Source organism: Luteimonas pelagia, assembly GCF_054776035.1.
Genome location: NZ_BAAHCG010000001.1, coordinates 901,970 through 1,013,354, shown reverse-complemented (window position 1 = coordinate 1,013,354; position 111,385 = coordinate 901,970). Strand labels below are relative to the sequence as shown.

Annotated in this window: 106 protein-coding genes, 1 tRNA gene and 1 riboswitch (2 of these 108 cut by a window edge); of the genes, 53 read left to right on the top strand and 54 right to left on the bottom strand. The window is 71.1% G+C overall.

The features are described from left to right. The 3 genes in view from ACYU7H_RS04675 to ACYU7H_RS04665 are tightly spaced (each overlapping or abutting the next) and all read right to left on the bottom strand, a layout consistent with a single transcriptional unit that may run on beyond the window. Positions 1-287 carry the start of a ligase-associated DNA damage response DEXH box helicase gene (locus ACYU7H_RS04675; protein ID WP_460812866.1) on the bottom strand. The gene continues 2,245 nt to the left of window position 1, outside the view, so the window shows 287 of its 2,532 coding nt (coding positions 1-287); the start codon lies at positions 285-287; the stop codon falls past the left edge of the window. After that, positions 284-1,882 carry an ATP-dependent DNA ligase gene (locus tag ACYU7H_RS04670; protein WP_460812864.1) on the bottom strand — a complete coding sequence of 533 codons (1,599 nt, stop codon included), beginning with the start codon at positions 1,880-1,882 and terminating at the stop codon, positions 284-286. The genes ACYU7H_RS04675 and ACYU7H_RS04670 overlap by 4 nt, the downstream gene beginning before the upstream one ends. Next, positions 1,882-2,922: a ligase-associated DNA damage response exonuclease gene (locus ACYU7H_RS04665; RefSeq protein ID WP_460812863.1), complete on the bottom strand. Its 1,041-nt coding sequence runs from the start codon at positions 2,920-2,922 to the stop codon at positions 1,882-1,884. Before ACYU7H_RS04665 ends, ACYU7H_RS04670 begins: the two co-directional genes overlap by 1 nt. Positions 2,923-3,070: 148 nt before the next feature. On the opposite strand from ACYU7H_RS04665, the gene ACYU7H_RS04660 reads away from it, so the two are divergent. The 3 genes from ACYU7H_RS04660 to ACYU7H_RS04650 all read left to right on the top strand — a co-directional run bounded on the left by ACYU7H_RS04660 (position 3,071) and on the right by ACYU7H_RS04650 (position 6,415). Further along, a complete protein-coding gene (locus ACYU7H_RS04660; protein ID WP_460812861.1) occupies positions 3,071-4,321 on the top strand; it encodes a putative DNA modification/repair radical SAM protein in 1,251 nt (416 codons plus the stop codon). Between the two features lie 11 nt (positions 4,322-4,332). Further along, positions 4,333-5,799, top strand: coding sequence for a UdgX family uracil-DNA binding protein (locus tag ACYU7H_RS04655; protein WP_460812860.1), 1,467 nt, complete (start codon positions 4,333-4,335; stop codon positions 5,797-5,799). A 106-nt stretch (positions 5,800-5,905) separates the two neighbouring features. Beyond that, positions 5,906-6,415 carry a cupin domain-containing protein gene (locus ACYU7H_RS04650; RefSeq protein WP_460812858.1) on the top strand — a complete coding sequence of 170 codons (510 nt, stop codon included), beginning with the start codon at positions 5,906-5,908 and terminating at the stop codon, positions 6,413-6,415. A gap of 51 nt (positions 6,416-6,466) precedes the next feature. Here the strand turns inward: ACYU7H_RS04650 and ACYU7H_RS04645 are convergent, their stop codons facing one another. After that, positions 6,467-7,852, bottom strand: a complete 1,386-nt coding sequence (locus ACYU7H_RS04645) for an MBL fold metallo-hydrolase (protein ID WP_460812857.1) — start codon at positions 7,850-7,852, stop codon at positions 6,467-6,469. Between the two features lie 135 nt (positions 7,853-7,987). Between ACYU7H_RS04645 and ACYU7H_RS04640 the strand changes: the two genes are divergently transcribed. Continuing rightward, on the top strand, positions 7,988-8,932 hold the full coding sequence (locus tag ACYU7H_RS04640) for an ABC transporter ATP-binding protein (RefSeq protein WP_460812855.1): 945 nt from the start codon (positions 7,988-7,990) through the stop codon (positions 8,930-8,932). A 205-nt stretch (positions 8,933-9,137) separates the two neighbouring features. After that, positions 9,138-9,899, top strand: a complete 762-nt coding sequence (locus ACYU7H_RS04635; protein ID WP_460813072.1) for an ABC transporter permease — start codon at positions 9,138-9,140, stop codon at positions 9,897-9,899. Positions 9,900-9,917: 18 nt separating this feature from the next. Here the strand turns inward: ACYU7H_RS04635 and ACYU7H_RS04630 are convergent, their stop codons facing one another. The 3 genes from ACYU7H_RS04630 to ACYU7H_RS04620 form a co-directional block, all read right to left on the bottom strand. Beyond that, on the bottom strand, positions 9,918-11,519 hold the full coding sequence (locus ACYU7H_RS04630; RefSeq protein WP_460812853.1) for an MFS transporter: 1,602 nt from the start codon (positions 11,517-11,519) through the stop codon (positions 9,918-9,920). Positions 11,520-11,541: 22 nt separating this feature from the next. Further along, complete coding sequence (locus tag ACYU7H_RS04625) at positions 11,542-11,799, bottom strand: DUF3297 family protein (protein WP_460813070.1); 258 nt, start codon at positions 11,797-11,799, stop codon at positions 11,542-11,544. An 87-nt stretch (positions 11,800-11,886) separates the two neighbouring features. Then, positions 11,887-12,186, bottom strand: a complete 300-nt coding sequence (locus tag ACYU7H_RS04620; protein ID WP_460812851.1) for a DUF3247 family protein — start codon at positions 12,184-12,186, stop codon at positions 11,887-11,889. Positions 12,187-12,325: 139 nt separating this feature from the next. Between ACYU7H_RS04620 and ACYU7H_RS04615 the strand changes: the two genes are divergently transcribed. After that, positions 12,326-13,660 (top strand): PQQ-dependent sugar dehydrogenase, encoded by a 1,335-nt coding sequence (locus ACYU7H_RS04615; RefSeq protein ID WP_460812850.1) that lies wholly within the window; start codon positions 12,326-12,328, stop codon positions 13,658-13,660. 14 nt (positions 13,661-13,674) lie between these two features. Here ACYU7H_RS04615 and ACYU7H_RS04610 read toward each other — a convergent pair whose 3' ends face one another. Then, positions 13,675-13,950: a hypothetical protein gene (locus tag ACYU7H_RS04610; protein WP_460812848.1), complete on the bottom strand. Its 276-nt coding sequence runs from the start codon at positions 13,948-13,950 to the stop codon at positions 13,675-13,677. A gap of 140 nt (positions 13,951-14,090) precedes the next feature. Here ACYU7H_RS04610 and ACYU7H_RS04605 point away from each other — a divergent pair, with 140 nt between their 5' ends. Then, entirely contained in the window at positions 14,091-15,149 is a 1,059-nt protein-coding gene (locus tag ACYU7H_RS04605; protein ID WP_460812847.1) for a class I SAM-dependent methyltransferase, read from the top strand. 16 nt (positions 15,150-15,165) lie between these two features. Next, complete coding sequence (locus tag ACYU7H_RS04600; protein WP_460812845.1) at positions 15,166-15,888, top strand: pseudouridine synthase; 723 nt, start codon at positions 15,166-15,168, stop codon at positions 15,886-15,888. Positions 15,889-15,954: 66 nt separating this feature from the next. Here ACYU7H_RS04600 and ACYU7H_RS04595 read toward each other — a convergent pair whose 3' ends face one another. The 3 genes from ACYU7H_RS04595 to ACYU7H_RS04585 all read right to left on the bottom strand — a co-directional run bounded on the left by ACYU7H_RS04595 (position 15,955) and on the right by ACYU7H_RS04585 (position 17,481). Beyond that, a complete protein-coding gene (locus ACYU7H_RS04595; protein WP_460812844.1) occupies positions 15,955-16,491 on the bottom strand; it encodes a DUF1415 domain-containing protein in 537 nt (178 codons plus the stop codon). Between the two features lie 113 nt (positions 16,492-16,604). Then, the gene (locus tag ACYU7H_RS04590; RefSeq protein ID WP_460812842.1) at positions 16,605-17,012 is read right to left on the bottom strand and encodes a hypothetical protein; all 408 of its coding nucleotides are present in this window, start codon (positions 17,010-17,012) and stop codon (positions 16,605-16,607) included. Between the two features lie 274 nt (positions 17,013-17,286). Further along, positions 17,287-17,481, bottom strand: a complete 195-nt coding sequence (locus ACYU7H_RS04585) for a hypothetical protein (RefSeq protein ID WP_460812840.1) — start codon at positions 17,479-17,481, stop codon at positions 17,287-17,289. Positions 17,482-17,670: 189 nt separating this feature from the next. On the opposite strand from ACYU7H_RS04585, the gene ACYU7H_RS04580 reads away from it, so the two are divergent. From ACYU7H_RS04580 to ACYU7H_RS04520, 13 genes are all read left to right on the top strand, one after another. After that, entirely contained in the window at positions 17,671-19,059 is a 1,389-nt protein-coding gene (locus tag ACYU7H_RS04580) for a dihydrolipoyllysine-residue acetyltransferase (protein WP_460812839.1), read from the top strand. A gap of 4 nt (positions 19,060-19,063) precedes the next feature. Next, positions 19,064-20,296 carry a mechanosensitive ion channel family protein gene (locus ACYU7H_RS04575; RefSeq protein ID WP_460812837.1) on the top strand — a complete coding sequence of 411 codons (1,233 nt, stop codon included), beginning with the start codon at positions 19,064-19,066 and terminating at the stop codon, positions 20,294-20,296. Positions 20,297-20,337: 41 nt separating this feature from the next. After that, the gene (locus tag ACYU7H_RS04570) at positions 20,338-21,918 is read left to right on the top strand and encodes a GNAT family N-acetyltransferase (RefSeq protein ID WP_460812836.1); all 1,581 of its coding nucleotides are present in this window, start codon (positions 20,338-20,340) and stop codon (positions 21,916-21,918) included. Between the two features lie 85 nt (positions 21,919-22,003). After that, the gene (lpdA, locus tag ACYU7H_RS04565) at positions 22,004-23,884 is read left to right on the top strand and encodes a dihydrolipoyl dehydrogenase (RefSeq protein ID WP_460812834.1); all 1,881 of its coding nucleotides are present in this window, start codon (positions 22,004-22,006) and stop codon (positions 23,882-23,884) included. Positions 23,885-24,150: 266 nt separating this feature from the next. Continuing rightward, complete coding sequence (locus tag ACYU7H_RS04560; RefSeq protein ID WP_460812833.1) at positions 24,151-24,546, top strand: hypothetical protein; 396 nt, start codon at positions 24,151-24,153, stop codon at positions 24,544-24,546. After that, the gene (gene atpB / locus ACYU7H_RS04555; protein ID WP_460812831.1) at positions 24,543-25,397 is read left to right on the top strand and encodes a F0F1 ATP synthase subunit A; all 855 of its coding nucleotides are present in this window, start codon (positions 24,543-24,545) and stop codon (positions 25,395-25,397) included. The genes ACYU7H_RS04560 and atpB overlap by 4 nt, the downstream gene beginning before the upstream one ends. Before the next feature lie 71 nt (positions 25,398-25,468). Continuing rightward, a complete protein-coding gene (gene atpE / locus ACYU7H_RS04550) occupies positions 25,469-25,744 on the top strand; it encodes a F0F1 ATP synthase subunit C (RefSeq protein WP_460812829.1) in 276 nt (91 codons plus the stop codon). 68 nt (positions 25,745-25,812) lie between these two features. Continuing rightward, entirely contained in the window at positions 25,813-26,283 is a 471-nt protein-coding gene (locus ACYU7H_RS04545) for a F0F1 ATP synthase subunit B (RefSeq protein ID WP_460812828.1), read from the top strand. Positions 26,284-26,292: 9 nt separating this feature from the next. Then, the gene (locus ACYU7H_RS04540) at positions 26,293-26,820 is read left to right on the top strand and encodes a F0F1 ATP synthase subunit delta (protein ID WP_460812826.1); all 528 of its coding nucleotides are present in this window, start codon (positions 26,293-26,295) and stop codon (positions 26,818-26,820) included. 49 nt (positions 26,821-26,869) lie between these two features. Further along, positions 26,870-28,420 carry a F0F1 ATP synthase subunit alpha gene (atpA, locus tag ACYU7H_RS04535; protein ID WP_460812825.1) on the top strand — a complete coding sequence of 517 codons (1,551 nt, stop codon included), beginning with the start codon at positions 26,870-26,872 and terminating at the stop codon, positions 28,418-28,420. 191 nt (positions 28,421-28,611) lie between these two features. Next, positions 28,612-29,472, top strand: a complete 861-nt coding sequence (atpG, locus tag ACYU7H_RS04530) for a F0F1 ATP synthase subunit gamma (protein ID WP_460812823.1) — start codon at positions 28,612-28,614, stop codon at positions 29,470-29,472. Between the two features lie 30 nt (positions 29,473-29,502). Next, complete coding sequence (gene atpD, locus ACYU7H_RS04525; protein WP_460812821.1) at positions 29,503-30,912, top strand: F0F1 ATP synthase subunit beta; 1,410 nt, start codon at positions 29,503-29,505, stop codon at positions 30,910-30,912. A gap of 67 nt (positions 30,913-30,979) precedes the next feature. Beyond that, positions 30,980-31,405, top strand: a complete 426-nt coding sequence (locus tag ACYU7H_RS04520; RefSeq protein ID WP_460812820.1) for a F0F1 ATP synthase subunit epsilon — start codon at positions 30,980-30,982, stop codon at positions 31,403-31,405. A gap of 84 nt (positions 31,406-31,489) precedes the next feature. Here the strand turns inward: ACYU7H_RS04520 and ACYU7H_RS04515 are convergent, their stop codons facing one another. Continuing rightward, complete coding sequence (locus tag ACYU7H_RS04515) at positions 31,490-31,876, bottom strand: GtrA family protein (protein ID WP_460812818.1); 387 nt, start codon at positions 31,874-31,876, stop codon at positions 31,490-31,492. Positions 31,877-31,975: 99 nt separating this feature from the next. Between ACYU7H_RS04515 and glmU the strand changes: the two genes are divergently transcribed. Then, positions 31,976-33,358, top strand: a complete 1,383-nt coding sequence (gene glmU, locus ACYU7H_RS04510; RefSeq protein ID WP_460812817.1) for a bifunctional UDP-N-acetylglucosamine diphosphorylase/glucosamine-1-phosphate N-acetyltransferase GlmU — start codon at positions 31,976-31,978, stop codon at positions 33,356-33,358. A 4-nt stretch (positions 33,359-33,362) separates the two neighbouring features. On the opposite strand, the gene ACYU7H_RS04505 is transcribed toward glmU, so the two are convergent. The 7 genes from ACYU7H_RS04505 to ACYU7H_RS04475 form a co-directional block, all read right to left on the bottom strand. Further along, a complete protein-coding gene (locus ACYU7H_RS04505; protein ID WP_460813068.1) occupies positions 33,363-34,676 on the bottom strand; it encodes a sensor histidine kinase in 1,314 nt (437 codons plus the stop codon). Between the two features lie 13 nt (positions 34,677-34,689). Beyond that, positions 34,690-36,045: a sigma-54-dependent transcriptional regulator gene (locus ACYU7H_RS04500; protein ID WP_460812815.1), complete on the bottom strand. Its 1,356-nt coding sequence runs from the start codon at positions 36,043-36,045 to the stop codon at positions 34,690-34,692. Between the two features lie 26 nt (positions 36,046-36,071). Further along, positions 36,072-37,298 carry an ABC transporter permease gene (locus ACYU7H_RS04495; protein WP_460812813.1) on the bottom strand — a complete coding sequence of 409 codons (1,227 nt, stop codon included), beginning with the start codon at positions 37,296-37,298 and terminating at the stop codon, positions 36,072-36,074. A 120-nt stretch (positions 37,299-37,418) separates the two neighbouring features. Further along, positions 37,419-38,732 (bottom strand): ABC transporter permease, encoded by a 1,314-nt coding sequence (locus tag ACYU7H_RS04490; protein ID WP_460812812.1) that lies wholly within the window; start codon positions 38,730-38,732, stop codon positions 37,419-37,421. Between the two features lie 31 nt (positions 38,733-38,763). Next, a complete protein-coding gene (locus tag ACYU7H_RS04485; RefSeq protein ID WP_460812810.1) occupies positions 38,764-39,474 on the bottom strand; it encodes an ABC transporter ATP-binding protein in 711 nt (236 codons plus the stop codon). A gap of 55 nt (positions 39,475-39,529) precedes the next feature. Next, positions 39,530-39,739, bottom strand: a complete 210-nt coding sequence (locus ACYU7H_RS04480; protein WP_460812808.1) for a hypothetical protein — start codon at positions 39,737-39,739, stop codon at positions 39,530-39,532. Between the two features lie 3 nt (positions 39,740-39,742). Continuing rightward, positions 39,743-41,029 carry an efflux RND transporter periplasmic adaptor subunit gene (locus ACYU7H_RS04475; RefSeq protein ID WP_460812807.1) on the bottom strand — a complete coding sequence of 429 codons (1,287 nt, stop codon included), beginning with the start codon at positions 41,027-41,029 and terminating at the stop codon, positions 39,743-39,745. Positions 41,030-41,212: 183 nt separating this feature from the next. Here ACYU7H_RS04475 and glmS point away from each other — a divergent pair, with 183 nt between their 5' ends. After that, positions 41,213-43,045, top strand: coding sequence for a glutamine--fructose-6-phosphate transaminase (isomerizing) (gene glmS / locus ACYU7H_RS04470; RefSeq protein ID WP_460812805.1), 1,833 nt, complete (start codon positions 41,213-41,215; stop codon positions 43,043-43,045). A gap of 273 nt (positions 43,046-43,318) precedes the next feature. Here glmS and btuB read toward each other — a convergent pair whose 3' ends face one another. From btuB to ACYU7H_RS04455, 3 genes are all read right to left on the bottom strand, one after another. Further along, entirely contained in the window at positions 43,319-45,193 is a 1,875-nt protein-coding gene (btuB, locus tag ACYU7H_RS04465) for a TonB-dependent vitamin B12 receptor (RefSeq protein WP_460812803.1), read from the bottom strand. A gap of 115 nt (positions 45,194-45,308) precedes the next feature. Further along, positions 45,309-45,560, bottom strand: a riboswitch (cobalamin riboswitch). A 28-nt stretch (positions 45,561-45,588) separates the two neighbouring features. Beyond that, on the bottom strand, positions 45,589-45,918 hold the full coding sequence (locus ACYU7H_RS04460; protein WP_460812802.1) for a TfoX/Sxy family protein: 330 nt from the start codon (positions 45,916-45,918) through the stop codon (positions 45,589-45,591). 53 nt (positions 45,919-45,971) lie between these two features. After that, a complete protein-coding gene (locus ACYU7H_RS04455) occupies positions 45,972-46,454 on the bottom strand; it encodes a GAF domain-containing protein (protein ID WP_460812800.1) in 483 nt (160 codons plus the stop codon). Between the two features lie 41 nt (positions 46,455-46,495). Here ACYU7H_RS04455 and ACYU7H_RS04450 point away from each other — a divergent pair, with 41 nt between their 5' ends. The 4 genes from ACYU7H_RS04450 to ACYU7H_RS04435 all read left to right on the top strand — a co-directional run bounded on the left by ACYU7H_RS04450 (position 46,496) and on the right by ACYU7H_RS04435 (position 52,405). Beyond that, positions 46,496-47,227 (top strand): TMEM175 family protein, encoded by a 732-nt coding sequence (locus ACYU7H_RS04450; protein ID WP_460812799.1) that lies wholly within the window; start codon positions 46,496-46,498, stop codon positions 47,225-47,227. Positions 47,228-47,230: 3 nt separating this feature from the next. Continuing rightward, positions 47,231-47,917, top strand: a complete 687-nt coding sequence (bioD, locus tag ACYU7H_RS04445; RefSeq protein ID WP_460812797.1) for a dethiobiotin synthase — start codon at positions 47,231-47,233, stop codon at positions 47,915-47,917. 182 nt (positions 47,918-48,099) lie between these two features. Further along, positions 48,100-49,260, top strand: coding sequence for an efflux RND transporter periplasmic adaptor subunit (locus tag ACYU7H_RS04440; protein ID WP_460812796.1), 1,161 nt, complete (start codon positions 48,100-48,102; stop codon positions 49,258-49,260). 67 nt (positions 49,261-49,327) lie between these two features. Next, complete coding sequence (locus tag ACYU7H_RS04435; RefSeq protein WP_460812795.1) at positions 49,328-52,405, top strand: efflux RND transporter permease subunit; 3,078 nt, start codon at positions 49,328-49,330, stop codon at positions 52,403-52,405. 172 nt (positions 52,406-52,577) lie between these two features. Here the strand turns inward: ACYU7H_RS04435 and ACYU7H_RS04430 are convergent, their stop codons facing one another. The 6 genes from ACYU7H_RS04430 to ACYU7H_RS04405 form a co-directional block, all read right to left on the bottom strand. Beyond that, positions 52,578-52,982, bottom strand: a complete 405-nt coding sequence (locus tag ACYU7H_RS04430; RefSeq protein ID WP_460812793.1) for a phasin family protein — start codon at positions 52,980-52,982, stop codon at positions 52,578-52,580. A 296-nt stretch (positions 52,983-53,278) separates the two neighbouring features. Further along, positions 53,279-53,632 carry a 6-carboxytetrahydropterin synthase QueD gene (gene queD / locus ACYU7H_RS04425; RefSeq protein ID WP_460812791.1) on the bottom strand — a complete coding sequence of 118 codons (354 nt, stop codon included), beginning with the start codon at positions 53,630-53,632 and terminating at the stop codon, positions 53,279-53,281. Positions 53,633-53,745: 113 nt separating this feature from the next. Next, positions 53,746-54,750 (bottom strand): L,D-transpeptidase family protein, encoded by a 1,005-nt coding sequence (locus ACYU7H_RS04420; protein ID WP_460812789.1) that lies wholly within the window; start codon positions 54,748-54,750, stop codon positions 53,746-53,748. 89 nt (positions 54,751-54,839) lie between these two features. After that, positions 54,840-56,318 (bottom strand): SulP family inorganic anion transporter, encoded by a 1,479-nt coding sequence (locus tag ACYU7H_RS04415; RefSeq protein WP_460812788.1) that lies wholly within the window; start codon positions 56,316-56,318, stop codon positions 54,840-54,842. Between the two features lie 193 nt (positions 56,319-56,511). Further along, positions 56,512-56,588 (bottom strand) — tRNA-Met (locus ACYU7H_RS04410). A 93-nt stretch (positions 56,589-56,681) separates the two neighbouring features. Continuing rightward, positions 56,682-57,341 (bottom strand): hypothetical protein, encoded by a 660-nt coding sequence (locus tag ACYU7H_RS04405; RefSeq protein ID WP_460812786.1) that lies wholly within the window; start codon positions 57,339-57,341, stop codon positions 56,682-56,684. A gap of 117 nt (positions 57,342-57,458) precedes the next feature. Here ACYU7H_RS04405 and ACYU7H_RS04400 point away from each other — a divergent pair, with 117 nt between their 5' ends. From ACYU7H_RS04400 to bfr, 3 genes are all read left to right on the top strand, one after another. Then, positions 57,459-58,025, top strand: a complete 567-nt coding sequence (locus tag ACYU7H_RS04400) for an RNA pyrophosphohydrolase (protein ID WP_460812784.1) — start codon at positions 57,459-57,461, stop codon at positions 58,023-58,025. Positions 58,026-58,124: 99 nt separating this feature from the next. Further along, a complete protein-coding gene (locus tag ACYU7H_RS04395) occupies positions 58,125-58,337 on the top strand; it encodes a (2Fe-2S)-binding protein (RefSeq protein WP_460812782.1) in 213 nt (70 codons plus the stop codon). A gap of 147 nt (positions 58,338-58,484) precedes the next feature. Further along, positions 58,485-58,955, top strand: a complete 471-nt coding sequence (gene bfr, locus ACYU7H_RS04390; protein ID WP_460812781.1) for a bacterioferritin — start codon at positions 58,485-58,487, stop codon at positions 58,953-58,955. A gap of 37 nt (positions 58,956-58,992) precedes the next feature. Here the strand turns inward: bfr and ACYU7H_RS04385 are convergent, their stop codons facing one another. From ACYU7H_RS04385 to ACYU7H_RS04375, 3 genes are all read right to left on the bottom strand, one after another. After that, complete coding sequence (locus ACYU7H_RS04385) at positions 58,993-61,416, bottom strand: hybrid sensor histidine kinase/response regulator (protein WP_460812779.1); 2,424 nt, start codon at positions 61,414-61,416, stop codon at positions 58,993-58,995. Position 61,417: 1 nt separating this feature from the next. Continuing rightward, positions 61,418-63,349: an EAL domain-containing protein gene (locus ACYU7H_RS04380; protein ID WP_460812777.1), complete on the bottom strand. Its 1,932-nt coding sequence runs from the start codon at positions 63,347-63,349 to the stop codon at positions 61,418-61,420. 182 nt (positions 63,350-63,531) lie between these two features. Continuing rightward, complete coding sequence (locus tag ACYU7H_RS04375) at positions 63,532-64,107, bottom strand: DUF4126 domain-containing protein (RefSeq protein WP_460812776.1); 576 nt, start codon at positions 64,105-64,107, stop codon at positions 63,532-63,534. A gap of 183 nt (positions 64,108-64,290) precedes the next feature. Between ACYU7H_RS04375 and ACYU7H_RS04370 the strand changes: the two genes are divergently transcribed. The 6 genes from ACYU7H_RS04370 (at position 64,291) to ACYU7H_RS04345 (ending at position 69,107) form a co-directional block, all read left to right on the top strand. Then, positions 64,291-65,067 carry a DUF6776 family protein gene (locus ACYU7H_RS04370; protein ID WP_460812774.1) on the top strand — a complete coding sequence of 259 codons (777 nt, stop codon included), beginning with the start codon at positions 64,291-64,293 and terminating at the stop codon, positions 65,065-65,067. Further along, complete coding sequence (locus ACYU7H_RS04365; protein WP_460812772.1) at positions 65,068-65,508, top strand: bactofilin family protein; 441 nt, start codon at positions 65,068-65,070, stop codon at positions 65,506-65,508. 57 nt (positions 65,509-65,565) lie between these two features. Next, a complete protein-coding gene (locus ACYU7H_RS04360) occupies positions 65,566-66,273 on the top strand; it encodes a DUF6776 family protein (protein ID WP_460812770.1) in 708 nt (235 codons plus the stop codon). Positions 66,274-66,334: 61 nt separating this feature from the next. Next, positions 66,335-66,721, top strand: a complete 387-nt coding sequence (gene erpA, locus ACYU7H_RS04355) for an iron-sulfur cluster insertion protein ErpA (RefSeq protein WP_460812769.1) — start codon at positions 66,335-66,337, stop codon at positions 66,719-66,721. A 17-nt stretch (positions 66,722-66,738) separates the two neighbouring features. Then, a complete protein-coding gene (gene nudC / locus ACYU7H_RS04350; RefSeq protein WP_460812768.1) occupies positions 66,739-67,671 on the top strand; it encodes an NAD(+) diphosphatase in 933 nt (310 codons plus the stop codon). Between the two features lie 506 nt (positions 67,672-68,177). Continuing rightward, positions 68,178-69,107, top strand: coding sequence for a cobalamin biosynthesis protein (locus tag ACYU7H_RS04345; protein ID WP_460812766.1), 930 nt, complete (start codon positions 68,178-68,180; stop codon positions 69,105-69,107). A 353-nt stretch (positions 69,108-69,460) separates the two neighbouring features. Here ACYU7H_RS04345 and ACYU7H_RS04340 read toward each other — a convergent pair whose 3' ends face one another. Both ACYU7H_RS04340 and ACYU7H_RS04335 read right to left on the bottom strand, forming a co-directional pair. Next, positions 69,461-71,383 (bottom strand): MFS transporter, encoded by a 1,923-nt coding sequence (locus ACYU7H_RS04340; protein ID WP_460812765.1) that lies wholly within the window; start codon positions 71,381-71,383, stop codon positions 69,461-69,463. 135 nt (positions 71,384-71,518) lie between these two features. Then, positions 71,519-72,286, bottom strand: a complete 768-nt coding sequence (locus ACYU7H_RS04335) for a hypothetical protein (RefSeq protein WP_460812764.1) — start codon at positions 72,284-72,286, stop codon at positions 71,519-71,521. 739 nt (positions 72,287-73,025) lie between these two features. Between ACYU7H_RS04335 and ACYU7H_RS04330 the strand changes: the two genes are divergently transcribed. Beyond that, positions 73,026-73,676 carry a DUF6988 family protein gene (locus tag ACYU7H_RS04330; protein ID WP_460812762.1) on the top strand — a complete coding sequence of 217 codons (651 nt, stop codon included), beginning with the start codon at positions 73,026-73,028 and terminating at the stop codon, positions 73,674-73,676. A gap of 296 nt (positions 73,677-73,972) precedes the next feature. Here ACYU7H_RS04330 and ACYU7H_RS04325 read toward each other — a convergent pair whose 3' ends face one another. Further along, complete coding sequence (locus ACYU7H_RS04325) at positions 73,973-76,996, bottom strand: Eco57I restriction-modification methylase domain-containing protein (RefSeq protein WP_460812761.1); 3,024 nt, start codon at positions 76,994-76,996, stop codon at positions 73,973-73,975. 303 nt (positions 76,997-77,299) lie between these two features. On the opposite strand from ACYU7H_RS04325, the gene ACYU7H_RS04320 reads away from it, so the two are divergent. Both ACYU7H_RS04320 and ygiD read left to right on the top strand, forming a co-directional pair. Beyond that, positions 77,300-78,427 (top strand): hypothetical protein, encoded by a 1,128-nt coding sequence (locus tag ACYU7H_RS04320; protein WP_460812760.1) that lies wholly within the window; start codon positions 77,300-77,302, stop codon positions 78,425-78,427. A gap of 85 nt (positions 78,428-78,512) precedes the next feature. Continuing rightward, positions 78,513-79,376, top strand: a complete 864-nt coding sequence (gene ygiD / locus ACYU7H_RS04315) for a 4,5-DOPA-extradiol-dioxygenase (RefSeq protein WP_460812758.1) — start codon at positions 78,513-78,515, stop codon at positions 79,374-79,376. Between the two features lie 31 nt (positions 79,377-79,407). On the opposite strand, the gene ACYU7H_RS04310 is transcribed toward ygiD, so the two are convergent. Next, positions 79,408-80,826 (bottom strand): aminotransferase-like domain-containing protein, encoded by a 1,419-nt coding sequence (locus ACYU7H_RS04310; protein ID WP_460812757.1) that lies wholly within the window; start codon positions 80,824-80,826, stop codon positions 79,408-79,410. Positions 80,827-80,942: 116 nt separating this feature from the next. Between ACYU7H_RS04310 and ACYU7H_RS04305 the strand changes: the two genes are divergently transcribed. The 3 genes from ACYU7H_RS04305 (at position 80,943) to ACYU7H_RS04295 (ending at position 81,865) form a co-directional block, all read left to right on the top strand. Beyond that, entirely contained in the window at positions 80,943-81,305 is a 363-nt protein-coding gene (locus ACYU7H_RS04305; RefSeq protein ID WP_460812756.1) for a hypothetical protein, read from the top strand. After that, entirely contained in the window at positions 81,302-81,511 is a 210-nt protein-coding gene (locus ACYU7H_RS04300; RefSeq protein ID WP_460812754.1) for a twin transmembrane helix small protein, read from the top strand. Before ACYU7H_RS04305 ends, ACYU7H_RS04300 begins: the two co-directional genes overlap by 4 nt. Positions 81,512-81,592: 81 nt before the next feature. Beyond that, positions 81,593-81,865: a hypothetical protein gene (locus ACYU7H_RS04295; protein WP_460812752.1), complete on the top strand. Its 273-nt coding sequence runs from the start codon at positions 81,593-81,595 to the stop codon at positions 81,863-81,865. 18 nt (positions 81,866-81,883) lie between these two features. On the opposite strand, the gene rnk is transcribed toward ACYU7H_RS04295, so the two are convergent. From rnk to ACYU7H_RS04280, 3 genes are all read right to left on the bottom strand, one after another. After that, positions 81,884-82,291, bottom strand: coding sequence for a nucleoside diphosphate kinase regulator (rnk, locus tag ACYU7H_RS04290; RefSeq protein ID WP_460812750.1), 408 nt, complete (start codon positions 82,289-82,291; stop codon positions 81,884-81,886). Between the two features lie 116 nt (positions 82,292-82,407). Continuing rightward, positions 82,408-82,836, bottom strand: a complete 429-nt coding sequence (locus ACYU7H_RS04285) for a type II toxin-antitoxin system death-on-curing family toxin (RefSeq protein ID WP_460812749.1) — start codon at positions 82,834-82,836, stop codon at positions 82,408-82,410. A 2-nt stretch (positions 82,837-82,838) separates the two neighbouring features. Continuing rightward, positions 82,839-83,060 (bottom strand): AbrB/MazE/SpoVT family DNA-binding domain-containing protein, encoded by a 222-nt coding sequence (locus tag ACYU7H_RS04280; protein WP_460812747.1) that lies wholly within the window; start codon positions 83,058-83,060, stop codon positions 82,839-82,841. A 203-nt stretch (positions 83,061-83,263) separates the two neighbouring features. On the opposite strand from ACYU7H_RS04280, the gene ACYU7H_RS04275 reads away from it, so the two are divergent. After that, positions 83,264-83,842 (top strand): YceI family protein, encoded by a 579-nt coding sequence (locus tag ACYU7H_RS04275; protein ID WP_460812745.1) that lies wholly within the window; start codon positions 83,264-83,266, stop codon positions 83,840-83,842. A gap of 30 nt (positions 83,843-83,872) precedes the next feature. Here ACYU7H_RS04275 and ACYU7H_RS04270 read toward each other — a convergent pair whose 3' ends face one another. Both ACYU7H_RS04270 and purD read right to left on the bottom strand, forming a co-directional pair. Then, positions 83,873-84,544 carry a Fe2+-dependent dioxygenase gene (locus ACYU7H_RS04270; protein WP_460812744.1) on the bottom strand — a complete coding sequence of 224 codons (672 nt, stop codon included), beginning with the start codon at positions 84,542-84,544 and terminating at the stop codon, positions 83,873-83,875. A gap of 207 nt (positions 84,545-84,751) precedes the next feature. Beyond that, entirely contained in the window at positions 84,752-86,041 is a 1,290-nt protein-coding gene (gene purD, locus ACYU7H_RS04265) for a phosphoribosylamine--glycine ligase (protein WP_460812742.1), read from the bottom strand. A 409-nt stretch (positions 86,042-86,450) separates the two neighbouring features. Between purD and ACYU7H_RS04260 the strand changes: the two genes are divergently transcribed. Next, the gene (locus ACYU7H_RS04260) at positions 86,451-87,914 is read left to right on the top strand and encodes an alanine/glycine:cation symporter family protein (protein WP_460812740.1); all 1,464 of its coding nucleotides are present in this window, start codon (positions 86,451-86,453) and stop codon (positions 87,912-87,914) included. Positions 87,915-88,133: 219 nt separating this feature from the next. On the opposite strand, the gene ACYU7H_RS04255 is transcribed toward ACYU7H_RS04260, so the two are convergent. From ACYU7H_RS04255 to prmA, 5 genes are all read right to left on the bottom strand, one after another. Beyond that, complete coding sequence (locus tag ACYU7H_RS04255) at positions 88,134-89,231, bottom strand: calcium/sodium antiporter (protein ID WP_460812738.1); 1,098 nt, start codon at positions 89,229-89,231, stop codon at positions 88,134-88,136. 4 nt (positions 89,232-89,235) lie between these two features. Next, positions 89,236-90,837, bottom strand: a complete 1,602-nt coding sequence (gene purH / locus ACYU7H_RS04250) for a bifunctional phosphoribosylaminoimidazolecarboxamide formyltransferase/IMP cyclohydrolase (protein ID WP_460812736.1) — start codon at positions 90,835-90,837, stop codon at positions 89,236-89,238. Positions 90,838-90,907: 70 nt separating this feature from the next. Then, complete coding sequence (gene fis / locus ACYU7H_RS04245; RefSeq protein WP_460812735.1) at positions 90,908-91,180, bottom strand: DNA-binding transcriptional regulator Fis; 273 nt, start codon at positions 91,178-91,180, stop codon at positions 90,908-90,910. Positions 91,181-91,300: 120 nt separating this feature from the next. Beyond that, entirely contained in the window at positions 91,301-92,647 is a 1,347-nt protein-coding gene (locus tag ACYU7H_RS04240; protein WP_460812733.1) for a DUF3426 domain-containing protein, read from the bottom strand. 42 nt (positions 92,648-92,689) lie between these two features. Further along, complete coding sequence (prmA, locus tag ACYU7H_RS04235; RefSeq protein ID WP_460812731.1) at positions 92,690-93,631, bottom strand: 50S ribosomal protein L11 methyltransferase; 942 nt, start codon at positions 93,629-93,631, stop codon at positions 92,690-92,692. 355 nt (positions 93,632-93,986) lie between these two features. Between prmA and ACYU7H_RS04230 the strand changes: the two genes are divergently transcribed. Continuing rightward, positions 93,987-94,184, top strand: coding sequence for a hypothetical protein (locus ACYU7H_RS04230; protein ID WP_460812729.1), 198 nt, complete (start codon positions 93,987-93,989; stop codon positions 94,182-94,184). On the opposite strand, the gene accC is transcribed toward ACYU7H_RS04230, so the two are convergent. The 9 genes from accC to ACYU7H_RS04185 form a co-directional block, all read right to left on the bottom strand. Next, positions 94,171-95,538 (bottom strand): acetyl-CoA carboxylase biotin carboxylase subunit, encoded by a 1,368-nt coding sequence (gene accC / locus ACYU7H_RS04225; protein WP_460812727.1) that lies wholly within the window; start codon positions 95,536-95,538, stop codon positions 94,171-94,173. The two genes, ACYU7H_RS04230 and accC, sit on opposite strands and share 14 nt — an antisense overlap. Before the next feature lie 10 nt (positions 95,539-95,548). After that, positions 95,549-96,037, bottom strand: a complete 489-nt coding sequence (accB, locus tag ACYU7H_RS04220; RefSeq protein ID WP_460812725.1) for an acetyl-CoA carboxylase biotin carboxyl carrier protein — start codon at positions 96,035-96,037, stop codon at positions 95,549-95,551. 67 nt (positions 96,038-96,104) lie between these two features. Beyond that, positions 96,105-96,545: a type II 3-dehydroquinate dehydratase gene (locus ACYU7H_RS04215; protein ID WP_460812724.1), complete on the bottom strand. Its 441-nt coding sequence runs from the start codon at positions 96,543-96,545 to the stop codon at positions 96,105-96,107. Between the two features lie 140 nt (positions 96,546-96,685). Then, positions 96,686-97,291: a TlpA disulfide reductase family protein gene (locus tag ACYU7H_RS04210; RefSeq protein ID WP_460812722.1), complete on the bottom strand. Its 606-nt coding sequence runs from the start codon at positions 97,289-97,291 to the stop codon at positions 96,686-96,688. Then, positions 97,291-99,672 (bottom strand): protein-disulfide reductase DsbD, encoded by a 2,382-nt coding sequence (locus ACYU7H_RS04205; RefSeq protein WP_460812721.1) that lies wholly within the window; start codon positions 99,670-99,672, stop codon positions 97,291-97,293. Before ACYU7H_RS04205 ends, ACYU7H_RS04210 begins: the two co-directional genes overlap by 1 nt. A 164-nt stretch (positions 99,673-99,836) precedes the next feature. Continuing rightward, entirely contained in the window at positions 99,837-100,157 is a 321-nt protein-coding gene (cutA, locus tag ACYU7H_RS04200) for a divalent-cation tolerance protein CutA (RefSeq protein ID WP_460812719.1), read from the bottom strand. Between the two features lie 71 nt (positions 100,158-100,228). After that, the gene (locus ACYU7H_RS04195; protein ID WP_460812718.1) at positions 100,229-100,648 is read right to left on the bottom strand and encodes a helix-turn-helix domain-containing protein; all 420 of its coding nucleotides are present in this window, start codon (positions 100,646-100,648) and stop codon (positions 100,229-100,231) included. A 413-nt stretch (positions 100,649-101,061) separates the two neighbouring features. After that, positions 101,062-104,610 carry an HYR domain-containing protein gene (locus ACYU7H_RS04190; RefSeq protein WP_460812716.1) on the bottom strand — a complete coding sequence of 1,183 codons (3,549 nt, stop codon included), beginning with the start codon at positions 104,608-104,610 and terminating at the stop codon, positions 101,062-101,064. Positions 104,611-104,668: 58 nt separating this feature from the next. Further along, positions 104,669-105,373, bottom strand: a complete 705-nt coding sequence (locus tag ACYU7H_RS04185; RefSeq protein ID WP_460812715.1) for a helix-turn-helix transcriptional regulator — start codon at positions 105,371-105,373, stop codon at positions 104,669-104,671. Between the two features lie 167 nt (positions 105,374-105,540). Between ACYU7H_RS04185 and gspE the strand changes: the two genes are divergently transcribed. From gspE to ACYU7H_RS04145, 8 genes are all read left to right on the top strand, one after another. Further along, complete coding sequence (gene gspE, locus ACYU7H_RS04180) at positions 105,541-107,274, top strand: type II secretion system ATPase GspE (protein WP_460813067.1); 1,734 nt, start codon at positions 105,541-105,543, stop codon at positions 107,272-107,274. 206 nt (positions 107,275-107,480) lie between these two features. Continuing rightward, positions 107,481-107,774, top strand: coding sequence for a GIY-YIG nuclease family protein (locus ACYU7H_RS04175; protein ID WP_460812713.1), 294 nt, complete (start codon positions 107,481-107,483; stop codon positions 107,772-107,774). Between the two features lie 160 nt (positions 107,775-107,934). Beyond that, a complete protein-coding gene (xpsF, locus tag ACYU7H_RS04170) occupies positions 107,935-109,152 on the top strand; it encodes a type II secretion system protein XpsF (protein WP_460812711.1) in 1,218 nt (405 codons plus the stop codon). A 106-nt stretch (positions 109,153-109,258) separates the two neighbouring features. After that, positions 109,259-109,696, top strand: a complete 438-nt coding sequence (gene gspG / locus ACYU7H_RS04165) for a type II secretion system major pseudopilin GspG (protein ID WP_460812709.1) — start codon at positions 109,259-109,261, stop codon at positions 109,694-109,696. Positions 109,697-109,712: 16 nt separating this feature from the next. Beyond that, positions 109,713-110,171, top strand: coding sequence for a type II secretion system protein XpsH (gene xpsH, locus ACYU7H_RS04160; protein WP_460812708.1), 459 nt, complete (start codon positions 109,713-109,715; stop codon positions 110,169-110,171). Continuing rightward, on the top strand, positions 110,168-110,605 hold the full coding sequence (gene xpsI, locus ACYU7H_RS04155; RefSeq protein WP_460812706.1) for a type II secretion system protein XpsI: 438 nt from the start codon (positions 110,168-110,170) through the stop codon (positions 110,603-110,605). Before xpsH ends, xpsI begins: the two co-directional genes overlap by 4 nt. Beyond that, positions 110,602-111,261 carry a type II secretion system protein J gene (locus tag ACYU7H_RS04150; RefSeq protein WP_460812705.1) on the top strand — a complete coding sequence of 220 codons (660 nt, stop codon included), beginning with the start codon at positions 110,602-110,604 and terminating at the stop codon, positions 111,259-111,261. Before xpsI ends, ACYU7H_RS04150 begins: the two co-directional genes overlap by 4 nt. A gap of 44 nt (positions 111,262-111,305) precedes the next feature. Beyond that, positions 111,306-111,385: the start of a type II secretion system minor pseudopilin gene (locus tag ACYU7H_RS04145; protein ID WP_460813065.1), read on the top strand. 763 nt of this gene lie beyond the right edge of the window; the window shows 80 of its 843 coding nt (coding positions 1-80); its start codon is at positions 111,306-111,308; its stop codon lies off the right edge, out of view.

The following is a 111,385-nucleotide window of genomic DNA, read 5'->3' as shown; positions in this document are numbered from 1 at the left end:
CGGCGTCCGCGCGCGGGTGGCGCTTCGCCGGCCGGCCGTGACGCCAGCGCCTCGAGCAGCGGCCCACCCAGCGCCGCCAGCGTCTTGCCGCTGCCGGTCGGCGTGTGCAGCAGGCCCGATTCGCCGGCGAGCTGGCGACGCCAGGCTTCCCGCTGGAAGCGCAACGGCGTCCACCCGCGGGACGCGAACCAGCCGTCCAGCGCCGTGCGCGCCGCGCGGATGCCCTGCGGCTTCGGCGCTGCGGGTGCCGGCGTGCGGCGCGCGCGCGTGCGGCCGCCGTCGCTCATCGCGCCAGCGCCCGCAATGCGTCGAGCCGGTCGGCATCCGCCGGCCGCTTGTCCTCGCGCCAGCGCAGGATGCGCGGGAACCGGACCGCGATCCCCGACTTGTGCCGCGTGCTGCGGTTCACCGCCTCGAAGCCGAGCTCGAACACGTGCTCGGCGCGCACCGAGCGCACCGGCCCGAAACGCTCGAGCGTGTTCGCGCGGATCCAGCGGTCCAGCTTCAGGATCTCCCTGTCGTCCAGTCCGGAGTACGCCTTCGCCACCGGCACGAGCGCCTCGCCGTCCCACAGCCCGAAGGTGTAGTCGGTGTGCAGCGTGCTGCGGCGGCCGTGGCCGGCCTGGGCGTAGATCAGCACCGCGTCGACGGTGAGCGGGTCGACCTTCCATTTCCACCAGTCGCCCCGGCGGCGGCCGGACTGGTAGGTCGAATCGCGGCGCTTGAGCATCAGGCCCTCGACGCCGCGCTCGCGGGCGTCTTCGCGCAGGCTGGCTGCGTGCGTCCAGTCGTCCGCCGGTACGGTCGGGGACAGTGCGAGCCGGTCGTCGCCGAGTCCGTCGAGGAGTCCTGCCAGCGCCGCGCGGCGTTCGGTGAGCGGGCGCTCGCGCCAGTCCGCGCCGTCCAGCTCCAGCAGGTCGTAGGCCAGCACGCGCACCGGCGTGGCCGCGAGCACCTTCGGTCCCGGCTTGCGGCGCTGGATCCGGGTCTGCAGCGCCGTGAACGGCGCGGGCGCGGGGCCGCCGCCCCACGCCACCAGCTCGCCATCGATGACGCAGTCGCGCGGCATGGCCGCGAGCGCGGCCTCGATCTCCGGGAAACGGCCGTCGAGCCGCTCCTCGCCGCGCGACCACAGCGCGACCTCGCCGTCGCGGCGGATCAGCTGAACCCGGATGCCGTCCCACTTCCACTCCAGCACCCAGTCGTCGACCGGGCCGAGCGTGTCCGGCTCGACCTCGATCGGCGAGGCCAGGAAGAAGGGGTAGGGCTGGCGCCGGTCGCCGGGCAGTTCGTCATGCGTGAGCAGGTCGCGCAGGAACGCGGGCGAGGGCGTCCAGGTGCCGAGCATCCGCTGGGCGATGCGCGCGATGTCGACGCCCGAGAATTCGGCCAGGGCCTGCTGCACGGTGCGCTGCGACACGCCCACCCGGAGCGCGCCGGTCAGCAGCTTGTTGAACGCCAGGCGCGCGTCGAACGCGAGCGTGCGCCATGCGCCGACGACCACCGCGCGACGGGTCGCCTCGTCCTTGCCGGCAACCGCAAGCAGGCGCGACTCGATCCATTCGTGCAGCGGGGCATCGTCCTCGGTGGCGGGGTCGTCCAGCAGCAGCGCCAGCGTTTCGGCGAGGTCGCCGACCTGGTGGTAGCTGTCGTCCACCAGCCACGGCGCCAGGCCGCTCTCCTCCGCGACCCACGCGCGCAGTTCGGTGCTGGTGGCGATCTTGGCGCGCGCCCCGCCGACCTTGCCGCCCGCGAGCAGCCACAGCGCCCATGCCGCGTCCTCCGGCGGCGCGTCTCGGAAGTAATCGACCAGCGCCGCGCGCTTGTCACGGGTCGCGGTGCTGCGGTCGAGCCGCTGGTAGAGGCGGGCGAAACGCCGCATCAATCGCCCCCGTCGTCGCCGGGACCGCGGCCTACCGGCGCGCCTTCGGGCCGCGCGAACGTCATGGCGTCGATGCCCGCGTCGCGCAGCGTCTGCACGAGCGCTTCCGGATTGCCATGGTGCGCGATCACGCGCCGCGCGCCGGTCTCGCGAACCGTCGTTAGCAGCGCCGGCCAGTCGGCGTGGTCGGACAGCACGAAGCCCCGGTCCACGTTGCGTCGCCGGCGGTTGCCGCGGATCCGCATCCAGCCCGAGGCGAACCCGGTCTGCGCGCGCCGGAAGCGGCGCATCCAGCTGCTGCCGCCCGCGGACGGCGGCGCCAGCACCAGCTCGCCTGCGAAATCCGCGCCCTTCGCCTGGTCCATCACCGGCGCGGTCGCCAGCATCGGTACGCCTGCGCCGCGGTAGACCTGCACGCCGGCATCGATCGCGCCGTGGACGAAGGCGGGGCGGTCGGTGTGCGCCGCCAGTTCCGCCAGCAGGCGCTGCGCCTTGCCCAGCGCATAGCAGAACAGCACCGCCGCCTCGCCGCGCGCCGCGCACTCGTCGCGCCATGCCACGACGTCCGCCGCGACCTCGCGGGCGTCCGGCCAGCGGTACACCGGCAGCCCGAACGTGCACTCGGTGACGAACACGTCGCAGGGCACCACCTCGAACGGCAGGCAGGTGGGGTCCGGCTGGCGCTTGTAGTCGCCGGACACGACCCAGGTCCCGCCGCCGGATTCGATCCGCACCTGCGTGGAGCCGAGCACGTGGCCGGCCGGGTGGAACGACACGGTGGCCTCGCCGAGCACGAACCGTTCGCCGTGGTCGTGGACCGAATAGGCCTGCTTTCCCAGGCGCCATTCCAGGATCGGCAGGCCCGCGGCCACGCAGTGGTATGCGCCCATGCCGCCGCGGGCGTGGTCGCCGTGGCCATGGGTGATCACCGCGCGCGGCACGGGCCGCATCGGGTCGATGAAGAAGTCGCCGGCCGGGCAGTACAGGCCTTCGGGGCGCTGCACCACGAGGTCGGCGACGCGGTCGCTTGGCGCGGGCATCGCGGGAGTCTCGGTGGGGGGGCGTCGGCGCGGCGTGTGCCTGAACGGTTCAGCCGGCGCGGATGCGCGCGCGGCCTCGCGCGCGCGAGGCGGCATGGAACCGCGTTCGCGTCTCAGGGAGTGAGACGCGCGATGGGGACCATGGCGCATGGACGTCCCCACCAAGCTCGCGATCCTCGCCGATGCGGCGAAGTACGACGCGTCGTGCGCCTCCAGCGGGGCCGCGAAACGGCACTCGCTCGGCACCGGCGGCATCGGCAGCACCGAAGGCATGGGCATCTGCCACAGCTACACGCCCGACGGCCGCTGCGTGTCGCTGCTCAAGATCCTGCTGACGAACTTCTGCGTCTACGACTGCGCGTACTGCGTCAACCGGGTGTCGAGCAACGTGCGCCGGGCGCGCTTCACCACCGGCGAGGTCGTCAGGCTCACGCTCGACTTCTACAAGCGCAACTACATCGAGGGCCTGTTCCTCTCCAGCGGCATCATCCGCAACGGCGACTACACGATGGAGCAGCTGGTCGAGGTCGCGCGCAGCCTGCGCGAAGACCATGCCTTCGCCGGCTACATCCACCTGAAGACGATCCCGGAAGCCTCGCCCGAACTGCTCGAGCGCGCGGGGCGCTTCGCCGACCGGCTCAGCATCAACGTGGAGCTGCCGACCGAAGCGGGACTGAATCGCCTCGCGCCCGAGAAGGACCTGCCGGGCATCCGCTCGGCGATGGGCCAGCTGCGCTGGCGGATGGAGGACAACGTCGAGGCCCGTCGCACCGCGCGCACCGCGAAGTCGCGGCCGCCCCGCTTCGCGCCGGCGGGCCAGAGCACGCAGATGATCGTGGGTGCCGACGACGCCGACGACCGCAGCATCCTGGAGACCAGCGGCAACCTGTACGGCAACTACCGGCTGCGGCGCGTGTACTACTCGGGCTTCTCGCCGATCCCGGACGCGAAGTCGACGCTGCCCCTGCGCGCGCCGCCGCTGCAGCGCGAGCACCGGCTGTACCAGGCGGACTGGCTGATGCGCTTCTACGGGTTCGAGGTCGGCGAGATCGCGCCGCGCGAGGCGGGTGGCGGCATGCTCGACCTCGACATCGATCCCAAGCTCGCGTGGGCGCTGCGCAACCCGGAGCGTTTTCCCGTCGATCTCAACAAGGCCCCGCGGGAGATGCTGCTGCGCGTCCCGGGCCTGGGCACGCGCAACGTCAAGCGGGTGCTCGCCTCGCGCCGCCACCGCCGCCTGCGCGTGGCCGACCTCGCGCGCCTGTCCGCGCCGCTCGGCAAGGTGCTGCCATTCGTGCAGCTGGCCGACCACCACCCGCGCCGCGCGCTGGACGATCCATCCGCGTTGCGCGCACGGCTCGCGCCGCCGCCGGCGCAGCCGGACCTGTTCGCGGCCTGACGCCAGCCAGGATGTACGCGGCGAATGTCGACCCCCCGTGGGACGTGGACGCGTGGCGCGCCCAGGCGCGCGCGGCGCTGCGCGCGGGACTGGCGCCGGCCGACGTCGACTGGACCGGTGGCGTGCAGGGTTCGTTGCTCGGTGCGACGGCGGTGACCGCGCTGCCACCACGGCGCGAGGCACCGGCCGTGCCCGGCGCGCTGCTGTCGCTGGCGGGCGCCGTCGTCTGCCATCGCGACACCGACCGCCATGCGCTGCCCTACCGGATCGCGTGGCGCCTGGCCAACGGTGCGCGCGGCCTGCTGGACGATGCCGCCGACCCGGACGTGCACCGCGCCACCCGCCTGGCGCAAGCGGTGCGTCGCGACTGCCACAAGATGAAGGCGTTCGTGCGCTTCCGTGCCGTGCCCGGCGAGGACGAGGCGTACATCGCCTGGTTCGAACCGGAGCACGACATCGTCGACCGCGTGGCGCCGTTCTTCGCCCGCCGGTTCGCCGGCATGCGCTGGGCGATCCTCACGCCCGGGCGCAGCGTGGCGTGGGACGGCAGTGCGCTCGCGTTCGGCGACGGCGCCACCCGCGACGCGGCGCCGGCGGACGACGCGCACGAGGACCTGTGGCGCACCTACTACGCGCACATCTTCAACCCGGCGCGGCTCAACCCGACGATGATGCGCTCGGAGATGCCGCAGAAATACTGGCGCAACCTGCCCGAGGCGCGCCTGGTGCCCGGACTGGTGAAGGACGCTGGCGCGCGCGTCGAGGCCATGCGCGAACGCGAGTCCGAGGCGCCGCGCCGTCGCATCCCCGCGCCCGAACCGCTGCCCGTGCCGGAGGCGCGGGGCCTCGGGGGACTGCGCGCGGCGGCCGCGTCCTGCCGTCGATGCCCCCTTTGGGAACCGGCCACGCGCACGGTGTTCGGGGAAGGCCCTGCCGACGCCCGTATCGTGGTGGTCGGCGAGCAGCCCGGCGACCAGGAGGACCTGGCCGGACGCCCGTTCGTGGGCCCGGCCGGGCGCGTGCTCGACCGCGCGCTGGCCGAACTGGGCATCGACCGCGGCGCGATGTACCTGACCAACGCGGTGAAGCACTTCCGCTTCGAGCAGCGCGGCAAGGCGCGGCTGCATCGCAACCCGGCGGCCGCGCACGTGCAGGCCTGCCGGCCATGGCTTGAGGCCGAGCTGGCGCAATTGCGGCCGGACGTGATCCTGTGCCTCGGCGCGACCGCGGCGCGCGCGCTGTTCGGCAATGCCTTCCGGCTCGCCGAATCGCGCGGCCGCTGGCTGCGCGGGCCGGACGGCACGCGTGCGCTGGCAACGGTGCACCCGTCGTGGGTCCTGCGCCAGCCGGAGGCCGCGCGCGACGCGGCCTACGCCAGTTTCGTCGCGGACCTGGCCCGACTGCTTGAGGCGACCGGTCCGCCCGGCAGCCACCCGGACGCTCGGGCGGCCGGCCCCGGCGTGCCCGGGACCGCCTGACGCGGGCCCGGCGCGCGGCGCTGGCCGTGCCGGCGCCGGACCTCCGTTGGCTGCTGGCGCGAGGACGCACGCACGGCCAGGGACGGTCGCCAACCGGAGCGCAGCCATGAAACTTTCGCATCTCGCCCTGGCCGCGGCGCTCGCGATCGCCGTCGGCGACGCGCCCGCGGGCGGGCACCAGCCCGGCGAGGCCGGCCACGACATGCAGCACGCCGACCACGCGATGGTCCTGCCTGACGACATGGAATGGATGGACGTCCCCGCGTTGCCGAAGGGCGCCCGCGGAGCCGTCCTGGAAGGACCGTTGGACAAGGCCGGTCCCTTCACCCTGCGCCTGCGGTTGCCGGCGGACTACGTCATCCCGCCCCATCACCACCCGGCGATCGAGCACGTGACGGTCCTCTCGGGCACCTTCCGCATGGCGACGGGCGACACGTACGACGCGTCGCGCCTGGTCGACCTGCCGCCAGGCAGCGTCGCGATCATGCAGGTCGGCGTGAACCACTTCGCGGCCACCCAGGGCCCGGTGGAGCTGCAGCTGCACGGCGTGGGCCCGTGGGGGATCACCTACGTGAACCCCGCCGACGATCCGCGCAAGGCTTCCGCCACGCCCTGACCAGCGCCGCGATTCGGCGCAGCGCATGCGGTCCGCCGCGTGCGCAGGGGCTCATTCCCCGTCGTCGCCGTCCTCGAGCGTGGCGTATCCGATCGCCTCGCAGGCGGCCATCGAGCCGAACGCATTGCGCACGCGTTCGAAGCCCGCGGCCTGCAGCAGCGAGGCGGCCACCATCGCCCGCTTGCCGCTGCCGCAGAACGTGACCACGCGCCGGTCCCGCGGCAGGTCGTCCAGCTCGCCGGGCAGGTGGCCGAGGAACACGTGCGTCGCGCCCCGCAGGCGCATGCGCTCGAACTCGCTCGCCTTGCGCACGTCCAGAAGCAGCGGCGGCGCGTCGGATTGCAGCTCCGCGTCGAGGTCCTTCGCATGGACCACGCCGACATGGCCGTAGCGCCGGCCGCTCTTTTCCCAGGCCGCGATGCCACCCGCCAGGAATCCGCGGACCTGGAGGTAGTCCAGGCGCACCAGCCTGCGCACCGCCGCCTGCACCGCCCCGGCACCATCGCCAACGAGCAGCAGCGGCTCGTCGTAGCCGAGCAGGTACCCCGCATATGCCGGTAGCAGGTCGAGCGGGAGCGAGAGGCTTCCGGGCACGTGCGCCCCCGAGAAGGCCTCGGCCGACCGCAGGTCAAGCACCCGGGCGCCGTCGCCGGCCAAGGCGGCGAACGCGTCCGCGTCGAGCGGTTCAGGGGAGGGCAGGTGGTGGATCACCGGTGCACCACACCTGTTGAGGTGCTCCATGCGCTCGAAGTAAGGCGGCACGTGGTGCTTCTCCTCCAGCTTGCGCTTGACGAAGGCCGCCTTGTCGGTGCATTGCAGCATCGGGTTGTGGGCACGTTCGTGGCCGAGGGTCGAGAACTCCCGGTCGGCCATGTTCTCGCCGCACACCGATCCGGCGCCGTGCGCGGGATACAGCAGGGCCTGGTCGCCGAGCGGCAGCAGCTTCTCGACGAGAGAATGGTGCAGGGCCTCGGCCATCTCCCCCTCGCGACCGGGAACGAGGTCGGTGCGGCCCACGTCACCCACGAACAGCGTGTCGCCGGTGAACACGCCGACCACGGTGTCGCCCTGGTTGCTGTCGGAGAGCGCCAGCGAGATGCTCTCGGGGGTGTGGCCGGGCGTCTCCAGCACGCGCAGCCGCAACGCGCCGCACGCGAAGCAGTCCCCCTCGCGGACCGCTTCGCCGTAGTCGAAGTCCAGTGCATGCCCGTGGTGGATGCTGGCGCCCGTACGCTCGGCCAGTTCGACCGAGCCGACCACGTAGTCCTCGTTGCGATGGGTCTCGAAGATCCGTGTGATCCGTACGCCTTCGCGGGCGGCCAGGTCCACGTAGCACTGCACGTCGCGGCGCGGGTCGACGACGAAGGCCTCCAGGCCGTCGCCGAACATGTAGGAGAGATGGGCGAGTCCGTCGGACTTGAACTTTTCCAGGAACATGGCGGGAACCGGGTGCGGGCGGGTGCCGCCTGGCCCGGACGACCGCGAGGGGCCACGGCCCGGCCCAAGCTGGCGCCCCGGCCGTAAACGCGTCGTGCAGGCCGCGCCGGGCGCGGCATCGGCTAGCATCGCCGCGTGGACGGGGACCGCGACGCACCCATCATCTCGATCCAGGGCGTGGACAAGACCTACGCCTCCGGCCAGGTCGCGCTCAAGCGCGTGGACCTGGACATCCGGCGCGGCGAGATCTTCGCGCTGCTCGGTCCGAACGGTGCGGGCAAGACCACGTTGATCGGCATCGTCTGCGGCATCGTGCGCGCCAGTGGGGGCACGGTCACGATCGACGGACACGACAACGTGCGCGACTACCGCGCCGCGCGCGCGCTGGTCGGGCTGGTGCCGCAGGAACTGTCCACCGATGCGTTCGAGAGCGTGTGGTCGACGCTGCGTTTTTCGCGCGGGCTGTTCGGCCGGGCGCCCGATCCGGCGCACCTGGAGCGCGTGCTGCGCGCGCTGTCGCTGTGGGACAAGCGCGACGCGAGGATCATGAGCCTGTCCGGCGGCATGAAGCGCCGCGTGCTGATCGCCAAGGCGCTGGCGCACGAGCCGTCCATCCTGTTCCTGGACGAGCCGACCGCGGGCGTGGACGTGGAACTGCGCCACGACATGTGGGCGATGGTCCGCGAGCTGCGCGCGCAGGGCACGACGATCATCCTGACCACCCACTACATCGAGGAAGCCGAGGAGATGGCCGACCGGATCGGCGTCATCCACCGCGGCGAGCTGGTGCTGGTGGAGGAAACCGCGGCGCTGATGCGCAAGCTCGGCCGCAAGCAGCTGGCGCTGACGCTGCAGGCCCCGCTGGCGTCCATCCCCGCGCCGCTGGCCGACCTGCCGCTGGAGCTCTCGGACGACGGCGGCACGCTGACCTACACCTTCGACGTGCAGCAGGGCGAGCGCACGGGAATCGCGACGCTGCTGCGCAGGCTGGCCGACCACGGCATCGACTTCAAGGACCTGCACACGAGCGAGAGCTCGCTGGAGGAGATCTTCGTGAGCCTGGTCCGGGAGCGCGCCTGATGATCGGCCCCATGCCGCCTGTCGTCCCGAGCGCAGCGAGGGACCTGCTTCTGCTTTTGCCGGGCCGGGAGCGTGGAAGAGGAAGAGCAGGTCCCTCGCTGCGCTCGGGACGACAGCTGCGCTCGGGACGACAGCTGCGCTCGGGACGACAGGGGGTTTCGTGGCGACGGGTGCCCCCGCGCAGGGGAGGGACGCGATGGCCGGGCTGAACCTGCATGCGGTGCGGGCGATCTACCGCTTCGAGATGGCGCGGACGTTCCGCACGCTCGCCGAGAGCATCGCCTCGCCGGTGCTGTCGACGTCCCTCTATTTCATCGTGTTCGGCGCGGCGATCGGCTCGCGCATGGGCGACATCGACGGGGTGGGCTATGGCGCCTTCATCATCCCCGGCCTGATCATGCTGTCGCTGCTCAACGAGAGCATCTCCAACGCCTCGTTCGGCATCTACATGCCCAAGTGGGCGGGCACGATCTACGAACTGCTGTCCGCGCCGGTGTCCGCCATCGAGGTGGTGATGGGCTACGTGGGCGCGGCGGCGACCAGGTCGCTGATCCTGGGCGTGCTGATCCTGCTGACCGCGCGGCTGTTCGTCGACTACGAGATCCAGCACCCGGGATGGATGCTCGCGTTCCTGCTGCTGACCGCGGTGAGCTTCAGCCTGTTCGGCTTCATCATCGGGCTGTGGGCGGACGACTTCCAGAAGCTGCAGGTGATCCCGCTGATGGTGGTCACCCCGCTGACGTTCCTGGGCGGTGCGTTCTACTCGATCGACATGCTGCCCTCGCCGTGGCGCGAGGCGACGCTGTTCAACCCGGTCGTGTACCTCATCAGCGGGTTCCGCTGGAGCTTCTACGGCGTGGCCGACGTCGACGTGGGCATCAGCATCGCGGCGATCTGCGGCTTCCTGCTCGCCTGCCTGGCGATCGTCTGGTGGATCTTCCGCACCGGCTGGCGGTTGAAGCAGTAGCCGTCGTCGCCCGGCGGGTCAGGCGCCGAAGCCCGCCTCGATCTCCTCCAGCCGCCGCCCGCGCGTCTCGACCCCGGCGCGCGCCAGCATCACGCCGGCCACCGCCATCGGCAGCGCCACCAGCAGCGCCGACAGCGCGAACGCGCCGAAGAAGCCCGCCACGCCCGCCAGCGCGCCGATGATGCCGCCCGCCTTGGAGCTGGCCGCCACCACGCCCGACCCCGTGCCGCGCAGGCGCACCGGATAGATCTCCGACGCGTACGGCACCAGCATCGCGATCACCCCGCTCAGGCTGACCAGCAGCGCGGCGGTCGCCGCGACAAGTGCACCCTCCGCGCGCACGCCCGCCAGCCCCATGGCGAAGAAGGCCAGCAGCGACGCGGTGCTCAGGCCCACGAACAGGAGCAGCGCACGCAACGAACTCCAGCCGTGGTACAGCCACACGACCGCTGCGATGCCGGGCAGCGCCCACACCGCCGAACGCGCGATCAGCCCGCTCGCGCGCGCGCCATCCAGCCCCAGCTCCACCAGGTTCACCGGCAGGAACAGCAGGAAGCCGAAGTTCGCCAGGCCCCAGGCCACGCCGCAGGTCACCAGCGCGCGGGTGATCGGCGCCAGCGGCCCGCGTAGCAGCTTGCGCGAGGTCGACACCGGATGGCTCTCGTCGATCACCGGCGGACCCGGATGCGCGGCGTCGTCCGCCTCGATGCGCGTCGAGAAGCGCGCCAGCACCGCGCGCGCCTGCGCATGCAGCCCCATGCTCGACAGGAAGCGCGGCGATTCGGGGATCCATCGGTTGAGCAGGATCACGATCGCGCCCGTCGGCAACCCGAGCAGCCACAGCACGCGCCAGCTCATCAGCGGTTCGAGCAGCGCGGCCGCGCCGGCCGCGACCAGGTAGCCGAACGACGTGCCCAGCCCCCCCAGCGCCACGAGCAGCCAGCCGCGGTGCGCGGCCGGGATGGTCTCGGCCATCAGGGTGAACACGATCGGCAGCATGCCGCCCGCCGACAGGCCCATCAGGAAACACATCAGCAGGTTCCACCCGAACGCCGGCATCGCGCCGCAGATCGCGGTGCCGATGAACATCAGCGCCGAGAGCAGGATCGCCGCGCGCCGGCCGAACAGGTCCGCGATGCGGCCCCACACGACCGAGCCGATGGTCGTGCCGGTCAGCGCCACCAGCGGCAGCAGCCCCGCCACCTGCGTCCCGATGGCGTACTCCACGCGCATGCCGGGCAACACGAAGCCGAGTGTCGCCGGCTTCATCACGTCCACGACCAGCGCCACGGCGAGCACGGTGACCAGCGTCCAGTGCGCGCGGTTGAGCGGCACGCCGTCGGCGACGTGGAACAGCACCGCGCGCTGCGGCCCCTGCAGGGCCATGCGCATGCGTTCCAGGCGCGGCATCAGGCCGAAGCACGCCAGCGCGACGCCGACCGGGATCGCGGCCATGCCGGCCCACATCCCCCAGGTCATCGGCATGCCGACCATCTGCCAGTGGGTATGCCGGCCCATCAGGAACATCGGGGCGTGCGCGAACACGCCGGCCACGATCAGGGCGCAGCCGGCCCAGAACGCGACGGGATGGTGGAACGCGTGCGCGCGGTCCGCGGGCATGGCGCCGACCGGCAGGGAGGCGTCAGGCGTCGCCGTCGGCCGGGGGCAGCTTGTAGAACGGTTCGACGGCGCCCTTGAGCTTCATCGTCATCGGATGCCCGCGGCGGTCGAGCGCGCGGCCGGCGGCCACGCGGATCCAGCCCTCGCTGACGCAGTATTCCTCGACGTTGGTGCGTTCCACGCCGTTGAAGCGGATGCCGATGCCGCGCTCCAGCAGGGCCTCGTCGTAGTGCGGGCTGCGGGGGTCGGTGGACAGGCGGTCGGGCAGGGTCTCGGTCATCGTCGGCTCGGCGTCGCGGGAAAGGGCGGCCTGGGCCGCGGGCGACATGGTAGTCGCCGCGGGCGCCGGCGGCATCTTCGCCACGCGTCAGCCGGAGGCCAGGTGCTCGACCCTGCGGATGCTGTCGACCCAGACGTCGCGCCAGCGCGGCTGCGTGTCGCCATCGGGCGTGGGCGCCTCGATGCGCACCACCGCGTTGATGCCCTGGCGGCCGTCCACGGTCTCGAAGACCTGGACGCTCGGGCGCATCGCGACCGTGCCCTCGAGCGTGTCGCCGCCGTCCAGCGCGAGGCGCACGTGCTCGCCCTCGGACAGTTCCCGGATCGTCGCCTCGAGCCGCGCGATCTCGCCGGCGTCGGTATGGATGCGTTCGGCCATGCGTGCCATGCGGGCCTCCTGCGTCGGGCCAGGGGGCAGCCTCGCGCGTGGCGCGGCACCCATGCGTGAAGGCGGTCGCCGGTTCCACGTGGCCTTGTCGCGCCGGAATGCCAAGATGCACCCGTTTCCGATGCCACGGGGGTGGGCGATGCGCTGGACGAAAGGGATGTTGGCGGGGTGCGTGCTGGCGGCAACGGCGGTCACGGGCTGCGGCGGGTCGGCGCGCCTGAGCGTGCGCGACGGGACGGGTCCGACCCCGGTCCTGCCCGCGCCGGATCCCGAGCGCATCCCCACGGTGAACATCGCCCCGGCGGTCGGCTGGCTGGCGGGCCAGGCCCCGGTGCCGGCCGCGGGCTTCGCGGTGGAGGCCTATGCCACGGGCCTGGAGCACCCGCGCTGGCTGCACGTGCTCCCCAATGGCGACGTGCTGGTCGCCGAGACCAACCGCCAGCCGAAGGAACCCGAGGGCGTGCGCGACCGCGTCATGGGCGCATTGATGGCGCGGGCCGGCGCGGCGGTGCCGAGCCCGGACCGCATCACCCTGCTGCGCGACGCGAACCGGAACGGCAAGGTCGACGCCCGGCACGTGTTCCTCGACGGGCTGCGCTCGCCGTTCGGCATGGCACTCGTGGGCGACACGCTGTACGTCGCCAACACCGACGCGGTGATGGCCTACCCCTACAGCGAGGGCGACACGTCCATCACGGCGCCGGGCCGCCGGCTCGCGGCCCTGCCCGAGGGCCCGCGCAACCATCACTGGACCAAGAGCCTGGTCGCCAGCCCGGACGGCGCGAAGCTGTACGTCGGCGTGGGATCCAACAGCAACATCGCCGAGCACGGCATGGCCGAGGAGGCGGACCGCGCGGCGATCCTGGAGGTGGACGTCGCCACCGGCGCGACCCGCGTCTTCGCCTCCGGCCTGCGCAACCCGGTGGGCGTCGACTTCCACCCCGACACCGGCGTGCTGTGGACCGTGGTGAACGAGCGCGACGCGCTCGGCCCAGACCTGGTGCCCGATTACCTGACCTCGGTGCGGGACGGCGGCTTCTACGGCTGGCCGTGGAGCTACTTCGGGCAGCACGTCGATGAGCGGGTCGAGCCGGCACGGCCCGACATGGTGGCCCGCGCGATCGCGCCGGAGTACGCGCTCGGCCCGCACACCGCGTCTCTGGGCCTGGCCTTCTACGACGGCGACCTGCTGCCCGCGCGCTACCGGCATGGTGCGTTCATCGGCCAGCACGGCTCGTGGAACCGCAAGCCGCACAGCGGCTACAAGCTGGTGTTCGTGCCGTTCGCGGGCGGCCGACCCGCCGGTCCGATGGAGGACGTGCTGACCGGCTTCCTCGACGCCCGCGGCGATGCGCGCGGGCGGCCGGTGGGCGTGGCGGTCGCCGCCGATGGCGCGGTGCTGCTGGCCGACGACGTCGGCAACGTCGTGTGGCGCGTGCTGCCGGCCGCGCCCGGGGGGGCGGCCGGCGAGTGACGCGCGGGCCGGCGTCAGGCCGGGACCAGTTCGGGCCGCGCCTCGAAGCGGCGCGCGTAGCCGCGTTCGTCGCTGATCCGTTCGACTTCCTCGTCGCCCATCCCGGGGGCCGCGTACACGGCGTAGGCGAAGGCCTCGTCGCGGCGCCCGACGTGGTGCAGGCGGTAGCGCGGGCGGCCGCCACCGGTGTCCTCGGGATAGTGCAGGGGCGGGCGGCTGCCCGCCGCGAGGTCCACCAGGTCCATCTCGCTGTTGTCCACGGCGCCGCCGACGAACAGGGCTCGGGTCATCGTGTTCACTCCGTCTCGGGGGGATGGCGCGATGCTGACCGCGGTGATGTTCGGCGCGCATGAAGCGGATGTTGCCAACGCGCGAACCGGACGCGCGCGCTGCCTAGAATGGCGACCCCGTCACGACCGCAAGGCCCCTGATGGCCGCGAGCCACGATCCCGCGCTGGACACGCTGATGCTGGCGCTCGACGGCGACGGCCCGCGCTGGCCGGGTGAAGGCCTGTTCCTGCAGGCGCGCGACGGTTGGCCGCTGCAGGGCCGGCGCCTCCCGGGGCTGGCGTGCACGCAGGACGACCGCGGGACCCACGACCGGCTGCAGGCGGCGGGATTCGACGTGGTGGCCGGCGACGGGCCCGACCCGGCGCGGCGCTGGCCGCTCGTGCTTCTGCTGCCGCCGCGCCAGCGCGAGGCGGCGCGTGGCCTGTTCGCCGAGGCGCTCGCGCGGCTCGCGCCCGGCGGCCGCGTGCTGGCCTGCATGCCCAACAAGGAAGGCGCGCGCAGCGGCGAGGCCGACCTCGAACGGCTCGCGGGGCCGGTGGGCAGCCTGTCGAAGCACCATTGCCGCGCCTTCTGGACCGGACCGCTGGACGGACCCGCGGATGCCGCGCTGGCGGCGGCCTGGCGGGAGGGCGCGGCGCCGCGCCGGATCGCGGCCAGCGGCGTCCCCGGCGGCGGCTTCGTGTCACGCCCGGGGATCTTCGCGTGGGATCGCGTCGACCGGGCCTCGGCGCTCCTGGCCGCGCACCTGCCGGAGACGCTGTCCGGTCGCGTGGCCGACCTCGGCGGCGGATGGGGGTTCCTTTCGATGGCACTGCTGGCGCGCGCGGACGGCATCGACGCGCTCGACCTGTACGAGGCGGACGCGCGCGCCGTGGACTGCGCGCGGCGGAACCTTGCCGGCCCGGACGCGCGGGCCGCGATCGCCTGCCACTGGCACGACGTGGAGCGCGGGCTGCCGGCGCGCGGCTACGACGCGATCGTGAGCAACCCGCCGTTCCACGGGCTCGGCCGCGAAGACCGCCCGGGACTGGGCCAGGCGTTCATCGCGACCGCCGCGGACGCGCTCCGGCCCGGCGGGCAACTGTGGCTTGTCGCCAACCGGCACCTGCCGTACGAGGCCGCGCTGTCCGGGTCGTTCGCCGAGGTGCGCACGGTCGCGCAGGGCGACGGCTTCAAGGTCATCGCGGCCGTCCGCTGAGGGCGCCGGGCACGCGATGAAGCTGCTCCGCTACCTAGCGAACCTCGGTTACGGGACGCGTCGCGACGTCGAGGCGCTGATCGGTTCGGGCCGCGTCAGGAGCGTCGACGGCGACGTGCCGTCGCGCGACGCGATCGTGGGACGCGACGTCATGCACGGCGACCTGCGCGTGGACGACGCGCCGCTGGACCCGGCGCCCGGCCTGCTCGCCGTCCTGCACAAGCCGGTCGGCCATGTCTGCTCGACGCGCGACGCCGGCCGCCTCGTCGCCGACCTGCTGCCGCCGCGATGGCGCGCGCGCAAGCCGCAGGTCTCGACCGTCGGGCGCCTGGACCGCGACACCAGCGGCCTGCTGCTGCTGACCGACGACGGCGCGCTGCTGCACCGGATCATCGCGCCCCGCTCGAAGCTGCCGAAGGTGTACGAGGCGCGGTTGGCGGCGCCGCTGCGCGGCGACGAGGCGGCCGTGTTCGCCAGCGGCACGCTGTGCCTTCAGGGCGAGGAGAAGCCACTCGCGCCCGCGCGGCTGGAGGCCGTCGGACCGCGCCTGGCGCGGTTGACGGTGACCGAAGGCCGCTACCACCAGGTGCGACGCATGTTCGCCGCGGTCGGCAACCACGTGGAGGCGCTGCACCGCACGCGGGTGGGCGGGCTGTCGCTCGATGGCCTGGCCGAGGGCGAATGGCGCCTGCTCGACGACGACGACCGCGCGCGCCTGTTCTCGGACGACCCGGCCTGACGCGCCGCCGCCCCTGCTCGCAGCGGGGGCCGGGGGGGTCGCTTCGTAACGTTGCGCCGGGCGACCTCAGTCGAACAGGCGCGCCCAGCCGTCGTGCCCCAGCCGTTCGAGCGTGGCGATGTTGCGCTCCACGATCGCGTCCGGCTCCGGGAACGCCTCGACCGCGCGCTCGACGCTCTCCTCGCGCAGCAGGTGGAGCATCGGCCAGGGCGAGCGGTTGGTGTTGTTCGCGACGTCGTCCGGGTCCGCGCCGGCGAACACGTAGTCCGGATGGAAGCTGGCGACCTGCAGCTCCCCTTCCAGTCCCAGCGCCTCGACCGCCGCGTCGGCGTCGTCGAGGAATTCGTTGTAGTCGAGGAAGTCGCCGAGCACGCCCGGATGGATGAGCAGCGTCGTCTCGACCATCGCCGGATCGGCCGCGTGCAGGAACTCGAGTTCGCGGCTGAGCTCGGCGAGCAGGTCGTCGGGCGTGCTCGCCGCGCTGAGCACGTAGCGGACCTGGTTGCGCACGTGCACCGCCTTCGCGAACGGGCACAGGTTGAGTCCGATGACCGCGCGCTCGAGCCAGCGGCGGGTGTCGGCGACGGGGTCGGGGGCATGCATGGCGCGTGGCGGACCCGGCGTGGCGACGAGGCGCGCAGCCTACCGCGCGGCGGCATCGGGTTCACGACAGGGCGCGGCGCCGGCGTGGCCCCGCGCCGGGTGCGGCCTCGCGATCAGGCCGTGGTGGCGAGGATCCAGCTGCCCTCGCCCTGGCCCAGCATCCGGCGGATCCGCAGTTCGACGCGGGTGCCGCGGGCGTCTTCCCAGGCCAGGCGCGCGCCGGTGGCGTCGTCCTGGCGGGCGGCCAGCCTGAAACCGAGCGCGGGCATGCGCGCCTCGTAGAAGCGGGCGATCGCGGCGGGGTCGCCGGCGTTCACCCAACTGCCGCGCGCGGGATCCAGCGCCAGGACCTGGCTGCCGTCCGGGATCGGCAGGCTTGGCAGGACGTCCCCGCGGGCCTCGCCGTCCAGCACGCGCAGGCCCACGCCGAATCCGGCCTGGCCCGAACCCGCGGAGGCGGCGAGCGGCGTCGCCAGGACGGCGAACAGTGCAAGGACGATGGCGTGGCGGCGGTCGCGCATGGCGGCGGTTCCCACGGTGGAATGGCGCCATGAAGCGCCCGGCGCGCGCGCGGATCGCGGACCGCCATCGCATTTCGCGGCGATCAGGCCAGTTTTTGCCCCGATTCGTGCCCGCGCGCCCGCAGCAAGCGGGACGCAGGCACCGAAGGAAGCGTGATGCGGCGCAACATCGGCATGTCGAATCGGCACGGAATGCGCGATCTCGCCGGTGGTTGCCTGTTCGAACGCGGCGCGCGGCGCGGGGCGGACGCGGGCGGCGTGGCCCCGGTGGCGATCAGGTCGCGGGCGGGACGGCGTCGACGGGCGTGGTCGCCGCCGCGGCCTGCAGCGTGCCGGCCACCGCGCAGCGCGCGCCGTCCTGCGCCACCGGCGTGGTGCGCGCGAGGCCGAGGCCGCTGCCGACGCCGATGGCCACCAGCGCGATCGCGACCAGGCCGCGCCACAGGAGGTGTCGGATGCATGGGTTCATGGGCCACCTCGTGTTTCGTGGGGGGACGCACCGAGGACACGCCCAGCCTGCGCCCGGCACGGTCCGCGCGGCAGTGCCGGAAGGTGGATGAAGGAAGTCATATGCCGCCGCGGCGGGACGCGGATTGGCGCATCCGCGCGCCTCCGGCCACAATGGCCGCCCCTGTCCGGCAGCATTTCGGAGTCCTGCATGGCCGCTCCCAAGGAAGCGCGCGTCCCCGACATCGGCGGCTTCGACGACGTCCCGGTGATCGAGGTGCTCGTCTCGGTCGGCGACACCGTGCAGGCGGACCAGGGCCTGGTGACCCTGGAGTCGGACAAGGCCACGATGGAAGTGCCCGCGCCGTTCGCCGGCGTGGTGCGCGAGCTCAAGCTCAAGGTCGGCGACACGGTGTCCGAGGGCAGCGTGGTCGCGCTGATCGAGGCCGGTGGCGAAGGTGATGGCGACGAAGGCGCGAAGGCGAACGGGGCCGATGAGAAGTCCGCGCCTGAAGAAAAGGCGCAGCCGGCCCAGGCGGAGGCTCCGAAGGCCGACAAGGCGCCCGCGAAGGCCGCCCCGCCGCCGCCCGAGCGCGAGGATCCCGGGCGCGCGCCGGCCGAGCCGCCGCGCACGCCGCCGGTCGCCTTCGACGCGGACCAGGTCCTGCCCGACAAGGTCCCCTACGCCAGCCCCGTGGTGCGCCTGTACGCCCGCGAGCTCGGCGTGGACCTCGCCCGGGTGCGCGGCACCGCCCGCGGCGGCCGCATCTCGCGCGAGGACGTGCAGCAGTTCGTCAAGGGTGCGCTGGCCGGTGGCGGCGCGGCGCGCGCCGGCGGTGGCGGCGGGCTCGACCTGCTGCCCTGGCCGAAGGTCGACTTCGCGAAGTTCGGCGAGGTCGAGGTCAAGGAGCTGAGCCGGATCCAGAAGCTGTCGGGCGCGAACCTCGCGCGAAACTGGGCGATGATCCCGCACGTCACCCAGCACGAGGACGCCGACGTCACCGGGCTGGAGGCCCTGCGCGTCGCGTTGAACAAGGAAAACGCGAAGGCGATCGAGAAGGGCAGGGCGACCAAGCTCACGATGCTCGCCTTCATCATGAAGGCCGTCGTCGATGCGCTGAAGCGGTACCCCGAGTTCAATGCCTCGCTCGACGAGAGCGGCGAGCGGCTGGTGCTCAAGAAGTACTTCCACGTGGGCTTCGCCGCCGACACGCCCAACGGGTTGGTGGTGCCGGTGGTGCGCGACTGCGACCGCAAGGGCGTGATGGAGATCGCGGCGGAGACCGCGGAACTCGCCGCCAAGGCGCGCGAGGGCAAGCTCGGCCCGGCGCAGATGCAGGGCGGGTGCTTCTCGATCAGTTCGCTGGGCGGCATCGGCGGCACCAAGTTCACGCCGATCGTCAACGCGCCCGAGGTGGCGATCCTCGGCGTCTCGCGCGCGGACATGCGTCCCGTGTGGGACGGCCAGGCCTTCCAGCCGCGCCTGGTGCTGCCGCTGTCGCTGTCCTACGACCACCGCGTGATCGACGGTGCGGCCGCCGCGCGCTTCGCCGCGCACCTGGCGTCGCTGCTGGGCGACATGCGCCGCGCGCTGCTCTGAGGCGATGGGCGCCGCACCGATCGGCGAGAAGCTCGAGGACGTCGGCGAAAAGGTCGGCGAGGCGGCGACCGGCGCGGCGCAGTCGGGTTGGCAGGGTCTGCAGCCGCTGCTCGACCAGCGCCTGCTGTCCATCGGCGAGGTGACCATCACCCTCGGCGGCGTGATCGCCGCCGTGCTCGCGATCCTGGTCGTGCTGGTGCTCTCGCGCCTCGTGCGCAGGGCACTCGACCGCTACGGGCGCCGGCACAAGCGGGTGGACGCGGCCTCGCTGTACGCGGTGTCCCGCGTCGTGCACTACGTGCTGCTGGCGATCGGCCTGCTGCTGGCGCTGGACCTGGTCGGCATCCCGATGTCGAAGTTCACCGTCTTCGCCGGCGGCCTGGGCATCGGCCTGGGCCTGGGCCTGCAGACGCTGTTCAACAACTTCATCTCCGGCCTGATGCTGATGTTCGACAAGTCGCTGAAGGTCGGCGACTTCGTCGAGCTGGAAGCGGGCGTGCGCGGCACGGTGCAGGCGATCAACATCCGCGCCACCCGGATCACCACCAACGACAACATCGACATCCTCGTCCCGAACGCGGAGTTCGTCGGCGGGCGGGTGGTGAACTGGACGCACCGGTCGGTCAACCGCCGGATGCGGGTGAAGTTCTCCGTCGCGTACGGCGTGGACAAGGAACTGGTGAAGAAGGCGGCGCTGGAAGCGGCCGATCGGGTCTCGTTCACGCTCAAGCAGTCGGGCCGGGAGCCGCAGGTCTGGCTGGTTGGCTTCGGCGACAGCGCGGTCGAGTTCATCCTCGCGGTGTGGCTCACCGAAGCGGCCGCGCGCCGGAACGCCGCGATCGAGGCCGCCTACCTGTGGGAACTGGACACCGCGCTCAAGTCGCACGGGATCGAGATCCCGTTCCCGCAGCGCGACCTGCACGTCCGCAGCCTGTTCGGGCTGGACGGCGACGCGGCGCTCTCGGCGTGGCGGGGCGAACGCCGCCGCGCCACGCGGGCCGCGGCCACGGACGAGATGCCGGCCGAGACCCTGGATCCGCGTGAACGCGCCGTGCTGTCGCGCAACGACGCCGGCGAGGACGCCCAGCGCGAGATCGCCGAAGAGGAAGCCGAGCGCGCGAAACGCGAACGCGAACGCGAGGCCGCCGAGGCCGCCGACCGTGACGACGGGGACGACGGGGACGCCGCGCGCCAGGACGACGACGCCACGGCGGACGACGCGCGGGATGGACGCTGACGCGCCACGCGGGCGCGACCGGATCGATGCCAGGAGGGGCCATGGGTAGCCAACGCAGCCGCGACACGCCACGCCTCGTGGTGCGCAACGTCGAACCCCGCGACTTCGCCGCGATCGCGGACCTCTCGCGCCGCGTGTACGGCGTGGGCTACACCGACGAGATGCTGCGCGGCCAGCACAGCCACTTCGGCGAAGGGCAGTTCGTGGCCGAGTACGACGGCCGCATCGTCGGCCACTGCGCGACCTTCCGCATCGACGAAGCGGTGGCGATGGCGCCGCACACCTGGCGCGAGATCACCGGCGGTGGCTTCGCCTCGCGCCACGATCCGCTGGGCAACTGGCTCTACGGAATGGAGGTCTGCGTCGACCCCGAGTTCCGTGGCCTGAGGATCGGCCGCCGCCTGTACGACCGGCGCAAGAAGCTGTGCGAGGACCTGGACCTGCGCGGCATCGTGTTCGTCGGCCGCCTGCCCGGGCTGGCGCGCAAGCTGAAGAAGTTCGGGTCGGTCGGGGACTACGTCGAGGCCGTGCGCAACGAACGCACGCGCGACGCCGCGCTCTCGTTCCAGCTGCGCAACGGCTTCGTGCCCGAAGGCGTGATCGAAGGCTACCTGCCGTCCGACAAGGACTCGCTCGGCTACGGCGTGCGCCTGGCCTGGCGCAACCCGCGCCGCGCCGAGAACCCGGTGGTGCGGCGCGAGCAGAAGGCCGGCCGCCTGCCCGACAGCGTCCGCGTGGCGACCGTGCAGTACCAGCAGCGCCGCATCGCCACCTGGGAGGAGTTCGAGCGCCAGGTCGAGTACTTCGTCGACATCGCCGCCGACTACCGCAGCGATTTCGTGGTGTTCCCGGAGCTGTTCACCCTGCAGCTGCTGTCGATCGCCAACGCGCCCCTGTCGCCCGCCGAGTCGCTGCGCACGCTCACGCAGTACACCGGCCAGTTCCGCGCGATGCTCGAGCGGCTGTCGGTGGCCTACAACATCAACATCATCGGCGGCTCGCACCCGACGTTCGTCGACGACGGCGACATCCACAACGTCTGCTACGTGGCCTTGAGGGACGGCTCGCTGCACACGCAGGAGAAGCTGCACCCCACGCCGAACGAGCGGCACTGGTGGAAGATCGCCGGCGGCGAGTCGGCCGCGGCGATCCTCACCGACTGCGGCCCGATCGGCGTGATGATCTGCTACGACTCCGAGTTCCCGGAGCTGGCGCGGCACCTGGTCGACCAGGGTGCGCTGATCCTGTTCACCCCGTTCTGCACCGACGTGCGCCAGGGCTACCTGCGCGTGCGCTACTGCTGCCAGGCGCGCGCGGTGGAAAACCAGTGCTACGTGGTGACCTCCGGCAACGTGGGCAACCTTCCGGGCGTGAACAATTTCGACATCCAGTACGCGCAGAGCGGCATCTTCACCCCCTGCGACTTCCCCTTCCCGCCCGATGGCGTGGCCGCGCTGACCACCGAGAACGCCGAGGCGGTGGCCTTCGCCGACCTGCGCCTGGACGCGCTGGTGCAGGCCCGGGCCAGCGGCACGGTGCTGAACCTCAAGGACCGCAGGCACGACCTGTACCAGAGCGGCTGGCTGCCGCGCGCCGCGCCGGACCCCGGCGCCGGGCGCTAGCCGGCGATCCCGCAGGGCCTAGAATCTCCGGCCCGCTTTCGATCCCCCGCGGCGCGCCGGGCGCGCCGCCCAGCAAGGAGCCCCCATGGCCACGGTTGAAGTTCGCGTCCCCGACATCGGCGGTTTCGACGACGTCCCCGTCATCGAGGTGCTGGTCGCCGTGGGCGACACGGTGGCGGTCGACCAGGGCCTGGTCACGCTGGAGTCGGACAAGGCGACGATGGAGGTGCCGTCGTCGGCCGCGGGCACGGTGAAATCCATCAGCGTCAAGGTCGGCGACGTGGTGTCCGAGGGCAGCGTGATCGCGGTGCTGGAGGCCGAGGGCAGCGTGATCGCGGTGCTGGAGGCCGAGGGCGAGGGGGGCGACGCGGGCAAGACGGCTGAGGAGACAGCGAAGGCCGCGCCCGCGAAGCCGGAGTCCGCGAAGTCGAAGCCCGTCGGCGCCGGCGGCGCGAAGCCGTCCGGCGAGGCGAATGCCGCGAAGCCCGCGGACGCGGCGAAGCCGGGCCCTGGCACCGGCCCTGCGCCCGCGAAGGCCACCGGGCGCACCCCCGACGTCGAGTGCCGCATGCTCGTGCTGGGCGCCGGCCCCGGCGGCTACACCGCGGCCTTCCGAGCCGCCGACCTCGGCCTGGACACGGTGCTGGTCGAGCGCTACGACGCGCTCGGCGGCGTGTGCCTCAACGTGGGCTGCATCCCGTCCAAGGCGCTGCTGCACGCGGCCGCGGTGGTCGACGAGGCCGCGCACGCGAAGGACTACGGCATCGACTTCGGCGCGCCGAAGATCCGCCTGGACGCGCTGCGCGCGTACAAGGAGAAGGTCGTCGGCCAGCTGACGAAGGGCCTGGCCGGCATGGCCAAGCAGCGCAAGGTGCGCGTGGTGACCGGCACCGGCACCTTCCTGTCGGCGAACGAACTGGAAGTCACCCGCGGCGGCAAGGCCACGCTGGTGAAGTTCGAGCAGTGCATCATCGCGGCCGGTTCGCAGGCGGTGAAGCTGCCGCTGTTCCCCTGGGACGACCCGCGGGTGATGGACTCGACCGACGCGCTCGAACTCGAGGAGGTGCCGAAGAAGTTGCTGGTCGTGGGCGGCGGGATCATCGGCCTGGAGATGGCGACGGTCTATCGCGCGCTCGGCAGCCAGGTCACCGTGGTCGAGTTCATGGACCAGCTGATGCCGGGCGCCGACAAGGACCTGGTCAAGCCGCTGGCCGACCGCCTGAAGCAGCAGGGCGTCGCGGTGCACCTGGGCACGAAGGTCGTCGAGGCGAAGGCGCAGAAGAACGGCATCGCCTGCGCGTACGAGGGCAAGGACGCGCCCGAGGCGAAGCTGTTCGACCGCGTGCTCGTCGCCGTCGGCCGCGCGCCCAACGGCGGCAAGCTCGATGCGGAGAAGGCGGGCGTGGCGGTCGGCGAGCGCGGCTTCATCCCGGTCGACCGGCAGATGCGCACCAGCGCACCGCACGTCTTCGCGATCGGCGACCTGGTCGGGCAGCCGATGCTCGCGCACAAGGCCACGCACGAGGGCAAGCTCGCCGCCGAAGTGGCCGCGGGCGAGAAGAAGGACTGGGTGGCCCGCGTGATTCCGTCGGTCGCCTACACCGACCCGGAGATCGCCTGGGTCGGCGTGACCGAGGCCGAGGCGAAGGAGAGGGGCCTGAAGGTCGGCGTGGGCAAGTTCCCGTGGGCCGCCAGCGGCCGCGCGATCGGCCTGGGCCGCACTGAGGGCTTCACCAAGCTGGTGTTCGACGAGGCCACGCACCGGGTCATCGGCGGCGGCATCGTCGGCGTGCACGCGGGCGACCTGATCGCCGAGGTCGCGCTGGCGATCGAGATGGGCTGCGAGGCCGGCGACATCGGCCACACCATCCACCCGCACCCGACGCTGGGCGAGTCGGTCGGCATGGCGGCCGAGGTGTACGAGGGCACGATCACCGACCTGTACATCCCGAAGAAGAAGGCCTGACGCGCGCCGAAAAGGCGAAGCCCCGGCCAAGGGACCGGGGCTCCGTGGCCTGCCGCGCGGATCGACGAGGAAATACGGGCAGGCCCGGAGTGGGACCGGGGCGCCGGGCAAAAGGTCCCGGGCCGTTGCCGGGCGTTCAGGCAGGCCGCCCGCGCCCCGCGATCGCGCCTGCGGATGGTTGTCCCGCGATTTTCACGGCTGCTATACTTTTGCGGCTTCGCTGGGCCGATTCGCGGCCCACCCCTCGAGACTGAACGAGTCCGCGCGTGCACGATCCGGTCGCCGCGGGGCGCCGCACCGCCTTCCGCGCCATCGCCGTCCAGGCCGTGGTCGTGGCGCTGGCCGCGGCGGCCTTCCTGCCACTCGGCGCGATGCATGCGCTGGCGGCGTTCACGGGGGGCATGGCGCTGGTCGCCGGCCACCTGCTGGTGGCGGCGCTGGCGCTCGGGGGCGGGATCGTCCCGGCGCGCGCGGCGTACGCGCGGCTGTTCCTGGGCCTGCTCGGGAAGTGGCTGCTCGTGGTGGTGGCCCTGGCCATCGCGTTGGAGGTGTGGCGCCTGCCGCCGCTTCCGATGCTGGCGGGGCTGGTGGCGGGACTGCTGGCCTATCACGTGGCCACGCAGGTGTTGTCTTCGAATCGGCTGAACAGGGACACGCGGTGAGCGCTGAAACGACTGGCCAGGCGGCCTCCGGCGGGGCGACCGAATACATCAAGCACCACCTCCACCACCTGCAGTGGAACTTCGGGGATGGTGCGTTCTGGACGATCAACCTCGACAGCGTGTTCTTCACGCTGCTGCTGTCGACGCTGTTCCTGTTCTTCTTCATCCGCACCGCGCGCCGCGCGACCGCGGGCGTGCCCGGCAAGTTCCAGGCCTTCGTCGAGATGGTCGTGACCTTCGTCGACGGGCTGGTGCGCGAGACCTTCCACGGCCGCAGCAAGTTCATCGCGCCGCTGGCGGTCACCATCTTCGTGCTGGTGTTCCTGCTCAACTTCATGGACATGGTGCCGGTCGACTGGCTACCCGCCGCCTCGCACGCCGCCGGCGTCGAGTACCTGCGCGTGGTGCCGACCGCCGACCTCAACACGACGCTGGGCATGGCGCTGGGCGTGTTCCTGCTGATCCAGGTGTTCGGCATCCGCCACAAGGGCTTCGGCACCTTCGTCAAGGAAGCCTTCACCGCGCCGTTCCACGCCGAGTCGACGGTCGGCAAGATCCTGCTGGCGCCGGCCAACCTGCTGCTGCGCCTCATCGAGGAGGCGGTGCGCCCCATTTCGCTCAGCCTGCGACTGTTCGGAAACATGTACGCCGGCGAGCTGATCTTCATCCTGATCGCGGTGATGACGCTCGGCGCGTCGCTCTCGAGCGGCATGACCTACCTGATGATGCCGATGCAGTTCATCGCCGGGTTCGTGTGGACCGCGTTCCACATCCTGGTGATCACCCTGCAGGCCTTCATCTTCATGATGCTCACGATCGTCTACCTGAGCATGGCGGCCGAGAGCCACTGATCCCCTTCCCCTTGTTGTATCCACCCGCGCCACCCGCGCACAGCCTTTAAGTTGCACACACGGAGAGCACCATGGAAAACGCAGCCCTTATCGCCGAAGTGATGAAGTTCACGGTCATCGCCGCCGGCCTCCTGATCGGTCTCGGCGCGCTCGGCACCGCGATCGGCTTCGCCATCCTCGGCGGCAAGTTCCTGGAGGGTTCGGCCCGCCAGCCGGAGCTGACCCCGATGCTGCAGACCAAGATGTTCATCGTCGCCGGCCTGCTCGACGCGGTGCCGATCATCGGCGTCGCCATCGCCCTGCTCCTGATCTTCGCCAACCCGTTCCTCACCGCGCTGGGCGGCTGATCGCCCCCCTCGCAGGAACCCGGTAGGTATCCGCCGGCGGATGGTCCGCCGGCGACAGGAGTCAGGACATGGATCTCAACATCACTCTGGTCATCCAGGGGCTCGCCTTCTTCGCCGTCGCATGGCTGGTGATGAAGTTCGGCTGGCCGCACATCATGGCGGCCATCGAGGAGCGCCAGCAGAAGATCGCCGAAGGCCTCGCCGCCGCCGACCGCAGCCAGAAGGACCTGGCGCAGGCGGAGGAAAAGGTCGCCGCCGCGATGAAGGAAGCGCGCGCCAAGGCCAACGAGATCATCGACCAGGCCCACCAGCGCGCCAACCAGATCGTGGAGCAGGCCAAGGCCGACGCGATCGCCGAGGGCCAGCGCCAGAAGGCGCTCGCCGAGGCGGATCTCGCCGCGTCGGTGAACCGCGCCCGCGAGGACCTGCGCCGCCAGGTCTCGGTGCTTGCCGTGAGCGGCGCCGAGAAGCTGCTGCGCCGGGAGATCGACGCCGGCGCGCACAAGCAGCTGATCGACGAGCTCGCCGAGCAGCTGTAAGGAGCCACGATGAGCCAGGCCCTCACCCTCGCACGCCCCTACGCCCGCGCCGCCTTCGCGATCGCGCGCGACGCCGGTCGCATGAAGGACTGGTCGCAGGCGCTGGCGTTCGCCGCCCGCGTGGCCGCCGACCCCCGGGTCGCCGGCCTGCTCGGCCACCCGAAGCTCGATGACGCCGACGCGGTCGCGCTGCTCGCGCCCGAGGGCGCGGACGCCGACTTCGGCCGCTTCCTCGCCATGCTCGCCGACAACCGACGGCTGGCCGTGCTGCCGGAGATCGCCGGCCTGTACGAGGAGCAGCGGCTGGAGGCCGAGAAGGTGGTCAAGGCGACCGTGACCTCCGCCTCGGCGCTGCCGGACGCGGAAGTCGAGACCATCCGCGCGGCGCTGCGCCGCCGCTTCGGCCGCGAGGTCGAGGTGGAGACGGCGGTCGACGCGGCCCTGATCGGCGGCGCGGTGATCGACGCCGGCGACGTGGTCATCGACGGCTCGCTGCGCGGCAAGCTCTCGCGCCTGCAGTCGGCGCTGGCCAACTAAGACATTCATTGCAACGCCGACGGCGACGCCGGCAGACAGGAAACCGCAGATGGCTACCACCACGCTCAACCCGTCCGAAATCAGCGAACTGATCAAGACCCGCATCGAGAAGGTCGCGCTGTCGGCCGAGTCGCGCAACGAAGGCTCGGTGACGATGGTGTCCGACGGCATCGTGCGCATCCACGGCCTGGCCGACGTGATGCAGGGCGAGATGATCGAGCTGCCGGGCGACACCTTCGCGCTGGCCCTGAACCTGGAGCGCGACTCCGTCGGCGCCGTGGTCCTGGGCGACTACGAGCACCTGCGCGAGGGCGACGTGGCCAAGACCACCGGCCGCATCCTCGAGGTGCCGACCGGTCCGGAGCTGCTGGGCCGCGTGGTCAACGCGCTGGGCGAGCCGATCGACGGCAAGGGCCCGATCGAGGCCAAGGTGCACGCGCCGGTCGAGACCATCGCCCCGGGCGTGATCTGGCGAAAGTCGGTCAGCCAGCCGGTGCAGACCGGCTACAAGGCGATCGACTCGATGATCCCGATCGGCCGCGGCCAGCGCGAGCTGATCATCGGCGACCGCCAGACCGGCAAGACCGCGGTGGCGATCGACGCGATCATCAACCAGCGCGACTCCGGCATCCGCTGCATCTACGTGGCGATCGGCCAGAAGAACTCGACCATCGCCAACATCGTGCGCAAGCTCGAGGAGCACGGCGCGATGGCCTACACCACGGTCGTCGCCGCGTCGGCCTCCGAGTCGGCCGCGATGCAGTACATCGCCGCCTACTCGGGCTGCACCATGGGCGAGTACTTCCGCGACCGCGGCGAAGACGCGCTGATCATCTACGACGACCTGTCCAAGCAGGCCGTGGCGTACCGCCAGATCTCCCTGCTGCTGCGCCGCCCGCCGGGCCGCGAGGCGTACCCGGGCGACGTGTTCTACCTGCACTCCCGCCTGCTCGAGCGCGCCGCGCGCGTGTCCGAGGACTACGTCGAGAAGTTCACCAACGGCGAGGTCAAGGGCAAGACCGGTTCGCTGACCGCGCTGCCGATCATCGAGACGCAGGCCGGCGACGTGTCGGCGTTCGTCCCGACCAACGTGATCTCGATCACCGACGGCCAGATCTTCCTCGAGACCGACCTGTTCAACGCCGGCATCCGCCCGGCCGTGAACGCCGGCATCTCGGTGTCGCGCGTGGGTGGCGCGGCGCAGACCAAGATCATGAAGAAGCTGTCGGGCGGCATCCGCATCGCGCTCGCCCAGTACCGCGAGCTGGCCGCGTTCGCGCAGTTCGCCTCGGACCTGGACGACGCCACCCGCAAGCAGCTCGAGCGCGGCCAGCGCGTCACCGAGCTGATGAAGCAGCGCCAGTACGCGCCGATGCCGATCGCCAGCCAGGCGCTGTCGATCTACGCCGTCGACAAGGGCTACATGGACGACGTGCCGGTCGCCAAGATCGGCGCGTTCGAGGACGGCCTGCACGCGCACTTCGCCAACACCGCCGGCCAGCTGATGGACAAGGTCAACGCCAGCGGCGACTGGAACGACGAGATCGAGGCCGCGTTCAAGTCGGGCATCGAGGAGTTCAAGAAGACCGGCAGCTGGTAACCGGAGCCGTCGTTCCCGCGAAGGCGGGAATCCACGGCCAAGGAACGATGGATCCCCGCCTGCGCGGGGATGACGAAGTCGAACCGCCCCCGCCTCCGGGGGATGACGAAGTCGAACCGCCCCCGCCTCCGGGGGATGACGAAGTCGAACCGTCCCCGCCTCCGCGGGGATGACAAGCGAAGAGAGCGAGCATGGCAGGCGGCAGGGAAATCAAGACGAAGATCAAGAGCGTGCAGAACACCCGCAAGGTGACGCGCGCGCTCGAGATGGTCTCGGCCTCCAAGATCCGCAAGGCCCAGGACCGCATGAAGGCCTCGCGCCCGTACGCGCGGGCGATGAAGCAGGTGATCGGCCACCTGGCCCAGGCCAGTTCCGAGTACCAGCATCCGTTCCTGGTCGAGCGCAAGGATCCCAGGCGCGTCGGCTACGTGATCGTCTCGTCGGACCGCGGCCTGGCCGGCGGCCTGAACAACAACCTGTTCCGCAAGCTGCTGGGCGAGTTCCGCAGGTGGCAGGAGCAGGGCGTCGAGGTCGACGTCGTCACCATCGGCCAGAAGGCCAGCGTGTTCTTCCGCCGGATCAAGGTCGGCATGCTCGGCACCGTCACCCACCTGGGCGACGAGCCCCGCGTGGAGCAGCTGGTGGGCGTGATCAAGGTGATGCTGGACGCGTACACCGAGGGCAAGGTCGACCGCGTGTTCCTGGCGTACAACGACTTCGTCAACACCATGGTCCAGCGCGCCGCGTTCGACCAGCTGCTGCCGCTGCCGCCCAGCGAGCAGGTCGCGCGCCACGACTGGGACTACCTGTACGAGCCGGATCCCGAGACGGTGCTCGAGCACGTGCTCACGCGCTACATCGAGTCGCTCGTCTACCAGGCGGTGATGGAGAACGTGGCCTCCGAGCACGCCGCGCGCATGGTGGCCATGAAGGCCGCCAGCGACAACGCCACCAAGCTGATCGACACGCTGAACCTGTCCTACAACAAGGCCCGGCAGGCGGCGATCACCCAGGAAATCTCCGAGATCGTCGGCGGCGCCGCGGCGGTCTAAGCAATTTCAAAGTTCCCGAGGAATAGAGTCATGGCCAACCAGGGCAAGATCGTCCAGATCATCGGCGCCGTCGTCGACGTCGAGTTCCCGCGCGAAGACGTGCCGAAGGTGTACGACGCGCTCAAGGTGCAGAACACCGACATCACGCTCGAGGTCCAGCAGCAGCTGGGCGACGGCATCGTGCGCACGATCGCGCTGGGCTCGACCGACGGCCTGAAGCGCAACCTGGTGGCCGACAACACCGGCCGCGCGATCTCGGTGCCGGTCGGCACCGGCACGCTGGGCCGCATCATGGACGTGCTGGGCAACCCGATCGACGAGGCCGGCCCGGTCGACGCGTCCGCGCACTGGGAGATCCACCGCGCCGCCCCGTCCTACGAGGACCAGGCCGCGGCCAACGAGCTGCTCGAGACCGGCATCAAGGTCATCGACCTGATGTGCCCGTTCGCCAAGGGCGGCAAGGTCGGCCTGTTCGGCGGCGCCGGCGTCGGCAAGACCGTCAACATGATGGAGCTGATCAACAACATCGCGAAGGAGCACGCGGGCCTGTCGGTGTTCGCCGGCGTGGGCGAGCGTACCCGCGAGGGCAACGACTTCTACCACGAGATGAAGGACTCCAACGTCCTGGACAAGGTGGCGATGGTCTACGGCCAGATGAACGAGCCGCCGGGAAATCGCCTTCGCGTCGCGCTGACCGGCCTGACCATGGCCGAGTACTTCCGCGACGAGAAGGACGCGTCCGGCAAGGGCAAGGACGTGCTGCTGTTCGTGGACAACATCTACCGCTACACGCTGGCTGGCACCGAGGTCTCGGCGCTGCTGGGCCGCATGCCGTCCGCGGTGGGCTACCAGCCGACGCTGGCCGAGGAGATGGGCGTGCTGCAGGAGCGCATCACCTCGACCAAGACCGGTTCGATCACCTCGATCCAGGCCGTGTACGTGCCCGCGGACGACCTGACCGACCCGTCGCCGGCCACCACCTTCGCGCACCTCGACGCCACCGTCGTGCTCTCGCGCCAGATCGCCTCGCTGGGCATCTACCCGGCGGTCGACCCGCTCGACTCGACCTCGCGCCAGCTCGACCCGAACGTGATCGGCACCGAGCACTACGAGACCGCGCGCCGCGTGCAGGCCACGCTGCAGAAGTACAAGGAGCTCAAGGACATCATCGCGATCCTGGGCATGGACGAGCTGTCCGAGGAGGACAAGCAGGCCGTCGCGCGCGCGCGCAAGATCGAGCGCTTCTTCTCGCAGCCGTTCCACGTGGCCGAGGTGTTCACCGGCTCGCCGGGCAAGTACGTGCCGCTGAAGGAAACGATCCGCGGCTTCAAGATGATCGTCGACGGCGAGCTGGACCACCTGCCGGAGCAGGCCTTCTACATGGTCGGTTCGATCGACGAGGCCATCGAGAAGGGCAACAAGATGGCCGAGGCGGCCTGACCAACCCAGGCACAGACGCCCCAGCCACCGACACCCCCGCCACGGCGGGGGCCAGGACGAGGACACCATGGCGAGCACTTTCCGTTGCGACATCGTCAGCGCCGAGGAAGAGATCTTCCACGGCGACGCCGAGCTGCTGGTGGCGACCGGCGAGCAGGGCGAGCTCGGCATCGCGCCGCGCCACGCCCCGCTGATCACGCGCCTGAAGCCGGGCAAGGTCATCGTGACCCTGCCGGGCGGCGAGAAGCTCGACTTCGCCGTGTCCGGCGGCATCCTCGAGGTCCAGCCGCAGGTGGTGACGGTGCTGACCGACACCGCCGTGCGCGCCGAGGACATCGACGAGGCCGCGGTGCGCGCCGCGAAGGAAGAGGCCGAGCGCATCCTGGCCGGCCGCGGCGAGGCGATGGAAGTCGCCGAGGCCCAGGCCCGCCTGGCCGAGGTGCAGGCCCAGCTGCAGGCCCTCGAGCGGCTGCGCAAGAACCTCAAGCACTGACCGCGCGCGGGCCCGGCCCGCGTCCGCGCACATGGAAACGCCGGCCTTGGGCCGGCGTTTTCCGTTCCGGGGCAGCGCGCCGGCCTAGTGCTTCTTGTAGACCCAGTGGCGCGAGACCACGAAGCCGATGATGCCCAGCGTCACCTCGACGGCGGGCTTGGCCAGCCAGGCCCACTTCAGGCCCAGCTGGTCGTCGATCGAACCGATGGCCAGGGTGCTCACAGCCGTGGTGCTCAGCCACATCAGCACGAACCGGGCGAACTGCACGCGGCCCAGCCGGGTGTCCTCTCCGGCGAAGGTGATGCGTCCATTGAGCCAGTAGCCCAGCACCGCGCCGCTGACGCGGCCGGCGATGTTGGCCGGCTCCACGAGCATGCCGGCGTGGCTGAGCAGCACCATCACCCCCCAGTCCACCAGGTACTGCAGCACGCCGATCGCAAGGTAATGCCGGCCTTGCCGGGTCAGGCTCATGCGCGCTCCCGTCCACGGCGTGGCGCCGCGGGACCCGGGGCATCCTAGCAGCGGCGGCCGTTAGAATCCCGCGAACCCCCGGGCACCACGGAACACCGAATGACCGCACCGCTGCACGTGATCATCCTCGCCGCCGGCGAGGGCAAGCGCATGAAATCCGAGCGGCCGAAGGTGCTGCAGCGCGTGGCCGGCCAGCCGATGCTGCGACACGTGGTGGACGCGGCGCGCGTGCTCGACCCCGAGGCGATCCACGTGGTGTTCGGCCATGGCGGCGAGCGCGTGCGCGCGGAGGCGGGCGAGTGGCCGGCGGGCGCCGGCGGTGCACTGCATTGGGTGGAGCAGGCCGAGCAACTCGGCACCGGCCATGCGGTCCAGCAGGCGATGCCTGACGTGCCGGACGGCGCGCGGGTGCTGGTGCTGTACGGCGACGTGCCGCTGATCCGCCCGCGCACGCTGCGCGCGTTGCTCGACGCGCCGGGCCGGCTCGCGGTCCTGGCGGCGCGGCCGGCCAACCCCGACGGCTACGGACGCATCGTCCGCGATGCCGAGGGCAACGTGGCCGCCATCGTCGAGCACAAGGACGCCGACGACGAGCAGCGTCGGATCGGCCTGGTCAACACCGGCGTGATCGCCGCCGATGCCAACGCGCTGCGCGACTGGCTCTCGCGCCTGTCGTCGGACAATTCGCAGGGCGAGTACTACCTGACCGACGTGTTCGGCATGGCCGCGGCCGAATACAGCGGCGCGGAGATCGTCGAGGTCGAGGACGCGATCGAGACCGAGGGCGCCAACGATCCCTGGCAGCTGGCGATGCTCGAGCGCGCCTACCAGCGCCGCCGCGTGCGCGAACTGCTGTGCGCCGCCGGCACCCGCATCGCCGACCCCGACCGCGTCGACATCCGCGGCGTGGTCGAGGTGGGCCGCGACGTCGAGATCGACGTGGACGTGGTCCTGGAGGGCACCGTGCGCCTCGGGGACGGCGTGCGCATCGGCCCGTTCTGCCGGCTGCAGGACGTGGACCTGGCCGCCGGCACGGTCGTGCGCGCGCACTGCGACCTGGAGGGCGCGCGCAGCGAGGGCGCGGCCACCATCGGGCCATTCGCGCGCCTGCGCCCGGGCACGGTGCTGGCCGAAGGCGTGCACGTCGGCAATTTCGTCGAGACCAAGAAGACGGTGCTCGGCCCGGGCAGCAAGGCCAACCACCTCACGTACCTGGGCGACGCGGTCGTCGGCGCGCGCGTGAACATCGGCGCCGGCACGATCACCTGCAACTACGACGGCGTGAACAAGTGGACCACGACCATCGGCGACGAGGCCTTCATCGGATCCAATAGCGCGCTGGTGGCGCCGGTGGAGATCGGCGCGGGCGCCACGGTCGGCGCGGGTTCCACGATCACCCGTGCCGCGCCGGAGGGCAAGCTGACGCTTGCCCGGGGCCAGCAGAAGACCGTCGACGGCTGGCAGCGCCCGAAGAAGAAGTAGGCGACTACGCCGGCAGGACGAGGGAGACGCAGAGCCCGCCACCCTCGCGGTTGAGCAGCGCGATCCGCCCGCCGTGCGCCTCGGCGATCTCCCGGGCCAGCGCCAGTCCCAGCCCGGTGCCGTGGCGCTTGGTCGAGTAGAACGGCAGCAGCGCGTTCGCCAGCACCGCCTCGTTCATGCCGCTGCCGCGGTCGAGGACGTCGATCTTCCACGCGTCCCCGGCCCGGCGCAGCGCCAGCGTCACCGCCTCGGCCGGCGACCCGGACTCGTGCGCGTTCCGGAGCAGGTTGAGCAGCGCCTGCTCCAGCTGGCTGCGGTCGATGCGCGCGATCGCGTCCCCCGGGTTGCCGTCGAAGGCGAACGGCACCTGGCTGTGCAGCTGGTCGACGAATCGCCGCCAGGGAATCGACTCCAGCCGCGGCGACGGCAGCTTGGCGAAGCGCGCGTAGTCGCGGATGAAGCCCTCCAGGTGCCGCGCGCGGTCCTCGATCGTGCCCAGCGCGTTCGCCAGGCGTTCGGTCTGCCCGCGCTGCAGCAGGATGCCCCCCGAATGCGCGAGCGAGGCGATCGGCGCCAGCGAGTTGTTGAGCTCGTGGCTGATCACCCGGATCACCTTCTTCCACGTCTGCACTTCCTGCCGGCGCAGCTCCGCGGTGAGCTGGCGCAGCAGGACGAGCTCGTGTTGGCGGCCGTTGAGGCGGAACTGGCGCCGGGACAGGTGGAAGATGTCCTCCTCGTCCTCGTCGCCGATGGTGAACATGCCGTCGCCGCCGCGGTCGAAGGCCTCGCGCATCGCATCGGGGGCGCGCGACATCAGCTCGGCGAAGGCGTGGCCCTCGAGCTTGCGCCCCTCGCCCAGCAGCTTGCGGGCGGCCAGGTTGGCGTGGATGACGAAGCCCGCCGGGTCGACCAGCATCATCGCCACGGGCGTGTTCTGCACCATCGTGTCGAGCAGCAGTTCGCGCTGGACCAGCGCCAGCCGCTGCTCGCGCAGCGCGTCGCCGAGGCGGTTGTGCGCGTTCACCAGTTCGCCCAGCGCGTCGTGGCTGTCCCAGGCTAGGCCGAAGCCGAAGTCGCCGTCGCGGTAGCTGCCGACCGTGCCGGCCAGCGACCGGAACAGTGAGTGCATCGGCGCGAGGGCGCGGCGCACGTGCAGGGCCAGCAACGGCAGGTCGGCCAGCAGCGCCACGGCGCCGGCGATCCACGGCGCACGGAACCAACCGGCCGCATCGAACGCCAGCGCCAGCGCGCAGGTGATCGACGCATGCAGGAGCGCGACGGCCACGAAGCGCACGGTCAGCGGCAGGCGTCGCGTCAGGCCCACGGCCACCTCAGTCGCGCTTGATGCCGAGGCGGTCGAGGCGGCGGTACAGCGCCTGGCGCGACAGGCCGAGGTCGCTGGCGGCCTGCGCGAGCACGCCATCGTTGCGGTCGAGCGCGGCGAGGATCTCGTCGCGGTCGGGCTCGGCGTCGGTCGCCGGCTGCGCGGGGTTGCCGGGGGCGCTCCGCGCCGCCGGCAGGGCCAGGTCGCCGGCGTGGATCGCCTCGCCCTGCGCGAGCAGGCCCGCGCGCTGGACCGCGTTGCGCAGCTCGCGCACGTTGCCCGGCCACGCATGCGCCAGCAGGGCGCGTTCGGCGTCCGTGGCCAGCTGCTTGCCGTCCGGGAGGAACGCGCGCGCCAGCGGCAGGATGTCGTCCGCGCGTTCGGCCAGCGGCGGCAGGCGCAGCTCGATCGCGTTGAGCCGGTAGTACAGGTCCTCGCGGAACCGGCCGGCGGCGATCATGGCCGGCAGGTCGGCGTTGGTCGCGCTGACCACCCGGACCTTGACCTCGCGCTCGCGGTTGCCACCCAGGCGCTGGAAACGCCCGGTCTCCAGCACGCGCAGCAGCTTCACCTGGCCGGCCGGCGGCAGCGTGCCGATCTCGTCGAGCAGCAGGGTGCCGCCGTCGGCGGCCTCGAACTTGCCCTCGCGCGCCTTGCCCGCGCCGGTGTAGGCGCCGGCCTCCGCGCCGAAGAGCTCGGCCTCGATCAGTTCCGAGGGCAGGGCGCCGCAGTTGACCGCGACGAACGGCCCGGAGCGGACCGACGAATTCGCGTGGATGATCTGGGCCAGCTTCTCCTTGCCCGCCCCGTTCGGCCCGGTGACCAGCACCGGCAGGTCCGAGCGCGCCACCTGCAGCGCCAGGCGCAGCACCGATTCGGTGGCCGCGTCCGCGTACACGAGCCCGCACAGGTCGTGGTCCCTGGCCAGCGCGGCGCGCCGGCGGCGGGTGCCGTCGCGGTCGCGGTCCAGCGCGCGGTTGGCCTGCGACAGCTCGATCAGGTTGTTGACCGTGGTGATGAGCTTGCGGTCGTCCCAGGGCTTGGCGAGGTAGTCCGCCGCGCCCGCGCGCACCAGGTCGACCGCCGACTCCAGGTGCGTCCACGCCGTGAGCAGGATCACCGGCAGGTCGGGGTGGCGCCGCCGGATCTCCCCGAACAGCGCCACGCCCTCGTCGCCCGACGTCGTGTCGGCCTGGAAGTTCATGTCCTGCACCACCAGGTCGATCGGCTCGCCGCGGTCGAGGACCGCCAGGCCCTCGTCCGGGGACCCGGCGGTGACCGTGTCGATGTCGTGCAGGGAGAACAGGGTGTCCAGCGCGGTGGCCACGCTGGGGTTGTCGTCGATGACCAGGACCGTCGGCATGCGCGATAGCGTAATGGACCGCCCGCTCAGACGGAGCGCGTCGCCACCGCCGGCGGCACCGCCGCCGCGCGCCGCGCGGGGCCCAGCACCGACAGCTGGCCGAGCAGCCACAGCGCGACCGCGCCGACCGGCAGGTACGCCAGCGGCAGCCGCGGCAGCTCGTAGGTGCCCATCAGCAGCTGGTTGATGCCGTAGGCGCCGATCATGCCGATGACGATCCCGATGGTGGCCAGCAGGAAGTTCTCGGTCTGGAAGTAGCGCAGGATCTGGCCGCGGGTCGCGCCCAGCGCCCGGCGCACGCCGATCTGCTTGGTGCGCTGCTGCACCCAGAAGCTGGCGAGGCCGACGATGCCCAGCGCCGTCACCACCAGCAGCGCGACGATCACCGCCACCAGCAGCCACGCCATCGAGCGGTCGGCCGCGTAGAAGTCCGCGCGGGTGGCCGACATCGTCTCGTCCTGGAGCAGGATGCGGTTGGGCATGCGCGCCTGCAGCACCTCCACGGCCTGCTTGAGCACGGCCTCGCGCTGGCCGGGCTCGGTACGGATGAGGTAGCGCCCGCCGGTGTAGGGCATGCGCACCGGCAGGATGGCGCCGACGTACGGCCCGCTGCCGCCGAACGCGGCGTCGTTCGGGCGCAGCATCGAATCGACCACGCCGACCACGGTCTTGGGATCGTCGCCCCAGGTGTAGAGGGTCTTGCCCACCGCATCCTCGCCGGGCCAGATGCGCTCGGCGGCGTCCTTCGTCAGGACCACCACCGGCGGCAGCTCGGTGTCGGCCTGCTCCTCGGGCCGCGGGAAGTCGACCAGCTCGTCGGCGTTGAAGAAGCGCCCGGCGACCAGCCGGACGCCGGTCGCCTCCAGGAACTGCTCGTCGCCCAGGTACATGGAGGCGTCGGCGGTCGGGTGCGGCTGTTCCTGCTCGAGGTTGATGCTGCTGTTCCAGGAGGAATTGCCGTAGGGCACCTGGTTGGTGATCGTCGCGGCCTTGACGCCGGGGATCGCGCGCAGTGCCGCGAGGTCCTCGCGGGTGATGGCGCGCGCGTTATCGTCGCGGCCGATGCCGGCGAACTGGATCACGGCCAGTTCCTCCTCGGCCATGCCGCTGGGGCGGTCCATGCGCGCGTTGCGTTCGGCGATCAGGAAGACCGCGTTGCAGATGATCGCGCAGCTGAGCGCGATCTCAAGGACGATCAGCGCCGCCGCGGTCTTGTGCCGGCGCAGCGTGGAGAGGATCGGTCGGATGTCCATCTGGGTGCCCTCGTTGGTCTTTCCGCCGTTCGTGTCATTCCGAACGGAGTGAGGAATCTGCGCTTGGGAGGACCGGGCGAAGCGGGGAGCAGGTCCCTCGCTTCGCTCGGGACGACAGCTTTATTGGCTCTTGAGCTGGATGGCGGGGGCGACCTGGCAGGCGCGCCAGGCCGGCAGCATGCCGGCGAGCATGCTCGCGCCGACCGCGAGGACGAAGGTTGTGGCGAGCATCGCCAGGTCGATGTGCGCGTACTCCGCGTAGCCGGCCGGTTGCTGGCGCACCGCCCACAGGCCGGCCAGCGCCAGGCCCAGGCCGAGCACGCCGCCGGCCAATCCAATCGCGGCCGACTCGACCAGGTACTGCGCGAACACCGCGCGCTTGGACGCGCCCAGCGCCCGGCGCACGCCGATCTCCGCCGAGCGGCGCATGAACTTCGCCAGCAGCAGGCCGGTCGTGTTGACCAGGCACACCAGCAGGAAGCCCATCGCCAGCCACGCCTGCAGGCGCACGTCGGAGGGCACCACGCGGTTGAACTCGAGCCATTCCATGACATCGCGCAGGCGCACGTTGACCGGGCGCTCGAAGCGGCCGGCCGCGCGCTGCTGTTCGGAGTAGTTCTCCAGGTACTGCCGGTAGGCGCCGGCCGCCGCCGCGTCCTCGAGCTCGACCCAGTACTGCACCCACAGGCAGGGGGCGTTCGGGCCGTACTGGCCCTCGTCGCCCTGGTCGCTGCTGTCGGCCCAGCAGCTCATGTTGCCGTTGTGGCCCAGGCGCATGTCGCGCGCGGTCGAGAACGGGATGAAGACCTGCTCGACTTCGCCGTACTGGCCGTTGTTGAGGTCGTAGAACCGCGGCACCGGCTGCCAGTCGTCCAGCACGCCGACGACGCGGAAGTCGGTCTGCTCCAGGCGCACCGTGCGACCGGTGCTGTCCTCGCCGCCGAACAGCCGCTCGTTGAGCTTGCCGCTGATCACCGCAACGCGGGCGCGCTCGGCGTCCTGGGTGGCGGTCCAGCCGTTGCCGAACGCGAAGGGCACGTCGAACATCGGGAAGAAGTCGGCGGTCGTCTGGCGCGCGTCGGCGTTGAACGGGCCCACGCCCTCGCGCTGCGGCTCGATCGACAGGCCCAGGCCCGACATGATCGCCTGGCGCTTGGCCTTGCCGTCGCGCAGCAGCGCCTCGGCGTCGAAGCGGGTGAGCTGGCCGGCCGGCTCCGAATCCGGCTGGTAGCCGGACATGCCCTCGGCGTCGAGCTGGACGTAGTACACGTCCTGGCTGCGGCCGGGCAGCGGGTCGCCGGACAGCACGTGGAAGACCGTCATCGTGGTCATGGCCGCGCCGATGCCCAGCGCGATCGCCAGGACCATCAGCGCGGTGAGCACCTTGTTGCGCCGGAAGCTGCGCAACGCGAGCTGGAAGTAGTAGCCGAACATGGGAGGGCTCCGGTGGCGTCGGGGTCGGCGGTCAGGCGGTGGCGGCGGCGCGCGGGCGCACCAGGCTCGGCGTGGACGCGAGGTCCGTGGCCATGCCGTCGACGATGTGCACGTTGCGCTGGGCGCGCGCGGCCAGCTCCGGGTCGTGGGTGACCATCACGATCGTGGTGCCGGCGGCGTTGATCTCCTCCAGCAGTTCCATCACCCCGCGCGCCATCTGCGAGTCGAGGTTGCCGGTCGGCTCGTCGGCCAGCAGCAGGCGCGGCTGGCCCGCCAGCGCGCGGGCGATCGCGGCGCGCTGCTGCTGGCCGCCCGACAGCTCGGTCGGGTAGTGCTTCATGCGCGAGCCCAGGCCCACCTTGCCCAGCGCGTCCTCGATGCGCGCGCGGCGATCGTCCGCCGACAGGCCGCGGTAGCGCAGCGGCACGTCGACGTTGTCGAACAGGTTGAGGTCCGGGATCAGGTTGAAGCTCTGGAAGATGAAGCCGATCTTGCGGTTGCGCAGCTTCGAGCGCGCGTCGTCCGACAGCCGGCTCACGTCGTCGCCGTCGAGGATGTACTCGCCGCTGGTGAACGTCTCCAGCAGGCCGGCGATGTTGAGGAAGGTCGTCTTGCCCGAGCCGGACGGACCGGTGACGGCGACGAACTCGCCTTCGGCCACGTGCAGGTCGAGCGACCGCAGCGCGTGGGTTTCCACCAGTTCGGTGCGGTAGACCTTGGTGACGCCTTGCATCTTGAGCATGTCGGACTCCGGGGAGACGGGGATTCGGTGGGAGCGGGAGGGATCGGATCGGTGATCAGTCGACGCGGAAGCGCGGCGGCAGCGGCGCGACCGCGACGTAGCCGGCGCGCCAGCGCCTCGGCGCCGGGACCAGGCGGCCGGCGTTGCCGGCGCGCGCGGGCAGGCCGGCGACCTCGAACAGTTCGTGCAGCCGCAGCGGAACGGCGTCGGCCAGGTCCTGCGCGGACCAGTGGATGGCGGCGGGGAAGGTGGTCGTGGCGTTCATGGTTCAGTCTCCAGAGATGCGGATGCGTTCGGCATCGCCGAACAGGTCGGCGCCCGAGACCACGATGCGGTCGCCCTCGGCGACGCCATCGACGATCTCCACGGCGTTGAGGCTGCCCGCGCCGGTGCTCACCGGGCGGCGGACGGCGGTGCCGCCGTCCATGACGTAGGCCGAGCGCCCGCCGCCCTGCTCGACGAACGGGCCGCGATCGACCATCAGCACGTCCTCGCGGGTGTCGAGCAGGATGCGCACGCTCATGCGCTGGTTCTGGCGCAGGCCGGGCGGCTGGCCGTCGACGAAGCGCAGGCGGCCGGTGACCTCGCCGTCCACGACTTCGGGCGACACCGAGGACACCTCGGCCTTCCAGGCCTGGTTGCCGGTGCCCAGCTGCGCCGGCATGCCGATGGCCAGGTCGCGCGCGAAGCTCTCGGGCACGCGGATCTGGACTTCGAACTCGGTCAGGTCCACCACGCCCAGCACCGGGGCGTTGGCGGCCACGTTCGCGCGCTGGTCGACCAGCACCTGGCCGACCTGCCCGTCGAACGGCGCGCGCAGGGTGAGCGCGTCGACCTGGCGCTGCAGTTCGGCGACCACGGTGCGCTGGCGGTCGGCGAGCAGCGCCTTGTTGCGGGCGTCCAGGCCGGCGCCGCGGCCCTGCAGCGCGTACTCGCGTTCGGCGTGGGCGACGCCGAGGCGGGCCTTCTTCAGGTCGTCCTCGGCGCGCGCCACGTCGATGGCGGCGACCGCGCCGCCGGCGAAGGCCTTCTGGTTGCGCTCCAGGTCGCGCACCGCGGCCTGGCGGTCGATCTCGGCCTGGTCCAGCGCGCGGCGCGCGGCCGAGCGGGTCACCTGCGCATCGAGCCCGGCGCGCGCGGCCTCGGCCTCCAGGCCGGCCAGCGAGGCCTCCTCCTGCGCCAGGCGGCTGCGCAGTTCGGGGCTGTCGATCTCCGCCAGCGCCTGGCCCTTCTCGACCGCGTCGCCGGCGACCACGTGCAGCGTGACCGTGCCGCCGGAGATGGCGTACAGCGTGGGGCTGTTGGCGGCGATCACGCGCCCCTCGGCCGAGATGTCGCGCACGAGGTCGCCGCGGCGCACCTCGGCGATGCGCAGCCGGGAGGCATCGACCGACCGCGCGCCCGAGGCCCAGCCCGACACCAGCCAGCCCACCGCCAGGACCACCGCCGCCCCCGCGCCGGCGAGGGCGAGCGTGCGGCTCGACCAGCGGCGGCCCGGGGCCGGGGTGGCGGGGGAGACGGGACGATCCTGTCCGGAGGTGTCGCGGATGGCCATGGGGTCTCGCGTGTTCGGGGACTGCCCCGATAAAAGCAGGAACCGTGCCAACCGCTAACCCATTGATTCCATTGGCGCGGACGGCCTGCCCGTGGCGTCCGTCCGGCCGTCCGGCCGTCCGGCCGGACAGGCGCGCGCCGCCGAACCGCTACACTGCGCGCCCCGGAGCAGGAGCGTCCGTGCATGTGCGGCATCGTCGGCGCGATCGCTGATCGCGATGTGGTCCCGGTCCTCGTCGAGGGCCTCAAGCGGCTGGAATACCGTGGCTACGACTCGGCCGGCATCGCCGTGTTCGACGGCGAGGCCGTCCGGCGCGTGCGCCGCACCGGCCGCGTGTCGGAAATGGCGGACGCCGCCGCCGCCGAGGGCCTGTCCGCGCACCTGGGCATTGGCCACACGCGCTGGGCGACGCACGGCGGCGTGACCGAGGGCAACGCGCATCCGCACGTCAGCCACGACACGCTGGCGCTGGTGCACAACGGGATCATCGAGAACCACGACGAACAGCGCGAGCGCCTGCAGGCGTTGGGCTACGCGTTCGACTCGCAGACCGACACCGAAGTGATCGCCCACCTGGTCCACCACCACCAGTCAGGCGGGCTCGACCTGCTGGCCGCGGTGCAGGCCGCGGTGCGCGAACTGGAAGGCGCATACGCGATCGCCGTGATCGACAAGCGCGACCCCGGCCGCATGGTCGCCGCGCGCATGGGCTGCCCGCTGCTGGTCGGCCTGGGCGAGGGCGAGAACTTCATCGCCAGCGACGTGTCCGCGATCCTGCAGGCCACCCGCCGGGTGGTCTTCCTTGAGGAGGGCGACACCGCCGAGGTCACGCGCGACTCGGTGCGCGTGTTCGAGGCGTCGGGCGCCGCGGTCGACCGCGACGTGCACGTGTCCGACGTGTCGCTGGCCTCCCTCGAACTCGGTCCGTACCGCCACTTCATGCAGAAGGAGATCCACGAGCAGCCGCGCGCGATCGCCGACACCATCGAGGCGGTGATCGACAACGATGGCTTCTCGGCGGAACTGTTCGGCAAGGACGCCGCGTCGGTGCTCGACGGGGTGTCGTCGGTGCAGATCCTCGCCTGCGGCACCAGCTACTACGCGGGCATGACCGCGCGCTACTGGATCGAGGCGCTCGCCGGGCTGCCGTGCAGCGTCGAGATCGCCAGCGAGTACCGCTACCGCGACGCGGTGGCCGACCCGGACCAGCTCGTGGTCACCATTTCCCAGTCCGGCGAGACGCTGGACACGATGGAGGCCCTCAAGCAGGCCAAGGCGCTCGGCCAGTCGCGCACGCTGTCGATCTGCAACGTGCCCGAAAGCGCGATCCCGCGCGCCAGCCGCTTGGTCTACTACACCCGCGCGGGCGCCGAGATCGGCGTGGCCTCGACCAAGGCGTTCACCACGCAGCTGGTCGCGCTGTTCACCCTGACCGCGACCTTGGCCAAGCTGCGCGGCCGGCTGGATGCCGGGGAGGAAGCCGGCTTCGTCGACGCGCTGCGCCACCTGCCGGGCAGCGTGCAGCACGCGCTGAACCTGGAGCCGCAGATCATGCGCTGGGCCGAGCGTTTCGCGTCCAAGGAGCACGCCCTGTTCCTCGGCCGCGGCGTGCACTACCCGATCGCGCTCGAGGGCGCGCTCAAGCTCAAGGAGATCTCCTACATCCACGCCGAGGCCTACCCGGCCGGCGAGCTCAAGCACGGGCCGCTGGCGCTGGTCGACGCCGACATGCCGGTCGTGGTCATCGCGCCCAACGACCGGCTGCTGGAGAAGGTGAAGTCCAACATCCAGGAAGTGCGCGCGCGCGGCGGCGAGATGTATGTGTTCACCGACGAGGACAGCAGCTTCAAGGCGTCCGAGGGCGTGCACGTGATCCGCGCGCCACGCCACATCGGGCTGCTCTCGCCGGTGATGCACGTGATCCCGGTGCAACTGCTGGCGTACCACGCCGCGCTTGCGCGGGGCACCGACGTGGACAAGCCGCGCAACCTGGCGAAGTCGGTCACCGTCGAGTGAGCGCAGGGCCCGCCCCTTCCGGGGCGGGCCGTTCCGCCACGCGTCTGCCACCCGGGACACGCGCCAAGTTCCGGGCCCCCTCGCGCCCAACCGCCCCTGTCGTTCCGAACGCAGTGAGGAACCTGCTTTTCCGGCACGTAGGCGCGGTCGCAAAGCAGGTCCCTCGCTTTGCTCGGGACGACAGGTGGATGCAGTCTGTTCGCGTCGCCCGTCGCCCGTCGCCCGTCGCCCGTCGCCCGCCGCCCGTCGCCCGTCGTCCTTGGCCGCGGTCGCTCAGCGGCCCGCGTAGCGCAGCGTCAGCAGCCACTCTCGGCCGGGCTGGCGGTAGAACGAGGTGGTCTCGTAGTCGGCGTCGAACAGGTTCGCGACGCGGCCCTGCAGCGTCCACGACGGCGACAACGCCCACTCCGCGCGCACGTCGAAGGTGGCGTACGACGCGAGCCGCCGGGTGTTCGCCACGTCGTCGTGGCGCGACCCTTCCGCCACCACCGTGGCGCCGAGCGTAAACGCACCGAACCCGCGATCGAGGTCGAGCCGGGCCGAATGGCGTGCGCGCCGGGGCAGTTCGTTGCCGGCGTTGGCGCCTTCGCGCTGTTCGGTGTCCAGCACGCTCAACGACGCATCGACCTGCCAGCCCGCGAGGTCCGCCGCCACGCCCAGCTCCGCGCCGCGCATGCGGGCGCGCTCGATGTTGTTCGGCAGGCCCAGCGCGGCGTCGTAGGCGATCAGGTCGTCGACGTCGGTGTCGTAGGCGTCGATGCGCCAGTCGAGCACCGCGCCGTCGCGGCGCAGGCCGGCCTCGACGCTGCGCGCGCGCTCGGGGCGCAGCGCCGGGTTGCCGAAGAAAGGGTAGTACAGCTCGTTGAAGGTGGGCGCCTTGAACGCGGTGCCCGCGCCCGCGGTCACCCGCCACCCGTCGCCGAAGCCCAGGCCCCAGGCCAGGTTGCCCGTGGTGCGGCCGCCGAACTGGCTGTCGTCGTCGCGGCGCACGGCCGCCTGCACGGCGTGCGCGCCGAATTCGCCCTGGTACTGCACGTAGCCGGCGTGCGTGCGGCGCGCGGTCGCGTCGAACGCATTGCTGCTGTCCACGCGGTCGCGGATCCAGTCCACGCCGAGCGTCAGCGCCTGGCCGGCGGCTATCGCCACGTCGGCCTGCACGCCGGCGCTGTCGCGATCGGTGTCGAAGTACCCCATGTCGAGGAACGCGCCGTCCTTGTCCAGGTAATTGTCGGATGCGTCGGTGTTGCGGCCGACGACGGCGCGGACCGACACCGCGTCGCTTGCCTGCCAGCGGCCATTGGCGCCGAACACCTGCTGGGTGGCCTTCGACAGGTTCTGGAAGTCGCCGTCGTACGCGTTGCGGCCGTCGGCATGCAGCGCGCGCACGTCGAACGCGTATCCGTCGCCTTCCGTGCCCGCACGCAGCGACAGCGAGCGGTTGCGGTAGCCGTCGCGGTCGGGCTCGGGCAGGAAGATGAAGCAACCGCCCGAGAATGGCGACGGTCGGGCGACGCGGCACGCATCGATGCCCTCGTCGTTGCGGTAGGCGGCGTCGGCGCCGAACCAGCCGGCGTCGCCGCCGACGTCGATGCCCGCGCTGCCGAAGGCCTGGCCGTGGCTGCCGGCGCCCGCCGACAGGCGCGTGCGCACCCCTTCGCGGCCGCGGCGCGTGAACAGCTGGATGACGCCGCCGATCGCCTCCGAGCCGTACAGGCTCGAACGCGGCCCGCGCACGATCTCCACGCGCTCGATCATCTCCAGCGGGATGTCCTGGAATGCCACCAGGCCGGACGTCGCCGAGCCCATGCGCACGCCGTCCACCAGCACCAGCACGTGGTCCGACTCGGCGCCACGCATGAACAGGGTGGTGAGCTTGCCGGCGCCGCCCTGGTTGACCAGCGAGATGCCGGCGCGGCCGCGCAGCAGGTCGGGCAGGGAGGTCGCCTGGCTGCGCTCGATGTCGGCGCGGTCGATCACTTCGACGGCGGCGAGCGCCTCGTCCACCGTGCTCGCGGTCCGGGTGGCGGTGACCTGGACACGGTCCAGGTCGGTGGCGGCGTCCTGCGCGGCGGCGGCCGCGGGGAGCGCCATCGCTGCCAGCGCCAGGGCCAGCGGGCGGGGGGAAACGTTCGGAACGGTCTTCGGCATCGCGGATCTCCATCGCGCACACACCCGTGTGCGTGGGTCGGGGTGGGATCGCGACGGCAGGGGACGCATGCGGAGGCCGGCGGCGCGGCACTACGCCGCGACGCCCTCCGCATCGCAACCAGTCGACTCCAAGGCCGGTCTCCGGACTCGCGGGCGGGCGCGGGCGGACCCGTGCCTTGGCCCCGGCGCCTTCCCGTGCGATGCACAGTGGCGGATGCCGTGGCCGCCCCCGCCGATGCGGGGCGCGCGCTTACCGTTGCGGGGGCAGCGCCGGACTGGTCGTCGCGCGCAGCGCGACGGCGTCACCGGCTTCCCGTTTCAACCCGTTGGCGAGCGCCGCCGGGTCACCTCGAAGCGCGGGCAGTGTACGCGCCGCGGCCCCGTGGGGACAGCGCTCATTCGTTGTCGGCGGTGACGATGGTGGTCACGGGCGACGGCGCGGGCTTGTAGCGCGGGGGCGGCAGGTCCGCGATCCGGGCCTGGGCGGCCTCGACGAGCTGCTGCCGCCGGGCTTCCGGCACCTCCTGCCAGTGGCAGTCCAGCAGCGCGCCCTCGAGTGAGTACAACAGGTTCATGCTCGGCTTGAAGCCGGCACGCTTGATGCGCATGAAGGCCTCGACCGGGCCGGCCTCGGCGAGCTCCTCGGGCGTGTGCAGGCCGACCTGTCGAAGCCACGCGGCGGACTTCGGGCCGATGTTGCGCAGTTTCGGGGTCGCTGGGTCCATCGGGGGCCTCCGCGTCTGGGTGTGCACCAGCCCGCCGTGTCCCGCGGGGTGGCTCAGCCCAGCGTGTCCACCCACGCCTGGGCGATGGCCTCGATGCCGGCCTGGTCGTCGGCATCGAAACGATCGACGACCGGACTGTCCAGGTCCAGCACGCCGACGAGGGCCTCGTTGCGGCGCAACGGCACGACCAGTTCCGATCGCGACGCCGAATCGCAGGCGATGTGCCCCGGGAACGCCTCGACGTCCGCGATCCGCTGCGTCCGCCCAGTACGCGCCGCCGCGCCACACACCCCCTTGTCGAGCGGGATGCGGACGCATGCAGGTAATCCCTGAAACGGGCCGACGACCAGTTCCCGGCCATCGAAGAAGTAGAACCCCGCCCAGTTGAGCTGCGGCAGCCCGTTGAACAGCAGGGCCGACAGGTTGGCGGCGTTGGCGATCCGGTCGGTTTCCCAGGCCATCAGGGCGCGTGCCTGGTCGAGCAGCTGCGCGTATTGCTCCGGCTTGCTGCCGGACAGGGCGGTGGCGGCGAACATCCGCGCAGTCTACCCTCCGCGGGCATCCGGGGAGGGATCGCATGCGACTGGATCGACTGCAGGTGCACCAGGGCTTCCGGCTGCGCGGCGAGGCGGTGACGCGGCTGGAGACGTTCGTCGACGCCGCGTTCGCGTTCGCGGCCACGCTGCTCGTCGTGTCCTTCGACGCCATGCCCTCGAGTTTCGACGAGCTGTACGACGCGCTGCGGCGCCTGCCGGCGTTCCTGGCGGGCTTCATGATCCTGCTGCTGTTCTGGCTCTCGCACCACCGCTTCAGCCGCCGCTTCGGCTTCGAGGACGGCCCGGTGGTGGCCATGAGCCTGGCGCTGGTCGCGGCCACTCTCTTCTACGTCTTCCCGCTGCGGATGGTGATGTCGGCGGCCATGCACTTCTTCACCAATGGCTGGGCGCCGAGCGAGTTCCGGGTGGAGAGCCTGGGGCAGTTCAAGGCGATCTTCGTGATCTACGGCGTGGGGTTCGCGGTGCTGTCCGGGATCATGCTCGCGCTCAACCTGCATGCCCTGCGCCGGGCGGCGCACCTGCAACTGGACGCGGCCGAAAGGCTGGTGGCGCGGTCGGAGGTGGTCGTCCACGGCATCCTCGTGGCCTGCGCGCTCGTGTCGATCCTGGTGGCGCTGCTGCTGCCGCGCGACGCGCCGTGGATGCGCGCGCTGCCGGGGCTGGTCTACGGCCTGCTCGGCCTCGTGCTGCCGGTCTACGGCATCGCGATGTCCAGGCGCGTCGACCGGCTGCTCGCCCTGCGCGGGGCCTGAGCCATGGCGGACGATCCCTCCGTCGCCGTGTTCGTCACCGGCACCGACACCGGCGTCGGCAAGACCCTGGCGAGCTGCGCGCTGCTGCACGCGTGGCGCGCGCGCGGCCACCGCGTCGCCGGCATGAAGCCGCTGGCGAGCGGCAGCGAACTGATCGACGGCCAGTGGCGCAACGAGGACGCCCTCGCCCTGCAGGCGGCGAGCGACCCGCGGCCCGAATACGCCGACGTGAATCCCTACGCGCTGCCCAATCCGCTCGCGCCCGAATTGGCGGCCCGCGATGCCGGGGTCGACGTCGTGCTGCCGCCGATCCTCGCGGCCTACGACCGGCTCCGGCGCGCGGCGGATGCCGTCGTGGTCGAGGGCGTCGGCGGCTGGGCCGCGCCGCTCGCGCCTTCGCTGTGGCAGGCCGACCTCGTCCGTGCGCTCGACCTGCCCGTCGTGCTGGTGGTCGGCCTGCGCCTGGGCTGCCTCAACCACGCGATCCTGTCGGCGCGCGCGATCGCGGCCGACGGCTGCCGGCTGGCCGGCTGGATCGCGAGCGACGTGGACCCCGCGATGCAGCGCGCCGACGACAACATGCGCCTGCTCGAGGGCCGGCTCGAGGCACCGTGCTGGGGCCGGCTGCCGCATTCGGGTTCGCCCGATCCCGTGGCGCTGGCCGGCGCGCTGCATCCGGAACCGGGCTGACGGCCGGCGCACGCCGCGGAATCCGTCCTGCCCCGGGGCAGTGGCCGTTCCGCGCGGCGTCCGCCCGTCGAACCCGGCTGCCGCGGCCGCGCGGCCCTGACTTCCGGCACGCTTGCCGGCGATGCGCAATGGTAAACTCGCCGGTTCAAGAATCCCCTTCCACGCATCCCGCGAGGTCGCGCATGCGCAGCCCCCTGACGCTCCTCCTGTCCGCCAGCCTGCTCGCAGCGAGCCTGGCGGCGTGTTCCGACGACGCCGCAGAGGGTGGCGCCGCCGCGGCGGGTGGCCCGCCGGGCGGCATGCAGTTGCCGGTCGAGGCGGTCACGCTGGAACCGGAGTCGCTCAGCGCCGGCCTGCAGACCGTGGGCAGCCTGCGCGCCGACGAATCCGTGGTGGTGCGGCCGGAAGTCGCCGGGCGGATCGTGCGCATCCACTTCGCCGAGGGCGGGCGCGTGTCGGCCGGGCAGCCGCTCTTCAGCCTGGACTCGGACGTGGCGCGCGCCGCGCTCGCCGAGGCGCAGGCCAACCTGGCCAACAGCAATGCCGCCGCGGCGCGGGCCGAGCAGCTGATCGGCGAGAAGCTGATCGCACGTGCCGACTACGACCAGCTCACCGCGCAGCGCGCCGTCGACCGGGCCCGGGTGGCCTCGGCGCAGGCCGCGCTGTCGAAGATGACGCTGCGCGCGCCGTTCGCCGGGCAGGTGGGACTGCGCGAGGTGAGCGTGGGCGACTTCGTCAGCGCCGGCGACGAAATGGTCACGCTGGTGCGCACCGATCCGATCGAGGTCGACTTCAGCGTGCCGGAAACGCGGCTGCAGTCGCTGCGCCCCGGCCAGCCGATCCAGGTCACGGTCGATGCCTACCCTGGCGACGTGTTCGGCGGCGAAGTGATCGCGATCGCGCCCACCGTCGACCGGGCCAGCCGCAGCGTCCAGCTGCGCGCGCGCGTCGCCAATCCCGATGGCCGGCTGCTGCCTGGCCAGTTCGCGCGCCTGCAGCTGGGCGGGGGCGGGACGCAGGCACTCCTGGTGCCGGAGCAGGCGCTGATGCAGCAGGGCGAGGAGCGCTTCGTCTACGCCGTGGTCGACGGCAAGGCCAAGCGCACGGTCGTGGAGACCGGCGCGCGCGTGCCGGGCAAGGTCGAGGTCACCAGCGGCCTGCAGGCCGGCGACGTGGTGATCACCGCCGGCCAGGCCAAGCCGATGATGTTCGACGGCGCCGGCGTGATGGTGCTGCCGCCGCCGGGCGAGGGCGCGCCGGCGGGCGACGCCGCGCCGGATGGCGCCGCGCCGCCCGAGGCCGCCGAGACGCCGGCCGACGAGACGCCGCAGGACGCCGGCTGAGGCGAACCGCGCGCGCGACGCGCGCCGCGCCCGGTCGCCGGGCGACCCCCAAGACATCGAGGTCCGCATGGTCCTGTCCGACATCTCCATCCGCCGCCCGGTCTTCGCCACGGTCATCAACCTGGTGGTGCTGCTGGTCGGCGTGATCGCCTACACGCGCCTGCCGGTGCGCCTGATCCCCAACGTCGACACCCCGGTGGTGACGGTCAATACCGGCTACCCGGGCGCCAGCGCGCAGGTGATCGAGTCGCAGATCACCCAGCCGATCGAGGACGCGCTCTCGGGTGTCGAGGGCATCGACTTCATCAGCTCGGTCAGCCGCGAGCAGTCCAGCCAGGTGACCATCCGCTTCAACCTGGATCGTGACCCGGACGGCGCGGCCGCCGACGTGCGCGACCGCGTCGGCCAGGCGCGCGGGTTCCTGCCGGAGGAGGCCAACGAGCCGATCATCCAGAAGCAGGAGGCCGACCAGCAGCCGATCATCTACCTGGCGTTCTCCTCCGACCGCCACAGCAACGTCGAACTGGCCGACACCGCCGAACGGCTGGTCAAGGACCGCATCCAGACCATCCCGGGCGTGGCGCAGGCGCAGGTCTATGCCAGTACCTACGCGATGCGCGTGTGGCTGCAGCCGCAGCGCCTGGCGGGCTTCGGGCTGACGCCGGCGGACGTGGAGTCCGCGCTGCGCGCGCAGAACGTCGAGATCCCCGCCGGCCGCGTCGAGGGCACCGACCGCGAGTTCACCGTGCTGTCGGAGACCGACCTGCAGACGCCCGAGCAGTTCGGCGCGGTGATCCTGGGCGAGTCCGACGGCTACCTGGTGCGCCTGCGCGACGTCGCGCGGGTCGAACTCGGCGCGCAGGAGCAGCGCTTCCGCGCCCGCTACAACGGCGTCAACGCGGTGCCGCTGGCGGTGGTCAAGCAGGCGGTGGCCAATCCGCTCGACATCTCCGCCGGCCTGAAGGAGATGCTGCCGAGGATCCAGCAGACGCTCCCCGAGGGCATGAAGGTGGAGATCGCCTTCGACTCCACGGTCTTCATCGAGAAGTCGATCGAGGAGGTCTACAAGACCGTCGCCGAGGCCGTGCTGCTGGTCGTGCTGGTGATCTTCCTGTTCCTGCGCAGCTGGCGCGCCACGCTCATCCCGCTGGTGACGATCCCGCTGTCGCTGGTCGGCGCGTTCGCGCTGATGTTCGCGTTCGGCTTCACGATCAACACGCTCACCCTGCTGGCGATGGTGCTGGCGATCGGCCTGGTGGTGGACGACGCCATCGTGATGCTGGAGAACATCTACCGGCACGTCGAGGAGGGCATGCCGCCCTTCGAGGCGGCGCTCAAGGGCAGCAAGGAGATTGGCTTCGCGATCATCGCGATGACCCTGACGCTGGCGGCGGTCTACGTCCCGCTGGCGTTCTCGACCGGGCGCACCGGGCGGCTGTTCGTCGAGTTCGCGCTCACGCTGGCCGGCGCGGTGCTGGTGTCGGGCTTCGTGGCTCTGACGCTGTCGCCGATGATGTCTTCCAGGCTGCTCAGGCAGGAGAAGACGCACGGGCGCCTGTACGAGACGGGCGAGCGCGCGCTGCGCGCGCTGGACCGCGGCTACAAGCGCATCCTGGGCCTCGCGCTGCGGCTGCGGTGGGCGGTGGTCGGCGTCGCCGCGCTGGTGTTCGCCGGTGCGCTGGCGCTGTTCCTCTCGCTGCCCGAGGAGCTCGCGCCGCAGGAGGACCAGGGCTTCGTCATCGGCTTCGGCATGGCGCCCGAGGGCGCGACGCCCGAGTACACCGACCGCTACGCGCGGATGATGGAAGGCATCTTCTCGCAGCACCCGAACGTGCAGCAGTACTTCCAGATCGTCGGGTTCCCGGCGGTGACCAACACGATCGGCTTCGTGATGCTCGACGACTGGTCCGAGCGGGACGTGTCGACGGCCGACGTGCAGCAGCAGTTCTTCCCGCAGTTCATGGGCATCCCCGGGATCATGGCGTTCCCGACCCTGCCGCCGCCGCTGGGCCAGGAGGGCTTCGGCCAGCCGGTGAGCTTCGTCGTCCAGACCACCGGCTCGTGGGACGAGCTGGGCCAGACGATGCAGGCGATGCTGGCCAAGATGGCCGAGAACCCGAACCTCACCAACCCCGACAGCAGCCTGAAGCTGGACAAGCCGCAGCTGCGTCTGGACGTGGACCGCGAGAAGGTCGCCGCCGTCGGCAGCTCGGTGTCGGACGTCGGCCGCACGCTCGAGACGCTGCTCGGCGGCCGCCAGGTCACGCGCTTCAAGAAGGGTTCGGAGCAGTACGACGTGCTGCTGCAGGTCGAGGACGCGGATCGCCGCACGCCGGGCGACCTGAGCAACATCTACGTGCGCGGCGCCGGCGGCTCGATGGTGCAGCTCTCGAACCTGGTCGACGTCGAGGAAGGCGTGGCCGCCAAGGAGCTCAACCACTTCAACAAGCTGCGCTCGGCGACGATCAGCGCGGGCCTGGCGCCCGGCTACTCGATGGGCGAGGCGCTGGAGTGGATGGAGGGCGCGCTCGAGGAGGTCGCCCCGGACGCGCTGTACGACCTGACCGGACAGAGCCGCGAGTTCCGCGAGTCGTCCAGCGACTTCGCGCTGATCTTCGCGCTGGCGCTGGCCTTCATCTTCCTGGTGCTGGCCGCGCAGTTCGAAAGCTGGGTGGATCCGTTCGTGATCCTGCTGGCGGTGCCGCTGGCGGCGTTCGGCGCGTTCCTGCTGCTCAAGCTCAGCGGGCACGGCAGCTGGAACATCTACTCGCAGATCGGCGTGATCACCCTGGTGGGCCTGATCGCCAAGCACGGCATCCTGATCGTCGAGTTCTCCAACCAGCTGCAGGAGCAGGGGCGGACGAAGTTCGACGCGGTCGTCGAGGCCGCCTCGCTGCGCCTGCGCCCGATCCTGATGACCACCGGCGCGATGGTGTTCGGCGCGCTGCCGCTGGCGATCGCCGAGGGCGCCGGCGCGGAGTCGCGCAACCAGATCGGCCTGGTGATCGTGGGCGGCATGTCGATCGGCACCGTGTTCACCCTGTTCGTGGTGCCGGTGATCTACCTGCTGATCGGGCGCGACCACCACAAGGCGGCGGCGCGGGCGAAGGCCGCGGCGAGTACCCGACCGGCGCCGGAGTACTGAGCGGGAACAAGAAAGGGGGGTCAGGTTCGTTTCCGCCGCGCGGAATTGAACCTGACCCCTTTTCCCTTCCCATAAAAAAACCCGGCAGCAGGCTGCCGGGTTCCGGGGGTCGCGCGGGGAGAGAGTCCGCGCTGTGGCCGGTGTCACCCGGCCCTTGTCACGTGGAACGCGATTACTTGGCGCGGGCGGCCTTGGCGGCGGCCTTGGTCACCTCGTCCACGCCCTCGCGGGCCTGGGCGACGGCGGACTCGGCCTGGGTCTTGGCGATGCCGGCCAGCGCCTCGCCGGTCTTGAGGTTGCGCTCGAGCACCTCGCGGCCGACGCCGAGCGCGCGCTCGGTGTTCTCGCGGGCGATCTGCACGCCCTTCTGCGACACGGCCTTCAGGGCCTCGAAGTCACGGGCGGCGCCTGCTTCCTCGAGCCAGGCCAGGCCGGCGGCGGCATTCTGCTCGAACGCGGCCAGCTGCAGGCCGACCACGGCCTCGGCGTTGTCCAGGGCCAGGCGCTGGGCGCGGACGGCGGCGTCGGCGAACTGGCGCGACGCAGCGGCGAACTGTTCGTTGATCTGCTGGTACATGGGGATCTCCCGACGGGCCATCCGGGCGGATTCCCGGATTGGTGCGGTGCAGCATAGCGGGCCGTTTGTTGCAGTGCAACAAGCCCACCCCGGACCGTTCAGGGTCTCCCCGTAGGAGCGGGCCTACGCCCGCGATGGCCTGTGCCGGGTCATCCAGGCCCCGGCCGCGATCGCGCACGTAGGTGCGCTCCTACGGGTGGGGTATCCCCCGCATCGCCACAGTCCGTAGGAGCGGGCCTACGCCCGCGATGGCGTGCGCCGCGCCAGCCCGGCCAGCGGTGGGGCCAAGCCCGCCGTCAGCCCCGATAGCGGCAGCCCGAGGTGCAGGTCTCGTGGACCACCACCTCGCTCAGGGCGGGCAGGGACGGCTTGAGCCGGTCCCAGATCCAGGCGGCCAGCCGCTCGCTGGTCGGGTTCTCCAGCCCCTCGACGTCATTGAGGCAGTGGTGGTCCAGCTGGTCGTACAGCGGCTGGAACGCGGCCTTGATGTCGGCGAAGTCCATCACCCAGCCCGTCTCGGGCCCCGGCTCGCCGGACACGTGGATCTCCACGCGGAACGAATGCCCGTGCATCCGCGCGCACTTGTGGCCCGGCGGCACGTTCGGCAGCCGGTGCGCGGATTCGAGGGTGAAGACCTTGAAGATGTCCATGGCATGTCCCGGACACGCGATGGCGGCGCGTCCGTATGGCAGTGGCGGGGGCGACCATTATGGGGACGCCGCCGCCCAACACCACCGGACCCGGCGATTGGTCGAGCAGCCGGTCAGCGGGTTTCGGCCTGCTCCAGCACGTCGACGGGCGTGGTGGCCGATTCCAGGGGCCCGTCCGTGACGATGACCGTGGCACCGGGCCGCAGCGCATCGTGCACGCGGCGCGCGAACCCGGCCGGCATGGCGATGCGTCCATCGGCGAAGGCCTCGCCCAGTGCATCGGCGTCCCCCGGCGCCACTTCGCCCGTCGGCAGCGCGAGCCAGCGCCGCGCGGGCCGGTCGGGCAGCACGGGGTCGGCGCCGTCGCCCGCCCCCTCGAGGAGGAGCCAGGCCCGCGTGCCGACCGGCGGGGCATCGCGGACCGTCAGCGGGGCATGGCCGATCTCGATCCCGTTGCGCAGGACCACCACGCGTTGGTCGGCGAGCCCGACCAGCACGGTCAGCGGACCGCCGGGCGCACGCCCGGGATGCCACGCGGTGCCGGGCGCATCGAACGCATCGGGGACCGGTACGCGCAGCGCGCCCGCCGGGTCGACCGGTGAAAACAGGCCCGGCGCGGCGACCGCGGGCGGAAAGGCCGCCGCGTCCGCCACGACCACCACCGTGCCGTGCGCGGTCACGGCGAACAGCTGTTCGGCGAACGCCTTCGGCAGGCGCACGCAGCCGTGCGACGCGGGATAGCCGGGCAGGTGCCCGGCGTGCAGCGCGATGCCCGTCCAGGTCAGCCGCTGCATGAACGGCATCGGCGCGTTGTCGTACAGGTTCGAGTAGTGCTCGCGCCGCTTCTGCAGGATCGTGTAGATGCCGGTGGGCGTCTCGTGACCCTCCTTGCCGGTGCTGACCGTCGACACACCGATGCGCACGCCGTTGCGGTACACGTGCGCGCGCTGCTCGGGCAGGCTGACGATGATCGTGACGGGGCCGCCGGGTGCGACGTCGGGCGTCCATGCGAACTCGCCCGGGCGGAGTCCGTCGGAGGGCGTGTCCGCGCCCGTGGCCGGCGCGAGGCACGCCAGCGCCAGCAGCAGCAGCGCGATGATGCGGATCCACCGGGCCATGCGCCCAGTGTGCCCGCATGCCGCGCCACCTGCATGCGCCGGCGAGGCGCTGGATCCCGCGCGCCGCCGCACGGAGGCGGCTACAGATCTCAGTGGCCGGCCATCGCGCCGGCCTGTCCGTCGCGATGCGTGCCCAGCCGCTCGACCAGCGATTCGCTCGCCCGGTTCAGGCCGATCACCTCGACCTCCGCGCCGTGCCGGCGGAACTTGAGCACCACGCGGTCGAGCGCCGCCACCGCGCTGGTATCCCAGAAGTGGGCATCGCGCAGGTCGATCACGACCTTCGCGGGCGCATGCAGGTAGTCGAAGCTGTTGGCGAACTGCACCGCCGAGGCGAAGAACACCTGCCCGTGCACCCGGTAGGTGCGCGCGTCGTCGCCCGAGGGCGCATTGTCCACGGTGAGCAGCGCGCTCACGCGGCGGGTGAACGAGAGCGCGGTGAGCAGCACGCCGGTCAGCACGCCCTTGGCCAGGTCGTGCGTGGCCACCGTCACCACCACCGTGCCGAGCATGATCAGGTTGGCGGTCCGGGGGTGGGAGCGGAACTCGAGGAAGCTCTTCCAGTGGAAGGTGCCGATGCTGACCATGATCATGACCGCCACGAGCGCGGCCATCGGGATCATCGATACCCACTCGGAAGCGTAGACCACCAGCACGAGCAGCAGCACGCCGGCGACCAGGCACGACAGCCGGCCGCGCCCGCCCGAGGAGATGTTGATCACCGACTGGCCGATCATCGCGCAGCCCGCCATGCCGCCGAAGAAGCCGGTCACCACGTTGGCCAGGCCCTGGCCGGCGGACTCCCGCCGGCGGTCGGTGGGCGTGTCGGTCATGTCCTCGACGATCTGCGCGGTCATCAGCGACTCGAGCAGGCCGACCACGGCCAGCGTCGCCGACACGGGCAGCAGGATGCGCAGCGTCTCCAGCGTCAGCGGCACGTCGGGCACGAGGAACGCCGGGAGGCTGTCGGGCATCTCGCCCATGTCGCCGACGGTGCGGATGTCCAGGCCCAGCCACGCCACCACGCCCGTGAGCACCACGATCGCGACCAGCGGGGAGGGCACGGCCCGGGTCGCCAGCGGCAGCAGGTAGATGATCGCCAGCCCCGCCGCGCACACCGCGTAGACCGTCCACGGCATGCCGATCAGCTCGGGCAGCTGCGCGAGGAAGATCAGGATGGCGAGCGCGTTGACGAAGCCGACGACCACCGAGCGCGACACGAACCGCATCAGCGTGTTGAGGCGCAGGGCCGCGGCAAGCAACTGCAGCAGGCCCGCGAGGATCGTGGCCGCGAACAGGTACTGCAGGCCGTGGTCCTTCACCAGGTCCACCATCACCAGCGCCATCGCGCCGGTGGCGGCGGAGATCATGCCCGGGCGGCCACCGGCGATCGCGGTCACCACCGCGATGCAGAACGAGGCGTACAGGCCGACCTTGGGGTCCACGCCCGCGATGATCGAGAACGCGATCGCCTCGGGGATCAGCGCCAGCGCGACCAGCACGCCGGACAGGACGTCGCCGCGGATGTTCCCGAGCCATTGCTCGCGCGGGGGATAGCTGACGGACATGGCGGATTCCTGCGGGCCGGGGCCACGAGCCAAGCTCGTCGCGACGCGTGTCGGGGCCGTGCGCGCAGGCCGGCGTGCCCGTGGCGGACAGCGGCCGCCGGGCGACGACGTTCGATGGATCGGGGACGCGCGGCGTGCCTGTCCGGGGCGAGGAAACACCCCGCTTCGCCGAGGGCCTGGACGTGCCGCGGAATGGTGGCTATGGGTGGACTCGAACCACCGACCCCAGCATTATGAGTGCTGTGCTCTAACCGGCTGAGCTACATAGCCGACGCGCGCTGCCCATGCGGGCAGGGGCGCGAATTCTGGGGTTTCGGCCTGCCAGTGTCAAACCGCGCCGCCGCCGATCCGCGCAACGGCGCCTCAGCCCGCGAAGTCGCCGGCGGCGATCGCCGGGCACGCGTCGACGGGCGCCGGGTCGCGCGGCGGGTCGCCGGTCTCGGCCAGCCAGCAGTCATCGAAGATCGAGCAGTAGCAGGCCTGCACGTCGATGCGTTCCTTCGCCACGGCCGCGAGCAGGGCCCGCACCAGCGCCGGGTCGCGGGTGTCCAGGATCCGCACCGTCTCGCCCGGTGACAGCACGCGCTGGACGATGAAGTCGCGCGCGAAGGCCGGGCGCCCGGCGAGCCCCAGTCCCTCGAAGAGGGCGTCCCAGCCGCCCACCGGCCGCCCGTCCAGGCTCACGCGCAGGTGGCGGACCTTGGCGGGGCCCACGCCGGTGTTGCTGAAGGCGACGGTCATGCCGGCCTCGTCGCCGCGCTGGAAGTCGGTCGTCTGCAGTTGCAGGTAGGGCCAGACCGCGCCGGCGGTCTGCTTCCGGACCGCCGCCGACTCCTGGAACGCCGCGAACAGGGCCACCACGGCGATCACGGCGCCGGCCACGGCCAGCAGCGTCTGCCAGAAGGCCAGGCTGACCATCCGCCGCTCGGCGCGCGCGAGGGCCGCGAGGGCATCGGCGTCGGCCGGGTCCCGCCGGTCGGGGGCGGCCGGCGGCAGGGGCCTGGGCGCGGGCTCGGGCGTCACGGAAGGCGCTCTCGTGGCGGTGGACGGCGTGTCCGGATCTTAAGCGACGCGGCGGCTTGTCGCATTTCGAGGCCGTGTGGCAGTCTGGCCGGAGTCGAATTACCCGGGGTCCGCATCGTGATCGATCCGGACGGTTATCGCCCCAACGTGGGCATCGTGCTGATGCACGGCGACGGGCGCGTGTTCTGGGCCCGGCGGGTCCGCCGTGATGGCTGGCAGTTCCCGCAGGGCGGGATGAACAGCGACGAGACGCCGCTCGAGGCCATGTACCGGGAGCTCCGCGAGGAGACCGGGCTGGCGCCCGAGCACGTCGAGGTCCTCGGCACCACGCCCGGCTGGCTGCGCTACCGCCTGCCCGAGCGGGCCGTGCGCCGCCACGAGAAGCTGGTGTGCATCGGCCAGAAGCAGGTCTGGTTCCTGCTGCGCCTGACCGGGGACGAGTCCGCACTGCGGCTGGACGCCACCGAGACCCCAGAATTCGACCATTGGCGCTGGGTGGACTTCTGGTACCCGGTCGACCACGTGGTCACCTTCAAGCGCGGGGTCTACGCGCGGGCGCTCGACCACCTGGCGCCGCTGGCGCGGCAGGTCGCCGGCGCGACGGCGATCCCGCAGGCCCGGCGGGCGGCGCGGCGGGTCGGCCCCGCCCTGGCGCGGCGCAGCGCCGGCCCTGAGCGCGGCTGATCGACAGGGCTGAACGACCGCGGGTCGCGTCAATCGCTCCGATTGACAATCATTCGCATTCGCGTTCCAATGGCGCCCGGAACGAGGAGGCGAGCCCCCGTGTACGTCTGCATCTGCAACGGCGTCACCCAGAAGGACATCCACGCGGCGGCCGAGGCCGGCTGCCGCTCGGTGGCCGAACTGACGATGCGCACCGGCGCCGGCGCCAACTGCGGCACCTGCCTGGACATGGCCGCCGAGATCCTCGACCAGGCGCGGGCAAAGGCCCTGCCGCTGCCGGTCCTCGGCGCGGCGCTGCAACAGGCAGCCTGAGCGCCCACGGTCGATCCGATCACGAACGCGGCCCACGGGCCGCGTTTTTCGTTGGCGCCGCTGCTCGCAATGATCACGATTCGCGTTCCGACAGGCTTCGCGCGCCGGCGCTAGAGTGCGCGCCACCCCCGGACAAGGAGCGCGGCCATGAAGGGCGACGCGAAGGTCATCGAGTTCCTCAACAAGGCGCTCTACAACGAGCTGACCGCGATCAACCAGTACTTCCTGCACGCCAAGATGCTGAAGAACTGGGGCCTGAAGGAACTCGCCGAACACGAGTACCACGAGTCGATCGACGAGATGAAGCACGCGGACGTGCTGTCCGAGCGCATCCTGTTCCTCGAGGGGCTGCCGAACTTCCAGGCGCTGGGCAAGCTGCGCATCGGCGAAGGGCCGAAGGAAGTGCTCGAGTGCGACCTGGCGCTCGAGCTGGAGGCCGTGCCTCTGCTCAAGGAGGCGATCGCGCACAGCGAGAAGGTTGCCGACTACGTTTCGCGCGACCTGTTCGCCGACATCCTCGAGTCCGAGGAAGAGCACATCGACTGGATCGAGACCCAGCTCGAGCTGATCGCGCGCATCGGCGAGCAGAACTACCTCGCCCAGCAGCTCGACAAGTAGTCGCGTCGACGGCGTGGCGGCGGGTGCCGCCGCGCCCTCAGGCCTCGGCGCGCCGGAAGGTGCCGAAGCTCGCCTGGCGGCTGCGCAGCGCCGCGCGCGCGCGGTCGAATTCCCCCGCCACCAGCGCCACGGCCACCGCAGGCCGGTCGAGCGTGCCCGTGCGCGCGCCGAGCTCCACGCGCTTGGCGGCCTGGGACAGCGCCATCGCGCCGAGGTTGGCCGCGGACGACTTGAGGGCGTGCGCCGATTCGCGAAGGCCCTCGAAGTCGGGCTCCAGCGCCGCCTGCTCGAGTTTCTCGACCAGCGACGGCGCATCCTCCAGGAACACCGCGATCACGCGCCCGGTCTCCGCGCCGAGCACCGTGGCCAGTTCGCCCAGCACCTCCTCGTCCAGCACCGCCGGCGGCGCGTCCGGCAACTGCTCGAAGTCCTCGTCGAACACGTCGGGGTGGTTCGCCGGCGCCGGCGCCCGGTCGTCGGCCGGTGCCGATTCGCGCGCGTCCGGCGGCGCCGTCCCGGCCGGCGCGTCCGCGCCTTCGCCCTCGGCCGGCGACGTGCCCGTCCCCGAAGCATGCGTGCGCGCGGTGCCCGTGGCCGACAGCCAGCGGTGGAGGCAACTCTCGAGCTGCCCGCGCGTGACCGGCTTGGCGAGGTAGTCGTCCATGCCCGCGTCGAGGCACTTCTGGCGGTCGCCGGCCATCGCGTTGGCGGTCATCGCGACGATCGGCAGGTGTTCGGTGCCGCCCTCCGCCTGCTCCCGCTCGCGCCAGCGCCGCGTCGCCGAGTAGCCGTCGAGCACCGGCATCTGGCAGTCCATCAGCACCAGGTCGTAGCGGTTCGCGCCCATCTTCATCACCGCGATCTCGCCGTTGGTCGCGGTGTCGCATTCCAGGCCCACCACGCCGAGCAGGCGTTGCGCGACCAGCAGGTTGACGGGGTTGTCCTCCACCAGCAGCACGCGCCCGTGCAGCCGGCGCAGCGGCGGCGGGTCGCTCGCGCGCACGCCCGGCAGGGCCGCGCCGCCCGCGTCCGACGCGGACGACGGCGCGGCCAGCGCGGCGCGCAGTTCCGCGTCGGTGGCGTGGCGCGGCAGCAGGTCGGTGTTCCTGCGCAGCTCCTCGGGGATCTCGTCGTCGCCGGACAGGTAGACCTGGCGCACCTTGCCGAACACGCCGCCGTGCCGGCCGAGGTTGCGGTGCAGCGCCAGCGCCGTCGTGCGGATGCCGGCGAGGTCGGCCAGCACCACCGAGTAGGTCCACGGCGGCCCCTGCGTCGCGGCCGCGCGCAGCCGGTCGAGCGCCTCCTGCGTGGTCTCCACCGAGGTCACCCGCAGGCCCCAGTTCGGCAGCAGCATGCTCAGGCGCGAACGCAGGCGCTCGTCGGCCGTCAGCAGCAGCACGCGGCCGCCACTGGAATCGGAGGCGACCGCCCGCAGGTCGCCATGCACCTTGGCCAGGGGCACCTGGAAGTGGAACGTCGCGCCCTGGCCGGGTTCGGACTGCACGCCGATCGTGCCGCCCATCAGGTCCACGATGCGCTTGCAGATCGCCAGGCCCAGGCCGGTGCCGCCGTACAGCCGCGTGGTGGACGCGTCGGCCTGCGAGAAGGCCTGGAACAGCCGCGCCTGCTGCGCCTGGCTGATGCCGATGCCGGTGTCGCGCACCTCGAAGCGCAGCACGTGGTGCGCCGCGGTCTCGCCGGTGCGGCGCACGTCCAGCGACACGGAGCCGCGCTCGGTGAACTTCACCGCGTTGCCGATCAGGTTGGTCAGCACCTGTCGCAGCCGCACGGGGTCGCCGCGCACCGGCAGGCGCACCGACGGATCGACGTGCAGGTGCAGCCGCAGGCCCTTGGATTCCGCGGGCCGCTCCATCAGCTGCAACACGCCGCCCAGCAGCTCGCGCAGGTTGAACGGCGTGGACTCCAGCTCGAGCTTGTTCGCCTCGAGCTTGGAGTAGTCGAGGATGTCGTCGACGATCCGCAGCAGCTGCTGCGACGAGGCGTACGCCGTGCGCAACAGCTCGTGCTGGTCGGGCTGCAGCCGCGTGCCCTGCAACAGGTCGAGCATCGGCACGATGCCGTTGAGCGGCGTGCGGATCTCGTGGCTCATCGTGGCCAGGAACTCGCCCTTGGCCAGCATCGCCGACTCGGCGGCCTGCTTGGCGCCCAGCAGCTCCTGCTCGAGCAGGTGGTGGCGGTCGATCTCCTTCTGCAGCGACTCGACCTCCGCCTGGTCGTGCTGCGCGCGCCTGGCGATGCGCCGCAGCGCGGCCTCGCGCCGCTGCATGGCCATCACCACCGCGATGAAGCCGGTCAGCGCCAGCAGCGCCAGCACCAGCGCGACCAGCCGCCACGGGCCGACCAGCCCGTAGGACACCACCACCAGCGACGCGGTCGCGCCGCCGGCGGCGCCGAGCGCCAGCACGCGTGCCACCTGCCATCCGCCGCGCTCCAGTTCCATGTCAGAGCACCGCGCTCTCGAAGTCGAAGTCGAGCCTGCCCTCGGCCTGCTGCACCAGGTTGCCCTGGATGAAGTCGATTCCGCCCATCCACAGCGTCGCCGCCGCCTGCGGATCCTCCACCTGCTGCGCGATCACCTGCAGGCCCTTGCGGTGGGCCTGGTCGATCGCCATGCGCATCTCGTCGCGCACCGTGCCGTCGGCGTTCGCGTCGGCGTAGCGCGCGGCCAGGCGCACGTAGCCGAGCGGCAGCTGCGACACCAGGGCGTCGGCCTCCTCGCCCAGCTGGAACCGGCCCAGGCAGAACTGCACGCCGGTCGACACGAGCTTCTCGCAGAAGCGCCGCAGGGTGACCGCATGGATCAGCGCATCCGCCAGCGGCACATCGATCACCAGGTCCGGGCCCTCGAGGCCGCGCTCGGCCAGCGTGCGCGCGATCCAGTCCGCGTAGCCGTCGCGCGCCAGCGTGCGCGGCGACTGCGACACGAACAGGCGCAGCACGCGCCCGGCTTCCTTGTGCTCGGCCAGGATCGCCATGGCGTGGTCCAGCACCCAGCGGTCGATGTCGTGGATCAGGCCGGCCGACTCCGCCGCGGGCACGATCTCCGCGGCGGTGTGGATGACCCCCTCCGGATCGCGCAGGCGCAGCAGCGTCTGGTACTGCGCCTGCTCTCCGCCGGCGACGGCGACGATCGGCTGGTAGGCGAATTCGAAGCGGTCGTCGGCGAGGGCCTGGCCCAGCGTCGCGGCCAGTTCGCGGCTGCGTTCGGCCTCGGCGCTTTCCGGCGGGGCATAGGCGGCCAGCCCGTGCGGCGCGGTGCGGGCTTCGCGCACCGCGCGCTCGGCCGCCTCCAGCGCGGTGCCGACCTCGGTGAAGCCGTGCGCGAGCGAGGCATGCCCGACCGCCGCCCGCAGGTTGAGCGATTGCCCGTCGACGGCGAACTCATGCTGGCGCAGGCCGTCGCGCAGCGTTCGTGCCATCGCCTCCAGCCCGTCGGTGTCCAGGTCGTGCGCCAGCACCAGGAACGCGTTGTCGTTCAACCGCGTGGCCGGCTGCGAGCCGACCAGCCCGGACAGCACGCGGCCGGCCTCGATCATCAGCCGGTCCAGCGCGGCGTAACCATGGCGCTCGCGCAGGCTGCCGGCGGCCTCGACCTCGATGAACAGCAGGCCGCCGCGCCCGCCGGACTGCAGCACGTCGCCGAGCGTGCGCAGGAAGTGGGTGCGCGTCAGCAGCCCGGTGAGGGGATGCATGCCGCCGCTGCCCAGCCGCTCTTGGCCGAGCGAACGCGCGCGGCGGGCACGGTCCTCGACCGCGGCGATCAGGTGGCGCGGGCGGATCGGCTTGCTGAGGAAGTCGTCCGCGCCCGAGGCCAGCACCTCGAACTGCCGCTCCGGGTCCTGGTCGCCGGTGAGGAACACGATCGGCGTGTGCAGGAAGGCCTCCACCCCGCGGATCATCGTGGTCAGGTCGGTGCCGGAGAGGCCGGGCATGTGCAGGTCCATCAGCACCAGGTCCGGCTTGAACCGGTGCATGGTGTCCAGCACGTCCTTCGGTTCGGACGCGACCAGCGCCTCGATGCCGGCGGCGTTGAGCACGCCCTCGGCGAACAGCGCCTGGGTGCGGTCGTCCTCCACCACCAGCACGCGGTAGGGGGGTTCGCCATCGGGGGGGAGGACCCGTTTCGGGGCGGGCACGTCTGGGGAATCTGGCATGGCGTAAACGTCGTTGTCGGGGCGCTGCGGGGGCGGCGCGTCCTCGGCGCCCCAGCGGCGCCAGTAGTGCGGCGGCGGTGTTTCGGCGCGCACCGGCGGGTCCGGGCGCGGCGGTTCGGTCTTCGGCTTCGGGGCGGCGCGCGCGGGCGCGGGCGCCGCGGCTTCCACCGTGTCGGCCGTGCGCGCACTGGTTTTCCGGGAAACGCGTTTCGCGGACATGCCACTCCCCCTGTCGGACGTCCCGGGAGGACGTCCGCGCCTTCCAGCGTCCGGTAGTCCCGCAAGCCAAATAGACGGATCGCACGGCTATTTTCGGCCATGTGCGATGGCGCGTGCAGCGGAGCGCGGTCGTCACGGGATCCGGGGGCGCGCGGCGCCTGGCGCGCCCGCGCGGTGCCGGATCAGCCGGGGCGCGGCCGCCGGCGGAACAGTTTCCGCCACACCCACCACACGGCGAGCGCGATGCCCAGGCTGACCGACAGCACGATCGACAGCGCCAGCCACGGGTGCGCGAACGCCAGCGCCAGTGCGCCGACCACGGCGACGTCCTCGGTCACCGAGGCGGTCCAGTTGCTCACCGGCTCGGGCGAGGTGTTGAGCAGCGCCCGCGACCCCGCCTTCAGCGCGTGGCTCGCCAGCGCGGCGCCCGCGCCGGTGGCCAGCATCCCGGCGCCCAGGTCGCCGTCGGGCGAGATCGCCGCCGCGGCGAGGAACGCGCCGGCCGGCACCCGGGCCAGCGTGTGCAGCAGGTCCCAGCCCGAATCCACGCCCGGGATCTTGTCGGCCAGGAACTCGGCCACCGCCAGCAGGCCCGACACGCCCAGCACCCAGGGTGACTGGGCCACCTCAAGCGCCGGCGGCAGGTCCATCCAGCCCATCAGGCCGGCCACGCCCACGCCGAATACGGTCAGGTAGACCCGGATCCCCGCCAGCCAGGCGAGCAATACGCCAACTGCGAACAGGTGCGCATCCGACATCGTCGAGCCCTGCTAGATTCGGCCGCGAGTATAGGCAACCCGGGCGACCGGGGCCGCGCGTCGGAGGGGGCCGGCGCGCGGGGCGGGGAGGGGACATCGCCGCCAGCCTGGTCCGCGTGCCGGCCGTGCCGGACGCACAGCCCGGGGAGACCCCGGTGGGCGCCATGGCGCCCGCCGCCATGCATGCAAGCCATCCAGACGACCCGGCGGCCGCCCGCGGCAGCGCCGACCTCGAACTACCGGATCCTCGCGCAGGCCCGGCCGGCCCGCGCCTGGCGCTGGCTGCTGTGGCTGGCCGTGGCCGCGTGGGCCGGCACCCTGGTGCTGGCCTGGCGCACCGCCTCCGAACAGGCGGCGCCGGGGCTGTCGGACCTCAGCGAGGACCACGCGCGGTTGCGCACAGAACACGCCGTCGCCTCGGCCGAACTCGCCGCGCTGCGCCAGCGGGAAGCCAACCTCGCCCGTTCCGACCAGGTCAGCCGCGACGCCAACGCCGCCCTGCAGGACACCCTCGCCGACAGCGAGGCGCGGATCGCCGGCCTGCGCCGCGAACTGGCCTTCTACGAGCGCCTGGCCGGCGGCGCCGCCACCGGCGGGCTGCGCGTGCACACCGCCGAATTCACCCGCGAGGCCGCCGGCACGTGGCGCTACCGGCTGGTGCTGTCGCAGGGCAAGCGGCGCACCGGCAAGTCCGCGGGCACGGTGCGCTTCGCGATCGACGGCGTGCGCGACGGACGCATGGCCAGCGTGGACTGGAACGCGCTGCACCAGGCGGCGAGCGTGGCGGCGCAGCCGTTCGCCTTCCGCTATTTCCAGTCGCTCACCGGCAGCGTGATGCTGCCCGACGGCTTCACCCCGCAGCGGGTGCGCGTGCAGCTGCGCGGCGAGAACGAATCCAGGGAACAGACGCTGGCATGGGACGCCGTCGTCGTTGAAGACATGCAACGGGGAGATCGCTAGATGGCCAAGATTCGTCCGCATCCGCTCGAGGGCCGGATCGACACGCTGGTGGGACCGCAGGTGGCGCTGCAGGGGGAGCTGCGCTTTTCCGGCGGGCTGGTGGTGGAGGGCCGCATCGCCGGCCGCGTCGTCGCCGAGCCGGGCCAGCCGGCGGTGCTGACCATCGCCCCGCAGGGGCGCATCGAGGGGGAGGTGCACGCGCCGGTGGTGATCGTGCGCGGTGCGGTGGCGGGCGACGTGCACGCCGGCGAGTGCGTGGCGCTGATGGAGGGCGCGCAGGTGGACGGGGACATCCACTACCGCACCTTGGAGATGAGCGCCGGGGCGCGGCTGGACGGCCGGCTGGTGCACGTGCCGGGGGCCGACGCCGAGCGCCCCGCCGGCCTGCGGCTGGTCGCCGACGACGGGCGGACCACCGCGGAGCGCCGCGCCATCGGCTGACCCGCGGCCGCGGTCGCGATGCCGCGCTAACGCCGCGGCAGGGCATACTCGCCGCCCATGGACGAGGCCGCCCCGCAGACCCCGCCGCTGTCGCCCGCCGCCAAGCGCCGCATGGCGGTGGGCGTCGTCGTGCTGGCGTCGCTGGCCTTCGGCGCGTGGGGCCTGTGGAAGACCTTCGCGCCGCAGCCGCTGAGCCCGCGCGAGCAGCTCGGCGCACAGGCCGACACCATCGAGGAACTCGAGCAGCGCGTGGCCACGCTCTCGCGCTCGGACCAGATCACCCGCGACGCGATGCGCGACCTGCAGAGCACGCTGGCCGAGCGCGACGAGGAGATCGCCGGCCTGCGCGCGGACGTCGACTTCTACGAGCGCTTCGTCGGCAGCACCGCCCAGCGCCGCGGCCTGACCGTGCACGAGCTGCGCCTGCAGCCGCGCGAGGGCAACGTGTGGCATTTCACCGCCACGCTCACCCAGAACCTCAACCGCGGCGCCGTGAACCGCGGCGAGCTTGACCTGGCGGTGGAGGGCACCGTGAACGGCCGCCTGCAGCGGCTGGACTGGACCGGCCTGCGGCAGGACAGCGGCAGCGACGGCATCGACTACTCCTTCCGCTACTTCCAGGAAGTGGAGGGCGACATCAACCTGCCCGAGGGCATGCAGCCCGTCCGCGTGCATGTGCGCCTGCAGCCGGCCAACGGCAGCACGGTGCAGCAGTCCTTCGACTGGGCCGCGGCCACCGGCACGGGGCCCGACGAGACCGGCTGATCGCGCCTGTCCGGGGCGCCTCGCCTTGAATGGACGGCCCCCCGCCGCCATCCTGTGCGCCATGCAGACCCCGATCGACCCCGCCAGCCTGTCCACCGGCCCCGATTACCAGTCCCTTGACGCCCCCCTGGCCTTCACGCAGGCCGCGGCCGCCAAGGTGCGCGAGCTGGTGGAGGCCGAGGGCAACCCGGACCTGAAGCTGCGGGTCTACATCCAGGGCGGCGGCTGCTCGGGCTTCCAGTACGGCTTCGAGTTCGACGAGGCGCAGGCCGAGGAAGACCTGGCCGTGGTCACCGACGGCGTGACGCTCCTGGTCGACCCGCTGAGCCTGCAGTACCTGATGGGCGCCGAGGTGGACTACACCGAGAGCCTGCACGGCGCGCAGTTCGTGATCCGCAACCCGAACGCCAAGACCACCTGCGGCTGCGGCAGCAGCTTCAGCGCCTGACCCAGGGGCCCGCCGCGATGCGCGCCGGCCCGACCGACCTCCCTTCGAGCCCGCCGGACTACGCGTTCGTCGACGCGGCGCTGGATCGCGCCGACGCGCTGCGCGACGACGGCGATGCGCTGGACACCCTGTGGCCGGCGAGCGGCCTGGTGCTGCTCGATGCGAAGGGCGGCGTGCAGGCGGGCGCGGACGGAATGCCGTCGTGGCCGCGCGGCCGTTCGCATTCGACGACGCGGCCCTCGGAAGCAGTCTTCCTCGGCCTCGACCGCGACGGGCGTGGCTGGTTCGCGCTCGCCCGTGTGGTTGACGTTGCTGCGCCAGAAGCGCCCGTCGACCTGCGGACGGCGGCGGCGAACTGGCCGGCGTTCGATGCGACGGTGTTCGCGCAGGCGCGCGCGGTGCTGCACTGGCAGGCGCGGCATCGCCATTGCGGCGCATGCGGCGCGGCGCTGGTGTACGCGCATGGCGGCTGGCTGGGCACATGCGGCGGCTGCGGGCTGGACCACTATCCGCGCACCGATCCCGCGGTGATCGTCGCGGTGAGCGATGGCGACCGGCTGCTGCTGGGCCGCCAGCGCACGTGGCCCGCGGGCCGGTGGTCGGTCATCGCCGGCTTCGTCGAACCGGGCGAGAGCCTCGAGCAGACGGTGGCGCGCGAAGTCCACGAGGAAACCGGCGTGCGCGTGCGCGCCTGCCGATACCTCGCGTCGCAGCCGTGGCCGTTCCCGAGCGCGTTGATGCTCGGCTTCCTCGCCGAGGCCGACCCGCAGGTGCCGGTGGCGGGCGACGAGCTCCAGGCCGTGCGCTGGTTCGACGCGAACGCCGTGCGCGACGCCCTCGCCCGCGACTGGCGCACCGCCGACGACCCCGACGCGATCGTGCTCTCCGCCCCCCTGTCGATCGCAAGGTGGCTGATCCAATCCTGGCTCGACGGTCAGGTTCGCGGCTGACGCATCCAGTCTCCGGACCCATCGCGCGCGTAGGCGCGCTCCTACAAGGAAGGGCAATCCCACCGTAGGAGCGGGCCTACGCCGGCGAACTGCGCCGCGCCCCCACCCGCCCCCACACCGTCATCCCCGCGAAGGCGGGGATCCACCTCGCGCCCCCATCCGTCCCGCCACCGTCATCCCCGCGAAGGCGGGGATCCACCTCGCGCCCCCATCCGTCCCGCCACCGTCATCCCCGCGAAGGCGGGGATCCATGTCGCGCCCCCATCCGTCCCGCCACCGTCATCCCCGCGAAGGCGGGGATCCACCTCGCGCCCCCATCCGTCCCGCCACCGTCATCCCCGCGAAGGCGGGGATCCATTTCGCGATGGCCCGTCACCATTCGCGCCCCGCCTGCCATCGCGCGCGTAGGCGCGCTCCTACGGGGATCCGCGCGGTGTCGTCGACGTGAACCAACGACTCGCTAGAATCGGCCCGGTTGGCACCCCCGCCGCGCAACGGAGCCGCGAATGGCCGTCACCCTGATCGCCGTGGTCGTCGCCCTCGTGCTGGGCCACGTCGCCCCGTCGCTGGCCGGGCTGCGCCAGTACGACTGGTACGTGAACTGGGTGAAGTGGCTCGACGCGCGCCTCGGCCGCGACGCCGGCGCCTGGCGCTCCGGTTGGGGCCTCGCGTTCGCGCTGGCGCCGCCGCTGCTGCTGGTCGGCCTGTTCCAGGTCGCCCTCGACGCCCCGCTGCTCGGCCTGGTCGGCCTGCTTTTCGCGATCGCGGTGCTGTTCTACGCCTGGGGCCCGCGCGACCTTGACCTCGACGTGGAAGCCATCGTCGACGCCCAGGACGTCGAAGCCCGCCGCGCCGCCATCGCCCGCCTGTGGCCCAACGGCGACGCCCCGCTGGCCGACGACGGCCGCGTGCCGGACGGCCCCACCCTGGTCGAGGCCGTGTTCCGCAACGCGCTGCGCCGCTGGTTCGGCGTGCTGTTCTGGTTCCTGATCCTCGGCCCGGTGGGCGCGCTCGGCTACCGGCTGGTGCAGCTGTCGGCGGAGGAGGGCGCCTCGCGCGCGCTGCCCGCCGGCGCCGCCAATGCCGCGCGCCTGCTGCTGGACTGGCTCGACTGGCCGGTGGCGCAGCTGATGACCTTGGCGATGGCCCTGGTCGGCAACTTCGACAGCGTGCTGCAGGCATGGCGCGAGGCCGGCGGCGCCGGCTTCAATACCGACCGCGGCTTCCTCGGCGCCGCCGCCCGCGCGAGCGTGCGCAGCGAACTGGCCGACGAAGCGCAGGAATACGCCGAAGCCGGCGTGCCCGCGTCCAGCGCGCTGGTGATCCAGCTGGGCGAACTGCCCGAACTGCGCGACGCGATGAGCCTGGTCTGGCGCATCCTCGTCCTCTGGCTCGCCATCCTCGCCCTCTTCGTCATCGCCGGCTGGGTCACCTGACGCGCCACACCGCGCCGCGCGCTCCCGGATGGCGCGTCCCCCGATCCGGTGACGAACCCTGTAGGAGCGCGCCTACGCGCGCGAAAACCGAACCCGGCGAACCGCACGAGCACGCGCAAGCCATGGATCCCGGCCTTCGCCGGGATGACGATGTTGGGGCGGACGGGCGCGCGGCGCAGGCAATAGCGCGCACCACACCGTCATCCCGCGCAAGCAGGGATTCACCACCACACCGTCATCCCCGCGCAGGCGGGCATCCACCAAGACACCGTCATCCCCGCGCAGGCGGGAATCCACCACCACACCGTCATCCCCGCGAAGGCGGGGATCCATGGCCGCGCAAGAGTGTTGCCCTACGCCGCGTCGCCCCGCAACGCGCGCACCTGGGCTTCCAACGAATCGGCGGTGGCGGTCGCCCCATCCACCGGCGCCTCGGCCACCACCTCCACATGCGCGCGGAACCGCCTTGGCAACCTTGCCCTGCGCATCCGCGAATCCCGCCGGCTCCACATGCTCGCCCACATCCCCCGCAACGCCATCGGCACCACCGGCACCGCCCGCCGCGCCAGGATCTTCTCCACGCCCGACTTGAACGGCGCAATCCCGCCATCCTTCGTCAGCCCCCCCTCCGGAAAGATCCCCACCAGCTCCCCGTTCGCCAACGCCGCATGGATCTCGTCGAACGCCCGCTGCATCAACACCGGATCCTCCCGCGCCCCCGCGATCGGGATCGCCCGCGCCGTCCGGAACAACCAGCTCAACCCCGGGATGTTGAAGATCCGGTAGTACATGACGAACCGCACCGGCCGCGGGATCGCCCCGGCCAGGATCAGCGCGTCCATGTAGCTCACGTGGTTGCACACCAGCAGCGCCGGGCCGTCGTCCGGCACGTGCTCCTCGATGCCGCGGATGCGCAGCCGGTACAGCGCCTTCACCAGCAGCCAGCTGACGAAGCGCATCGCGAACTCGGGGACGATGGTGAAGATCCACGCCGCCACCAGGATGCTGGCCACGCCCAGCGCCAGGAACAGCGTCGGGATCGACCACCCCAGCAACTGCTGCAAGGCCACCCCGCCCACCGCCGCCAGCACGATGAACACCGCGTTCTGGATGTTCATGCCTGCGATCACCCGCGACAGCTCGCCCGGCGGCGTGCGCGACTGGATCAGCGCGAACAGCGGCACCACGAAGAACCCGGCGAACAGGCCGATGCCGGCCAGGTCCAGCACCACCCGCCACGCACCGGGCTGATCAAGAAACCCGCCAACGCCCAACCCCGTCGCCGCCACCGCCGGCGCCACCGCCAGGTGCAGCACGCACGCACTCATCCCCGCCGCGCCCAGCGGCACCAAGCCGATCTCCACCGTGCGCGCCGACAGCTTCTCGCACAGCAGCGAGCCCACGCCCACGCCCACCGAGAACACCGCCAGCGCGAACACGTACAGCGTGGGCGTGCCGCCCAGGTGCGCTTCCGCGTACACGGGCAGGTTGCCGGTCAGCAGCGTGCCGGTGAACCAGAACCAGCTCACACCCAGCACCGCGTTGCGCACCGCCAACTGCTTGCGCGTCAGCAGCCACACCCGCAGCGACTCGGTGAACGGGTTCCAGCTCACCTTGAGGCCGGGCGCCGCCGCCGGCACCGGCGGAATGAACCGGCTGGCCACGTTGCCCGCCACCGCCAGCGCGATCACCGTGCCGCCGGCCACCAGCGGCCCGTGTTCGCCGGCCACCGCGAAGATCAGCCCGCCGAACAGCATGCCCAGCAGGATCGCGATGGACGTGCCCATCTCCACCAGGCCGTTGCCGCCGGTCAGCTCCTCGGGGCGCAGCACCGCGGGCAGGATCGAATACTTCACCGGCCCGAACAGCGCGCTCTGCAGCCCGGTGGCGAACAACGCCACCAGCAGCACCCGCATGTCCTGCAGCCAGAAGCCCACCGCCGCCACCGACATGATGGCGATCTCCATCACCGTGACGATGCGGATCAGCCGCGCCTTCTCCAGCCGCTCGGCGATCTGCCCCGCGGTGGCCGAGAACAGGAAGTACGGCAGGATGAACACCGCCGGCGCCAGCTGGGTGTAGATGCCCCGGGTGGACCCGTCCATGGCACCGGCCACGACCATGACGCCCAGCAGCCCGATGATGGCCTGGCGGAAGACGTTGTCGTTGAAGGCGCCGAGCAGCTGGACCAGGAAGTAGGGGGCGAAGCGGCGCTGGGCGAGGAGCTGGAACTGGGAGTGCGTCTGGCGTGCCGGTGGGGCGGGCGGCTGGTCCATGGGGCCGGCTCGGGCGGAGGCGGGAGAAGGCTAGCAGAGCGGGAATGGCTGGTTTCAGCCAGAAGCCGAATCTCCCCAAACACCTGACGCAGATCGCGCGGCGAAGCCGTAACGCCTTCGCCGAATGTTTAGCGCTCACTCCACGATCAGGAGCTCGCTGGAGAAAAACGTTCTAGCGAGGAAGCCTGCGGACTCTAGAGGAGTCCGCTGTTCGGCTATGGCCTCTGCGTCCTCTCGTGCGCTGCGCGGGAGGCCAGCGATGCCCGTTCGTTGCCGGATAACTTCGACCATGAGCGAAGTGAGCTTGATCAAGCCCTCCTCTCCAAACTTCCTTTCCTTTGCTCGGAGAGCCTTTAATCGACTGGCCAGGGTAGTGCGCTCAACTTGCTTCGGATCGTCGGAGCACCTCCAGCCGTGAGAAGCTCCTTTCTCGAACACCACGTAGTGTTCCTTGTCATCTGGGAGTACTCCAATCGCCGACGGCGCGAATGCGGCTGAGTTCACCACTACGCTACGCGCCAGGTAGTGCCGATTGAGTTCCCTGGGGGTGTGGAATTCCGGGGCCACGTAATAGACGGATTCCCCGGAACTCTCCAGATCAAGCAGGAGTTGGTGCTGCTGAGAGTGTCTGAGCGGGCGCAGATGCATGCGGTAATACGGGAGCGCCAAGGAAAGCAGAACATGCTCCTTAGCGTTCTTTCGCTTGAGGTAGTCACTGAGTTTGAACTGCAAGAAGACGGGTGTTCCACAAAGTGGGATCTTCACGTCATAGCCCCCACCCGATTTCCCTTCTTCATACAGCGACGGAAACGTCGGAGCAGCAACAATCCTGGCTCCATGCGCTGCAACGAGCTCTTCAGTGACCGCATATCCGTACGAGAACTCTGAAATGTCGGGCTTCAAATGCTCCTCCTTGTGAGCGCTGACATCTGAGTTGAACCACGGCGCGCAGCGGCCTTGGCGTCGTCGAAATGCTGAGGCGCTAATCAAACGCCCGATGAAACGCCCCGCGCACTTGCTCGAGCAGCGCTGGATCTGCAGCCCTGCGCTTTCCGTGATTTCCGGGAACTTGAAAGCCCTGCGTGCGGAAGAGCTCGGCTAGCTCTGTCTCGAGCGGAGCGATAATATCCCTCACCGACCGATGCTGGGCCAGATCAGCTTGCTCCGGAAAAAGTGGACCGAAAGCAACAAGGTCAAATGAGCACTTTGCGGGCTCCCAAGCCCGCTTCCTTACTTGGCGGAGCACCATGTTGGCCGACGCACTTGGTCGAACATCAAGGTGCTGACTCAGACGTGAGAACGGCGACGCTGCAAACTGGGACGAGCTGTCTCCGGTCCGTCCGACATAGACAATCTTCTCAGTGCCGTGCTTGATAAGCCACGCGTAGAGCCAGAAGCCGCGCTCGAGCAGGGCGCCGTCAAATCGAACTCGATGCACTTTCATAGCGTGCAAGCACTCATTCTGCCCCCCCAGGAGGCGGTAACAGCCGATGGTGCGTGCCGAGCTCGCTGGGGTCAACGAGAGATGCCCTCGCCGTGGCACGTCCGGGCTGGGGCGATACCGCCGCCTACGGGGCTATCACGACATCCGCCTTGAATCGGATGCCAACATACTGTCGACCGATCTGGCCACCCATCTACGATGACAGCCCCTCAGATGAAGCTGCTCCGCACAGCGGTTGACCTATCTGTATCGCTAGAAGCAGTTGTGGACGCTGCCTGGGAGGATTGCGAGATTTCAGACGAGCCGACCGCAGTCGCCGCGGCTCGACTATGCGGTCTCGCCCTGGATCACGGCAGATCTCTACGTATTCTGCTGTTGCAGGTTCCCCCCTCTGCAATTGCACTCCTGCGCCCCCAATTCGAAGCATTACTACGAGCAGTCTGGGCGCGGCACGCAGCCAGAGAGAGCGACCTGGCGCGGCTCTTGGCCCCATTGACACTGGAGAGCCAACAGGCGGCCAGAAAGCTCCCAGGTGTCGCAGAAATGCTCACAGCTTTAGAAGCCTCTGGCCCTAAGGGGGCGGCTGCTCTGCTCGGCAGGGCGCGAGCGCGGCTATCGGACGGCCTGAACTCCTATGTACACGGAGGCATACACCCTTTCCAACGAGGCGAGTCCGGCTACCCCGTGCAGCTGCTCGCTGATCTGCTCAAGAACGCCAATGCTTTCAGCATGCTGACGCTGATCGTCCTAGCTGAGATCACCGCTGACACTGACATTCTTCAGCTCATGGCAGTTGTACACGATGAGTTCGGCGACGTCCTTCCGGAACTTGAGCCGTTCCCAACCTAGGGCAGAACTGCTTTCCGGCGAAAGCCGACATCAACCGATAAAGTGGCCGGTGCAACAAAACCTCTGGCCATGGGTTCGCATACACGAGCGATGGATCGAAAAACATCTAGGAAGATTCTGACACCACCATTGATAGCCTCCCTACAAGAAGCTCAACAGCGAGGGGCGCATAATTTCTGCCGCCCCGGTGCCTAGGTCACCACGCAATGCGTCCGGCCGAACGAGGTTGAGTGTTTGGCACCGGGGCATTCATCATCGTTGCAGAGCTGCCTGCACGCACGGGTAGTGCTGATTTCTCAAGCGGCACTCCAGTGTTCAATGGCGGCAGACTCGGCAGTATCAAGCTCATAAAGCTCGTACACCAAGCCGTCAATTCGACGGTCGAGGGCAGAGCACTTGCGCTCGAAGAACTCCTGATCTGCTGAACTTTCTGCACACCGCGCCTTCGCAACCGTGCTTGACAGTTGAACAGCCTCGTAAGCGATCTTCGCGGCAAGACCTCGCTTGTCAGCAGAGTCGAGCAATGGAAGGGGTAGGCTTCCCAACTCGCCGCTCTGTACGTGCAAGGTTGGAAATGTCGTGCGGTAGAAGTAGCGCATGAGCTTCGAATTCAGAAGCGCAAGAAGGAGCTCCAGTGAATAGCCACTATTCTTCGTCTTAGAGGCCACCACAAGGACGTCTTTTACGTAGTGGTTGTCGACGTCGAGTGCGGCTCCAAAGTCCGTAGTTGTGTCTTTCACAAGGACTTTGGGTTGTTCATATCGCTGCGAGGTCCCTGGGCGGGCGGTCGATCGATGCGCGCGCATCATGCTGGGTGCATACCGCACGTACTCCCCCGTGTGCTCGTAACCATATCGAAAGACGTCGCCGCCCCGCAGCAGTTTCTTGTCCTCTAGATACCTGCCTTCTTCTCGATGGAGGAACTTCTCGTCGTCCCCAGTTTTTATGCCGAAGGAGATATCGAAGACCTCGCGCAACTTTGGTCCTCGGGCAACTTTCATCTTTATCGCGGCACTCTCTGGCGTGATGCTCAGATCAAAGACGTTGTTGAAAGTCCTTGAGAATTCGCGCTGAGGGATCGCGTTGGTAGTCGTGAAGTCCACATGCAAGCCGACCTGCTCGGCGGTGACTAGCTGTATCCTTGTTTCATCCCGCGGGAGCGCGTGGGGCTCACGCGTGGCGACGAAAATCGCTGTATCGACCTGAGCGTCCTGGAACACACGAAACGGCAGAGAAACAAGTTGAACGATCTGATAGTTGTTGAGTAAGTGGGAACGCAGGGCCTGGAAGCTGTCGAGTTGCATCCAGCCCTTGGAAAGGATGTAACTCAGACGACCTTCTGAACGGAGGAGTTCCGTGGCCCTTTCAACAAAGCAGCAGTAGATATCTGCCTTCTTCGTGTAAGTCTCGTACGCCTGCCAGAGCAAGTCTTTGACGTGAGCGTCAACATTGTGCGGCCGAACATAGGGAGGATTGCCAACAATGGCGTCGAAGCCGCCGTTTTCGAACACCTGAGGAAAGGCTAAGCCTAGGTCAAGTGGATTGAGCTGGCGCTCAAGGTCTGTGCTGATCTTCCCGGCTGCGCACTGATCCCAATCAATCAGGCTATTCCCGCAAACCACATTCGCAGTTAGGTCTGGAAGTAGCTTTCTTAGCCTGCTGTTGCGAGCGTAGTCGAGCTGATATTGCCTCGCGCTGGTTGCTCGCTCATCCTCCAGCAGCTTCAAGAACAAGGACAGCTGCGCGACCTCCACCGCCTGGCGATCCAGATCCACACCAAACACATTGTTCTGCAGGATTGCGCGTCGTTGCGCTAGTGATAATGCCCACCTTTCGTCTTCGGTGCGTACACAACCGTCCCTCTTCGCTTGTTTTGTATTTGCAGGTTGGTTGTACCAGTCGGCATGATATCGGAGGAGCTCAGTGAAGATCCCCAGTAAGAAGCTGCCGGAACCGCAAGCGATGTCAGCGAACGTGAGGGAGGAGATGTCGGCTGGTCGCTTTCCTCTGATCTTTTCCCCAACTGTCTGCTCTACTATGTAACGAACTATATATTCCGGCGTGTAGAAGACACCTCCAGCTTTCCTCACTTCGGGCTTCTCTTCAACGAGGGCGGCGTCCTCAGAAGCCACAATTACACTTCCAAGAAATCGCTCGTAGATCGAGCCTAAGATGTGAATGGGGATTGCGTCAAAGTTGTATGGTGAATTCTCGGACGCAAGTCGTTCGCAGACCTCACCAAAAATCTCTGGATCAACCTTGAATGTCTGGTTGTCCAGGATTGTCGCGTTCTTAAATACGATTCCATTATATATTGAATCGAGACGGCGACTGGCTTCTTGAAAATCTGCCCATGCATCCTTGCGTTTACCAAGGTCGCCGACGCGGATCTCGGTCTCTATTTGCTTGTCTTCAAGAAAGCGCAGGAATACCAGTCTGTCGAGAGTTCTCTGGACCATCTCTGTCAGCTGGGACGAGGTCAGTGTCCGGTCGGCAGTTTTGAATGCCTTGGCCAGTAAGACGCGAAACTCTTCCAGCTCGGAAAGGAAGCTTTCATCAACCGGCTGGTAGCCCCCTCGGAATAATCCCCTCTGCTTGGCGCCGCCTTTGGGCTTTGGAAGCTCTGCGACTCGCCGCTCGTAGGAACCGTCTGTGTGCGCCTCGCGCGAGAACAGCCAGTAAAACTCTGCGAAGATTCGTGGGTTCCGGAAACTGGTGTAGTGCCAAGATTTCCAGGTTTGGTCAAGTGCGGAGTCTGGGTTCGGCCGTCTTCTGCAATCGAGGACACGCACTTGTTCAAAGTCGGTAAGAACCGCTAGGGGTGTGTTTGCGCTGTAGCCGTAACGTAGGGTCTGAAAATGAGCGTCTACGCTGCGATCGAGGTCGACACTGGGTTTTTTTGCCTCAACGAAGAAGCGGACGTCGCGAAAATTGGGTTTAACATAAAAGGCGTAATCGGCCCGCTTCTGTGCGCGCGCCATCTGAACACCACGTTCGACTTTGACTTCCTGCTCGTATGGGTTGTGCTCGCGCTCGTGATCGACATCCCAACCCAAAGCCTTAAGGAGGGGGTCAATGAAGTCTTTCCTTACCTCCGCCTCTTGGTAGTGAGGTTGGAGATAACTTGTTTCGGCATAGAGCTCGAATCGCTCTATGAGCGCGCAAACGGCAGCATGACTGCGTTCGAAATCACTAGGAGCAACATTCACCGGGTTGGGCCCTAGATAGCAGAGGACATTTGGAGGCCTGCGCGGGGGAGTGTGAGGTTGTGCAACCGGTTGATCAACTCCTGTTTTGCTTGCCCCTTCTGCGGGGCCCACGCCGGAGCACTTCCTTCCGTTGCTGTACGTCGCCGGCTTCCCCGCGGCGACCCGCCAGCGCATCGACGTGCCGGTGGATGGCTACGCCTACGGCCCGTTGTCGATGACCTGCCACACCTGTTGCCGTGCCGTGCCCGCGCACCGACGAGGAACTGACCGGCGTGGCCCTCGGTTGCCACCGCGGTCCCGCCGGAGGACAGCAACCTCTAGCTGGCCCAGCACGCGCGCCTCCCCTCCAGCTAGGAAGCGACTAATCGCATAGGATCAGCCTCGCGTAGCGAGTGCAGCAGAAAGGAATTGCCCATGCCGTTCTTTGAGGTTGGAACTAATGCGTTGGTCCAGATGCAACGCGGCACATTGGCTGAGGCAGAGATCCACGAGCGCCGTGATCTTCAGCGCCTGCTTCGGGCGCACATCTGCGATCTTGTTCCAGACATCCTCGTCACCGCCGAGGAGTTCGGGGAGTGGGAAGACTCGCGGCGTCGCATCGATCTATTGGGTTTGGACAAGCAGGCGAATCTGGTGGTCATCGAGCTCAAGCGGGGCGAGACCGGTGTCCACATGGAACTGCAAGCCGTGCGCTACGCAGCGATGGTGTCGACGATGACTTTCGACCAGGCAGTTTCGACCTTTGCAAGCCATCTGGGAGATGCGGATGCGGATGCCCGAGGACGCATTCTCGAGCATCTGGGATGGAGTGAGCCCCAGGAGGACGAGTTCGGGCAGGACGTCAGGATCGTGCTCTTTTGTGAGAATTACTCACGCGAACTGACGTCTTCAATTCTCTGGCTCAACGGCAAGGGGCTGGATATCACTGCGTTCCGCGTCGGGGCTTACAGACTGGATCAGCGTCTACTTCTCGACTTCCAGCAGATCATTCCGCTGAAAGAGGCGGAGGACTACCAAGTCAAAGTTCGCAACAAGCAACTCGTGGAACAGACGGCACGCCGTTCACAGGTTTCGTGGAATGGCGAGTTCTACGCGAACTACGGCGGGGAGCACCGGAGTTGGGACGACGCACGTAAGTTTGGCTTCATCAGCGCGGGTGGACGCGAATGGTTCTCCCGAACCCTGAAATTGCTCGAGCCAGGAGGGCGAGTCTGGGTCAATCGGCCGGGCGCGGGATACATCGGGGTCGGCGAAGTCCTTGGGCCACCGGTGCCAGCGGATGAGTTCAAGGTGGATACATCCGAAGGCCAGCGTCGCTATTTCGATGTGGGCAACATCAGCGAGCTCTTGGCGAGCTATGCCCTACTGCCGGAGCGGAAGGAGTACTTCGTTCCGGTTCGCTGGCTTAAGACGGTAGACGAAAAGAATGCGATCCGTGAGACGGGTCTTTTTGGGAATCAGAACTCGGCCGCAAAGCCGACTACGGCGGCTTGGATTTCCACTGTTGAAACGTTGAAGGCGCGATTCGGACTGGAGGAGTAGTCTGCTCGGCGCGGCGACGCCGTGAACAATTCGCCGTTGAAAAACATCAGCCTTTGGGTGCCCACACCGCGTGGAGGACCGAGACATGCTTGAGACCACTCCCATGCCCGCCGCCTTCCTAGCCCACGGCAGCCCCATGAACGCCCTCGAGCGCAACCGCTACACCGACACGTGGCGGGCGATCGGCGCGGCGGTGCCGCGGCCGCGGGCCATCCTGATGGTGTCGGCGCACTGGTACGTGCCGGCGCTGGCGGTCACGGCGATGGCGCGGCCGCGCACCATCCACGACTTCTTCGGCTTCCCCCGGCCGCTGTTCGACGTGCAGTACCCGGCGCCGGGCCTGCCGGAGCTGGCGGAGGAGGTGGCCGAGGTCGCCAAACCCGACCACGTCGGCGCCGACCATGACGGCTGGGGCCTGGACCACGGCACCTGGTCGGTGCTGCTGCACGCCTTCCCCGACGCCGACGTGCCGGTGGTGCAGCTGTCGATCGACCTGCGCAAGCCGCCGGAATGGCACGTCGCACTCGGCGCGCGCCTGGCCGCGCTGCGCGAGCGCGGCGTGCTGCTGATGGCCAGCGGCAACGTGGTCCACAACCTGCGCGCGATCGACTGGCAGCAGCCGGACCACGGCTTCGACTGGGCCCACCGCTTCGACGACCACGCGCGCGCCGTGCTGGCCGACCGCCCGGGCGACGCCGCGTCCCTGGTCGAACACGCCGACTACGCCATGGCCGCGCCCACGCCGGAGCACTTCCTCCCGGTGCTGTACGTCGCCGGCTTCGCCGCGGCCACCGGCCAGCGCATCGACGTGCCGGTCGACGGCTACGCCTACGGGTCGCTGTCGATGACCTGCCACACCGTCGGCGTGCCGTGCCCGGAGACCGGCGCGGGCCTGCCTGGCGCGGCGCCGGTGGGGACGGTGGTGCCGCCGGAGGACAGCAACCTGTAGGCAGCGTTCCCTGCGGGGCGGCTCGCCGGTGTCAACGGCCCCGTCGCATCGCCGCGCGGCCCACCGTCCGCAGTGCGCTTTCGGTTCGGGTCGTCATCGGGTGCCCGAAGTTGATGCGCACGCAGGACTGGAATCCGCGCGATGCCGAGAACATCGGCCCTGGGGCCAGGCTGATGCGGGCGTCCTTCGCGGTCCGGTGCAGCGCCAGCGCATCGACCGCGTCGGGCAGCTCCACCCACAGGAAATAGCCGCCCGCCGGCCGGCTCACCCGGCTGCCGGCGGGGAAGTGTTGGCGGATGGCCTCGATGAATTCGTCCCGGTTCCTGCGCAGCGCGAGTCGCAGTTCGCGCAGATGACGTTCGTGGCTTCCCCGCTCGAGGTAGCGCGCGATGCCCAGCTGCGCGGGCAGCGAGGTGGTGAGCGAGGTGGTGAGCTTCTGGTAGGCCACCGCCTTGAGGAACCGCCCGGGGGCTGCCCAGCCCACGCGGTAGCCCGGCGCCAGCCATTTCGAGAACGAGCTGCAGTGCATCACCCAGCCTTCGGTGTCGAAAGCCTTGGTCGGCACCGGGCGGCGATGGCCGTGGTAGAGCTCGCCGTACACGTCGTCCTCCACCAGCGCCACGCGATGGCGCGCCGCCAGCTCCACCAGGGCCTGCTTCTTGCCTTCCGGCATCGCGCTGCCAAGCGGGTTCTGGAAGTTGGTCATCACCCAGGCCGCCCGCGGCCGGTGGCGGGTGATGGCCAGTGCCATCGCGTCGAGATCGATGCCCTCGCGCGGATCGGTGGGCACCTCCACGGCCCGGAGGCCCAGCCGTTCCAGCGCCTGCAGGCAGGCATAGAAGCAGGGCGACTCGACCAGCACCGCGTCGCCCGGCCTGCAGACCGCGCCAAGGCACAGGTTGAGCGCCTCCATCGCGCCGTTGGTGACCACGATCTGTTCCGGGCCGACCTGCACGCCGTCGACCAGGTAGCGCAGGGCGATCTGCTGGCGCAGCGCCTGGCTGCCCGGGGCGAGGTCGTCCACCGTGTTCCAGGGGTCGATCTGCCGCACCGCATTGGCCGTGGTGCGGCCCAGCCGGTCGAACGGGAACAGGGTGGGGCTCGGGAAGGCCGATCCGAGCGGCACGACGTCCCGCGACATCGCCGACTCGAGGATCCCGAGCACCAGTTCGCTGACGGCCACCGGCCGTGCTTCGCCATCCGGCTGCGATGGCGTGTCGGGTTCGGGCGGCAGGGCCTTGGCGCCTTCGGCCACGTAGTAGCCGGAGCGGTCCTTCGACCGGACCAGCCCCTTGGCGACCAGGAGGTAGTACGCCGCGAACACCGTGGCCGGGCTGACGTGGCGGCTGCTGCTGGCCTGCCGCACGGAAGGCAGCCGGTCGCCGGGCTTGAGCGTGCCGTTGGCGATGGAGGCGGCGATGTCGGCGGCCAGCGCCTCGTAGCGCTTCATGGCCGGCGGCCTGCACGAACCCGTCTGATCCGGTTTTTCACGCGGAATCTGATCCACGAAAAACTGTGCTGCGGCCCGTACGCTAGCACCTCTCCCGAAACCGTGTCCGCTCGGCAGTGCACGAGACCGTCCAGCTCAATCTCGCCTTCATCCTGTTCCTGCCCTGGTACGCGATCCTCGCGGTCCTGTACTGGGTGTTCCCGCGCCAGCCGCGCACCCTGGGCCGCTGGATCTTCGATGTCGCCGCCCTGCTCGTCGCGGGCGTGGCCACGATTGCCAGCACGCAGTGGAGTGTGCGGTCGGCGGACACGTCCATCGACGCGATCTGGCCGCAGGTGCTGGCGACCGCGGTGTCGTACGGGGTGTTCCTCGGCGCGATGGCGTTGGCCTGGGTCATCCGGCGCCGATGCATCGTCCTTCCCTTCAAGGCGCGCGAGGTCGACGACCGCGGCGCAACACCCTCCGGAGCGGCTTCATGAAGACCTTGGTGATCCTCGGGTTCCTCGGCCTGATCGCCTACAACCTGTTCGCGGGCCTGTACTACATGCTCGCCGACAAGGGCGACAGCAAGCGCACCGTCAACGCGCTCACCAGGCGCATCGTGCTCTCGGTCGCCCTGATCCTGCTGGTCGGTGCCGGCATCGCGACCGGCTACATCGAGCCGCACGGCGTGCACGTCGGCTGATCGGCGGGCGCCGCGGGCCGTCACGCCTGCCTTCCGCGGCCGTGCCTACGCTCGCGCGGTCCGTCCCCCGAGGAGGCCGCCATGGCCGACGACACCCCCAAGACCCCGCTGGACCACGTCAACGACCTGGCCACCCAGCTCAAGGAAATGCGCCACTACTCGAAGAACAACGTCGAGCTGCTCACCGCGCAGTGGCTCAAGTTCGACGAGGGGAAGCTGAAGAAGCTCGGCGAGTCGAAGACGATCGAGGACCTGATGACGCGGCAGGGGGAGTTCCATGACGCGCTGGAGGCAGCGATCGCCGAGCTGGACGAACTCGCCGAGGAACTGAAGCCGAAGCAGGAAGGCGGCTAGCGAGCGCGGGTCGCCGCGTCAGCGGGATGCGCCGTCCTGTGGCGGTGGTTCGACGGCGGTGACCTTGAAGCGCGTCATGCGCCCGCCCGGCAGCGGCCAGTCGATCGACTGGCCCATCGACAGCCCCAGCAGGGCGGCGCCGGCCGGCGACAGGATGGAGACGTCGCCCGGGCGCTGCGACGCCTCGCGCGGGTAGACCAGGCGCGCGTGGTGCGTGGCGCCGGAGTTCTCGTCGGTGAAGGTCACCTGCGAATGCATGGTCACCACGTCGCCCGGCATGTCTTCCGCGGCGCACAGGTCGGCGCGCGCGAGTTCGGCCTCCAGGCGCGCCTTGACGTCGGCGAACTCGGCGCCGGCGGCCTCCAGCACGCTTTCCAGCCGCGCGGCGACCTGGTGCGAAATAGTGATGGGCGGCGGCGTGGCCATGGCGTTCTCCAGGAAGGACCCGTGCAAAAGAAAACGGGCCGGCGTTCGCACGCCGGGCCCGGTCTGTTCTGCCGGGAATCTTGCCACTTTCCCGGGCGTTTGCAATCGGCGCCGGATCAGCGTCCGTATTGCGCTGGCGCCTCGTTCACCGTGCCGCCGTGGGTGGTCGCGATGTGCGCGCGCAGCCACGCGGCGAACTCGGCCTCGCTGGTCTCGCCGGCGGCAAGGCCGTGGTACATCGGATACAACGCGAGGTCGTCCGCCTCCAGCGACGCACCGTTGAGCACCAGGAAGGTTTCGCACGCGACCGCAGCCGTGCGTTTGTTGCCGTCGACGAACGGATGGTTGCGCGCCAAACCGAATGCCAGGCTTGCCGCGAGGCCGGCGAGGTCGGGGGGTGGATCGCCGTAGGTGTACAGCTGCTGCGGGCGGGCCAGCGCCGACTCGAGGAGGGCGTCGTCACGGATGCCGGTGCCGCCCCCGTGCTCGGCCAATTGCCGCTCGTGGATCGCCAGGGCCAGGGCGCGCGAGATCCAGGTGACCATTGCTACTGCGCCAGCTTGTGCAGCAGGGTGCGCCGACGGCGCATGACGTCCTCCGCAACCTCCATCTGCGCCGCCAGCTCCGGGTCGTACGCGGTCAGGCGGATGCCGTCGGGCGTCTCCACGGCGAACAGTTCGTCGCCCTTGCCCAGGCGCAGCCGGGCCAGCAGTTCCTTGGGCAGGATGACGCCGGCGGAATTGCCGATCGTGGTGATCTTGAGCTTCATGGGTGGCCTCCCGTGGCGGTTATAACGGATGTTATGCCGGGCAGCGCGCACGTGCCAGACCGTGCGGGAGGGCGCTGGCGCTGGGCAAACTGGTCGATGCATCGCACGAATGGAACGATCTGTGGCTCCGCGACCGGTTTAATCGCCTGCGTGAAACAACGAACATGGCCCTCGTCCATTCCGCATCCCGCGAGGCCCACCCCATGCTCAAGCGCACCCTGCTCGCCGTCGCCTTGGCCGCCACCAGCGCCGCCGCCTTCGCCGCCCCCGTCACCTTCGAGCTCGACCCGGCCCACACCAACGTGGTCGCCAGCTGGACCCACCTGGGCTTCTCCAACCCGGTCATGCACTTCGGCGAGGCCGACGGCACGCTCGTCTACGACGCCGACGACGTCGCGGCCTCCTCGGTCACGGTGACCCTGCCGGTCGCTGCCATCGACGGCCATTTCGACGCCTTCAACGAACACCTGCGCAGCGCCGAGCTGTTCGACGCCGCGAAGTACCCGGAGATCACCTTCCGCAGCACCGGCGTGCGCCCGACGGGCGAGGACCGCCTGGCCATCACGGGCGACCTCACCATCAAGGGCATCACCCGCGAGGTCGTGCTCGATGCCACGCTCAACGGCCGCGGCGAGCACCCGATGGCCAAGCGCGAGGCGATCGGCTTCGACGCCACCACCACCGTGAAGCGCAGCGATTTCGGCCTGGGCTACGCGGTGCCGGCGGTCAGCGACGAGGTCACGCTGCGCATCACCACCGAGGCGCTGGTGCCGGAGGCATGACCCGCATGCGGTGCGCGGGCGTGGCCCCGGCTACGGCTCCGCGTGCCGGCGCAGCAGGTTGAAGTAGGACTTGTTGATCAGCTCGCGCGCGCGCTCGGCCTCCTCGATGCCCGCGAGCTGCTCGCGCGCCTCCGACAGGTCGAACAGCAGCTCGCGGATCGCGGGCTCGCGCACCAGGCTCTGCACCCAGCCCACCACCGCCAGCCGCTCGCCCGATTCGACCGCGCGCACGCGGTGCAGCTGGCCGGTGGAGTAGCAGATCGCCGAGCGGGCGGGCAGCTTGAAGGCGGTCTCGCCGCCGCCGGCGTCGAACGCCAGTTCGCCGCCCTCGTAGGTGTCCGGCTCGTTGAGGAACAGGGTGAACGAGACGTCGCTGCGCACGTGGTTGGGCTCGCCCATGATCGGCGCGTCCACGTGCATGCCGTAGCTCATGCCCGGCCGGTAGCGGCTGACCAGCATCGCCGCCAGCCGTCGCGGCTGCGCCGCGCCCATGAACGCGTCGCAGCGCCCCAGCGCCTGCATCACCAGGTTGGTCACGTCCTTCATGACCGGGTGGTTCCACGGGATCTGCTGGTTGTTCTTGGCCTTCTGCAGCGCCTCGCCGGCCGTGGACCCGCCATCGGTGAACTCGACGTCGGCGACCAGGCGCTTCAACCGCGCGAGTTCGTCGGGGGTGATGAGGTCGGGCAGGGTCAGGATCATGGGCGCGCGGTGTCGGTCGGCAGGGCGGTGGACCGGCGGGGCGGGTCCGGTCTCCGAGTGTAGTGGCTGGGCCGGCGGGGGCAACGCGGGGTGCGTGCTCGGCGTCCCGCTAAAAACCCTGTCGTCCCGAGCGCAGCGAGGGACCTGTTTGTCCCTCCCTAAAAGCAGGTCCCTCGCTGCGCTCGGGACGACAGGGGCGGGTTGGGATTACGCGGCCTGCTCGCGCGCGATCGCCCGCCAGCCGATGTCGTGGCGATGGAACTCGCCGGCCCAGGAGATGCCGGAGACCTCCTCGTACGCGCGCCGTTGCGCCTCGGCCACCGTCTCGCCCAGCGCGGTCACGCACAGCACGCGGCCGCCGGCGGTGACGGCGTGTTCGCCTTCCACCTTGGTGCCGGCGTGGAAGACCTTGGTGTCGTCCACGTCCGGGGCGTCGATGGCGTTGATCACGTCGCCGGTGCGCGGCTTCTGCGGGTAGCCTTCCGCGGCCATCACCACGCCGAGCGCGACGCGGTCGTCCCAGTCGGTGCTGGCGCTGTCGAGCTTTCCGTCGATGGCGGCCTCGACCAGGTCCACCAGGTCCGAGCGCAGGCGCATCATCACCGGCTGCGTCTCCGGGTCGCCGAAGCGCACGTTGAACTCGATCACCTTCGGCGCGCCGTCGGCATCGATCATCAGGCCCGCGTAGAGGAAGCCGGTGAACGGCTCGCCGTCCTTCGCCATGCCGCGCACGGTCGGGTCGATGACCTCGCGCAGGATGCGGTCGTGCACGCCGGAGGTGACCACCGGCGCCGGCGAGTACGCGCCCATGCCGCCGGTGTTGGGCCCGGTGTCGCCGTCGCCCACGCGCTTGTGGTCCTGGCTGCTGGCCATCGCCAGCGCGTGCCTGCCGTCGACCATGCAGATGAAGCTGGCCTCCTCGCCCTCGAGGAACTCCTCGATGACCACGCGCGCGCCGGCTTCGCCGAACGCGTTGCCGGCCAGCATGTCGCGCACGGCGGCTTCGGCCTCCTCGTTGGTCATCGCGACGACGACGCCCTTGCCGGCGGCCAGGCCATCGGCCTTGATGACGATCGGAGCGCCCTTGTCCCTGATGTGCGCGAGCGCCTCGTCCACGGCCTCGAACACCGCGTAGTGCGCGGTGGGAATGCCGTGGCGGGCGAGGAAGTCCTTGGCGAAGGCCTTGCTGCCTTCCAGCCGGGCGGCCGCGGCGGTGGGGCCGAACACGCGCAGGCCGGCGGCGCGGAACAGGTCGACCACGCCGGCCACCAGCGGGGCCTCGGGGCCGACGACGGTGAGGTCGACGTTCTCGTCCTGGGCCAGCTGGCGCAGGGCCTCCAGGTCGTCGGCCTTGACCGGCACGTTGCGGCACTTGGCCTCGAACGCCGTGCCGGCGTTGCCGGGGGCGACCAGGACCTCGTCCACGCGCGGCGACTGGGCGAGCTTCCAGGCCAGCGCGTGCTCGCGGCCGCCGGAACCGATGACGAGGACCTTCATGCGTCGCACCCGGGTGTTGGACCAGACGGCATTCTAAATGCCGGCGACGCCCATCCCGTCGGGTGCGCCTGTGCGCACGAATCCGTCGGTGCCGCCGGGAATGGATCCCCGCCTGCGCGGGGATAACGGTGCGGGGCGGTGATCCACCTCGCGCCCCATCCGCCACCACCCCGTCATCCCCGCGCAGGCGTGGATCCACCTCGCGCCCCATCCGCCACCACACCGTCATCCCCGCGCAGGCGGGGATCCACCTCGCGCCCCCATCCGCCACCACACCGTCATCCCCGCGCAGGCGGGGATCCACTTCGCGCCCCCATCCACCAATACACCGTCATCCCCGCGAAGGCGGGGATCCATCTCCCCTCCGCGGGTCCGATAGGATCGGTGGCCGGGACACTCGGGGAACGCGATGGATTCGGTGCTGGGCGGAATCGAGGCGGTGCTCGCGCCGCCGATCGGGCTGGTCAACCTCGTGCTGTGGGAATACGTGCTGGTCTACGGCCTGCTCGCCGTCGGCCTGTGGTTCACCGTGCGCCTCGGCGCGCTGCAGGTGCGGCGGTTCCCGCACATGCTCAAGGTCATCGGCCGCGGCACCGAGGGTGATTCGGCCGGCATCTCGCCGTTCCAGGCGCTGTGCACCTCGCTGGCCTCGCGCGTGGGCACCGGCAACCTCGCCGGCGTCGCCATCGCGCTCACCCTCGGCGGCCCGGGCGCGCTGTTCTGGATGTGGTGCGTGGCGGCGCTGGGCATGGCCACCGCGTATGCCGAGAGCGCGCTGGCGCAGCTGTACAAGGTGCGCGACGACCGCGGCCAGTACCGCGGCGGCCCCGGCTACTACATGGCGCGCGGGCTGCGCAGGCCTTGGATGGGCGTGGCGTTCTCGGTGTGCCTGGTGTTCTCGTACGGGCTGATCTTCAGCAGCGTGCATGCGAACGCAATCTCCGCTTCGGCGCAGGCGGCGTTCGGGTTCACCCAGGGGCAGATCGCCATCGGGCTGGTGGTGATGACCGCCATCGTGATCTTCGGCGGCCTGCGCTCGGTGGCGCGGGTGGCGGAGATCGTGGTGCCGTTCATGGCGGCCGGCTACCTGCTGGCGGCGCTGTGGGTGGTGGCGACGAACATCAACGAGGTACCGGCGGCGCTGGCGCTGGTGGTGCGCAGCGCGTTCGGGCTGGAGCCGGCGGCCGGCGGCCTCGCGGGCGGCATCGCCGCGGCGATGCTCAACGGCGTCAAGCGCGGCCTGTACTCGAACGAGGCCGGCATGGGCAGCGCGCCGAACGTCGCCGCGGCCGCGACCCCGGTGCCGCACCATCCTGCGAGCCAGGGTTTCGTGCAGTCCCTCGGCGTCTTCATCGACACGCTGCTGATCTGCACGGCGACCGCGCTGGTGATCCTGCTCTCGGGCGTGCTCGAGGTGGGCGAGGCCGATGGCGTCGTGGTGACGCAGGGCGCGATGACGGTGTTCTTCGGCGACTGGGGCGCGGTGTTCGTGGCGATCGCGCTGTTCTTCTTCGCGTTCACCACGATCCTGGGCAACTACTCGTATGCCGAGAGCGGCCTGCTGTACCTGGGCGGCGGGCGGAAGGGCCTGCTGGCGCTGCGGCTGGCGGCGCTGGGCGTGATCACCTGGGGCGTGTACGCGCAGGTGCCGCTGGTGTGGAGCGCGGCGGACGCGGCGATGGCACTGATGGCGACGATCAACCTGGTCGCGCTGCTGGGGCTGTCGGGCGTGGTGGTGAAGCTGACGCGCGATTACGAGGCGCAGTTGCGGTCGGGGGTATCACCACGGTTCGACGCCGCGGCCTACCCCGAGCTCGGCGACGGCATCGACCACACCATCTGGACCCGGGAGAAATCCCACCCATCCCTGTAGGAGCGGGCCTACGCCCGCGATGGCGTTCCCCGCGAACCCGGACGAGGCGGGGTCGCGCCCCGAGGTGCGCTCCTACAGGGGCGGCTGCTCTTGTACGAGCGGGGCTCGCACCGCGATCGCTTTCTCCGCGAAACCCCACCCGCGCGGAATCGCGCCTGTAGAGGCGCTCCTACAGTAAGAATTCGCGCGCGTTGGCTGGGGCGCGTGCACGGGGTGCGGTCAGCCTGCCGGGTGGCGGTGGCGCCAGGCGCGGATCGTGACGATGGCAAGGGTGATCGCGGTCAGTGGCACGACGAAGGCCATCATCACCGCGCTGAAGGCGGGCAGGGCGTCGTGGCCGGCGGCGTCGAGCAGCAGGTAGGCCGTGTAGGCGACGTAGTAGCCCAGGAACAGTGCGCCTTCCCACCGCTGGATGCAGTGGCCGGTGAAGAAGATCGGCAGGCAGGCCACCGCCACCGCCGTCATCACCGGCAGGTCGAAGCGCAATGCCGCCGCGCTCACTGCCACGCCGTCGGGCGCCACCGCCGCGGTCGCGCCCAGCACCACGAGCAGGTTGAAGATGTTGCTGCCGACGACGTTACCCACCGCCATGTCGCCCTCGCCGCGCCGTACCGCGGTGAGCGTGGTCGCGATCTCGGGCAGCGACGTGCCCACCGCCACCACTGTCAGGCCGATCACCAGGTCGTCCACGCCGAGCGCGCCGGCGATGCCCACGGCCGCCTGCACCAGCCAGCGCGCGCCGAGCACGAGCAGTGCCAGCCCGATGGCGACCAGCGCGAGGTTGCGGCGTGCCATGCCGCGCGGCGTGGCGGGGCGCGCTTCGGTCGTGACAGGGAGCCCTTCGGCCACCACGGGCCCCTCGCCGCGGCGACGCGCCAGCCAGAGCAGCAGCGACGTGTAGGCAATGCCCAGTGCCACCAGCACGCCGCCCTCGAGCCGGCCGATCGCATTGTCGTAGGCCAGCGCGACGACGACCGCCGACACCAGCACCATCACGGGCACGTCCAGCCAGACCAGTTGCCGTTGCACGACCAGCGGGCGTGCAAGCGCGGCCACGCCCAGGATCAGCAGCACGTTGGCGATGTTGCTGCCGACCACGTTGCCCAGCGCGATGTCCGGCGAACCGCCCAGCGCGGCGTCGATGCCGATGGCGAGCTCCGGCGCGCTGGTGCCGAAGGCGACGATGGTCAGGCCGACGACCAGCGGCGCCATGCCCAGCCGCAGCGCCAGTTTCGACGCGCCATGCACGAGCAGCTCCGCGCCGCCGAGCAGCAGCGCCAGTCCCGCGACCAGCTTGATCGCGACGCCGATGTCCACGGGGTCAGTGGCGGAAGTGGCGGATGCCGGTGAACACCATTGCCAGGCCGTGCTCGTCGGCGGCGGCGATCACCTCGCTGTCGCGCATCGAGCCGCCCGGCTGGATGACGGCCCGGATGCCGGCCTTCGCAGCCGCGTCGATGCCGTCGCGGAACGGGAAGAACGCGTCGCTCGCCATCACCGCGCCCGGCACCACAAGGCCCGCCTCGTCGGCCTTCAACCCGGCGATCTTCGCGCTCACCACGCGGCTCATCTGCCCGGCGCCGATGCCGACCGTCTTCAGGTCCTTCGCGTACACGATCGCGTTGGACTTCACGAACTTGGCCACCCGCCAGGCGAACAGCAGGTCCGCGAGCTGCTCCGGCGTCGGCGCGGCCTTGGTGACGACCTTGAGCTCATCCTGCGTCACGACCTTGTCGTCCGCTGTCTGCATCAGCAGGCCCGAGTTGACGCGCTTGACGTCGATGAAGCCCGGCGACGGCGGCGCCAGGTCGATGCGCAGCACGCGCACGTTGGCCTTCTTCTTCGCCACCTCGAGCGCGGCGGCGTCGTAGTCGGGCGCGATCAGCACCTCGACGAACTGCCGGTCGAGGATGGTCTTGACCGTCGCCGCGTCGAGCGGCCGGTTGAACGCCAGGATGCCGCCGAAGGCCGACGTCGGGTCGGTCGCGTAGGCGGCCTCGTACGCCGCGCCCGCGTCGGCCGCCTGCGCCACGCCGCACGGGTTGGCGTGCTTGACGATCACGCAGGCCGGCGCGTCGAACTGGCGCACGCACTCCCAGGCCGCGTCGGCGTCGGCGATGTTGTTGAACGACAGCTCCTTGCCCTGCAGCTGCTCCAGGGTGGCGAGCGAGCCCGGCGCCGGGTACAGGTCGCGGTAGAAGGCGGCCTGCTGGTGCGGGTTCTCGCCGTAGCGCAGGTCCATGACCTTGATGAAGCTGCCATTGGCCTGCGCGGAGAACGCGCGGCGCTCCGGCACGTCCACCGACGGATCGACGATCGACGACAGCACGTTGCTGATCGCCGCGTCGTACTGCGCCACGCGGTTGAACGCGGCCACCGACAGCGCGAAACGGGTGGTCGCGGAAAGTGCGCCGTCGTTACCGTCGAGCTCGGCCACCACCGGGTCGTACTGCGCCGGATCGGTCGCCACCGCCACGCGCGCGAAGTTCTTCGCCGCCGAGCGCAGCATCGCCGGGCCGCCGATGTCGATGTTCTCGACGATGTCGGCCATCGTCGCGTCCGGCGCGTAGGCGACGCGCTCGAACGGATACAGGTTCAGCACCAGCAGGTCGATCGCGCCGATGCCGTGTCCGGCCATCACCGCATCGTCCGTGCCGGCGCGGCCCAGCAGGCCGCCGTGCACGACCGGGTGCAGGGTCTTGACCCGCCCGTCCATCATCTCGGGGAAGCCGGTGAGCTCGCTGACGTCGCGCACCGTGAGCCCCGCGTCGCGCAGCGCACGGGCGGTGCCGCCGGTGGAGACCAGTTCGACGCCGTGGCGGTCGAGGGCGCGGGCCAGCTCGACCAGGCCGGACTTGTCGGAAACGGACAGCAGGGCGCGGCGCAGCTTCACCGGCGCGCCGGCGACGGGGCTCTGTGGCATGGGGACGGGGGGTGGTCCGGGCGGGCCGCGATTATAGCGGCGCGGGTGCCCGGGGCCGGCCGTCGGGCCGTCAGCCCATGCCGTATTCGCGCAGCTTCTTGCGCAGCGTGGCGCGGTGGATGCCGAGCATCGCCGCGGCACGGCTCTGGTTGCCTTCGCAGTGGTTGAGCACTTCGGCGAACAGCGGGATCTCGAGCTCGCGCAGGGCGATCGCGTACAGCTCGTCGGTGCCGCAGCCGTCCAGGTCGCGCAGGTAGCGGCGGACGGAATTGGCCACGTGGTCGCGCAGGGGCGGCCGCGCGGTGCGCGACGAGGCGTCGGTGCGTTCTGCGGCGGCGTTCAAGCGCGTCCCCTGTGCGTTCGACCCGCGGTGGGCCGGCATTGCGCCGGGGCGTCGCGGGGGAGCGAGTCTAGCGCGGGCCGCCGGGGGGTGCCAGCCGACCGGCCCCGGACTGCGGTGCGCTCATCGGAAATCGAAGGTGAATGCGACGATGCCGGGCGCGGGTTCGATGACGTCCAGGGTGACGTTCGCCGACTGGCCCGGCGCGAGCAGCCCGGGCGCGTCCTCGCCCACGTACTCGGACGGTGCGAACACGCGCGCGCCGGCGGTGCGTCCGTCCAGGTCCGACAGGGTCAGCAGCAGCGACGGCCAAGGTTGCGCCCAGCGCGCGTCGTTGCGGAAGCTGGCCGACACGCGCAGCGTGCCGGGCCGCGCGGGGTTGGCGTGCACGTCGCGGCTGAGCATGGTGAACGCGGTGGGCTCGCGCCACGGTGGCAGCGAACAGCCGAACGCGCCGCACAGCGTGGCGACCACCGGCCGCCAGCCGGCATCCGCCGCCAGGCGCGCGCGGTCGGCCAGCAGCACTTGCACCACCAGCACGATCGCCAGGACGCCGACGGCGCTCCACGTCAGCAGGCGTGCGCGCCGGCCGGGCGCGTCGGGGGACGCGACGCGCTGGTCGAGGAAGCGGGGCAGGGCGCGTGCGGGGCGGGTGGGGGACGCGCCGGGCGGCGTGCCCGGTAGGGCGGCCGGTGGCGGTGCAGGTTCGGGTGCCGGTGCGAGATCGAGTTCGGGTTCGGGTTCCGGCTCCGGTTCGTGCTCCGGCTCCGGCTCGGACAGGGACTCGCTGACTGGCGTCGTACCAGGATCTGCTTCGTCGGCATCGGGCGCTGCGTCGACCGACGCCACTGGACCACCGACCAGGGCGGCGACGGCGTCGTCCGCAGTCGCACGCCCGGGCGGCACGTCGTCGGCTGGCGCCGCGTCGTGCGTGGGCGGGGTGCTTGCATCGGGGGCCTTGTTGTCCCCGTCGGCGATTCCGGGCGCGGAGGGCACCGCTGGTTCGGCGGACGTCTTCGCAGCGCCCGCGTCGTCGGTGGCGCCAGTGATGGCCTGCGTGGTCGATGCCGCGGTCCCGTCGGCCGCCGCCGATGCGGTCGCGGCGACCGACTTTCCGTCGTCCATCGGCGCGGCGTCATCGGCTGCGTGCGAGCGGGTGGTGGGCTTCGTCCTGGCGCGCCGCGCCGGTGCCTCGGCGGGCGATGCCGTGTCGGCCTTGGGCACTGCGGGCGACGCCGTCGCTGCCGTGTTCGGTGCATCAGCCGCCGGCTTCCGGGTCGCCACCTTGCGTGGGGACGGTGCCGCGGGCGTCGCCGTCGGCGTGGGCGGCGCGGGTCCGTCCGGGGTGGCGCTGGCCTCATCGCCGGCGTCGTCGACCGGCTTGCCGCAACCCGGGCAGGCCGGGGGCAGCTGGCCGGTGCGCGGGTCGACCGTCACCAGGAACTGGCAGTGCGGGCACAGGGCGAACATGGCGGTCGAGTGTACGGCGCGCCGCGGTCGCGTCCAGCCGCGTCAGGCGCCGGCGTCGCCTTCGCCGCGCACGCCGTCGATGCGGATCCAGTCGCCGTCGCGCTCCACCGCCAGCGCGTCGAACCAGGCGCCGTAGCGGTCGACGAGGTCGTCCTCCTGTCCGGCGAGGATGCCGGACAGCGCGATGCGCCCGCCGGGCGCGACGCGCGCGGCCAGCGTGCCGGCCAGCGCGTCCAGCGCACCGGCGAGGATGTTGGCGACCACCACCGGGTAGGTGCGCACCGGCGCGTCGTCCGGAAGGAAGGCGGCCACCCGGCCCGCGAGCCCGTTGCGCGCGGCGTTGTCCAGCGTGGACTGCAGCGCCTGCGGGTCGTTGTCGACCGCGTCCGCGTGCGCGGCGCCGAGCTTGAGCGCGGCCAGCGCGAGGATGCCGCTGCCGCTGCCGTAGTCGAGCACGTCGATGCCGTCGAGGTCGCCGGCGGCGGCCAGCGCGTCGAGCCAGCGCAGGCACAGCGCGGTCGTCGGGTGCGTGCCGGACCCGAACGCCAGCCCCGGGTCGAGCTGGACCACGGCGGGCGCCGTGCCATCCCCGGCCGCGTCGTCGGGCAACGCCTGGCCGGACGGCACCACCCAGGTCCGTGCGCCGAAGCGCATCGGCCGGTACTGGTCCATCCACGCGCGCGTCCAGTCCTGGTCGTCGACCAGGCGGAAGCCGACGCCGCGCCAGTCCAGCTCGGGATCGAACGACTCCAGCGCGGCCAGGAGCACCAGCGCGTCGCTGTCGGCGTCGAACAGGGCGCTCAGCGACACGCCTTCCCAGAGCGGCGTCTCGCCGACGCCCGGCTCCAGGATCGCGCGCTCGTTGGTGGTGCCTTCGTCGGCATCCAGCAGCGTGACCGCGAGGGCCCCGACGTCTTCCAGCGCGCGCTCATAGCGCGGCTGTTCGGCCTGCCGGCAACGCAGGGAAAGTTCGAGGAAGGGCATGGGGCCGGTCCGGGCGGGCGAAGGGGCGCATTGTCCGCGCGACGTGGACGGTGCGCCAACCCGCAGGAGCGCGCCTACGCGCGCGATGGCGTGGGGTGTCGCCGAAACATGGATCCCCGCCTTCGCGGGGATGACGGCAAAAGCGCGGGGGTGACGGCGAAAGCGCGGGGATGACGGCGAAAGCGCGGGGGTGACGGCAAAAGCGCGGGGATGACGGCAAAAGCGCGGGGATGACGGCAAGGAGCCTGCGGGGATCACCGCACCGCGACGCGGCGCACCCCGCCAACCGTAGGAGCGCGCCTACGCGCGCGATGCGTCCGGTGTCGCCGAAACATGGATCCCCGCCTGCGCGGGGATGACGACCGAATTCACGATGACGTCCGACTCAAAGATGGCCGACGAATCCACGATGGCCGCCGAAGCCACGCTGGCGGCCAAAGCCACGCTGGCGGCCGAAGCCACGATGACGGCCCGGTCCGCTCCGGATTACGACGGGACCCACGACCGTCATCCCCGCGAAGGCGGGGATCCATGGGCCGTCAGCCGATATTGAGCGTCCGCTCGCGACGCTCGGCCAGCCGCTTCTCGAGATAGTGGATGTTCTGGCCGCCCTGCTGGAAGCCGACGTCCGCCAGGATCCGCTGCTGCAACGGCACGTTCGTCTTGATGCCGTCCACCACCATCTCGTTGAGCGCCACCCGCATGCGCGCGATCGCGGTCGCGCGGTCGGGCCCGTGCACGATGAGCTTGCCGATCATCGAGTCGTAGTTCGGCGGCACGCGGTAGCCCTCGTAGATGTGGCTGTCCACGCGCACGCCCGGGCCGCCGGCGGCATGGAAGTGGCGGATCAGGCCGGGGCTCGGCATGAAGGTGTCCGGATCCTCGGCGTTGATGCGGCACTCGATGGCGTGGCCCTCGATGACCACGTCCTCCTGCCTGATCGACAACGGCTGGCCGGCGGCGATCATCAGCTGCTCGCGCACCAGGTCGATGCCCGTGACCATCTCGGTCACCGGGTGCTCCACCTGGATGCGGGTGTTCATCTCGATGAAGTAGAAGCGTCCGTCCTCGTAGAGGAACTCGAAGGTGCCGGCGCCGCGGTAGCCGATGCGGATGCACGCCTCGGTGCAGACCTTGCCGATCTCCGCGCGCTGCTCGGGCGTGATGCCCGGCGCCGGCGCTTCCTCGACCACCTTCTGGTGGCGGCGCTGCATCGAGCAGTCGCGCTCGCCGAGGTGGATCGCGTTGCCCTGGCCGTCGGCCAGGACCTGGATCTCCACGTGGCGCGGATTCTCCAGGAACTTCTCCATGTAGACCTGGTCGTTGCCGAACGCGGCCTTGGCCTCGGTCTTGGTGGTCGCCACCGCGTTGTGCAGGTGGGCCTCGGTGTGCACCACGCGCATGCCGCGCCCGCCACCGCCGCCGGCCGCCTTGACGATCACCGGGTAACCGATCTCGCGGGCGATGCGGGCGTTCTCGGTGGCGTCGTCCCCGAGCGGGCCGCCGCTGCCGGGGACGCACGGCACGCCGGCCTCCTTCATGGCGCGGATGGCCTCGACCTTGTCGCCCATCATGCGGATGGTGTCGGCCTTCGGCCCGATGAAGATGAAGCCCGACTGCTCGACGCGCTCGGCGAAGTCGGCGTTCTCCGACAGGAAGCCGTAGCCCGGGTGGATGGCCTGTGCGTCGGTGACCTCGGCCGCCGAGATGATCGACGCCATGTCCAGGTAGCTCTGGTTCGACGGCGCGGGCCCGATGCAGACCGACTCATCGGCCATGGCCACGTGCTTGAGGTTGCGGTCGACGGTGGAGTGCACCGCGACCGTGCGGATGCCGAGGGCGTGGCACGCGCGCAGGATGCGCAGCGCGATTTCGCCCCGGTTGGCGATGACGACCTTGTCCAGCATCTGCGCCGCCTCAGCCGATCACGAACATCGGCTCGTCGAACTCGACCGGCTGGCCGTTCTCGACGATCACCTTGAGCACGGTGCCCGAAACCTCGGCCTCGATCGGGTTGAACATCTTCATCGCCTCGATGATCCCGAGCGTGTCGCCGGCCTTGACCTGCTGGCCGACGGTGACGAACGCCGGCTTGTCCGGCGCGGGGGAGGCGTAGAAGGTGCCGACCATCGGCGCGCGGACGATCTCGCCGTCGGGCAGGTCCTGGCCGCCGCCGGACGCCGGCGGGGCGTCGCCCGCGTCGCGGGCACCGCCGGTGGAGGCCTGCACGGGCGAGGCCATCGGCATCGCGCGGGGCGGCTCGGCGTAGGCGACCTGCATCGGCGCGGGCGCCGGCGCGGCGTGGCGCGACAGGCGCACCGACTCCTCGCCCTCCTTGATCTCGATCTCCGAGAGGTTCGACTCTTCCAGCAGGTCGATCAGCTTCTTGATCTTGCGCAGGTCCATGTGGGCCTCTTTCGTGTGTGCCCGCCGCGGTCGGCGGGTCGGAAACGGGAAGGAAATCGGGAAGGGATCAGTCCGCGAGCCGCGCCATCGCCGCGTCGAGCGCGTAGCGGTAGCTGTCGGCGCCGAAGCCGGCGACCACGCCGACGGCCAGGTCGCTGAAGTAGCTGGTCGCGCGGAACGGCTCGCGCGCATGCGGATTGGTCAGGTGCACCTCGATGAAGGGCACCCCGGCCGCCGCGACCGCGTCGCGCAGCGCGACGGAGGTGTGGGTGAACGCGGCCGGGTTAAGCAGCAGGAACGCCGTGCCGTCCTCGCGGGCGGCCTGGACGCGGTCGACCAGCACGTGCTCGGCGTTGGACTGCAGCGCCTCGAGCGCGTGGCCGGCGCCACGGGCGCGTTCGGCCAGCTCCGCGTCGATCTCGGCGAGCGTCGTCCGGCCGTACACCCCGGGCTCGCGCGTGCCGAGCAGGTTGAGGTTGGGGCCGTGCAGGACCAGCAGCTGGGCCATCCGTGGGCGGGTCGGCGCGAAGGGACGGGCAGTCTGGGGCAAGGCGGCGGGCCTGTCCAGACGATCCCTTCAGGTTCGGCGACGTTCGGGGGCGTTCCGCTGATTTAAGCGCGTGTTTGAAAACGCCGGGCGGGCGCCGGTCAGTCGTTCGTGGCCCAGCCGTCGATTTCGCCGTGCGCGAACGGGCCCACGCGCTGTTTGAGCAGGCGGCCATCGGCGCCGAGCAGCACCGAATAGGGCAGCACGCCCTTCGGATTGCCGAGGCGCACGCCCGCATCGGCGGGGCCGGGGGCGTCGAGCAGGATGGGGTAATCGACCGGCACCCGGGCCAGGAAGTCCTCGACCGCGCCCGCCTCGTCGAGGGCGATCCCGACCACCTGGACGCCGTTCGCCCCCTGTTCGCCGGCGAAGCGCTGCAGTTCGGGCATTTCCTCGATGCAAGGCCCGCACCACGAGGCCCAGACGTTGACCAGCACCGGCCGTCCCGTCCACGCCGTCGGCACCGTCACCGGCTGGCCTTCGAGGTTCGGAAGGGAGAATTCCGACACGATGTCGCCGCGTTCGGCGACGTTCACGCCGTCCGGCACCGGCGGGGCGGTGGCGGACAACACTCCCTGAAGCGCCCGCTGGCCGAGTTCGGTGGAGAACAGCGGGCCGGCGCCGGGCCGCTGGAACACGATCCCCGCCGCGACGCCCAGCAGGCCGGCGCCCAGCGCCACCAGCAGGACCTTGGTGGTGCCGCGCATCAGTCCGCGCCCGCCGCCGTGGCCGGGCCCGGGACGCGGCCGATCCGGTCGAGGAAGTCCTCCGCCGGTTCGAAGCCGATCAGCCGCAGCGCGCGCTGCTCCCGCCCGTCGACGAAGAACAGCGTCGCCGGCGGGCCGATGATCCCGTGCTCGCGCATCAGCGCCTGGTCGATGGCGTCGTTGGCGGTCACGTCGGCCTTGAGCAGCACGTAGCCGGCCAGCGCGGACTGCACCGCCGGTTCGCTGAAGGTGTACTTGTCCATCTCCTTGCAGCTCACGCACCAGTCCGCGTAGTAGTCGAACAGCAGCGGCCGGCCGGCGGCGCGCGCGGCGGCGACCTCCCGGGCGAGGTCCTCCGGCGACTTGATCATGCGGAACTCGAGCTTCTCGACCGGTCCGCCGAGGCGGGCGAGCGGGCGCAGCGGATCGTCGCCGCCCGCGAACGCGCCGAACAGCTGCGCCGCCCCGGCCACCGCCAGCAGCATGCCGGCCAGCCGCAGCGCCAGTTGCCGCCGCGCGGCCATCGCCGGGGTCGCCAGGCCCAGGGTCCATGCCGCGGCACCGAGCGCCAGCAGGCCGTAGAGCGCCAGCGTCCACGGGCCGGGCAGCAGGCGCGAGAGCATCCACACCGCCAGGCCCAGGAACACGAAGCCGAACACGCGCTGCACCGCGACCATCCACGGCCCCGAGGTCGGCAGGCCGCGCCCGGCCGCGGCGCCGAAGGCCAGCAGCGGCAGGCCCATGCCGATCGCCAGCGCGAACAGCGCCATGCCGCCGAACACCGGGTCGCGCGTCTGGCCGATGTAGAGCACGGCCGCCGCCAGCGGCGGCGCGACGCACGGCCCCACGATCAGCGCCGACAGCGCGCCCATAGCCGCCACGCCGGCCCACGAGCCGCCGCGCTGGCGGTCGGCCATCGCGCCCAGCCGCGAGCGCAGGCCCGCCGGCAACTGCAGTTCGTACGCGCCGAACATCGCCAGCGCCAGCGCGACGAACAGCAGCGAGAACGCGACGATCACCCACGGCGCCTGGAAGGCGACCTGCAGGTTCGCGCCGACCAGCCCGGCGACCACGCCCGCGGCGGTGAACACCAGTGCGCTGGCGAAGACATAGATCGCCGACAGCGCCAGCGCGCGCCGCGCGCCGAGCCGCCCGCCATGCGCCGACGAGGCGCCGGCGATCAGCCCCGACAGGATCGGAACCATCGGCAGCACGCACGGGGTGAACGCCAGCAGCAGGCCCGCGCCGAGGAACCCGGCCAGCGCGACCCAGCGGCCCGGGCCCTCGAGGCCCCGGGCCAGGCGCGCGTCTTCGGCGAGGGCGTCGTCCACCGCGTCCGGGGCGGGATCCGCGCCCGTCGCTGCGTCGCCCGTGCCGGGTGTCGCGGCCGGGGTCGTCGGCGTTGCCGGATCCGGGCGCGCGGGATCACTGCCCGCACCGCCCGTGGCGGCGGCCGCCGGCGTGAAGTCGTCGCCCGGTGTCGCCGCCGCCGTGGCCACCGTGCCCGCGGGCAGGTCCACTGCGAGCGCGCGCGACATCGGCGGGTAGCAGATGCCGTCGGCCTGGCAGCCCTGGAAGCCGACGGTCAGCGTGCCGCGGGCCGGGCGCGGATGCGTACGGGTGACCGGCAGCGCCACCTCGACCTGGTCGAAGTAGACCGTGGTGCGGCCGAAGTATTCGTCCTCGTGCGCGGTGCCGGCGGGCCAGCGTTGCGGCGCGGCGGCGGCCAGGCCGTCGCCCGCGTCGAGGTCGAAGCGCGTCTTGTCGCGATACAGGTAATAGCCGCGCGCCGGCGTCATGCGCACGAGCAGCGTGTTGCCGTCGCCGGCGATCGCCTCCACGCGGAAGGCCTGCTCCGGCGGCAGGGGCTCGTCGCTGCCACCGAGCAGGCCGCCGGTGCCGCCCGTGCCCGGCAGCGCGAGCAGCCCGCCGGCCGCGGGCGCGGGGTCCATGCCGCCGGTGGCGGCGTCGGCCAGCGCGACGCGCACCGTCCGGCGCTGCGGCGGATAGCACACGCCGATGTCGGCGCAGCCCTGGAACCTCACGTCGAGCGTGACGGTGTCCGCCCCCGCGCGCCGCGCGCCCTCGAGCACGCCGGTGACGCCGCCGCGGTAGGTCTCGACCTCGCCGAAGAATTCGTCGGTATAGCGCTTGCCGGCCGGCAGCGCCAGGTCGCCGTCGGCGGAGAACGCGTCCGTGGTGGGCGCGGCCGACATCCGGTGTCGGTACAGGTAGTAGCCGTCGGCGATGCCCCAGCGCACCTCGATGCGGTCCGGGCCGGTCGCCACCGCCGTGAGCGGGAAGGCCGCGTCGACCGGCAGCAGGTCGTCCGGATCCACCGCCCGCGCGCCGAACGACGCCAGCACCGCCAACAACGCCATGGCCGCCGTAGGAGCGCGCCTACGCGCGCGATTCCATCCGGCGCCTCCGAGGAGGGATCTCCGCGTTCGCGGGGATGACGGCGTCGGTGCCGACGGTGCGCCGGGCAGGGCCTTCGCGCGCGTAGGCGCGCTCCTACAGGGGGGCGTTCGAAGATCCATGGGTCTCAGGGTTCGCGGGTCTGCTCGGCGACCCAGTCGAGGTAGGCCGCCAGGCCGCCGGCGACTTCGACCGCGATGACCTCGGGCAGTTCATATGGATGCAGCGCCTGCACCCGCGCGGTGAGCGCCTCGAGCCGGTCGCTCGTGGTCTTCGCCACCAGCAGGACCTCGTCGTCGCACTCGACGCGGCCTTCCCAGCGATAGACCGAGCGCAGGCCCGGCAGCTGGTTGACGCAGGCGGCCAGGCGCTCCTCGACCAGCGCGCGCGCGATGGCGTCGGCCGAGGCGGTGTCGGGGCAGGTGCAGAAGCAGGCGAGGACGGACACGGGGACGTCTTAGGGGCGGCGCGCCCGCTAGCCTAGCCGACCGCGCCGGCCACGGCCCGCCTGTCGGCCGCTCAGGCGTCGCCGGGCGGGACCAGGCGGCGCGGGCGCCGCTGCGCGGCAAGCTGCTCGGCCAGCTCCAGCAACGGCACGCGGGCGCGCACCGGCATGTGGCGGAAGGCATCGAGCAGGCGACGCTCCCGCGGGTCGTCGACCAGTTCCGCGTCGACCGCGGCGACCGATGCCATCAGCGTTTCGGCGGACGGCAGCATCTCGCCCCGTCCGGTCGCCAGCCATTCGAAGGCCACGCCGGTGGCGAGCACGACGCCGCGCAGGTTCGCCGCGCTGGGCTGCCGGCCATCCGGCGTCTCCCAGTGGCTGACCGCGCTGCGGTGCACGCCGACCTCGGCGGCGAGCTGGGCCTGCGACAGGCCGGCGTGCCGGCGTGCCTGGCGGATGCGCTGCGCGGACGCGGCGGGGTTGGCTGACTGCATGGGAATCCCCCGGTGTTACCGGATGACACGACGTGGCGGATATTAGCGCCACTCTGTCTACAAGTGGTAGCGAAGCGTGAAGATGGCGGTGAACCACGCCGTTTCCAGCCTGTCAGGGACCTGAACTGCTCCCGGATGTCGACATCCGGCCGCGCCATAGGGGTTTCCAATGACGCCGCAAGCGCGGATGCTCGCCTCTGCCGACAAGGACGTCGGCCTCGATCGGGGGGTCGAGGAAGGGGAGAGGGACGGCCGGACCGCGCATGCGCGGAAAGGAACATGGGACATCTCGATCTCCGGAACGCGCACCGCCAGGTGCGCGTTTTTTTTTGCCGCTGCCCGTGCGGTCCGGCCGGCCCAAAAAAAACCCGGCCCTCGCGGGCCGGGTCCGATCCCGAGGGTGAGTCGTCGCGTCAGCGGAACTGGAACGTCGCGTAGTAGCTGCGGCCGTCGCGCAGTTTCACCTGCAGTGCCCGGCAGCCGCGCCACGACTTCTCGGTCTTCCAGACGTAGATGTACTGCCCGGCGTCCGCGTCGTAGGACAGGCTGCTCTGGCCCGCGGTCACCGTTTCGGTGACCTCGTCCTGGTTCGCCGCGGTGCAGTTGATCGTGCCCGAGCGCGGGTAGCCCGCCTCGAAGATCGCCAGCCCCTGGTCGCCGCCCAAGCTGAACTTCACCGGCACCGCGCTGCCCGCCTTGACCGTGTTCACCACCGGCGGGTTGTCGATGGGCCGGAAGAAGCCCGTCCAGGCGTAGTTGACGAAGACCCGGAAGCTCATCGACGACTGGTTCGCCGGCGAGCGGCCATCGCGCGCGGTGCAGGTCACCGTCGTCGTGCCGGCCGGGAACATCGCGCCGGACGCATGCGAGCAGCTCACCGCGACCGGTCCGTCGACCAGGTCCACCGCCGTCGGCAGCGCGAAGTGCACCGCCGCCTGCGAGCCGGCCGTGGCCGTCGCCTCCACGTCCGCGTACGGGGCGAAGGCGGGCGGCGTGGTGTCGACGATGGTGACGGTGCTGGTGGCCGAACCCGTGTTGCCGGCCGCGTCCCTGGCGTACCACGTGACCGTGGTGGTGCCGAGCGGATAGCCCGCGGGGGCATCGTTCCAGGTCGAGGTGACGCCGACCGCGTCGCTGGCGCCCGCGGACCCGAGGGCGACGGCCGTGAGCGGGCCGGTCGCCTCGCGCACCACGTTCGAAGGCGGCGTCACCACCGGGGCCGTCGTGTCGACCACCCCGACCTGGAAGGTGACGGGTTCGGCCGCATTGCCGCGCGTGTCGCTCGCGGTGCACGACACCGGGGTCGTGCCCAGCGCGAACGTGCTGCCCGACGCCGGCGTGCAGCTCGCGGTGCCGGCGCCGTCGACCAGGTCGGTCGTCGCCGGATTGGCGTAGCTGACGACCGCGCCCTGCGGACCGGTCGCCTCGACGCCGAGGATGTCGGCCATCGGGTCGATCACCGGCGGCGTGGTGTCCACCACGGTCACGGTGCTCGTGGCCTGCCCGGTGTTGCCCGCGGCGTCGCGCGCGAACCAGGTGATGGTCGTGGTGCCGACGGGGAACGCCGCGGGCGCGTCGCTGCCCTGCTCGACCACGCCCACCGCGTCGGTCGCGGTGGCCGTGCCGTGCGCGACCGTGGTGAGCGCACCGGTCGCCTCGACCGGGCCGACATTCGCGGGCGGGGTGACTTCCGGCGCGGTCGTGTCGTGCACGGTGACCTGGAAGCGGGTCGGCGTGGCGGCATTGCCCGCCGCGTCGCTGGCGGTGCAGTCCACGTCCGTGGCGCCGATCGCGAAGATCGTCCCGGACGCGGGTTCACAGGTCGCCACGCCGGCGCCGTCGACGGCGTCGCTGGTGCCGGGCGCGCCGTAGAACACCTGCGCGCCGCCCGGGCCGGTGGCCTCGATGGGCCCCACGTCCGCGTGCGGATCGATCACCGGCGGCGTCGTGTCGACCACCTGGACCTCGAACTGGCCGTTGGCGGTGTTGCCGGCCGTGTCGGTCGCGCTGCACGACGCCTGGGTGGCGCCGAGCGGGAACACGTCGCCCGACGCGGGCACGCAGGTGACCGGCAGGGCGCCGTCCACCAGGTCGAGCGCGCTCGACGGGAAGGTGACGATCGCGCCCGCCGCGGACGTCGCTTCCGCGGTGACCGAGGCCGGCAGCGTCAGCGTCGGCGGCGTGGTGTCCCGGACGACCACGTCGAAGCCGGCCTGCGCCGTGTTGCCGCTGCCATCGGTCGCGCTGCAGGCGACGGGCGTGGTGCCGAGCGGGAAGACGCCGCCCGGCGCGGGCAGGCAGGTCACCGCGACCGGGCCGTCGACCAGGTCGGTCGCGCCCGGCACGGGATAGTTCGCGAGCGCGCCGGCCGCCGAGGTCGCCTCGTAGGTGACGTCGGCGACCGCGTCGAACACCGGCGGCGTCAGGTCGTGCACCACCACCGGGAATCCGGCGGACGCGGCATTGCCGCGCGCATCGACCGCCGAGCATTCGACCGGCGTGGTCCCGACCGGGAACAGCGTGCCGGTGGCCGGGGTGCAGTCCGCGGTGCCCGCGCCGTCGACCGCGTCGCTGGTGGCGATGGCGCCGTAGTTGGCGATCGACCCGCCCGGGCCCGCGGCCTCGATCGCGTACGAGCCGGGGACGTCGATCGACGGCGGCGTCGAGTCGCGCACGGTCACCGCGAAGCGGTCCGTCGCGGTGTTGCCGTTGCCGTCGGCGGCCGAGCATTCGACGTCGGTCGCCAGCGACGGGCCCGCGCCGAGCGGGAACGTGCTGCCCGAGGGCGGGGCGCACGCCGATTCCGGAAGGGCGTAGGGCGATTCGTCCTCGACGGCGTCCTGCGCGTGCGCGGTGAACGTCGCGACGGCGCCGGCGGCGCTCGTCGCCTCGACCGTCATCGGTGCCGGCAGCACCAGGACCGGCGCGGTGACGTCGCGGATGAAGACGCTGCAGGTGGCGCGGTCGAAGTCGCCGGTCGCGTCGGTCACGGTCAGCGAGAACTGGATCGAGCCGAGCTGGTTGTAGCCGAGCGACGGCGCGATGAAGCCGGCCTGGTCGTCGAGCGGTTCCGGCGCGCCGAGGTCGACGGCCGGCAGGCCCGTGTCCTGGGCCCAGGCGAAGCTCGCGATGCCGTCGTCGCTGTCGGACGACCCGCTGCCGTCGAGCAGCACCGCGTCACCCTCGTCGACCACTTCGGGGCACGACAGGGAGGCCACCGGCGGATCGTTGACCCAGCGCACGGTGACCTGGGTTTCCGCCGTGCCCGCCAGCCCCGCGGCGTCGCGGACGGTGAGGCGGAAGCGCAGCGTGCTGCCGCCGGTGGAGCCGGCATTGTTGGGCGCGGTGAACGTCGCGACGGCGCTGGTCGCGCCGGGCGACAGCGCCACGCCGCCGCTGGCCGGCAGGCCATCGGCGCCGAGCTGCTCCCACGCATACGTGAGGCCGGAGGTGGGCGGTGAATTGTCGATGTCATACGACCCGGTGCCGTCCAGGGTCACCAGGTCGCCCTCGTCGACCGCGCCGGGCGTGGCCAGCGCGACCGCGGTCGGCGCGGCGTTGGTGGCGACGTCGGTGATGGTGACGCTGGCCAGCGCCGTGTCAGTCCGGGTGCCGCAGGTCAGCGTCAAGCGGAACTGCAGCGTCGCGCCGAGCGGGCCGACGGCCGGTGCGCTGAAGGTGGGCGCCGCTGCCGTCGCGCTGCTCAGCGTGACGGCGGGGCCGGACAACTGGATCCAGGCGAAGCTCGCCTGGTTCGGCGTGGAGCCCGTGCCGTTCAGCGTCACGACGGTCGGCAGGCCGCCGGTCGTCTCCGCCACGTTGGTCTGCTGCGCGGGATTGATCCGGGCCATCGGGTTGCCGTTGCAGGCCTGCTGCGCCAGGCCGGGCAGCGAGAGGGCGGCCAGCAACAGGCCGACGACGACGGCCGCGCGGCGCGGCCGCGCGTTCGTTCGGGTGTACATGGGATCCCCCCAAAGGATCGTTGCGAGCGGTGACGCTAGGGCGCGGTGCGGCCGGGCTTCATCGCCCACGTGGTGTAGGGGCGACGGGCGGTAGCGAACCGCCCCGCAGGCGGGCGCCGACCAGCGCGACGAGCGCCGCCTGGCTGTGCGTGCCGGTCTTGGCCATCGCCGCCTTGAGCTGCGTGCGCACCGTGTGCACCGACCGGCCCGACTGCGCGGCGATGCCCGCGACCGAGCCGGTGGCATGCAGCATCAGCGCGGCCTCGGCTTCCTTGCGCGTCAGTCCGTGCGCCCGGCACAGCGCCGCGACCGCCTCGGTGTCGAGGCCGCCGCCGAGGACTTCGGCCAGCACGAGGCGCTGCACGGGCAGGTCCGCGCTGGCGCCGAAGTCCAGCGCCTCCAGGCGCAGGCGCAGGGGCGTGCCCGCCACGCAGGGCACCGGCAGGTCCAGCGACGCGCCGGTGCCCGGCCGCGTGCAGGCGCGGGCGAGCTGCTGCAGGCGCGCATCCAGCCCGGGCCCGTCGACGACCAACCTGTCGTCGACCACGCGCAGGCCGTACCCGGCCTGGAGCCGGCGTTGCGCGGCCACGTTGGCGTGCCAGATCCGGCACCGTGCATCCGGCTCCAGCAGCAGCAATGCATTGGGCATCAGGTCCAGGACGGCGACCAGGCTGCGCGCGCGGGCGATCCAGCGCAGGCCGGCGGGGCGTTCCTCGCGTTCGCGGCGTCGCTCCGGCCGTGTCGGCACCCCGTCCCCCGGCATGTCGCCCCCCTCCCGTCGGGACGTCGGCGGGACGCCGTTGTCCTTGACATGGATGACGCAAATTCCATGCCGGACAGGCCCCGGGTCGTCCTCCCGTCCGTCGCCGCGACGGCCGGCACGCGTCCGCGCCACGCTGCTAGAGTGCGCTGGTGCAGGAGGACGGCGCGATGAATGCGGTGATGGATCCGACACCGGACGCGGGTGGCGCACCGACGGACGCGGAGTCGCGGATCGTCGAGGCGCTGCTCGAGCGGGGCCGCCTCAAGGCGCCCGACCTGGCGCGCGCGCGCCGCCTGCAGGAGGAAACCGGCGGCAGCCTGCTGACCCTGCTCGGCAGGCTGGGGCTGGTGTCAGAGCGCGACCACGCCGAGACCGTGGCCGACGTCCTCGACCTGCCGCTGGTGAGCACCAAGGACGTGCCGGAACTGCCGCCCGAGGGCGCGGGCGCCGCGCTGTCGGCGAAGTTCATGAAGCAGTTCCACGTGGTGGCGGTGGGCGAGGGGGCCGACCACGTCGACGTGCTCGCCGCCGACCCGCAGGACCCGTACGTGCTCGACGCCGTGCGCCTGGCCACCGGCCGCGCGCCGCGCGCGAGCGTGGCGCTGCGTTCGGAGATCGACGACCTGGTCGAGCGCTGGCACGGCACCGGCCGCAGCGCGATGGGCGCGATCGTCGAGACCGCCGAGGGCGAGGGCGGCGACCTGGACGACGTCGAGCACCTGCGCGACCTCGCGTCCGAGGCGCCGGTCATCCGCCTGGTCAACCTGGTCATCCAGCGCGCGGTCGAGCTGCGCGCCTCCGACATCCACATCGAGCCGTTCGAGAACCGGCTCAAGGTGCGCTACCGCATCGACGGCGTGCTGGAGGAGGGCGAGAGCCCGCCGGCGAACCTGACCGCCGCGGTGATCAGCCGCATCAAGATCATGGCGCGGCTCAACATCGCCGAGCGCCGGCTGCCGCAGGACGGCCGGATCATGATCCGCGTGCAGGGCAAGGAACTGGACCTGCGCGTGTCGACGGTGCCGACCGCGCACGGCGAGTCGGTGGTGATGCGCCTGCTCGACCGCGAGACGGTGGTGTTCGACTTCCACCGCCTCGGCTTCACCGACGAATTCCTGCCGCAGTTCGAGCACGTGCTGCAGCAGCCGCACGGCATCCTCCTGGTGACGGGTCCGACCGGCTCGGGCAAGACCACGACGCTGTACACGGCGCTGTCGCGGCTCAACACGCCGGACGTCAAGATCATCACCGTCGAGGATCCGGTCGAGTACCAGATCGAGGGCATCAACCAGATCCAGGCCAAGCCGCAGATCGGCCTGGACTTCGCCAACGCGCTGCGCTCGATCGTCCGCCAGGACCCGGACATCATCATGATCGGCGAGATGCGCGACCTGGAGACCGCGCGCATCGCGATCCAGTCCGCGCTCACCGGCCACCTGGTGCTCAGCACGCTGCACACCAACAACGCCGCCGGCGGCATCACCCGCATGCTCGACATGGGGGTGGAGGACTACCTGCTGACATCGACCGTCAACGGCATCCTCGCCCAGCGCCTGGTGCGCCGGCTCGAGCCCACGCACGCCGAGCGCTACCCGGCGAGCCCCGAGGAGATCGAGAAGTTCGGCCTGCGCCGCTTCCAGCCGGAAGGCGAGATCTTCCTGTACCGCGCGAAGGGCTCGGAACTGGCGCCGGGCGGCTACCTTGGCCGCACCACGATCATGGAGTTCCTGGTCATGGACGACGAGCTGCGTCGCGCGGTGATGCGCCACGCCGGGATGGGCGAGATCGAGCGCATCGCCCGCGACCGCGGCATGCGCACCATGTACGAGGACGGCATTGCCAAGGCCCTGGCCGGCGTGACCACCATCGAAGAGGTCCTGCGCGTCACCGAAGACGCCTGACGCCACCCGCGATTCCACCCAGGACCGTCATTCCACCCCACACCGTCATTCCAACCCGCACCGTCATTCCCGCGAAGGCGGGAATCCCGCCACTCAGCTCATCGTCATTCCCGCGAAGGCGGGAATCCATCCATACCCCGCCAGTCAACCTCATCGTCATTCCCGCGAAGGCGGGAATCCATCGCCCGGGCAAGGAGGCCCAGACAATGGACAGGCATCCCGCCGTCTACGTCCTCGCCAGCCGCCCCCGCGGCACGCTGTACACCGGCGTCACCAGCAACCTCGTCGCCCGCGTCTGGCAGCACCGCGAGCACGTGGTGGCGGGCTTCACGACGCAATACGATGTGACACGGCTGGTGTGGTTCGAGGTGCATGGCGACATGGCGTCGGCCATCACGCGGGAGAAGCGGCTGAAGAAGTGGAACCGGGCGTGGAAGATCCGGCTGGTGGAGGCGATGAATCCGGCGTGGGAGGATCTGTGGCCGTCGATTCTCGCGTGAGGCCGGCCTGCGGATTTGCCTGACGGGCGCGGGGATGGATTCCCGCCTGCGCGGGAATGACGGGTGTGGCGGAGTGGCGGGATGTGGGTGGATTCCCGCCTGCGCGGGAATGACGGGTGTGGCGGAATGACGTGTATGTGCGTGTGACGGCGGAGGATCGATGCCCCTGTACCGCTACAAGGCGCTGAACGCGCGCGGCGAGCTGCTCGACGGGCAGATGGAGGCCGCCAGCGACGCCGAGGTCGCGCAGCGACTGCAGGAGCAGGGCCACCTGCCCGTGGAGGCGCGCCCGGCCAGCGAGGGTGGCGGCGAGTCGACCTGGCGCGCGCTGTTCAAGGCCCGCCCGTTCGCCGGCGCGAGGCTGGTGCAGTTCACCCAGCAGCTGGCGACGCTGCTGTCCGCCGGCCAGCCGCTGGACCGCGCGCTGACGATCCTGCTGGAACTGCCCGAGGACGAATCCGCGCGGCGCACCATCGCCGACGTGCGCGACGCGGTGCGCGGCGGCGCGTCGCTGTCGACCGCGCTCGAGCGCCAGCACGGCACGTTCTCGCGGCTTTACGTGAACATGGTTCGCGCGGGCGAGGCGGGCGGCAGCCTGCACGAGACGCTGGCGCGGCTGGCGGAGTACCTGGAGCGCTCCCGCGCGCTGCGCGGCCGGGTGGTGAACGCGCTGATCTACCCCGCGATCCTGCTGGTGATGGTCGGGCTGAGCATGCTGTTCCTGCTCGGTTACGTCGTCCCGCAGTTCGCTGCGATGTACGAGAGCCTGGACGCGGAGCTGCCGCTGTTCTCGCGCATGGTGCTCGGGTTGGGCCAGTTCGTGGCCGACTTCTGGATCGTGCTGGTCGCGGTGCCCGCGCTCGCGGCGTGGTGGCTGGACCGCAAGCGGCGAGATCCCGCGGTGCGCGCGCGGCTGGACGACTGGCTGCTGCGGCAGAAGATCGCCGGGCCGCTCATCGCCAAGCTCGAGACCGCACGCCTGGCACGCACGCTGGGCACGCTGGTGCGCAACGGCGTGCCGCTGATGGCCGCGCTGGGCATCGGCCGCAACGTGATGGCCAACCGCACGCTGGCCGCGGACGTGGAGGCCGCCGCCGAGGAGGTCAAGAACGGCGTCGCGCTGTCCACGGCGCTCTCGCGCGGCAAGCGCTTCCCGCGGCTGGCGCTGCAGATGATCCAGGTCGGCGAGGAGTCCGGCGCGCTCGATGCCATGCTCCTGCGCACCGCCGACACCTTCGAGCACGAGACCGCGCTGGCGCTGGACCGGATGCTCGCCGCGCTGGTGCCGGTGGTGACCATCCTGCTCGCCGCGCTGGTGGGCGTGGTCATCCTGGCCGTCCTCACGCCGCTGTACGACCTGACCGGGGCGATCGGATGATCGCCGCCGGGCAGGGAACCGCGGCGTGGCCGCGCGGTCGCAACCGTGGCGGCGCGACGACGCCGGCCGTGTCCCAACCCTTCGCCCCCGCAGACAGGATCCAATGATGCACAACCGACGTTCCCCAATCCGCGCCGGCCGCGCGATGCGCGCCAAGCAGCGCGGCATGAGCCTGATCGAGATCATCATCGTCATCGTGCTGATCGGCGCGGTGCTGACCTTCGTCGGCTCGCGCGTGCTCGGCGGCGCCGACCGCGCCAAGGCCAACCTCGCCAAGTCGCAGGTGCAGACGCTGGCGCAGAAGGTGCAGTCGTACGAGATGGACACCGGCGCGCTGCCGGACACGCTCGACGCGCTGGTCACCGACCCGGGTGCCGCCGGCTGGCTCGGCCCCTACGCCAAGGACGCCGAACTGCGCGACCCCTGGAACCACCCGTACGTGTACGCGGTGCCGGGCGAGTCGGGCCCGTTCGACCTGGTGAGCCTGGGCAAGGACGGCAAGCCGGGCGGCAGCAGCACCGACGCGGACATCCGCTACGAGTGACCCCGGGAGCGACGTCGTGACGGCACGCCACGCGCGCGGCGTCAGCCTGCTGGAGATGCTGCTGGTCGTCGCGCTCATCGCGGCGCTGAGCCTCGTCGCCGCCGCCGCGTACAGCGGCGGCATGGCGGGCATGCAGTTGCGGTCCACGGTCAAGGACATCGGCTCGAACCTGCGCTACACGCGCACGAGGGCGATCGCCACCGGCGAGCCGCAGCGCTTCACGATCGACCCGGCCACGCGCACGTGGACCGCGCCGAACGGACGGGACGGGGAGATCCCCGATTCGCTCGAGGTGTCGTTCACCGGTGCCCGCGAACTGCAGCCGGCCGAAGGCGTGGGCGCGATCGTGTTCTGGCCCGACGGTGCCGCCAGCGGCGGGCGCATCACGGTGTCGCGCGACGGTGCGGCGTGGGACATCGACGTGGCCTGGATGACCGGCGAGGTCCGGCTGCGCCGGTTGGAGGCGGGCGAATGAGGGCGCGCACGCGCGCGGGGGGCTTCACCCTGGTCGAGGTCATCGTCGCCTTCGCGCTGCTCGCGCTGGGGCTGGCGCTGATCCTCGGCGCGCTGACGCGCGCGACCGGGCAGGTCCGCTGGTCGGCCGACGCCGGGCGCGCGGCCCTGCATGCGCAATCGCTGCTCGACCAGGCCGGCGTGGGCGAGGCACTGGCGCCGGGGACACGCGAAGGCGAACTGGAGGACGGCCGCTACCGCTGGCGCATGGAGGTGGCCGAGTGGGCCGACCCCGACCTGCCGCCCGCCGCCGCCCGGCCGCTCGACCCGGTCGCCCCGCGGCTGCTGGAACTGCACCTGCAGGTGGCCTGGGGCGAAGGCGCGGACGAGCGGGTCTCGCTGCGTTCGCTGCGTTTCGTGCAGCCCGATCCGACGGCGCCGGTGCGGCTGCCATGAACGCGCGCCGCACCGCCGGCGGCTTCACCCTGGTCGAGATCCTCCTCGCCACCGTGCTACTGGCCACGGCGCTCGCGCTGGCCTTCGCGACGCTGCGCGCGGCCACCGGCGTGGCGATGCGCGGCGAGGCGCAGGCCACCCGCGCCGAACGCATGCGCGCGGTGTCCGGCTTCCTGCGCTCGCGCATCGGTGGCGCGCGCACCCAGGCCTTCGCCGTGGACGAGGACAGCGGGCTGCCGATCCGCTTCACGGGCGGACCCGACCACATGACCTTCGTCGCCGACCTGCCGGACTACCTCGGCCATGGCGGCCCGTACGTGCACACGCTCACCATCGAAGGCGACGAGGGCGCGCGGCGCCTGCTGCTGGCGCTGCAGGTGCTCGCGCCCCCGGGCGACGCGCCCCTGGCCCCGGACCCGCGGCCGCCGGAGGTGCTGGCCGACGACCTGGCCGCGGTCCGTTTCCGCTATCGCACCCTGGACGACCAGGGGCGCCTGGGGGAATGGGCGGGCGAATGGATGCTTCCCGAGCAGCTGCCGCTGCAGGTGGAGGTCACCGTGCGGGATGGCGAGGGCCGCGAGTGGCCGCCGATGGTCATCGCGCTGCCGCTGGCCGGGGCAGGCGGGATCGGCGGCATGCCGGGCGGGCTGCGTTGAGCGGGGCGACGGCCCGGGCGCGCGGCGCGGCGCTGCTGCTGGTGATGTGGCTGCTGGCGATGCTGGCGGCGCTGGTCGGGGCGTTCGCGCTCACCGCGCAGGTCGAGCGCTACCAGGGTCGCAC

Bases quoted from the DNA above. Each gene is read 5' to 3' on its own strand.
- nudC (WP_460812768.1), top strand. From the start codon at position 66,739: ATGCGCGCCGGCCCGACCGACCTCCCTTCGAGCCCGCCGGACTACGCG.
- atpD (WP_460812821.1), top strand. From the start codon at position 29,503: ATGGCCAACCAGGGCAAGATCGTCCAGATCATCGGCGCCGTCGTCGAC.
- ACYU7H_RS04605 (WP_460812847.1), top strand. From the start codon at position 14,091: ATGGCCGCGAGCCACGATCCCGCGCTGGACACGCTGATGCTGGCGCTC.
- ACYU7H_RS04275 (WP_460812745.1), top strand. From the start codon at position 83,264: ATGCTCAAGCGCACCCTGCTCGCCGTCGCCTTGGCCGCCACCAGCGCC.
- rnk (WP_460812750.1), bottom strand. From the start codon at position 82,291: ATGGCCACGCCGCCGCCCATCACTATTTCGCACCAGGTCGCCGCGCGG.
- ACYU7H_RS04450 (WP_460812799.1), top strand. From the start codon at position 46,496: ATGCGACTGGATCGACTGCAGGTGCACCAGGGCTTCCGGCTGCGCGGC.
- atpG (WP_460812823.1), top strand. From the start codon at position 28,612: ATGGCAGGCGGCAGGGAAATCAAGACGAAGATCAAGAGCGTGCAGAAC.
- ACYU7H_RS04330 (WP_460812762.1), top strand. From the start codon at position 73,026: ATGACAGCCCCTCAGATGAAGCTGCTCCGCACAGCGGTTGACCTATCT.
- ACYU7H_RS04490 (WP_460812812.1), bottom strand. From the start codon at position 38,732: ATGTTCGGCTACTACTTCCAGCTCGCGTTGCGCAGCTTCCGGCGCAAC.
- ACYU7H_RS04515 (WP_460812818.1), bottom strand. From the start codon at position 31,876: ATGAGCCTGACCCGGCAAGGCCGGCATTACCTTGCGATCGGCGTGCTG.
- ACYU7H_RS04340 (WP_460812765.1), bottom strand. From the start codon at position 71,383: ATGGACCAGCCGCCCGCCCCACCGGCACGCCAGACGCACTCCCAGTTC.
- gspG (WP_460812709.1), top strand. From the start codon at position 109,259: ATGCACAACCGACGTTCCCCAATCCGCGCCGGCCGCGCGATGCGCGCC.
- prmA (WP_460812731.1), bottom strand. From the start codon at position 93,631: ATGCCCTTCCTCGAACTTTCCCTGCGTTGCCGGCAGGCCGAACAGCCG.
- bfr (WP_460812781.1), top strand. From the start codon at position 58,485: ATGAAGGGCGACGCGAAGGTCATCGAGTTCCTCAACAAGGCGCTCTAC.
- lpdA (WP_460812834.1), top strand. From the start codon at position 22,004: ATGGCCACGGTTGAAGTTCGCGTCCCCGACATCGGCGGTTTCGACGAC.
- ACYU7H_RS04430 (WP_460812793.1), bottom strand. From the start codon at position 52,982: ATGTACCAGCAGATCAACGAACAGTTCGCCGCTGCGTCGCGCCAGTTC.
- ACYU7H_RS04280 (WP_460812747.1), bottom strand. From the start codon at position 83,060: ATGAAGCTCAAGATCACCACGATCGGCAATTCCGCCGGCGTCATCCTG.
- bioD (WP_460812797.1), top strand. From the start codon at position 47,231: ATGGCGGACGATCCCTCCGTCGCCGTGTTCGTCACCGGCACCGACACC.
- purH (WP_460812736.1), bottom strand. From the start codon at position 90,837: ATGCCACAGAGCCCCGTCGCCGGCGCGCCGGTGAAGCTGCGCCGCGCC.
- ACYU7H_RS04310 (WP_460812757.1), bottom strand. From the start codon at position 80,826: ATGAAGCGCTACGAGGCGCTGGCCGCCGACATCGCCGCCTCCATCGCC.
- ACYU7H_RS04660 (WP_460812861.1), top strand. From the start codon at position 3,071: ATGGACGTCCCCACCAAGCTCGCGATCCTCGCCGATGCGGCGAAGTAC.
- ACYU7H_RS04500 (WP_460812815.1), bottom strand. From the start codon at position 36,045: ATGCCGACGGTCCTGGTCATCGACGACAACCCCAGCGTGGCCACCGCG.
- ACYU7H_RS04520 (WP_460812820.1), top strand. From the start codon at position 30,980: ATGGCGAGCACTTTCCGTTGCGACATCGTCAGCGCCGAGGAAGAGATC.
- ACYU7H_RS04270 (WP_460812744.1), bottom strand. From the start codon at position 84,544: ATGATCCTGACCCTGCCCGACCTCATCACCCCCGACGAACTCGCGCGG.
- glmU (WP_460812817.1), top strand. From the start codon at position 31,976: ATGACCGCACCGCTGCACGTGATCATCCTCGCCGCCGGCGAGGGCAAG.
- ACYU7H_RS04370 (WP_460812774.1), top strand. From the start codon at position 64,291: ATGCAAGCCATCCAGACGACCCGGCGGCCGCCCGCGGCAGCGCCGACC.
- ACYU7H_RS04460 (WP_460812802.1), bottom strand. From the start codon at position 45,918: ATGGACCCAGCGACCCCGAAACTGCGCAACATCGGCCCGAAGTCCGCC.
- ACYU7H_RS04650 (WP_460812858.1), top strand. From the start codon at position 5,906: ATGAAACTTTCGCATCTCGCCCTGGCCGCGGCGCTCGCGATCGCCGTC.
- ACYU7H_RS04485 (WP_460812810.1), bottom strand. From the start codon at position 39,474: ATGCTCAAGATGCAAGGCGTCACCAAGGTCTACCGCACCGAACTGGTG.
- atpA (WP_460812825.1), top strand. From the start codon at position 26,870: ATGGCTACCACCACGCTCAACCCGTCCGAAATCAGCGAACTGATCAAG.
- ACYU7H_RS04345 (WP_460812766.1), top strand. From the start codon at position 68,178: ATGGCCGTCACCCTGATCGCCGTGGTCGTCGCCCTCGTGCTGGGCCAC.
- ACYU7H_RS04600 (WP_460812845.1), top strand. From the start codon at position 15,166: ATGAAGCTGCTCCGCTACCTAGCGAACCTCGGTTACGGGACGCGTCGC.
- ACYU7H_RS04670 (WP_460812864.1), bottom strand. From the start codon at position 1,882: ATGCGGCGTTTCGCCCGCCTCTACCAGCGGCTCGACCGCAGCACCGCG.
- ACYU7H_RS04210 (WP_460812722.1), bottom strand. From the start codon at position 97,291: ATGCGCGGCACCACCAAGGTCCTGCTGGTGGCGCTGGGCGCCGGCCTG.
- ACYU7H_RS04620 (WP_460812851.1), bottom strand. From the start codon at position 12,186: ATGGCACGCATGGCCGAACGCATCCATACCGACGCCGGCGAGATCGCG.
- ACYU7H_RS04185 (WP_460812715.1), bottom strand. From the start codon at position 105,373: ATGCCGGGGGACGGGGTGCCGACACGGCCGGAGCGACGCCGCGAACGC.
- ACYU7H_RS04580 (WP_460812839.1), top strand. From the start codon at position 17,671: ATGGCCGCTCCCAAGGAAGCGCGCGTCCCCGACATCGGCGGCTTCGAC.
- ACYU7H_RS04415 (WP_460812788.1), bottom strand. From the start codon at position 56,318: ATGTCCGTCAGCTATCCCCCGCGCGAGCAATGGCTCGGGAACATCCGC.
- ACYU7H_RS04665 (WP_460812863.1), bottom strand. From the start codon at position 2,922: ATGCCCGCGCCAAGCGACCGCGTCGCCGACCTCGTGGTGCAGCGCCCC.
- ACYU7H_RS04420 (WP_460812789.1), bottom strand. From the start codon at position 54,750: ATGGCCCGGTGGATCCGCATCATCGCGCTGCTGCTGCTGGCGCTGGCG.
- ACYU7H_RS04610 (WP_460812848.1), bottom strand. From the start codon at position 13,950: ATGACCCGAGCCCTGTTCGTCGGCGGCGCCGTGGACAACAGCGAGATG.
- ACYU7H_RS04190 (WP_460812716.1), bottom strand. From the start codon at position 104,610: ATGTACACCCGAACGAACGCGCGGCCGCGCCGCGCGGCCGTCGTCGTC.
- ACYU7H_RS04590 (WP_460812842.1), bottom strand. From the start codon at position 17,012: ATGCGCGACCGCCGCCACGCCATCGTCCTTGCACTGTTCGCCGTCCTG.
- purD (WP_460812742.1), bottom strand. From the start codon at position 86,041: ATGAAGGTCCTCGTCATCGGTTCCGGCGGCCGCGAGCACGCGCTGGCC.
- ACYU7H_RS04480 (WP_460812808.1), bottom strand. From the start codon at position 39,739: ATGAACGCCACGACCACCTTCCCCGCCGCCATCCACTGGTCCGCGCAG.
- ACYU7H_RS04440 (WP_460812796.1), top strand. From the start codon at position 48,100: ATGCGCAGCCCCCTGACGCTCCTCCTGTCCGCCAGCCTGCTCGCAGCG.
- ACYU7H_RS04195 (WP_460812718.1), bottom strand. From the start codon at position 100,648: ATGCAGTCAGCCAACCCCGCCGCGTCCGCGCAGCGCATCCGCCAGGCA.
- ACYU7H_RS04385 (WP_460812779.1), bottom strand. From the start codon at position 61,416: ATGGAACTGGAGCGCGGCGGATGGCAGGTGGCACGCGTGCTGGCGCTC.
- ACYU7H_RS04545 (WP_460812828.1), top strand. From the start codon at position 25,813: ATGGATCTCAACATCACTCTGGTCATCCAGGGGCTCGCCTTCTTCGCC.
- erpA (WP_460812769.1), top strand. From the start codon at position 66,335: ATGCAGACCCCGATCGACCCCGCCAGCCTGTCCACCGGCCCCGATTAC.
- xpsI (WP_460812706.1), top strand. From the start codon at position 110,168: ATGAGGGCGCGCACGCGCGCGGGGGGCTTCACCCTGGTCGAGGTCATC.
- queD (WP_460812791.1), bottom strand. From the start codon at position 53,632: ATGGACATCTTCAAGGTCTTCACCCTCGAATCCGCGCACCGGCTGCCG.
- ACYU7H_RS04300 (WP_460812754.1), top strand. From the start codon at position 81,302: ATGAAGACCTTGGTGATCCTCGGGTTCCTCGGCCTGATCGCCTACAAC.
- ACYU7H_RS04615 (WP_460812850.1), top strand. From the start codon at position 12,326: ATGCGCTGGACGAAAGGGATGTTGGCGGGGTGCGTGCTGGCGGCAACG.
- ACYU7H_RS04570 (WP_460812836.1), top strand. From the start codon at position 20,338: ATGGGTAGCCAACGCAGCCGCGACACGCCACGCCTCGTGGTGCGCAAC.
- ACYU7H_RS04320 (WP_460812760.1), top strand. From the start codon at position 77,300: ATGCCGTTCTTTGAGGTTGGAACTAATGCGTTGGTCCAGATGCAACGC.
- ACYU7H_RS04230 (WP_460812729.1), top strand. From the start codon at position 93,987: ATGACGACCGAATTCACGATGACGTCCGACTCAAAGATGGCCGACGAA.
- glmS (WP_460812805.1), top strand. From the start codon at position 41,213: ATGTGCGGCATCGTCGGCGCGATCGCTGATCGCGATGTGGTCCCGGTC.
- ACYU7H_RS04380 (WP_460812777.1), bottom strand. From the start codon at position 63,349: ATGTCCGCGAAACGCGTTTCCCGGAAAACCAGTGCGCGCACGGCCGAC.
- ACYU7H_RS04595 (WP_460812844.1), bottom strand. From the start codon at position 16,491: ATGCATGCCCCCGACCCCGTCGCCGACACCCGCCGCTGGCTCGAGCGC.
- btuB (WP_460812803.1), bottom strand. From the start codon at position 45,193: ATGCCGAAGACCGTTCCGAACGTTTCCCCCCGCCCGCTGGCCCTGGCG.
- ACYU7H_RS04215 (WP_460812724.1), bottom strand. From the start codon at position 96,545: ATGGCCCAGCTGCTGGTCCTGCACGGCCCCAACCTCAACCTGCTCGGC.
- ACYU7H_RS04475 (WP_460812807.1), bottom strand. From the start codon at position 41,029: ATGGCCATCCGCGACACCTCCGGACAGGATCGTCCCGTCTCCCCCGCC.
- ygiD (WP_460812758.1), top strand. From the start codon at position 78,513: ATGCTTGAGACCACTCCCATGCCCGCCGCCTTCCTAGCCCACGGCAGC.
- ACYU7H_RS04360 (WP_460812770.1), top strand. From the start codon at position 65,566: ATGGACGAGGCCGCCCCGCAGACCCCGCCGCTGTCGCCCGCCGCCAAG.
- ACYU7H_RS04455 (WP_460812800.1), bottom strand. From the start codon at position 46,454: ATGTTCGCCGCCACCGCCCTGTCCGGCAGCAAGCCGGAGCAATACGCG.
- ACYU7H_RS04435 (WP_460812795.1), top strand. From the start codon at position 49,328: ATGGTCCTGTCCGACATCTCCATCCGCCGCCCGGTCTTCGCCACGGTC.
- ACYU7H_RS04295 (WP_460812752.1), top strand. From the start codon at position 81,593: ATGGCCGACGACACCCCCAAGACCCCGCTGGACCACGTCAACGACCTG.
- ACYU7H_RS04645 (WP_460812857.1), bottom strand. From the start codon at position 7,852: ATGTTCCTGGAAAAGTTCAAGTCCGACGGACTCGCCCATCTCTCCTAC.
- accB (WP_460812725.1), bottom strand. From the start codon at position 96,037: ATGGACCTGCGCAAGATCAAGAAGCTGATCGACCTGCTGGAAGAGTCG.
- ACYU7H_RS04375 (WP_460812776.1), bottom strand. From the start codon at position 64,107: ATGTCGGATGCGCACCTGTTCGCAGTTGGCGTATTGCTCGCCTGGCTG.
- ACYU7H_RS04625 (WP_460813070.1), bottom strand. From the start codon at position 11,799: ATGACCGAGACCCTGCCCGACCGCCTGTCCACCGACCCCCGCAGCCCG.
- accC (WP_460812727.1), bottom strand. From the start codon at position 95,538: ATGCTGGACAAGGTCGTCATCGCCAACCGGGGCGAAATCGCGCTGCGC.
- ACYU7H_RS04260 (WP_460812740.1), top strand. From the start codon at position 86,451: ATGGATTCGGTGCTGGGCGGAATCGAGGCGGTGCTCGCGCCGCCGATC.
- ACYU7H_RS04285 (WP_460812749.1), bottom strand. From the start codon at position 82,836: ATGGTCACCTGGATCTCGCGCGCCCTGGCCCTGGCGATCCACGAGCGG.
- atpE (WP_460812829.1), top strand. From the start codon at position 25,469: ATGGAAAACGCAGCCCTTATCGCCGAAGTGATGAAGTTCACGGTCATC.
- gspE (WP_460813067.1), top strand. From the start codon at position 105,541: ATGAATGCGGTGATGGATCCGACACCGGACGCGGGTGGCGCACCGACG.
- ACYU7H_RS04175 (WP_460812713.1), top strand. From the start codon at position 107,481: ATGGACAGGCATCCCGCCGTCTACGTCCTCGCCAGCCGCCCCCGCGGC.
- ACYU7H_RS04655 (WP_460812860.1), top strand. From the start codon at position 4,333: ATGTACGCGGCGAATGTCGACCCCCCGTGGGACGTGGACGCGTGGCGC.
- ACYU7H_RS04630 (WP_460812853.1), bottom strand. From the start codon at position 11,519: ATGCCCGCGGACCGCGCGCACGCGTTCCACCATCCCGTCGCGTTCTGG.
- ACYU7H_RS04495 (WP_460812813.1), bottom strand. From the start codon at position 37,298: ATGGACATCCGACCGATCCTCTCCACGCTGCGCCGGCACAAGACCGCG.
- ACYU7H_RS04365 (WP_460812772.1), top strand. From the start codon at position 65,068: ATGGCCAAGATTCGTCCGCATCCGCTCGAGGGCCGGATCGACACGCTG.
- ACYU7H_RS04240 (WP_460812733.1), bottom strand. From the start codon at position 92,647: ATGTTCGCCCTGTGCCCGCACTGCCAGTTCCTGGTGACGGTCGACCCG.
- ACYU7H_RS04575 (WP_460812837.1), top strand. From the start codon at position 19,064: ATGGGCGCCGCACCGATCGGCGAGAAGCTCGAGGACGTCGGCGAAAAG.
- ACYU7H_RS04205 (WP_460812721.1), bottom strand. From the start codon at position 99,672: ATGGCGTTGTTGGCGGTGCTGGCGTCGTTCGGCGCGCGGGCGGTGGAT.
- ACYU7H_RS04585 (WP_460812840.1), bottom strand. From the start codon at position 17,481: ATGAACCCATGCATCCGACACCTCCTGTGGCGCGGCCTGGTCGCGATC.
- ACYU7H_RS04150 (WP_460812705.1), top strand. From the start codon at position 110,602: ATGAACGCGCGCCGCACCGCCGGCGGCTTCACCCTGGTCGAGATCCTC.
- xpsF (WP_460812711.1), top strand. From the start codon at position 107,935: ATGCCCCTGTACCGCTACAAGGCGCTGAACGCGCGCGGCGAGCTGCTC.
- ACYU7H_RS04540 (WP_460812826.1), top strand. From the start codon at position 26,293: ATGAGCCAGGCCCTCACCCTCGCACGCCCCTACGCCCGCGCCGCCTTC.